92 protein-coding genes and 1 pseudogene (1 of these 93 running past the window's edge) are annotated in these 115,343 nt (G+C 69.6%); 43 read left to right on the forward strand and 50 right to left on the reverse strand.

Features of this window, described 5'->3' with window-relative positions:
- Window positions 1–542 precede the first annotated feature (542 nt).
- The 3 genes from ACTWQR_RS16960 to ACTWQR_RS16970 all read right to left on the reverse strand — a co-directional run bounded on the left by ACTWQR_RS16960 (window position 543) and on the right by ACTWQR_RS16970 (window position 3,482).
- On the reverse strand, window positions 543–1,772 hold the full coding sequence (locus tag ACTWQR_RS16960) for an epoxide hydrolase (RefSeq protein WP_443227905.1): 1,230 nt from the start codon (window positions 1,770–1,772) through the stop codon (window positions 543–545).
- 47 nt (window positions 1,773–1,819) lie between these two features.
- A complete protein-coding gene (locus tag ACTWQR_RS16965; RefSeq protein ID WP_443227906.1) occupies window positions 1,820–2,263 on the reverse strand; it encodes a nuclear transport factor 2 family protein in 444 nt (147 codons plus the stop codon).
- Window positions 2,264–2,885: 622 nt separating this feature from the next.
- On the reverse strand, window positions 2,886–3,482 hold the full coding sequence (locus ACTWQR_RS16970; protein WP_443227907.1) for a TetR/AcrR family transcriptional regulator: 597 nt from the start codon (window positions 3,480–3,482) through the stop codon (window positions 2,886–2,888).
- Window positions 3,483–3,865: 383 nt separating this feature from the next.
- Between ACTWQR_RS16970 and ACTWQR_RS16975 the strand changes: the two genes are divergently transcribed.
- Entirely contained in the window at window positions 3,866–5,671 is a 1,806-nt protein-coding gene (locus tag ACTWQR_RS16975) for a thiamine pyrophosphate-binding protein (protein ID WP_443227908.1), read from the forward strand.
- A gap of 108 nt (window positions 5,672–5,779) precedes the next feature.
- Here ACTWQR_RS16975 and ACTWQR_RS16980 read toward each other — a convergent pair whose 3' ends face one another.
- Window positions 5,780–6,721, reverse strand: a complete 942-nt coding sequence (locus ACTWQR_RS16980) for a 2-dehydropantoate 2-reductase (protein WP_443227909.1) — start codon at window positions 6,719–6,721, stop codon at window positions 5,780–5,782.
- A gap of 370 nt (window positions 6,722–7,091) precedes the next feature.
- On the opposite strand from ACTWQR_RS16980, the gene ACTWQR_RS16985 reads away from it, so the two are divergent.
- Window positions 7,092–8,813 (forward strand): MFS transporter, encoded by a 1,722-nt coding sequence (locus ACTWQR_RS16985; RefSeq protein ID WP_443227910.1) that lies wholly within the window; start codon window positions 7,092–7,094, stop codon window positions 8,811–8,813.
- Window positions 8,814–8,920: 107 nt separating this feature from the next.
- Here ACTWQR_RS16985 and ACTWQR_RS16990 read toward each other — a convergent pair whose 3' ends face one another.
- Window positions 8,921–9,865: an NADP-dependent oxidoreductase gene (locus tag ACTWQR_RS16990; protein WP_443227911.1), complete on the reverse strand. Its 945-nt coding sequence runs from the start codon at window positions 9,863–9,865 to the stop codon at window positions 8,921–8,923.
- Window positions 9,866–10,218: 353 nt separating this feature from the next.
- Window positions 10,219–11,187, reverse strand: coding sequence for an alpha/beta hydrolase (locus ACTWQR_RS16995; protein WP_443227912.1), 969 nt, complete (start codon window positions 11,185–11,187; stop codon window positions 10,219–10,221).
- 472 nt (window positions 11,188–11,659) lie between these two features.
- On the opposite strand from ACTWQR_RS16995, the gene ACTWQR_RS17000 reads away from it, so the two are divergent.
- Complete coding sequence (locus ACTWQR_RS17000; RefSeq protein WP_443227913.1) at window positions 11,660–12,895, forward strand: epoxide hydrolase family protein; 1,236 nt, start codon at window positions 11,660–11,662, stop codon at window positions 12,893–12,895.
- A 171-nt stretch (window positions 12,896–13,066) separates the two neighbouring features.
- On the opposite strand, the gene ACTWQR_RS17005 is transcribed toward ACTWQR_RS17000, so the two are convergent.
- Both ACTWQR_RS17005 and ACTWQR_RS17010 read right to left on the reverse strand, forming a co-directional pair.
- The gene (locus ACTWQR_RS17005; protein WP_443227914.1) at window positions 13,067–13,840 is read right to left on the reverse strand and encodes a GNAT family N-acetyltransferase; all 774 of its coding nucleotides are present in this window, start codon (window positions 13,838–13,840) and stop codon (window positions 13,067–13,069) included.
- A gap of 185 nt (window positions 13,841–14,025) precedes the next feature.
- Window positions 14,026–14,637: a TetR/AcrR family transcriptional regulator gene (locus ACTWQR_RS17010; protein ID WP_443227915.1), complete on the reverse strand. Its 612-nt coding sequence runs from the start codon at window positions 14,635–14,637 to the stop codon at window positions 14,026–14,028.
- 295 nt (window positions 14,638–14,932) lie between these two features.
- On the opposite strand from ACTWQR_RS17010, the gene ACTWQR_RS17015 reads away from it, so the two are divergent.
- The 3 genes from ACTWQR_RS17015 (at window position 14,933) to ACTWQR_RS17025 (ending at window position 17,400) form a co-directional block, all read left to right on the forward strand.
- Window positions 14,933–15,703 (forward strand): SDR family NAD(P)-dependent oxidoreductase, encoded by a 771-nt coding sequence (locus tag ACTWQR_RS17015; RefSeq protein WP_443227916.1) that lies wholly within the window; start codon window positions 14,933–14,935, stop codon window positions 15,701–15,703.
- Window positions 15,704–15,906: 203 nt separating this feature from the next.
- Window positions 15,907–16,302 carry a nuclear transport factor 2 family protein gene (locus tag ACTWQR_RS17020; RefSeq protein WP_443227917.1) on the forward strand — a complete coding sequence of 132 codons (396 nt, stop codon included), beginning with the start codon at window positions 15,907–15,909 and terminating at the stop codon, window positions 16,300–16,302.
- A 126-nt stretch (window positions 16,303–16,428) separates the two neighbouring features.
- Complete coding sequence (locus tag ACTWQR_RS17025; protein ID WP_443227918.1) at window positions 16,429–17,400, forward strand: quinone oxidoreductase family protein; 972 nt, start codon at window positions 16,429–16,431, stop codon at window positions 17,398–17,400.
- 336 nt (window positions 17,401–17,736) lie between these two features.
- On the opposite strand, the gene ACTWQR_RS17030 is transcribed toward ACTWQR_RS17025, so the two are convergent.
- From ACTWQR_RS17030 to ACTWQR_RS17060, 7 genes are all read right to left on the reverse strand, one after another.
- Window positions 17,737–18,957, reverse strand: a complete 1,221-nt coding sequence (locus tag ACTWQR_RS17030) for an ABC transporter permease (RefSeq protein ID WP_443227919.1) — start codon at window positions 18,955–18,957, stop codon at window positions 17,737–17,739.
- Window positions 18,954–19,682, reverse strand: a complete 729-nt coding sequence (locus ACTWQR_RS17035) for an ABC transporter ATP-binding protein (protein WP_443227920.1) — start codon at window positions 19,680–19,682, stop codon at window positions 18,954–18,956. Before ACTWQR_RS17035 ends, ACTWQR_RS17030 begins: the two co-directional genes overlap by 4 nt.
- Entirely contained in the window at window positions 19,679–20,764 is a 1,086-nt protein-coding gene (locus ACTWQR_RS17040) for a hypothetical protein (protein WP_443227921.1), read from the reverse strand. The genes ACTWQR_RS17035 and ACTWQR_RS17040 overlap by 4 nt, the downstream gene beginning before the upstream one ends.
- Window positions 20,748–21,347, reverse strand: coding sequence for a hypothetical protein (locus tag ACTWQR_RS17045; protein ID WP_443227922.1), 600 nt, complete (start codon window positions 21,345–21,347; stop codon window positions 20,748–20,750). Before ACTWQR_RS17045 ends, ACTWQR_RS17040 begins: the two co-directional genes overlap by 17 nt.
- Window positions 21,348–21,569: 222 nt before the next feature.
- Window positions 21,570–23,462 (reverse strand): sensor histidine kinase, encoded by a 1,893-nt coding sequence (locus ACTWQR_RS17050; protein WP_443227923.1) that lies wholly within the window; start codon window positions 23,460–23,462, stop codon window positions 21,570–21,572.
- Window positions 23,452–24,204, reverse strand: a complete 753-nt coding sequence (locus ACTWQR_RS17055; protein ID WP_443227924.1) for a response regulator transcription factor — start codon at window positions 24,202–24,204, stop codon at window positions 23,452–23,454. The genes ACTWQR_RS17050 and ACTWQR_RS17055 overlap by 11 nt, the downstream gene beginning before the upstream one ends.
- A 153-nt stretch (window positions 24,205–24,357) precedes the next feature.
- The gene (locus ACTWQR_RS17060) at window positions 24,358–26,082 is read right to left on the reverse strand and encodes a dolichyl-phosphate-mannose--protein mannosyltransferase (protein WP_443227925.1); all 1,725 of its coding nucleotides are present in this window, start codon (window positions 26,080–26,082) and stop codon (window positions 24,358–24,360) included.
- 129 nt (window positions 26,083–26,211) lie between these two features.
- Between ACTWQR_RS17060 and ACTWQR_RS17065 the strand changes: the two genes are divergently transcribed.
- Entirely contained in the window at window positions 26,212–26,475 is a 264-nt protein-coding gene (locus tag ACTWQR_RS17065; RefSeq protein WP_443227926.1) for a hypothetical protein, read from the forward strand.
- 231 nt (window positions 26,476–26,706) lie between these two features.
- Here ACTWQR_RS17065 and ACTWQR_RS17070 read toward each other — a convergent pair whose 3' ends face one another.
- The 4 genes from ACTWQR_RS17070 to ACTWQR_RS17085 all read right to left on the reverse strand — a co-directional run bounded on the left by ACTWQR_RS17070 (window position 26,707) and on the right by ACTWQR_RS17085 (window position 30,545).
- A complete protein-coding gene (locus tag ACTWQR_RS17070; RefSeq protein ID WP_443227927.1) occupies window positions 26,707–27,213 on the reverse strand; it encodes a SigE family RNA polymerase sigma factor in 507 nt (168 codons plus the stop codon).
- Window positions 27,214–27,536: 323 nt separating this feature from the next.
- A complete protein-coding gene (locus ACTWQR_RS17075; protein WP_443227928.1) occupies window positions 27,537–27,923 on the reverse strand; it encodes an ankyrin repeat domain-containing protein in 387 nt (128 codons plus the stop codon).
- A gap of 147 nt (window positions 27,924–28,070) precedes the next feature.
- The gene (locus ACTWQR_RS17080) at window positions 28,071–29,534 is read right to left on the reverse strand and encodes a catalase (RefSeq protein ID WP_443228021.1); all 1,464 of its coding nucleotides are present in this window, start codon (window positions 29,532–29,534) and stop codon (window positions 28,071–28,073) included.
- Between the two features lie 453 nt (window positions 29,535–29,987).
- Window positions 29,988–30,545: a TetR family transcriptional regulator gene (locus ACTWQR_RS17085; protein ID WP_443227929.1), complete on the reverse strand. Its 558-nt coding sequence runs from the start codon at window positions 30,543–30,545 to the stop codon at window positions 29,988–29,990.
- Window positions 30,546–30,732: 187 nt separating this feature from the next.
- Between ACTWQR_RS17085 and ACTWQR_RS17090 the strand changes: the two genes are divergently transcribed.
- From ACTWQR_RS17090 to ACTWQR_RS17105, 4 genes are all read left to right on the forward strand, one after another.
- Window positions 30,733–33,492 carry a helix-turn-helix transcriptional regulator gene (locus tag ACTWQR_RS17090; RefSeq protein WP_443227930.1) on the forward strand — a complete coding sequence of 920 codons (2,760 nt, stop codon included), beginning with the start codon at window positions 30,733–30,735 and terminating at the stop codon, window positions 33,490–33,492.
- A 171-nt stretch (window positions 33,493–33,663) separates the two neighbouring features.
- On the forward strand, window positions 33,664–35,085 hold the full coding sequence (locus tag ACTWQR_RS17095) for an MFS transporter (protein WP_443227931.1): 1,422 nt from the start codon (window positions 33,664–33,666) through the stop codon (window positions 35,083–35,085).
- Window positions 35,086–35,176: 91 nt separating this feature from the next.
- Window positions 35,177–35,611 carry a nuclear transport factor 2 family protein gene (locus tag ACTWQR_RS17100; RefSeq protein ID WP_443227932.1) on the forward strand — a complete coding sequence of 145 codons (435 nt, stop codon included), beginning with the start codon at window positions 35,177–35,179 and terminating at the stop codon, window positions 35,609–35,611.
- A gap of 629 nt (window positions 35,612–36,240) precedes the next feature.
- Complete coding sequence (locus ACTWQR_RS17105) at window positions 36,241–37,605, forward strand: epoxide hydrolase family protein (protein ID WP_443227933.1); 1,365 nt, start codon at window positions 36,241–36,243, stop codon at window positions 37,603–37,605.
- A gap of 96 nt (window positions 37,606–37,701) precedes the next feature.
- Here the strand turns inward: ACTWQR_RS17105 and ACTWQR_RS17110 are convergent, their stop codons facing one another.
- Window positions 37,702–37,878 (reverse strand): hypothetical protein, encoded by a 177-nt coding sequence (locus ACTWQR_RS17110; RefSeq protein WP_443227934.1) that lies wholly within the window; start codon window positions 37,876–37,878, stop codon window positions 37,702–37,704.
- Between the two features lie 193 nt (window positions 37,879–38,071).
- Between ACTWQR_RS17110 and ACTWQR_RS17115 the strand changes: the two genes are divergently transcribed.
- From ACTWQR_RS17115 to ACTWQR_RS17135, 5 genes are all read left to right on the forward strand, one after another.
- Window positions 38,072–38,704 carry a peptide deformylase gene (locus tag ACTWQR_RS17115; RefSeq protein WP_443227935.1) on the forward strand — a complete coding sequence of 211 codons (633 nt, stop codon included), beginning with the start codon at window positions 38,072–38,074 and terminating at the stop codon, window positions 38,702–38,704.
- Window positions 38,705–39,696: 992 nt separating this feature from the next.
- Window positions 39,697–40,125: an organic hydroperoxide resistance protein gene (locus tag ACTWQR_RS17120; RefSeq protein WP_443227936.1), complete on the forward strand. Its 429-nt coding sequence runs from the start codon at window positions 39,697–39,699 to the stop codon at window positions 40,123–40,125.
- A 658-nt stretch (window positions 40,126–40,783) separates the two neighbouring features.
- Window positions 40,784–41,230, forward strand: a complete 447-nt coding sequence (locus ACTWQR_RS17125) for a VOC family protein (protein ID WP_443228022.1) — start codon at window positions 40,784–40,786, stop codon at window positions 41,228–41,230.
- A 105-nt stretch (window positions 41,231–41,335) separates the two neighbouring features.
- A complete protein-coding gene (locus tag ACTWQR_RS17130; protein ID WP_443227937.1) occupies window positions 41,336–42,781 on the forward strand; it encodes a dihydrolipoyl dehydrogenase family protein in 1,446 nt (481 codons plus the stop codon).
- Window positions 42,778–43,377, forward strand: a complete 600-nt coding sequence (locus ACTWQR_RS17135; protein ID WP_443227938.1) for a GPP34 family phosphoprotein — start codon at window positions 42,778–42,780, stop codon at window positions 43,375–43,377. The genes ACTWQR_RS17130 and ACTWQR_RS17135 overlap by 4 nt, the downstream gene beginning before the upstream one ends.
- A 706-nt stretch (window positions 43,378–44,083) precedes the next feature.
- Here the strand turns inward: ACTWQR_RS17135 and ACTWQR_RS17140 are convergent.
- From ACTWQR_RS17140 to ACTWQR_RS17155, 4 genes are all read right to left on the reverse strand, one after another.
- The gene (locus tag ACTWQR_RS17140) at window positions 44,084–44,623 is read right to left on the reverse strand and encodes a hypothetical protein (protein ID WP_443227939.1); all 540 of its coding nucleotides are present in this window, start codon (window positions 44,621–44,623) and stop codon (window positions 44,084–44,086) included.
- Between the two features lie 332 nt (window positions 44,624–44,955).
- Window positions 44,956–45,720: an MBL fold metallo-hydrolase gene (locus ACTWQR_RS17145; protein WP_443227940.1), complete on the reverse strand. Its 765-nt coding sequence runs from the start codon at window positions 45,718–45,720 to the stop codon at window positions 44,956–44,958.
- A 76-nt stretch (window positions 45,721–45,796) separates the two neighbouring features.
- Window positions 45,797–46,297: a cupin domain-containing protein gene (locus ACTWQR_RS17150; protein ID WP_443227941.1), complete on the reverse strand. Its 501-nt coding sequence runs from the start codon at window positions 46,295–46,297 to the stop codon at window positions 45,797–45,799.
- A gap of 130 nt (window positions 46,298–46,427) precedes the next feature.
- Window positions 46,428–47,033, reverse strand: coding sequence for a YbaB/EbfC family nucleoid-associated protein (locus ACTWQR_RS17155; protein ID WP_443227942.1), 606 nt, complete (start codon window positions 47,031–47,033; stop codon window positions 46,428–46,430).
- A gap of 189 nt (window positions 47,034–47,222) precedes the next feature.
- Here ACTWQR_RS17155 and ACTWQR_RS17160 point away from each other — a divergent pair, with 189 nt between their 5' ends.
- Window positions 47,223–47,621, forward strand: a complete 399-nt coding sequence (locus ACTWQR_RS17160; RefSeq protein WP_443227943.1) for a 6-pyruvoyl trahydropterin synthase family protein — start codon at window positions 47,223–47,225, stop codon at window positions 47,619–47,621.
- A gap of 63 nt (window positions 47,622–47,684) precedes the next feature.
- Here ACTWQR_RS17160 and ACTWQR_RS17165 read toward each other — a convergent pair whose 3' ends face one another.
- Window positions 47,685–51,779: a discoidin domain-containing protein gene (locus tag ACTWQR_RS17165; RefSeq protein ID WP_443227944.1), complete on the reverse strand. Its 4,095-nt coding sequence runs from the start codon at window positions 51,777–51,779 to the stop codon at window positions 47,685–47,687.
- Window positions 51,780–51,951: 172 nt separating this feature from the next.
- Between ACTWQR_RS17165 and ACTWQR_RS17170 the strand changes: the two genes are divergently transcribed.
- Window positions 51,952–52,455: an MEKHLA domain-containing protein gene (locus ACTWQR_RS17170; protein WP_443227945.1), complete on the forward strand. Its 504-nt coding sequence runs from the start codon at window positions 51,952–51,954 to the stop codon at window positions 52,453–52,455.
- A gap of 89 nt (window positions 52,456–52,544) precedes the next feature.
- Here the strand turns inward: ACTWQR_RS17170 and ACTWQR_RS17175 are convergent, their stop codons facing one another.
- Window positions 52,545–52,991 (reverse strand): cupin domain-containing protein, encoded by a 447-nt coding sequence (locus tag ACTWQR_RS17175; RefSeq protein ID WP_443227946.1) that lies wholly within the window; start codon window positions 52,989–52,991, stop codon window positions 52,545–52,547.
- Between the two features lie 561 nt (window positions 52,992–53,552).
- On the opposite strand from ACTWQR_RS17175, the gene ACTWQR_RS17180 reads away from it, so the two are divergent.
- On the forward strand, window positions 53,553–54,050 hold the full coding sequence (locus ACTWQR_RS17180) for a sigma-70 family RNA polymerase sigma factor (RefSeq protein ID WP_443227947.1): 498 nt from the start codon (window positions 53,553–53,555) through the stop codon (window positions 54,048–54,050).
- A gap of 136 nt (window positions 54,051–54,186) precedes the next feature.
- Here the strand turns inward: ACTWQR_RS17180 and ACTWQR_RS17185 are convergent, their stop codons facing one another.
- Window positions 54,187–56,337 carry a BTAD domain-containing putative transcriptional regulator gene (locus ACTWQR_RS17185; RefSeq protein WP_443227948.1) on the reverse strand — a complete coding sequence of 717 codons (2,151 nt, stop codon included), beginning with the start codon at window positions 56,335–56,337 and terminating at the stop codon, window positions 54,187–54,189.
- Window positions 56,338–56,882: 545 nt separating this feature from the next.
- Here ACTWQR_RS17185 and ACTWQR_RS17190 point away from each other — a divergent pair.
- The gene (locus ACTWQR_RS17190) at window positions 56,883–57,506 is read left to right on the forward strand and encodes a hypothetical protein (RefSeq protein WP_443227949.1); all 624 of its coding nucleotides are present in this window, start codon (window positions 56,883–56,885) and stop codon (window positions 57,504–57,506) included.
- A 736-nt stretch (window positions 57,507–58,242) separates the two neighbouring features.
- Here ACTWQR_RS17190 and ACTWQR_RS17195 read toward each other — a convergent pair.
- The 3 genes from ACTWQR_RS17195 to abc-f all read right to left on the reverse strand — a co-directional run bounded on the left by ACTWQR_RS17195 (window position 58,243) and on the right by abc-f (window position 62,254).
- Complete coding sequence (locus ACTWQR_RS17195; protein ID WP_443227950.1) at window positions 58,243–58,806, reverse strand: CGNR zinc finger domain-containing protein; 564 nt, start codon at window positions 58,804–58,806, stop codon at window positions 58,243–58,245.
- A 42-nt stretch (window positions 58,807–58,848) separates the two neighbouring features.
- Window positions 58,849–60,540, reverse strand: a complete 1,692-nt coding sequence (locus ACTWQR_RS17200; protein ID WP_443227951.1) for an ABC-F family ATP-binding cassette domain-containing protein — start codon at window positions 60,538–60,540, stop codon at window positions 58,849–58,851.
- A 79-nt stretch (window positions 60,541–60,619) separates the two neighbouring features.
- Window positions 60,620–62,254, reverse strand: coding sequence for a ribosomal protection-like ABC-F family protein (abc-f, locus tag ACTWQR_RS17205; protein ID WP_443227952.1), 1,635 nt, complete (start codon window positions 62,252–62,254; stop codon window positions 60,620–60,622).
- A gap of 382 nt (window positions 62,255–62,636) precedes the next feature.
- On the opposite strand from abc-f, the gene ACTWQR_RS17210 reads away from it, so the two are divergent.
- The 4 genes from ACTWQR_RS17210 (at window position 62,637) to ACTWQR_RS17225 (ending at window position 66,516) form a co-directional block, all read left to right on the forward strand.
- Window positions 62,637–63,359: a molybdopterin-dependent oxidoreductase gene (locus tag ACTWQR_RS17210; protein ID WP_443227953.1), complete on the forward strand. Its 723-nt coding sequence runs from the start codon at window positions 62,637–62,639 to the stop codon at window positions 63,357–63,359.
- Entirely contained in the window at window positions 63,307–63,999 is a 693-nt protein-coding gene (locus ACTWQR_RS17215; protein ID WP_443227954.1) for a cytochrome b/b6 domain-containing protein, read from the forward strand. Before ACTWQR_RS17210 ends, ACTWQR_RS17215 begins: the two co-directional genes overlap by 53 nt.
- Window positions 64,000–64,258: 259 nt before the next feature.
- Window positions 64,259–65,878, forward strand: a complete 1,620-nt coding sequence (locus ACTWQR_RS17220; RefSeq protein WP_443227955.1) for a tannase/feruloyl esterase family alpha/beta hydrolase — start codon at window positions 64,259–64,261, stop codon at window positions 65,876–65,878.
- A gap of 44 nt (window positions 65,879–65,922) precedes the next feature.
- Window positions 65,923–66,516, forward strand: coding sequence for a DUF308 domain-containing protein (locus tag ACTWQR_RS17225; protein ID WP_443227956.1), 594 nt, complete (start codon window positions 65,923–65,925; stop codon window positions 66,514–66,516).
- 69 nt (window positions 66,517–66,585) lie between these two features.
- Here the strand turns inward: ACTWQR_RS17225 and ACTWQR_RS17230 are convergent, their stop codons facing one another.
- From ACTWQR_RS17230 to ACTWQR_RS17240, 3 genes are all read right to left on the reverse strand, one after another.
- The gene (locus ACTWQR_RS17230; RefSeq protein ID WP_443227957.1) at window positions 66,586–66,966 is read right to left on the reverse strand and encodes a hypothetical protein; all 381 of its coding nucleotides are present in this window, start codon (window positions 66,964–66,966) and stop codon (window positions 66,586–66,588) included.
- A 339-nt stretch (window positions 66,967–67,305) separates the two neighbouring features.
- Complete coding sequence (locus tag ACTWQR_RS17235) at window positions 67,306–68,160, reverse strand: Bax inhibitor-1/YccA family protein (RefSeq protein ID WP_443227958.1); 855 nt, start codon at window positions 68,158–68,160, stop codon at window positions 67,306–67,308.
- 181 nt (window positions 68,161–68,341) lie between these two features.
- A complete protein-coding gene (locus ACTWQR_RS17240) occupies window positions 68,342–68,809 on the reverse strand; it encodes an SsgA family sporulation/cell division regulator (protein ID WP_443227959.1) in 468 nt (155 codons plus the stop codon).
- 634 nt (window positions 68,810–69,443) lie between these two features.
- On the opposite strand from ACTWQR_RS17240, the gene ACTWQR_RS17245 reads away from it, so the two are divergent.
- The 3 genes and pseudogenes from ACTWQR_RS17245 to ACTWQR_RS17255 form a co-directional block, all read left to right on the forward strand.
- The gene (locus ACTWQR_RS17245; protein ID WP_443227960.1) at window positions 69,444–69,821 is read left to right on the forward strand and encodes a nuclear transport factor 2 family protein; all 378 of its coding nucleotides are present in this window, start codon (window positions 69,444–69,446) and stop codon (window positions 69,819–69,821) included.
- A 24-nt stretch (window positions 69,822–69,845) separates the two neighbouring features.
- A complete protein-coding gene (locus ACTWQR_RS17250; RefSeq protein ID WP_443227961.1) occupies window positions 69,846–70,394 on the forward strand; it encodes a carboxymuconolactone decarboxylase family protein in 549 nt (182 codons plus the stop codon).
- Between the two features lie 46 nt (window positions 70,395–70,440).
- Window positions 70,441–70,536: pseudogene (locus tag ACTWQR_RS17255) on the forward strand (alpha/beta hydrolase); the annotation flags it as partial.
- A gap of 135 nt (window positions 70,537–70,671) precedes the next feature.
- Here the strand turns inward: ACTWQR_RS17255 and ACTWQR_RS17260 are convergent.
- Window positions 70,672–71,100, reverse strand: a complete 429-nt coding sequence (locus ACTWQR_RS17260) for a hypothetical protein (protein ID WP_443227962.1) — start codon at window positions 71,098–71,100, stop codon at window positions 70,672–70,674.
- A 118-nt stretch (window positions 71,101–71,218) separates the two neighbouring features.
- Here ACTWQR_RS17260 and ACTWQR_RS17265 point away from each other — a divergent pair, with 118 nt between their 5' ends.
- Window positions 71,219–71,758, forward strand: a complete 540-nt coding sequence (locus ACTWQR_RS17265) for a CGNR zinc finger domain-containing protein (RefSeq protein ID WP_443227963.1) — start codon at window positions 71,219–71,221, stop codon at window positions 71,756–71,758.
- A gap of 76 nt (window positions 71,759–71,834) precedes the next feature.
- Here ACTWQR_RS17265 and ACTWQR_RS17270 read toward each other — a convergent pair whose 3' ends face one another.
- Together ACTWQR_RS17270 and ACTWQR_RS17275 are read right to left on the reverse strand one after the other, a co-directional pair.
- Window positions 71,835–72,308 carry a Dps family protein gene (locus ACTWQR_RS17270; RefSeq protein ID WP_443227964.1) on the reverse strand — a complete coding sequence of 158 codons (474 nt, stop codon included), beginning with the start codon at window positions 72,306–72,308 and terminating at the stop codon, window positions 71,835–71,837.
- Between the two features lie 271 nt (window positions 72,309–72,579).
- Window positions 72,580–74,166: a GMC family oxidoreductase gene (locus tag ACTWQR_RS17275; RefSeq protein WP_443227965.1), complete on the reverse strand. Its 1,587-nt coding sequence runs from the start codon at window positions 74,164–74,166 to the stop codon at window positions 72,580–72,582.
- A 61-nt stretch (window positions 74,167–74,227) separates the two neighbouring features.
- Between ACTWQR_RS17275 and ACTWQR_RS17280 the strand changes: the two genes are divergently transcribed.
- The gene (locus ACTWQR_RS17280; RefSeq protein WP_443228023.1) at window positions 74,228–74,509 is read left to right on the forward strand and encodes a TetR family transcriptional regulator; all 282 of its coding nucleotides are present in this window, start codon (window positions 74,228–74,230) and stop codon (window positions 74,507–74,509) included.
- A gap of 45 nt (window positions 74,510–74,554) precedes the next feature.
- Here ACTWQR_RS17280 and ACTWQR_RS17285 read toward each other — a convergent pair whose 3' ends face one another.
- Window positions 74,555–75,607, reverse strand: coding sequence for a ricin-type beta-trefoil lectin domain protein (locus ACTWQR_RS17285; protein ID WP_443227966.1), 1,053 nt, complete (start codon window positions 75,605–75,607; stop codon window positions 74,555–74,557).
- A 228-nt stretch (window positions 75,608–75,835) separates the two neighbouring features.
- Window positions 75,836–77,209: a D-alanyl-D-alanine carboxypeptidase/D-alanyl-D-alanine endopeptidase gene (gene dacB, locus ACTWQR_RS17290; protein ID WP_443227967.1), complete on the reverse strand. Its 1,374-nt coding sequence runs from the start codon at window positions 77,207–77,209 to the stop codon at window positions 75,836–75,838.
- 328 nt (window positions 77,210–77,537) lie between these two features.
- Here dacB and ACTWQR_RS17295 point away from each other — a divergent pair, with 328 nt between their 5' ends.
- Window positions 77,538–77,732 (forward strand): hypothetical protein, encoded by a 195-nt coding sequence (locus ACTWQR_RS17295; protein ID WP_443227968.1) that lies wholly within the window; start codon window positions 77,538–77,540, stop codon window positions 77,730–77,732.
- A 61-nt stretch (window positions 77,733–77,793) separates the two neighbouring features.
- A complete protein-coding gene (locus ACTWQR_RS17300) occupies window positions 77,794–77,973 on the forward strand; it encodes a hypothetical protein (RefSeq protein WP_443227969.1) in 180 nt (59 codons plus the stop codon).
- Here ACTWQR_RS17300 and ACTWQR_RS17305 read toward each other — a convergent pair.
- Window positions 77,957–78,127, reverse strand: a complete 171-nt coding sequence (locus ACTWQR_RS17305; RefSeq protein WP_443227970.1) for a hypothetical protein — start codon at window positions 78,125–78,127, stop codon at window positions 77,957–77,959. The two genes, ACTWQR_RS17300 and ACTWQR_RS17305, sit on opposite strands and share 17 nt — an antisense overlap.
- Window positions 78,128–78,640: 513 nt before the next feature.
- Here ACTWQR_RS17305 and poxB point away from each other — a divergent pair.
- From poxB to ACTWQR_RS17320, 3 genes are all read left to right on the forward strand, one after another.
- Window positions 78,641–80,374 carry a ubiquinone-dependent pyruvate dehydrogenase gene (gene poxB / locus ACTWQR_RS17310; protein ID WP_443227971.1) on the forward strand — a complete coding sequence of 578 codons (1,734 nt, stop codon included), beginning with the start codon at window positions 78,641–78,643 and terminating at the stop codon, window positions 80,372–80,374.
- Window positions 80,375–80,488: 114 nt separating this feature from the next.
- On the forward strand, window positions 80,489–80,989 hold the full coding sequence (locus ACTWQR_RS17315) for a MarR family winged helix-turn-helix transcriptional regulator (protein WP_443227972.1): 501 nt from the start codon (window positions 80,489–80,491) through the stop codon (window positions 80,987–80,989).
- A gap of 13 nt (window positions 80,990–81,002) precedes the next feature.
- Complete coding sequence (locus tag ACTWQR_RS17320) at window positions 81,003–82,901, forward strand: MFS transporter (RefSeq protein ID WP_443227973.1); 1,899 nt, start codon at window positions 81,003–81,005, stop codon at window positions 82,899–82,901.
- 9 nt (window positions 82,902–82,910) lie between these two features.
- Here ACTWQR_RS17320 and ACTWQR_RS17325 read toward each other — a convergent pair whose 3' ends face one another.
- Both ACTWQR_RS17325 and ACTWQR_RS17330 read right to left on the reverse strand, forming a co-directional pair.
- Window positions 82,911–84,803: a BTAD domain-containing putative transcriptional regulator gene (locus ACTWQR_RS17325; RefSeq protein ID WP_443227974.1), complete on the reverse strand. Its 1,893-nt coding sequence runs from the start codon at window positions 84,801–84,803 to the stop codon at window positions 82,911–82,913.
- 94 nt (window positions 84,804–84,897) lie between these two features.
- The gene (locus ACTWQR_RS17330; protein WP_443227975.1) at window positions 84,898–86,862 is read right to left on the reverse strand and encodes a multicopper oxidase family protein; all 1,965 of its coding nucleotides are present in this window, start codon (window positions 86,860–86,862) and stop codon (window positions 84,898–84,900) included.
- A 307-nt stretch (window positions 86,863–87,169) separates the two neighbouring features.
- Here ACTWQR_RS17330 and ACTWQR_RS17335 point away from each other — a divergent pair, with 307 nt between their 5' ends.
- Window positions 87,170–87,595: a cupin domain-containing protein gene (locus ACTWQR_RS17335; RefSeq protein WP_443227976.1), complete on the forward strand. Its 426-nt coding sequence runs from the start codon at window positions 87,170–87,172 to the stop codon at window positions 87,593–87,595.
- 660 nt (window positions 87,596–88,255) lie between these two features.
- Window positions 88,256–94,702: a TcdA/TcdB catalytic glycosyltransferase domain-containing protein gene (locus tag ACTWQR_RS17340; RefSeq protein ID WP_443227977.1), complete on the forward strand. Its 6,447-nt coding sequence runs from the start codon at window positions 88,256–88,258 to the stop codon at window positions 94,700–94,702.
- Window positions 94,703–94,817: 115 nt separating this feature from the next.
- On the opposite strand, the gene ACTWQR_RS17345 is transcribed toward ACTWQR_RS17340, so the two are convergent.
- The 4 genes from ACTWQR_RS17345 to ACTWQR_RS17360 form a co-directional block, all read right to left on the reverse strand.
- Entirely contained in the window at window positions 94,818–98,156 is a 3,339-nt protein-coding gene (locus tag ACTWQR_RS17345; RefSeq protein WP_443227978.1) for a hypothetical protein, read from the reverse strand.
- A gap of 96 nt (window positions 98,157–98,252) precedes the next feature.
- On the reverse strand, window positions 98,253–102,320 hold the full coding sequence (gene eccCa, locus ACTWQR_RS17350; protein WP_443227979.1) for a type VII secretion protein EccCa: 4,068 nt from the start codon (window positions 102,318–102,320) through the stop codon (window positions 98,253–98,255).
- Window positions 102,320–102,817 (reverse strand): WXG100 family type VII secretion target, encoded by a 498-nt coding sequence (locus ACTWQR_RS17355; RefSeq protein WP_443227980.1) that lies wholly within the window; start codon window positions 102,815–102,817, stop codon window positions 102,320–102,322. The genes eccCa and ACTWQR_RS17355 overlap by 1 nt, the downstream gene beginning before the upstream one ends.
- Window positions 102,810–103,286 (reverse strand): WXG100 family type VII secretion target, encoded by a 477-nt coding sequence (locus tag ACTWQR_RS17360; RefSeq protein ID WP_443227981.1) that lies wholly within the window; start codon window positions 103,284–103,286, stop codon window positions 102,810–102,812. Before ACTWQR_RS17360 ends, ACTWQR_RS17355 begins: the two co-directional genes overlap by 8 nt.
- 194 nt (window positions 103,287–103,480) lie before the next feature.
- Between ACTWQR_RS17360 and ACTWQR_RS17365 the strand changes: the two genes are divergently transcribed.
- Window positions 103,481–104,131: a hypothetical protein gene (locus ACTWQR_RS17365; protein WP_443227982.1), complete on the forward strand. Its 651-nt coding sequence runs from the start codon at window positions 103,481–103,483 to the stop codon at window positions 104,129–104,131.
- 32 nt (window positions 104,132–104,163) lie between these two features.
- Here the strand turns inward: ACTWQR_RS17365 and ACTWQR_RS17370 are convergent, their stop codons facing one another.
- From ACTWQR_RS17370 to ACTWQR_RS17385, 4 genes are all read right to left on the reverse strand, one after another.
- Window positions 104,164–106,863 (reverse strand): right-handed parallel beta-helix repeat-containing protein, encoded by a 2,700-nt coding sequence (locus ACTWQR_RS17370; RefSeq protein ID WP_443227983.1) that lies wholly within the window; start codon window positions 106,861–106,863, stop codon window positions 104,164–104,166.
- Window positions 106,864–106,885: 22 nt separating this feature from the next.
- Window positions 106,886–108,244 carry an EsaB/YukD family protein gene (locus ACTWQR_RS17375; protein WP_443227984.1) on the reverse strand — a complete coding sequence of 453 codons (1,359 nt, stop codon included), beginning with the start codon at window positions 108,242–108,244 and terminating at the stop codon, window positions 106,886–106,888.
- Between the two features lie 63 nt (window positions 108,245–108,307).
- On the reverse strand, window positions 108,308–108,619 hold the full coding sequence (locus ACTWQR_RS17380) for a YbaB/EbfC family nucleoid-associated protein (RefSeq protein ID WP_443227985.1): 312 nt from the start codon (window positions 108,617–108,619) through the stop codon (window positions 108,308–108,310).
- A 5-nt stretch (window positions 108,620–108,624) separates the two neighbouring features.
- A complete protein-coding gene (locus tag ACTWQR_RS17385; protein WP_443227986.1) occupies window positions 108,625–109,530 on the reverse strand; it encodes a ricin-type beta-trefoil lectin domain protein in 906 nt (301 codons plus the stop codon).
- A 295-nt stretch (window positions 109,531–109,825) separates the two neighbouring features.
- Here ACTWQR_RS17385 and ACTWQR_RS17390 point away from each other — a divergent pair, with 295 nt between their 5' ends.
- From ACTWQR_RS17390 to ACTWQR_RS17405, 4 genes are all read left to right on the forward strand, one after another.
- Window positions 109,826–110,158 (forward strand): WXG100 family type VII secretion target, encoded by a 333-nt coding sequence (locus tag ACTWQR_RS17390; protein WP_443227987.1) that lies wholly within the window; start codon window positions 109,826–109,828, stop codon window positions 110,156–110,158.
- 28 nt (window positions 110,159–110,186) lie between these two features.
- Window positions 110,187–110,513: a WXG100 family type VII secretion target gene (locus ACTWQR_RS17395; RefSeq protein ID WP_443227988.1), complete on the forward strand. Its 327-nt coding sequence runs from the start codon at window positions 110,187–110,189 to the stop codon at window positions 110,511–110,513.
- A gap of 510 nt (window positions 110,514–111,023) precedes the next feature.
- Window positions 111,024–111,572, forward strand: a complete 549-nt coding sequence (locus ACTWQR_RS17400; protein WP_443228024.1) for an alpha/beta fold hydrolase — start codon at window positions 111,024–111,026, stop codon at window positions 111,570–111,572.
- Window positions 111,573–111,820: 248 nt separating this feature from the next.
- Window positions 111,821–112,186, forward strand: a complete 366-nt coding sequence (locus ACTWQR_RS17405) for a response regulator (protein WP_443227989.1) — start codon at window positions 111,821–111,823, stop codon at window positions 112,184–112,186.
- Window positions 112,187–112,283: 97 nt separating this feature from the next.
- Here the strand turns inward: ACTWQR_RS17405 and ACTWQR_RS17410 are convergent, their stop codons facing one another.
- Window positions 112,284–112,943, reverse strand: a complete 660-nt coding sequence (locus ACTWQR_RS17410; protein WP_443227990.1) for a response regulator transcription factor — start codon at window positions 112,941–112,943, stop codon at window positions 112,284–112,286.
- A gap of 1,577 nt (window positions 112,944–114,520) precedes the next feature.
- On the opposite strand from ACTWQR_RS17410, the gene ACTWQR_RS17415 reads away from it, so the two are divergent.
- On the forward strand, window positions 114,521–115,135 hold the full coding sequence (locus ACTWQR_RS17415) for a hypothetical protein (RefSeq protein ID WP_443227991.1): 615 nt from the start codon (window positions 114,521–114,523) through the stop codon (window positions 115,133–115,135).
- Window positions 115,136–115,210: 75 nt separating this feature from the next.
- Window positions 115,211–115,343: the beginning of an SsgA family sporulation/cell division regulator gene (locus tag ACTWQR_RS17420; RefSeq protein WP_443227992.1), read on the forward strand. It continues 272 nt past the right edge of the window; the window shows 133 of its 405 coding nt (coding positions 1–133); its start codon is at window positions 115,211–115,213; its stop codon lies off the right edge, out of view.

Consider the following 115,343-nt stretch of genomic DNA (forward strand, 5'->3'; position numbering starts at 1 on the left):
CGCACGCCTTCTGCACCCTGCAACGACTGGCCCGGGCCCCAAAAGACGCGGCGCCGGCCTGAGCCTCTACCAGGTCGTCCGCGAGCTGCAGACACTCCTCGCCCTCTGGACCGGTGCCTGCCCCACCTGCCACCACGACATACCCACACCAATACGCACCTGACCAAGCCCTACTAGGTGCACGGCAACCCGCTCGCGCTGGTGGAACCCCCCGCCGCGCTGGAGCGCGAACAGCACACAGCGGCGACGGCGCTCCCAGCCGTCCTGCCCCTCGGCGAGTGCCCTCAAAAAACTTCCGACGCACGCGTGGGCGATCTGCCGGGCCCGAGCCGGGAGTTGCTCCTGCCGCGGCGCTCGGGGACAGCGACCCCACCCTGTTGGAGGCCGCCGCAGCCGGCCGACCCGTTGTAGACGTCCTCGAACCCGCCGAGCGCGACCGGTTGGTCGCGCTCGGCGCCCCGTCCCGGCGACTGCCCTTCCAGCATCCGCTGATCGGCTCCGCGGCCGGGCCCGCCCTCGGGGGCTTTCGGGCGGCGTGCCCGTCAGTCGGTGCGCCCACGGAAGGTACGGCGCACGTCATCGACCCACGCGTCGGGTACTTCCCAGAACACGAAGTGGCCTCCGCCCGGGTGTGCGGTGACGTTGACGTGGTTGAACCAGGGTGCGCGGGGGCTGCCCAGGAAGTCCTGGACCCGGTTCTCGGTGGTCACGCCGGGTGGGTTCTCGTAGCCGACCAGCGTGATGCCGGTGGGTGCCTGAACGGGCGGGGTGAGGTCGTGGGACGGGGTCCACGGGTAGCGGTTGGCGTTGGCGTACATCCGCATCGACGTGCTGATCGAGTTGGTGGCCCAGTAGATCGTCGCGTTGGTGAGGAGGTCGTCCTTGCTGAAGACGTTCTCGACGTTGCCGTCGTTGTCGCTCCAGTTCGTCCACCGTTCGAGGATCCAGGCCAGCATGCCGGCCGGGGAGTCGCTCAACGCGTGGCCGAGGGTGCTGGAGTCGAGGACATGCACGGCGACGTGGGCGACGAAGCGCTTGTGGACGGAGAGGATCCCGGCGCGGATGTCCTCGGGTGTGCCCTCGGGGATCGTCTTGCCGCCGGTGAGGTCCCAGGCCCGGTCGCCGTTGAACATGTTCAGCGGGATCGGTGAGCCGACGTGGATGGCGTACAGGGACTCGTAGTACTTGTGGCCGAGTTGAGCGGTCACCATGGAACCGAGGTCGGAGCCGGTGGCTGCGTACTTCTCATAGCCGAGGACTTCCGTCATCAGCTTGTGGAACAGGTCGGCGGCCTTCCAGAAGTTCATGTCCGGGTTGTCGGGCAGGGGTGTGGACCAGCCGAAGCCGGGCGTCGAGGGGACGATGACGTCGAACGCCTCGGCCGGGTCTCCGCCGTGGGCACCTGGATCGGCGAGTTTGTCGATGACCTTGGTGGACATCGCGACGGTCCAGGGCCAGCCATGAAGGAGCAGCATCGGCTTGGGACTGGGGCCGACACCGGCCCTGCGCATGAAGTGGATGGGCGCGCCGTCGACTTCGACCTGGTATTGCTCGTACTGGTTGAGCCCGGCTTCTGCCTTGCGCCAGTCGTAACCGTCGATCCAGTAGTCGATCAGTTCTTTCAGGTACTGGCCGTCCACGCCGTAGTACCAGTCGCGATTGCCGGCGTCCACGGCGTAACGGGTGCGCTGCAGACGCTCCTTGAGGTCGACGAGCACCTCGTCGGGCACGTGGATGGTGGTGGGGGTCAGTGGGAAGGGCTTGCTGGACATGGGGGAATCCCTCTCGGGTGATGAGGCGTGGCCGGGACAGGGTCGGGTCAGGGAACGATCTTCAGTCGCAGCCGGGTGAGCTCGCAGTCGGAGATGCGCCACTCGCCGTCGACCTTGCGATAGGTGTCGTGGTAGTGGCCGAAGCCGTGCAGGAAGGAGAAAGGGGCCTCGGGATGGGTCTCGCGGTCGTGGTAGATCCGGTCCTCCATGGCCCACACACCTTGAGCAGTTGTGTCCGAGGTGAAGGTGACCTCGTGCGTGAACAGGTGGTGGATGGGCTGGCCGGCCCCGACACGGTCGCCGATGGTCTTCGCGAAGTCGGCGGCGGTGACTTCGTTGGCGAGTGTGCCGTCGACGTTGCGGAATCGCATGACGGCGTCGTCGGTGAAGACTCCCACCATCTTCTCCCACTGCCTGGTGTCGGCGTACCGGACGTAGCGGGCCCTCAGTTCGCGGATCTGGTCGAGGTCGGTATGTGTCGCGGCGGTCATGTATCCGCCCTCCTTCGCCGAGGTGTATCTATTGCCTAACAGATGTGTCTTGCCCGCACGTCAGTCATATGACTGCGTTGACACATGTGAGGTCGGATTGAGCTTCGCCCGCTGTCTCAGGAGCGGAGTATCGGAGCGGCGCGTCCCGTAGTCCGGTCCGCGCCGATGTGCATGTCCTGTTGCTCCTTCTTCCCCCGGTGGCCGGTGGGTATCAGCAGACACGAGGTGAGTCCTACGGCGGCGGCGACGGGCAGTACACGTACGCCGAATGCTCCGCCAACGAGTACGTGGCGCTTGCCGACCTGGTCACCGACTCGCCCCAGAACGGGTGTAAGGAGCTCGGGAGCAGGAGGCCGGTGAGTGCCCATCCCACTCCCAGCCGGCTCGTGTGGACGTGATCGCGCAGCGCTTCCAGACCGGGGATTCACCACGGACTGGACCATGGTGTACGAGACCGAGGCGACCGAAAGAAGCACCAGCGAGGCCTGCGCCCCTTCCGCGCGGAAGGGGCGCAGGCCTCGCTGGTGCGGGGCAAGGGGAACGCCCCAAGGCAAGATTGGATGACATAGTCCAATCTTGCCTCGTTAAAACAGGACCGTCAAGTCCAATCTTGCGTTCGGGCCTACGCGGCGCTCACGGTCACGGGCCGCAGCGGACTGATCGCCGCTGTGAGGGCCGCGTCGAGATACTCCGTGCGCCCCGTCCCCTGGAGCATCACGACGCCCCCCTGTACGGCCGCCAGGATGCTCCGCGCGCGTCGCCGCACGGCTTCCTCCCCGTCGGGCGTGACCGCCTCCACGCCGCGCACGAGAGCCGCCTCCCACTCGTCGTAGAGGGAGCTGACGATCGAGCGGGCCTGGGGTGAGGACTTGCCCAGTTCGGTGGTGAGGCTGCCGAGGGGGCACTTCTGTCCCAGTTCCGTGTAGTGGTCGAGCACCGCCTGCCGCCACCCCTGCCAGGACTCCCACGTGGAGAGATCGCCGAGATGCGGCTGCTGCGCCTCGAGGACCTGCCCTGCCTCGTACTCGGCCACGGCCGTGAGGATGTCGGACCTGCCCTCGGGGAAGTAGTGGAACAGCTGGCTCTTGCTGGTGGCCGTGGCTGCCCGCACGTCGTCGAGGGTCGTATCCGCGGCTCCCTTGTCCCTGGTCAGCATCGCGGCGGCGACGATGATGCGCTGTCGGGTGGCTCTGCCCTTGGCGGTCATTCCCTTGTTCATCTCACCATCATCCCACTTCTTTGGACCTTTCAGTCCATCTCTGGGATGCGACGTACGGCCATGCCTCCGCCGTAGCCCCTACCCCGGCCGGCGGCCCGCGTCGTCGCACGAGCAGGCAGCACCGTCCGAGCACAGTCGCTTTCGGCATGGACGGCCAGTCCTGTGTGCCCCTGGAGTCGAGGACGGCAGAGGTACCCCTCTCGCGCAGACAGCGACACCCACGTCCTGCGCGGAACAGTCCAGGCCCGCCGCGCAAGGTGTGCTTCTCACCTGGAGTCCACTGCACACACCTAGACCTCACCTTCCCATAGCAAACGTGAACTTCTCCCGGCGCTCGACACGTGTTCGGTGTGAACACAACTCATGTGAACGGGAAGGTGGCAATGCAGCGTTCCCCCAAGGACGAAATGGCAACCGGCGGCACCGAAACGCCACCTCACGACACCGCGGCCCCCGCGATGGCGACCGTCCGGCACAACAGCGGGCCGAGCCGGCAGGACGGGGGCGAGGCGACGACTCTGGCCGAGGTGATCGGACAGACACTCGCCGAGGAAGGCGTCCGGCACGCGTTCGGCGTCGTGGCCAACGGCAACGTGCTCGCCGTCGCCGGTCTCACCGGCCACGGGGTGCGGTACCTGTCCGCACGTCACGAAGGCGGAGCGGCCACCATGGCGGACGCCTACTACCGGACCACCGGTGAGGTCGCCGTGTGCACCACGGGCAGTGGTCCAGGACTCACCAACACCGCCACGGGCCTGGCCGACGCGGTCAAACACCGCAGTGGTGTGCTGCTGTTGTGCGGCGATGTGCCCTCGACGGGGCCGCGCAGGATCGACATCGATCAGAACGCCTTCCTGGACTCCCTCGGCGTACCCGTGGTGCGGCTGACCGACCTCGCCACGGCGCGCACCGACACCCTGCGGGCACTGCGTCGCGCACGCGACGAGCAGCGACCGGTGGCGCTGTGCCTGCCGCAAGACCTGATCACGGCCCAGGTCACGGCCCAGGTCACCGAGGAAGTGCCGGCCGAGCGACTGCCGGAGCGACCCCGCCGGAAGGCGGCGGACGCCACCGGGACGGCCGCGGCGCTGGACGCACTGGCCATCGCGAAACGGCCCCTCGTCCTGGGCGGGCTGGGCGCCTGGCGCTCGGGAGCCGCCAAGGTCGTCACCGAACTGGGAGACCGGCTCGGCGCGCTCTACGCGACCAGCGCCATGGCCGGCGGCCTCTTCGCCGGCAATCCCTGGTCGCTGGGTGTGTGCGGCGGATTCGCCTCGCCGCGCGCCGCGGAGCTGATCGGCCAGGCCGACGTGGTGCTCGCCTTCGGGGCGAGCCTCGACCAGTGGACGCTGGCCGATGGCGGGCTGCTCGCCCCCGAGGCGGTGCTCGTGCAGGTGGACACCGCAGCTGCCCCGACCACCGACCGCGTCGACCTCCTCGTCACCGGCGACGCCACGGACGTGGCCGCGGCTCTGCTCGACGGCGTCCGGGTGAGCGGCTTTTCCCGGTCCACCTGGCGCGGCGAAGTCACCGACCGGATCACGAATCTGGGCTGGGACCAGGAGAGCTTCGAGGAGGCGCGCACGGACGGCCGGATCGATCCGCGCACGCTGACCCTCGGCCTGGCCGGGATGCTGCCCGAGGCACGCACGCTCGTCACCGACGGCGGCCACTTCGTGGGCTGGCCGGCCATGTACTGGTCGGTGCCCGACCCGGCCGGCTACGTCTTCACCGGGGCCGCCTTCCAGAGCATCGGCCTCGGCTTCGCGGGCGCGGTCGGCGCGGCCGTGGGCCGACCGGACCGGACGACCGTGGTCGCCCTGGGCGACGGCGGAGCGCTCATGGGCCTGCCCGAACTGGAGACCCTGGTGCGGACCGGACGCTCGGTGCTCGTGGTGATCTACGACGACGGCGGCTACGGCATGGAGGTCGTCCTGTTCGGCGACCGCGGTGCCGACCCCGGCTCCATGCTGTTCGGCGACACCGACTTCGCCGCAACGGCCCGCGCACTCGGCGCCCGGAGCGCAACCGTGCGCTGCGTGGACGACCTCGCCGTGGTCCGCGACTGGCAGTCCCAGGGAGCCGAAGGCGTCCTGCTCCTCGACTGCAAGATCGTCCCCGGGGTCGTGGCCGACTGTTTCGCCGGGCTCACCACGCTCATCAGCGGCCGGCAGGCCGACCGCCCGTAGCGGAGAAGGGGCCAACGGGTTTCGGACGGCGTGAGAAGCGACGCCAAGTGCGGCCCGCTCGGCGCCGACTTGGGTGCAAGCACCAAGTCGGCGCCCGGGAACGGGCTTTCACGCGCAGGCGCGTACCTGGGTACCACCGTCGGCCGTCCTGCTCCGGGGGCTCAGGGCGTGGAGCAAGGCCGTCATGGCACGGTTCAGGGGGACGTCGATCCCGTGGACCTCGGCGTGCCTGACCACGGCCCCGTTGAGCGCTTCCCACTCCAGCGCGTAGCCCGCGAGCCGGTCGTACAGCATCGACGTACCGTTTCCCTCGCTGAACTCGCACATGAACGCCAGCGTCTGCTCCACGTCGGCCTCGGTGAGTTCGGCCCCGACCGCGACGGCCACCTCGAGCGTCTCGCGCATGAGGCCCGCGGCGAGCTCGAGAATCATGGAGTCCTGCATCACTTCCATACGGCGCAGGGTGAGAGCCGTCAGAGGGTTCACCGCAGCGTTGAGCATGAGTTTGCGCCAGGCGGCCGTGGTCAGATCCGTCTGCTGACGTACCTCCATCCCGCTGCCGCGGAACAGCCACACCAGTCGTTCGGCCTCGGGCCCGGCCGGGACCTCGATGCTGTTGCCGTAGCCGAGACGGACCCGCCCCGGTGCCTGCCGCTCGGCCTGGATGTACACCAGTGACGGCATGACGGTCGTTCCGGGAGCCAGGCCGTGTACGCCGTCGGCCTGGTCGACGCCGTTCTGCAGCACGACGACGGTGGTGTCCTGGTCGCACAGCGCGGCAAGCCAGCGCGCGGTGCCGACTGTGTCGAAGGACTTCACCGCCAGCAGGACCCAGTCCACCGGCTTCACATCGTGGAGATCGGTGACCACGCGCACGGGCACGCGCTCCTCGCCGCCGGACGTCTGTATCACCAGCTCGTCGAACGGGGTCCTCACACATATCGAGACGTCGTGTCCGGCCTTGTGCATGGCCCACGCGAACACACCTCCTACCGCTCCCGCGCCGATCACGGCCACTGATTGGCGGGCACGGCTCTCTGCAGACGTCATGGGTCTCTCCATGTCTTACATACGTGTCTATATCGACAGGACCTGTCGGCTGTCGCCTGCGGCGATGACAGGTGTTTGATTCATGTTACACATATATGCATAATGGACTTAAATGTAGGCGGGTTATGGATACCGATGTCCCGGTCGAGACCTGATCACCGCGGTGGAGCAGGTGGTCCGATTCGGGAGGGCGCACCGTCTGACCGACCTCGCACGGTCCGCGGCGGTCTCCCAGCCGTGTGTTCCGGCAGCGGCACGCGGAGCGGGCACACGCGCTGCACCTGTCTCATCGGCCAGGCCCACACCTGACCCCTCCCCGCGTTCACACCTGTCCTCCTCAACCGTCCTGCAACGTTGGAGACAAACGCACATGACTGCACCACATGGAAGGGCTGCCGGCCCGTTCAGGCAGCCCAAGGCCGTCTGGGCCGTGGCGTTCGCCTGCGTGATCTCGTTCATGGGCATCGGCCTGGTCGACCCGATCCTGCCTGCCCTGGCCGAGAACCTCCACGCCACACCGAGCCAGGTCTCCCTGCTGTTCAGCAGCTACCTGATCGTGACGGCGGTGGCGATGCTGTTCGTCGGCTGGTTCTCCAGCCGCTTCGGCGCCAAGCGCACCCTCGTCATAGGCCTGGCGGTCATCGTCGTCTTCTCGGCCCTGGCCGGCACGTCCGGCTCGATCAACGGCATCGTCGGCTTCCGGGCCGGCTGGGGTCTGGGCAACGCGCTGTTCATCGCTACCTCGCTGGCCGTCATCGTGGCCTCCGCGAGCGGCGGTTTCGGCGGCGCGATCATCCTCTACGAGGCCGCGCTCGGCCTGGGGATCGCCGTCGGCCCGCTGCTCGGCGGTGAGCTGGGCGGCATCAGCTGGCGCGGCCCGTTCTTCGGCGTGGCCGTCCTCATGGCGATCGCCCTGGCCGCCACCGTCCTGTTCGTCCCCAGTCTGCCCAAACCGAAACAGCGCACCTCACCGCTCGACCCGCTGAAAGCACTGCGCCACCGCGGTCTGCTGACCATGGGAATCATGGCCCTGCTGTACAACTGGGGCTTCTTCACCATGCTCGGCTACGCCCCCTACCCCATGCAGTTGAGCGCCCACGAACTCGGCCTGGTCTTCACCGGCTGGGGCCTGCTCGTGGCCGCGTTCAGCGTGTTCTTCGCCCCGCGCCTTCAGGCCCGCTTCGGCACGGCCCCCGTGCTCTACGCCAACCTGCTCGGCATGGGCGTCGTGATGGCGGTGATCGGCGCGGGCGTAGACAGGCCGACGACGGTGATCGGCGCGGTCGTCGTCAGCGGCGTGTTCCTCGGGATCAACAACACCCTCACCACCCAGGCCGTCATGCTCGTGTCCCCCGTCGAGCGCCCGGTCGCCTCGTCCGCGTACGGCTTCGTGCGCTTCATCGGCGGTGGCCTCGCCCCGTACGCCGCCGGGAAGATCGCCGACGCGACCGACCTGAGCGTGCCGTTCTACGTCGGCGCCGCGACGTTTGTCCTGGCCATTCCGGTGCTCGCCAGCGGTCACGGGCTGCTGCACAGGGCCGAGGTCGGCGCCGGCGGCGGCGAGCCCGTCATGCCGACGTTCACGCAGGTCGGCGATCCCGCCGTGGCCGGCACCGCGCCGGTCGTCGTCGCCGTGGCCGACCACGCGGGCGCCCAGGCCGCCGTCGACGCGGCGGTGCGGCTGGCCCGGGACACCGGCAGCCCGTTGGAGGTCGTGCACGTCCAGCGGATCGTGGTGATCGAGGAGCAGGCCGAGTGGATCGAGAGCGACGAGCAGGCGCGCGCCGCCGTCGTCGCCCATCTCGACCGGCTCGCCGAGCAGGGCGTCACGTCCACCGGGCAGGTCCTCAACAGCGTCGGCGACCACGCTGCCGCCGGCCGCGCCCTGGCCCGACACGCCGAGGACGTCCATGCCCGCCTCGTAGCAGTGGGCCGGTCGCCGCGCGGCCACGTCGCCCAGTTCACGGACGGCAGCTTCACCACCGCCCTCACCCACGCCGCTACCTGCACGGTCGTTCTCGTCGACCCCGACAGCGAACCGCGGCACCTCACCAAGGACAGCCTCGTGCAACTGCGCGACAGCGCGGCCTGACCCGTTCCCGACCGGCACGGACCGTCGGGCGCCCGGCATGGTGCGCCCGACCGTCCGTGCCGGTCGGCGTCGGGCGAGAGCCGCTCACGTCGGTCGGCCGCCGTCGCTCAGAACTCCAGCACCATCCGGCCCCGGATCCCGCGGGTGTCCAGCAGCCGGTGTGCGGTGGCGGCCTCCTCCGCGGGCAGGGTCCGGGCGACCCGCAGGGTCAACTCCCCCTTCTCCACCTGCGAGCGCAACCGGTCGAGGTGTGCCACGTCGTCGAGATACTTCGTGAACACGGCCGTGTGGCTGTGGATGGAACGCTGCCGCAGGCTCGCGGAGTGGACGCCGCCCACGGTGCTGGAAACCGATCCGTTGTCCCGTACGGCCAGGGCTGCCCCCGCATCGACGCCGATCGTGTCCACGAGACCGTGCACGCCGCCGGGGACGGCCTGGAGGATGCCGCGGCCGACATCGTCGCTCCAGCCCACCACCAGGTCGGCGCCCAGGCCGCGGACGAGTTCCTCGTCGGCCGGCGCGGCGACCGCGACGACGGTGAGGCCCTCGGCCTTGGCCAGTTGCGCCACGTATCCGCCTACCGCTCCGGCGCTGCCCGTGACCGCGACTGTCTGTCCCGGCGTGAGGCCGACGAGGTCCAGGGCGAGGCGGGCGGTCAGCCCGTTCATCGGCAGGGTCGCCGCCTGACTGTGGCTGCTGCCCGCGGGTGCGAGGGCGACGCGCTGCGCGGGCAGCGCGAGGTACTGGGCGTAGGCGCCGCCGGTCGACTCGTTGGGTACGACCACCGCCATCACCCGGTCTCCGACGCGCAGGCCGGTGACCGTCCCCGGGCCGATCTCGTCGACGACGCCGGCCGCCTCGGCGCCCAGGACGTAAGGAGGCCGCACAGCGCTGACATCGGCGAAGCCGTTGCGCAGATAACGGTCGCCCGGGTTGACCGTCGCCGCGTGCACACGTACACGCACCTGGCCCGGACCGGCGTGGGGCTCCGGCAGGTCGAACACGGCGAGCGCTTCGGGACCTCCGAAGCGTGACACACCTACTGCTTTCATGTTTCCTTCCAGGGGCAGGAGATACGGGCGTGACGTGGGTTCCTCTCACACGTCTGAGAGGATTGGAGGACGGCCCTTCCAGGTTCCGGGAAACGACCCTCCCAAGTTCGGGGGAGTGGCACATACCTCGACGCGATGGCCGCTGGGGCGCATCACCGGACGCCACTTGGTCCCCCACCGTCCGGACGGCTCGACCCTGCTGCGCATGGAGGGCCGTGCCGGGATCGGGGCGGGGCGCGGGGAGTGCTGAGCCGGCCCTCCCCGCTGACCGCCCGCCGGCCGCCCCGTGTCGCCGAGCGGGCGGTGCCGTGCGGTCCCTCTTCCTGTCCCCGGTGACGGCCCGGCCCGGCCTGTCAGGCCTGAGCGGTTTCCCCCGCCGGGCGCAGGCCACGACGCAGTACCGCGAGCTGTTCGGCGACCATCCGCCGGCTCACCTCGGCCTGCGGGGCCATCTGGCTCGTACCGTGCCAGATGCCCGGGTAGAAGTGCAGCTCGGTCTGCACACCGTCCGCGATCAGCCGCTGGGCGAAGGCCAGATCCTCGTCGCGCAGCGGATCGAACTCACCGGCAAGGATGAAGGTGGGCGGCAGACCCGCGAGGCTCTCGGCCCGCGCCGGCGCCGCGTACGGGCTGACGCCCTCACCGCCGCGGATGCCCTTGCCGCCGAGGTAGAAGTCCCAGGCCACCTCGGCGTTGGACCGCTTCCATCCGGGAGTGTCCGTGAACCTCTTCATGGAAGAGGTGTCCATACGGTCGTCCAGCGCCGGAATGCTCAGATACTGCATGCGCAGGGCGGGACCGCCATGATCACGCGCGTACAGCGCGACGGCGGCGGCCAGGCCCGCACCGGCGCTCTCCCCGGCGATAGCGACGCGCTCAGGGTCCACCTCCAGCTCGTCCGAGTGCTCGACCAGCCAGGTAAGGGCGGCGTACGAGTCGTTCAGAGCAGCCGGGAAGGGGTGCTCGGGGGCGAGCCGGTAATTCACCGAGAGCACCACGGCGCCGACTTCGGCCGCGATACGTCTCGTCTCGGTGTCGAAGGCGTCGATGCTGCCGATCACGAATCCGCCGCCGTGCATGTACACGATGCCGGGCAGGAGCCCGTCACGGTCGGCCGGCTGATAGAGACGTACTTCGACCTCGGGATCCCCCTGCCTGCCCGGCACGGTGAAGTCACGGGTGTCGACGGCGACGGGGGGTACGTACGTCCCGAACTCCATGATCGCGGCCTCCGCCTTGCGCAGGGCTGCCACGTCACTGAAGTCCACATCGGGAAAATGTGGGACCAGTGGGGCGATCTCTGGATCGTAGCGATAGGTCATCCTGGACCTCCGTGAGAAGTGGTTTTCACCAGTGTGTGTGACTGGTCCAGCAATCGTCTTCAGTCATCCGACGGTCACACGTTCGCTGAACGCGCGTCACAGAAGGGTCTGGGCGTACTGCGGTTTGGTGTAGTCCCGCCGTTCGATGATCCGGCCGTCTTCGAGACGGTAGACGGCCATGAACACACATGTGTCACGACAGGCCGGAGGTCAGGGCGTCCTGAGCCATACGCACGCCCAATACACGTGTGGAACATGTCACATCCTCCGCGGCTTGTGAAACTCCGTGACCGGACGTCAGGGTGATGGACGATACGGAAATACGTATGTAAGGCATCGGAAGGTGGATAAACCCACTGATGCCGAAGGACTGCAGTCTCCTCCTCGCCGCTCGTCCGAGGCGGGGCCCCCGGCGAGTTGGTACACCGCTCCGCCGATGTTTTGTTCGCCATCACGAGAGAGCAGCGGGTTTATGAGTGACAAAGGCAACGGCCGTTCCCTGGAGCGGTACTCGATCGATGTTCCGCAGGAGGTCCTGGACGACCTGCGGACCCGCTTGAGGGCGACGCGTTTCGACGCGGACCTCGACAACGAGACCGGTTACTACGGTCTGAGTACGGAGTACATCAAGCCGCTGGTGGAGTACTGGGCGGACGGGTTCGACTGGCGTGCCCAGGAACAGCGGATGAACTCCCACAACCAGCACCGGGTCGAGATCGACGGCACGCCCGTGCACTTCATCCATGTGCGGGGCAAGGGACCGAACCGCCTGCCGGTTCTCCTGCACCACGGCTGGCCCTGGACACCCGACTTCAACAGCAAGCTCATCGGGCCTTTGACGGACCCCGCCGCCCACGGCGGTGACCCGGCCGACGCCTTCGACCTCGTCGTGCCGTCGCTGCCCGGCTTCGCCTGGTCCACCCCGGTCGGCAGGGGAGACCTCAACTACTGGAAGATCGCCGACATCATGCACAAGCTCATGACCGAGGTCCTGGGCTTCGAGAAGTACGGCGCCATCGGCTCCGACTACGGCGCGCTGGTCACCAGCCAGCTGGGTCACAAGTACGCCGATCACGTGGTCGGTGTGCACTACGGCGGGGAACTCGTCCCGGGCTTCTTCCAGTCCGACAAGTACTGGGATGTGACCGAGGGGTTCACGATCCCCGAGGACGCCACTCCGCGGTTCCGTGAGGACTGGCTGTACTTCGAGGCGACCCGAGCCGGCCACGTCGCCACCCACATGCTGGAGACGCAGGTCGTCACCCACGCTCTGAACGATTCGCCCGTCGGGACGCTCGCCTGGCTGCTGACGCGGTGGAAGAAGTGGAGCGACCGCTGGGGCGACTTCGACGAGGTGTTCCCCCGCGACTTCATCCTCACCCAGGCCACCACCTACTGGGTCACCCGGTCGATCGGCTCGTCCATCCGCATGTACAAGAACTGCGTGCGCTACCCGTGGAAGCCCGAGCACGACCGGCAGCCGCAGATCGAGCCGCCGGCCGGTCTCACATACCTGCTGGGCGACGCCTATCCGCCGGACGTCCGCACCGCCGAGGAGCGCGTCGCCGCCTTCGAGAACGGTCCCACCAGGGCCTGGCTCAACCCGATCAACATCAAGGTGCACGAGAAGGGCGGCCACTTCGTCGCCTGGGAGAACGCCGAAGCCTTCACGGGAGACATCCGGGAGACCTTCCGCAAGCTGCGATGACCCATCCTGGCCCGGCCCGCGGCGGAACTCCCGCACACGGGCCGGCCCGAGGCCGCCGGCAGGGCCGCCGTAACCTTTCCGCGCCGACGCCCTGCAGATCATCACCCCGTCCGCCGAGGCCGCTCACACGGCGAGCGAACTCGCCGTGCCGGGACGCCGATACGCCGGCTGTCAGGCCGTGAAGGAAGCCCAGGACTCCTCGGTCCGGAAACCGGCTCGCTCGAAGAGCGGCACCGCCTCGTCAGTGGAGTGGAGGTACGCCGTGTGCGCCCCGGCGGCCAGTGCGTCCCGCAGGATCGTCTCCGTGACCGCCCGGCCGAGCCCGCGACGCCGGTAGTCGGGCAACGTGCCGATGTTGGCAAGCCCGACATGCCGCTCGGTGAGGATCGCCAGCCCCGCCGCGGCGGGCACCCCGTCCACCTCGGCGAGGTACGCGCTGACGAACGGCCGGCCGAGCACGAGCGGCGTGTAGAGGCTGGTGATGACCGCGGGCGGAGCGCCGAACGCGGCGCCGAGGACGGTGGCGAAGGTCTCGTACTCGGCGTTCCGCAGCAGTCGTACGGATGTGATCGCATCGAACTCCGGCACGGGCCGGGCGCCTTCGAGCGGGAGCAGCATGAAGGGCTGCCGTGTGAGCGTGGTGAGCCCGTGGGCGGCGGCGAGGTCGACGATCTCCGCATCCGGCTCGCCACGCAGCCGGATGCTCCAGGGCAGTCCCCGGGCCTGTGCCGCGGCCTTCTCGCCGAGCAGGCCGATCTCCGCCTTGTCGGGAGTGGGAGCCGTGCTCACGATCCCGTTCAGCGCGGGAATCTGCGAGCGGGTGAACGCCAGCAGAGCACCGCCGGGGCCGAGTTCGACGAAGCCGTTGGGAAGAGCGCCGGCGAGTGCCTCGACCGCCCCCTGAAAGGCGCCGGCTGCTCCGGACACCATATCTCCATTATTCATACGTGTTAGTGTAACTCGGTATATGTGTGTCCACTTCCAACAGCAGGTGTGGCCTGCCGGAGAGAAATATGTATGCCATCGCGCCGGCCGTGGCTGCCGACCCCCCTCGGCAGCCACGGCTTCACACGTGGCCGCTGGATCGCCTTCCTCGCGTGCCGTGTCCGGTCCGCTCAGGGCCGTGCTCTTCAGTCGCCGGCGTCGAACGGCGGCAGGTCGGCGGCGTTACGGGCCTGCATGCCGTCGAAGGCCAGGCTGAGGTAGCGCCGCCACAGCTGTGGATGCGAGGACCGCAGGGGGGCGGCGGTCTGATAGATGCCGCTGACCAGCAGCATGATGTCCCGACCGGTGATGTCGGGGCGAATGGCACCCTGTCGGCGGGCCCGGTCGGCCAGTGCGTCGGCGATCGCCTGGAGCCGCTCGGTCCCGGCTCGAATGGCCGGCTGGTCGTGCACGATACCGGCGGCGACCTCACAGAAGGCGCGGTCGCGGGCCTGGACTTCGATGATCGCGGTCATGAAGTCGCGCAGCGCCTCGCCGGCGTCAGCGGCCTGCTCGAGCCGCTCACCGGTGTCGACGAGTGTGTCGGTGTTCTCGCAGACGATGGCGGCGACCAGGTCCTCCTTCGTCGCGTAGTGGCGGAACACGGTGCCTTTCGCGAGCCCGGCCCGTTCCGCGATCTGCGCGATGGAGACGTTGGTCCCCTCTTCGGCGAAGGCCGCCGCGGCCGCTTCGCGCAACAGTTTCCGCGAGCGCACGGCATCGCTGCGCAGTGGTCGGTCCGCCGTGGGGTTCGTCATCTCACTCTCCTTTCCGCACTGGAACCGTACACCAATGTGACCGCACGGTCAGCTTTGCGTATGCTGAACCTGACCGCCTGGTCATATTCCCCCAGTGTGGGTGCGACATGTTCCTGGGGTGTCGCGGAATAACGTGACCGTTGGGTCATCTTATGGTCTACAGTGAAAATGACCGGGCGGTCAGGTAAGCCTTCACCGCCTCGGTCACCCCTCGGGGCTGCCCATCCGCAGCCCCTCAGCCTCGCGCGGCCGACCGTTCCCGGCGGCCGTACACCAATGTCAGGAGAGACTCGTCATGGGCAATCGCCTGCAGGGCAAGACCGCACTCATCACTGGTTCCACCAGCAACATCGGCCGCGGGGTCGCGATCGCCTATGGCCGGGAGGGCGCACATGTCGTCGTCTCCGGCCGTGACGCCGAGCGAGGTGCCGAGGTCGTGGCGAAGATCCGTGCCGACGGCGGCCGGGCCGACTTCGTCGCTGCCGCCCTCGACGGTTCGGCCGCCGCGTCCCTGGCCCTTGCCGACGCCGCCCTCACCGCACTCGGTGGCCGGGTCGACATCCTGGTCAACAACGCCGGCATCTTCCCGGCCAACGGAACCCTGGACACCGACGAGGAGACCTTCGACCGCATCTTCGCGGTCAACGTGAAGGCGCCGTTCTTCCTCACCGCCCAGCTCGCGCCCCACATGACGGAGGCGGGCGGCGGTGCGGTGATCAACCTCGGCTCCTGGGCCGTCCGGCAGGGCCTTCCCCTGGGTGTCGCCTACACCGCGTCCAAGGGCGCGCTGGAGGCCCTGACCCGCTCCTGGTCCGCCGAGTTCGCCGGCCGCGGGATCCGGGTCAACGCCATTTCGCCCGGCGTGGTCCTCACTCCCGACCCCGACGAGACCGGCCCGAACCCCGCCGAGGCGATGATGAAGGGCACCCCGCACGGCAGCACCGGCACCCCGGAGGCCATCGGCCAGGCGGCCGTCTACCTGGGCAGTGACGAGTCCGCGTTCGTGCACGGCACTGTGCTCGACGTGGACGGTGGCCGGACCGCGGTCGCCGTCATCGCCGGCTGACCACCCGGAGCCCCGGAGCGGCCGCGCGCCGACACCCGTGGCCGTGACCCGTCGGCGCCACTGGTGCCCGTCGCGGCCGTGCCGGGCATCGGACCCGGACTCCTACCTCGTCAACAGCGACCTGCGCTCGCGCTCGTCACACCGCCACCCTGATGGACAGGGGCCCGGCGCCGACGACAACCCACCACACGTATCTACCGAACATGGAGATCTTCATCATGGCTGTCACCGACAACGACACACTGGTCCGCGACTTCGTGAACACCTTCAACACCCAGGACGCCGACGCCCTCGCCCCGTTCATGGCCGACGACGTCGTCTTCACCGCCTACGGCGACTCGCCCGTCGAGGGCCGTGACGCGGTGATCGCCCTGTGGAAGGGCGTGTTCGCGAACTTCGGCCAGGTCAAGTTCGAGACCGTGCACCAAGCGGTGAACGGTGACGTCGTCATCGCCGAGCAGATCCACGGGCTCGCCCTGCACGGCGGCAAGCTCGCCCCGGTGATGAACATGGCGGTCTACGAGCTCCGCGACGGCAGGATCGCGGCCTGGCGCGACTACACCAACCCCGCCTACGCCTCCACCCTGCTGCAGGCCTGAGCGGACCACTCCGCCGAAGGCGCCGCGCGAGCCCGCCGCCTTCGCGCGCAACCCCGGCACAACAAGGTCTCTCCGATGCATTCGCCTGTCATTCGGCGGTCCTAGCGACAGAAAGAGGTGTGCGCCATGCGCGCTGTAGTAGTGGAAGAGCTGGGCGGACCGGAAGTGCTCCGGCTGAAGGAATGGCCCGACCCCGAGCCAGGGCCGGGCGAACTGGTGGTGGACGTCGACTTCTCCGGTATCAACTTCATGGACACCGGCACCCGTGCCGGATTCGCAGTGCCCGGCAACCCGCCCTTCGTCCCCGGGGTCGAGGGCGCCGGCCGGGTCACCGGCATCGGAGAGGGTGTGAGCGGCTTCGCGATCGGCGACCGGGTGGCCTGGGTCTCCGTCTACGGCAGCTACGCGGAGAGAGTCGCGGTCCCCGCAGCCAAGGTCGTCCCCGTCCCGGACGACATCCCCAGCGACATCGCCGCCGCGACGATGATGCAGGGACTCACCGCGCACCACTTCGTCACCGAGTCCGCCCCCCTGGCCGAGGGCGAGACCGCGCTTGTGCACTCCGCCGCCGGCGGTGTGGGACGCATCGTCACCCAGTTGCTCAAGCTGCGCGGCGCGCGTGTGATCGGCCTGGTCTCCCGCGAGGAGAAGGTCCGAACCGCGAAGGCGGCGGGCGCGGACGAGGTCCTCGTCTCCTCGGGCGGTGACTTCGTGGACCGGGTCAAGGACCTCACCGGCGGCGAGGGAGTGCACGCGGTCTTCGACGGCGGCGGCGCCCCCACGTTCCGGCCCTCGATCGAGGCCCTGCGACGGGTCGGGACGCTGGTCTACTACGGCCCGCTGATCGGCGAGATCCCCACGGTGCGGCTGCTCGACCTGCCCAAGAGCATCAGGGTCACCTACGCGGTGTACGCGGATCACATTCACAACCGGGAGCTGCTGCTCGAGCATGCCGGAGACCTGTTCGACAAGATCCGCGAGGGCAAGCTGCGCATCGACATCACCGAGCGCTACGCGCTGGGCGCCGCCGAGCAGGCACACGCCGACATCGAATCGCGGCGCACCTCCGGCAAGCTCCTGCTCGACCCCAGCCTCTGAGTCGGCCACAGGCACAGCAGACAACCTCGGCACGACGGCACGACGGCACGACGGCACGACGGCACGACGATCGCCTTGGAGTGCCTCCCGGGGTACGAACCACAGCAGGTGACATCCGGTCGGCCGGGACGAACCGATCGCGCGGAGGCCCCGGCCCCCTGACGCACCGTCCGCCGTCGGGGGCCGGATGCCGTATGCCCAGGCCCGGCCGACAACGCCGCCACCCGCGGAGCGTCCCATGCCGGCACCGGTTCGGTTCCCGGCTTCCGCCCCCATCCGCCAGGCCCGGGTGACCGGGGAACCGCTTCCGGCTCGATGCCGACGCTCCGGGCCTCCTCAGACGGCGGCCAACGCCTCGGTCGGAGGCAGCCCGGAGGCGCGTACGGCGGGGTACAGGCCAGCGGCCATGCCGACGGTGACCGCTCCCAGCACGCCGGCGAGGAGTGCGAGCGGCGGGAACACCACGGGCCAGGACTGGGAGACGGCGTATCCCGCCGTCACCACCGCTCCGAGAACCGTTCCGGCACAGCCGCCCAGCGCGGACAGTGCCACCGACTCCGCCAGGAACTGCCCCCTGATCTGACCGCGACTGGCACCCAGTGCCCGGCGCAGACCGATCTCGCGGCGTCGTTCCAGCACCGAGACGACCATGGTGTTGGCCACGCCGACGCCGCCGACGAGGAGGGCTACGCCCGCGAGTCCGAGAAGGAGGACCGACAGCGTCTGCTCGGTGGCGCGCTTGGCGGCCAGGGCGTCCGACGGACGGCTGACCTGGACCAGGCCCGGCAGCTGCGGATGGACGGTGGCGGGCAGCACGTCGCGCACCGCCTCGATCTGTGACTCGCGGGCCGTGACGTAGACGACGGTGGGATGGCCGTCGAAGCCGAGCTGGTCGCCGGCCGCGTCCCAGCCGACCAGGACGGCGGTGTCGAGGTCGGGGGCGAGCGGCAAGGGGTCAAGGATGCCGATGACGGTGAACCAGTGGCCGCCGATGTAGATCTGTGTGGACTCCTGGCCGGGGCGCACTCGGTCGAAGCCGAGGCGGGAAGCGGCGCGGAAGCCCAGGACCACGGTCGGGAACCGTGCCGTGGTCGGGGAGAGGAACGTCCCTGAGCGGACCGTCCCGTGGACCGCCCCGAGCAGATCGGTGCGAGCGGCCAGGACGCTGATACCGGACGCGTCGGCCGGGTCGGCGCGGTCGGAACGCAGCACGGTGGTATGGGTGTTGGCCACGGCGCTCGCGCTGGTCACCGGGCCGATGCGGGCCGCCATGGCGTCCGCGGCGGCGGGGAGGACCACCGGGGGATCGCTGTCCGTCTGCGGGACGACGCGCAGCATGTTCGTGCCGAGCGCGGACAGCTCGTTCATCAGGGCCTGCTGGCTGGAGGCGGGTATGGCGGTCACGACGACGAGGGTCGCGATGCCGATGGAGATACCGAGCGCGGACAGCGCGGCCCGCGGGCCCCGGGTCCGGATGCCGAGCAGACCGAGCCGGACGATGTCCGTGAACGCCAGCCGGATCGGTCGCGGCCCGAGGTCTCTCGCCGTGCGGGTCATGCGGCACTCACCTCGCGTACGTCGGTCGTGATGCGGCCGTCGCGCAGTTCCACCCGGCGAGGCAGATGGGCCGCGATGTCGCGGTCGTGGGTGATGACGGCGATGGTGGTGCCCTGTGCGTTCAGTTCGACGAGCAGATCCAGGACGGCCTCCCCGTTGGCCGCGTCCAGCGCACCCGTCGGCTCGTCGGCCAGCACCAACGCGGGACGGTTGACCAGGGCCCGGGCGATGGCGACCCGTTGGCGCTCGCCCCCGGAGAGCTGCTGGGGAAGGTGCGCGTGGCGGTGCTCCAGGCCCACCCTGGCCAGCGCCTCCCGCGCGAGTGGCCGTCGCCTGCGGCGGGGGACACCCGCGTACAGCAGGCCGGTGGCGACGTTCTCCGTGGCGTCCAGCCCGTCGGTGAGGTGGAAATGCTGGAACACGAAGCCCAGCAGACGCGCCCGCAGTGCGGAGAGGCGACGGTCGCCCAGGGTGTGCACGTCGTGCCCGGCGATGTGGACGGTGCCGGTCGTCGGCCGGTCCAGGGTCCCCATGATGTGCAGCAACGTCGACTTGCCGGATCCGGACGGGCCGACGATGGCGACGAGTTCGCCCTCGTCGACGCGGAGCGACACACGGTCCAGTGCGGTGACGCCGCCGGGGTGACGTTTGGTGACATTGTCGACGACGAGGACAGGTTCCGACGGGCGGGTGGCGGTAGCCGGAGCCGTGGCAGGAGTGCTCACGAGGCCGTCACCACCTTGCTGCCGTCGGTCAGTCCCTTGCCGCTGACCTCGACCAGACCGCCCGCGAACATGCCCGTCGTCACCGCGATCAGAGCGCCGTCCGGGCGTTGCAGGGCGTACCCGCCCTCTCGCAGGGCGACAAGCGCACTCACGGGGACGGCGAGGACGCCCTTGCGGGTGGTCGTGTCGAACCTGACCTGTACCGCCGCCGTGTCCAGGTTTCGTACTTCCGTCGCCCGGTCCGGGACGACGGTCACGTCGATGGTGGCCGGTCCGGTCTGTTGCGTGGAGTCCTGTGCCGTGCCGCCCTGAACGGTACGTCCGAGCGTCGTGACCGTGCCGCGGATCGTCCTGCCGTCGGGCAGGCTGATCTCCGCCTTGTCGCCGGCCTTGATGGTCCCAACGTCGGTGGCCTCCACCGGCACGGTGACGGATTTGCCGGCCGAGGTGTAGGTGAGCAGTACGGCGTCGGCCGCGTCGCCGGATTGTGCCTCGACCGTGTCGACACGCACCGGGCCGGGCAGGACGACGGCGCGGCCGGGGACGAGGGTGCCCGTGGCGTCCTGCTCGGTGTCGTGCTGCCATCGCTTGAGCGCTGCGGCGAGGGCGGGGGTGAACTCCTCGCCTTCGCCGGGGCCTTTGGGGGTGACGGCGGGTCCGGTGTCGTAGCCGAGTGCCCGGAGGTTGTCCGCGAGCACGCTCACGTCGTTGCCGCGCACGCCTGTCTTGGCCAGGGCGCGGAAGAACGGCGTGTCACCGAAGAAGACGGGGACGGGCCGGTCGTCGATCCGGTACAGGGGCTTGCCCCTGGCCGCGCGGGCGCCCGGCTTCGGCACCTGGGTGACGACGCCCTGGCCCGTGCCCTTCAGGACGTGTGACCTGCCGAAGCCGAGCGTGCCCGGCAGAGTGCGGCTGTCGGAGAGGTCGGTCCTGGCGACCGTGGCCGTCCGTACCCGGACGGGGGCCGCGGTCTTGGTGTTCTGGCCCGAGTGCGTGCTGCTCCACACCACCGCGCCGGTGCCCGTGGCGCCGACGACCAGCAGGGTGCTGAGCGCGACGGCGACCCTACTGCGCCTTGCCACCGAACGCCTCCAAGGTGCAGCTCTTCTCGACCTTGCTCTGCCGCGCGGCGGTCAGCGTGGAGTTGCCGTTGTACGTCCACCCCGAGTTGTCGGGCAGCGCGGTGACCTTGAGCCCTTTCCGGTTCAGGCATTTCACGTAGGCCCGGAAGTCGTCGTCGTAGTGCGGGTTCGTCGCGCGGTCCATCTCGGGTGGCTGCAGAGGCAGTTTGCCGACGCAGGCCTTGACGGCGGCCTTGGCCGTGGCGCTCTGGTCCGTGTCGTCGATGGAGTCCGGGCCGCGTACTGGGAGCATCTTGTGCCCGTGGTCCTTCAGACAGGTGGCGTAGATGTGCCAGTAGTGGTCCCGTTCCTCCTCCGAGCTGTCGAGACGCAGCTGGGGACGGCCGTCGTCGGCCGGCGGTGAGGCGCTCGCACTCGCCTTGCCGACCGGGGCATCGCTCTGCAGGGAGGCCACGCCCTGCTCCGTCGAGCCGTTTCCGTCGGAGTCGCTCGAACCGCCGCAGCCGGTGAGCAGGAGGGCACCTGAAAGGAGGACGACGGCGCCGAGCACGCGGCTGCGGCGGGGAATCTCGGGGTGGGTCATGGGCGCCATGGTCCGCGCCGTGTGTGGGGAAGCCGTCAGGAACTCTTGCCGGTCCGTTCGGACTTCGACCGGCGCCCGATGACCGGATGCCTGCAAGCTGCCGACGACCTCCCCCGCTCGGCTTCGCTCGAGCGGGGGCCCCATCATGGACTTCCGCCCGGCACGCCGAGAGCACGCACCCGAGCGCCGCTCCTTCTCCCACGGAGATCCATCAGAAGGGCCCTAGACCTGTCGGCGGATCATGCCGTCGTCGCGGGCCCCGGGAGGCAGCTCTCGCCGCAGCCGGTCCTGATCCTGATCCGCCGGGCAGGCCCTGGCCCAGCCGGGCAGCCTCAGCGAGAAGACCGATCCCTTGCCGGGCACGCTCGACGCGTACGCGCTGCCGCCGTGCGCCTCGGCGAGTTTGCGGACGATGGACAGGCCGAGCCCGCTTCCCCCGCTCTGCCGGCTGCGTGACTTCTCAGCCCGCCAGAAACGGTCGAAGACCTTGGGCAGGTCTTCGCCGCTGATGCCGGAACCGGTGTCCTCGACGCTGAACACCACCGCGTCGCCCTCCCCGCGGGCGGACAGGGTGACTGTGCCACCGGCAGGCGTGTGCCGCACGGCGTTGGACACGAGGTTCCCGACCGCCTGACGGAGTCGCACGGGATCGGCGTACAGGGAGGGCACCTGGCCGGCCCGCACCCGAAGCTCAACTCCCGCGGAGCCGGCGTTGCCCTGATGGGCGCGGGCGACCTGGGCGAGCAGAGCGGCCGCGTCGACGTCCTCCGGGCGGAGCTCGAGCGCGCCGGCGTCGGCCGCCGAGAGGTCTCGCAGGTCGTCGATGATGTGCTGTAGGAGCATCGCCTCCTCCAACAGTGAGGAGATGAGGTTCTTGTCCGCGGACACGACACCGTCCTCGACGGCCTCCAGCCAGCCCCGGACGTTGCTGAGCGGCGTGCGCAGTTCATGGGCGACGTCGCTCACCAACGCCCGCCGCATCTGCTCCAGTTCCTGGCGCCTGCTCGACATCAGGTTGAACGCCGCGGCGAGCCTGCCGAACTCGTCGTCGCCGGCCACCTCGACGCGCGCGCTCTGATCGCCTTCCGCCATCCGCCGGGCCGCTCCGGTCAGGGCACGCAGCGGCCTGACCATGCGGGTGCCGGCGACGAAGGTGACCGTCACGGTGACCAGCAGTACCGCGACGGTGACGCCGGTGATCCTCATGCGGTTGGCGTCGGAGAGGTCGAAGAACGTGGTGATCTTCCGGTCGGGTGCGGTGGCGAAGAGGAGTGCCGGTGGCGCCACGAAGGGGTCGAGTTGTTGACGCCGTGCGGTGGAGAGACATGTCGCCACGGAACGGGAGTCGGGAGTACCGCGGGCGGTGGAAGGTGTCCAGGTCAGGTCGTCGGCGAGCTGTACCGGCGGGGCATGGCGGTCGGTGAGGCAGTCGTTGACGAGCCGGCCCAGCTGAGAAAGCGCCCTGCCCTCAGTGGGGGTGCGCCGCAGAAGGCCGTCCAGCCCGCATCGGTCACTCGTCTCCAGGAGGTGGCCGCCGACCTCAACCGTCGCCCGCCCGTTCGGTGTCCGTGTGACCTCGACGTCCTGCGGCGATCCGGAGGCACGCAGGCACTTCACGACCTGGTACGCCGCGGCCTCCACTGCGGCCCGTTCCCGGCCCGTCAACCGGAAGGGGCCGACGGCGCGCGGATCGATGCGGTCGGATAGCGCGCCGTCGGCGCGGCGAGCGAGTGTGGTGTCCACGGCCAGCGCGTCGACGGTCGCCGACGCCGTCGAGGGCAGCGATCTCGCCGGCCTACGGCTGTCTTCCCCGGAGTCCGCCAGCAAGTGGCGGTCCTCGTCGGTCAGCATGATCCGGCGGCCGGTCTGCCGCGACAGGTCGCGGATCGTCGGCCCGGCACCGCTCCAGTCCGGGTGCGTGGCCGCGAAGCCGACGAGCGTGTCGTAGATCCGCGCGTCGTCGGTGAGGACCTGGCCGTGCTCACGTCCGATGGCGACGGCGGTGAGGCTGACGACGAGCCAGGCCGTAGCGACGATCGAGCACAGGGAGACCAGCGCGGACAGCCCCAGCAGCCGCGACCGCAGGCTTCTGCGCAGCGGTATGTCACCTCGCACGGGAACCGGTCTCGCCGTTGGACGAATCCACGGAACGGACATCGGCGGCCTTGTAGCCGACGCCGTAGACCGTGAGCAGCAGCTGGGGCCGGGTGGGATCGTGCTCGATCTTGCGGCGCAGGTTCATGACGTGGCCGTCGACGGTGCGGGTCGTGACATAGCGGTCGATGCCATGCAGGTGCTCCAGTATCTGTTTCCTGGTGAACACCCGGCCCGGAGCCGATGCCAGCATTTCGAGCACACGGAACTCGCCGGGAGTGCAGTCGGTCAGCCGGCCGTCCACGCGGGCCTCGAACCGGGCGGGGTCGACCACGAGCGGGCCCACGACGAGTACGGGTTCAGCCTGTGGGGCGGCCCTGGCAGCGGGGGCGGCCGTGCGGCCGGCTCGCCTCAGCAGGGTACGGACGCGGGCGGTCAGTTCGCGCGGGCTGAAGGGCTTGGTCATGTAGTCGTCCGCGCCGAGGTCGAGGGCGAGCAGCAGGTCGTCCTCCTCCGTGCGGGCGGTGAGCATCAGGACCGGCACATCGGATTCCCTTCGCAGTACCCGGCACACGTCCAGCCCGTCCGTGCGCGGCATCATCCAGTCCAGCACCACGAGATCGGGCATCCGCCGCCGGATCGCGTCCAGGGCGGCCCGCCCGTCGTGGACGACACCGACCGAATGGCCTTCCCTCTCCAGATAGCGGCGGATGAGATCGGCCTGTTTGGGGTCGTCGTCGGCGAGCACAACATACGCACACATGTGACCATCGTAGAAAACGCGGCAGCCCGCACCCTGCTGCGGCCGCGGAAGTCGCCAAGAGGGCACCGGACGAGGACAGGAACACAACACCTTCCTGACATTCGGCCCCACACCTGATGCCGCCCGGGCCGCCCGCGCGTACCCGCGGCCGGCTCAGATCCAGGTGTCGAGCCACATCCTGGCGCGCCAGTCGGCGTACGGGATCGTCTGCCCGGCGTAGATCGGGAAGAAATAGATGAAGTTCCAGGCGATGAGCAGGACGAGAACGCCTGCGGTCACGGCACCGTGTGTGCGGCGCTTGTGCGTTGCTCCCGGCGGACCAAGCAGGGCTCCCAGCGTCATCGTCACGGCCAGGCACAGGTACGGCACGAAGACGACGGCGTAGAAGGAGAAGATCGTGCGGTCCTGGTAGAGGAACCAGGGCAGGTAACCGGCGCCCACGGCACACAGGATGGCGCCGGAGCGCCAGTCGCGGCGCAGTGCCCACCGATAGAGCAGATACACGAGGGCGCAGCAGGCCGACCACCACAGGAGCGGTGTGCCCAGGGCGAGGATCGTCTGCGAGCAGTCGATGGTCGTGTGGCAGCCGTCCTTCCCGGGTTTCGGTGACTCGTAGTGGAACAGCACAGGGCGGCCCAGGGATGGCCAACTCCATGGATTCGACTCGTACTTGTGCGGAGCGTGCAGCCCCACGTTGAACTGGTAGACCCCGTACTCGTAGTGCCACAGGCTGCGCAGCGGGGCCGGGATCCAAGACCAGGTGCCGCCGCGGCCGTCCGCCCAGTGCCGTCCGTAACCGTTGTCGGACACGAACCAGCCGGTCCAGGTCGCCAGATACGTCACGACAGCGACCGGAACCAGGGACATCACCGACCAGCCGAAGTCCTTGCGCAGCACCGCGCGGTAGGGACGGCGCGCCCCGGCCATGCGGCGGGCGCCGACGTCCCACAGCAGGGCGAGGACCACGAAGAAGGCGAGGAAGTACAGGCCGTTCCACTTGGTGGAGGACGCCAGGCCCAGGAAGAAGCCGGCTGCGAGCCGCCAGGGCCGCACTCCCGTCCCGGCCCGGTCGCCGGTGTGTGCGTCCGGGCGTATGCGGCCGTCCTCAGCCACCGGCAAGGCTGCCGCTAGCCGCGCCCGCGCCCGGTCCCGGTCGATGAGCAGGCAGCCGAACGCCGCCAGCACGAAGAACATGACGACGAGGTCCAGCAGAGCGGTGCGGCTCATCACGTAGTGCAGGCCGTCCACCGCCATCAACGCTCCGGCCAGGCAGCCCAGCAGAGTGGAACGGAACAGGCGGCGGCCTGTTCGGCACAGCATCAGCACCGACAGCGTGCCGAGGACCGCCGTCATGAAGCGCCAGCCGAAGGGAGTGAGGCCGAACATCCACTCGCCGAGGGCGATCACCCACTTGCCCGTCGGCGGGTGCGCGACGAAGGAACCGGTGTCGGAGAGCGGGATCACCTGGGGGTCCGCCAGGATCTGCGGATCGGCGATCTTGCGATCCGGCCAGGTCCCCTCGTAGCCGAGCCTGAGCAGCGCCCAGGCGTCCTTGGCGTAGTACGTCTCGTCGAACACGACCGCCCGCGGCCGGCCAAGGTGCCAAAAGCGCGGCAGTCCGGCGAGGACCGCCACCAGCAGCGGCCCGCCCCATCCCGACCAGCGCGCCAGTCGGCCCGCCGCCAGCGGGGACAGACCGAGCATGCGCCACACCCGTGACCCGGGTTCGGAAAACGGCACGACCAGGCGGTCGCGTACGGACGTACGCGGAGGCTCTTCGTACCCGAAGCGGCGCAGCCGCCGCTCCCAGGAGACCGCCTGGGGCTTCGCCGCCTGCTGAGGCTCGCCGGCCAACGCGGGCGCGTTCTCATGAATCACGTGGTGCGCTTTCCGTGCGGGGAGAGCAGGACAAGCGAGGATCAGCTGACCGGCGGGCGGTGGTAGTCACGTCGGCTCAGTCAGCCCTCACTCAGGGGGACCGCTCGAAGCTGGCCGAGGTGCTACCTGGTGGTTGAGGTCCGTGTCGGCATCGGGACCGGCTCGGGGGTTGAGGGGCGGTACGGCATCGGCACCGGCCGGGTGGTTGACGTACAGGTCGGCATCGGCACCTCCTTGGCAGTGGAGCCGGGGCGGGCCGGCGACGGCACCGGCACCGGCACCGGACCAGTGGTTGACGTACAGGAAGGCACCGGCGCCTCGTTGGCAGTGGACGCGGGCCGGACCGTCGACGGCATCGGGGCCGACTCGGCAGAGGTGACGGGACGGGGCTGAGGGCCAGTAGGCCCGCCCTGAGCGAAAGAGCTCGGCAGGACCAGCAGTCCGACGCCGAGTCCGGCAAGGGTCAGTGCGGATCCGGTGGTCATCCAGGCTGTCCGGGATCGCTGTCGGGCGCGAACGCCGGCGTGCAGTCGATTTCGGTGCCGGTCCTCATAGGGCGTGTCCTCCTGGCTGTCACGCATCATGCGTGCCAGGTCCTGCTCGAAGTGATCCATGGCTCCTTCTTCACTCGACCGGCTTGACTGCTTCGGCCAGAAGCTGCCGCAGGCGTGCGACGCCGCGTGCCGTGAGCGAACGGGCGGTACCCACCGGACACCCCAGCGCCTCGGCGACGTGCCGCTCGGGCAGGTCCTGGTAGTAACGCAGCACCACCGCAGCCCGCTGCCGCGCCGGCAACAACGCCAACATGGCCTCCAACCGGGTCCGTTCGTCCACGGCGGCGGTCTCGTCACCCACCCCGGGCGGGTCGGGCAACTGGTCGACGGGGTGCTCTCCCCACCAGCGACGCCGTGCCGAGCGAGCCGCGGCACGGACCAGAACCCTGCGCACATAGGCCTCGGGCGCCTGCTCGGCCACCTTCGGCCAGGCAAACCACAGCTTGACCAGCGCCTCCTGCAGCAGATCCTCCGCCCGGTGCCGGTCTCCGCCAGTGAGCAGCCTCGCCAGATGAAGCAACGCAGACCATCGAGCCGCCACGAACCGGTCGAACTCATCGGCCCGCGACTGCCCCATCTGCGTCGACCCTTACCTCTCTGCCGAACACGCCGGCCTCTACCGCACGAAACGCGGCACGGCGCCATCGACCACGTACGCCGCCGCACGACCGCGGACGCCCCCACACCTACACAAAGACACTGACCCCTGCCTCGCTATGCACTCTCGCCATGTGGCGTGCGTCACATATTCCATCCTGGCGATGCTCACGACGCGACTCGTGTTCGCGGACGCCATCGGGGGAGGGGCAGTCGGCGTGAGTCGTCGATGCGCACGTCCGGCCGCGGGGCTTCCGCGGCCGGGTACGCTCTCCTGCTTGCGACCAGCCGGTACGTCGCCGGTCAGTTCGTGAGGAGATGGGCGCGGCCGAACATGGACGCGGCGGCTCGCGCCGTCGGCGTGCCGGAGTCCAGATCGGCGCCGGCCTGCCGCAGTACCGCCACCACGTCGTCCGCGCCCTTGAACAAGGCACCGGCGATGGGGGCCTGGTCCCGGGCGTTGCGCAGTTCCGGGTCGGCGCCGAGCCGGAGCAGGGCCCCTACGGTGTCCGCGTGGCCGTGATAGGCGGCGAGCATCAGGAGGGTGTTGCCGGCCGCGTCGCTCGCGTTCACCGGGAGCCCGTGCTCCACGAACTCCAGCAGTTGTTCCGTGCTGCCCTCCCGGGCCAGGTCCAGGGCGATGGCCACGACACGTTGCGTCTGCTCAGGAGTCAGACCGCGACTGGTCATACGTACCTTCTCCTGATCCGGCGGTCACAGCTGGCCGGTGCGTTCGTGACGGGGCGGCGGTGTCCGGGTCTGCCCGGCGTGGTCGAGTTCTGGGCCAACGCCGGGCAGCGAGTGAGGCGTCCCGCGTGTTTCGTCGGGCCACCGGGGTCAGAGATCGCCGGCCGCCAGGGCCTCGATCGCCTTGCGGACGCCTTCGCCGTAGGCCGGGTCCGCCTGGGTGCAGTTGGCGATGTGCCGTTCGACGGTCTGCTGCGACGCACCGTTGATCGCGCGCGCCGTGTTCTCGAAGAGGGCTTGCCGCTGCTCGGGACTCATCAGGCGGAACAGGTTGCCGGGCTGCTCGAAGTAGTTGTCGTCGTCCGCACGGAAGTCGAACCGATCGGCGAAGGCACCCACGGCCTGGCCCGGCTCCCGGTAGGCAGGCTGTTCCTGCCAGCGTCCGTAGGAGTTGGGCTCGATGCCCGGAGTGGATCCCTGGTTGCCGTCGACGCGCATGCCGCCGTCGCGGTGGTAGGAGTTCACCGGGTTCTTCGGGGCGTTGACGGGGATCTGGTGGTGGTTCACACCGAGGCGGTAACGCTGGGCGTCGCCGTAGGAGAAGAGGCGGCCCTGCAGCATCCGGTCGGGGGAGAAGCCGATGCCAGGAACCACGTTCGCCGGGGTGAATGCCGCCTGCTCGACATCCGCGAAGTAGTTGTCTGGGTTGCGGTTGAGCTCCCACTCACCGACCTCGATCAGCGGGTAGTCCTTCTTCGACCAGATCTTGGTGAGGTCGAAGGGGTGGAAGCGGTAGTTCTCCGCGTCGGCCTCCGGCATGACCTGGATGAACAGCTTCCACTTCGGGAAGTCGCCGTTCTCGATCGCCTCGAAGAGGTCGCGCTGGTGGGACTCGCGGTCCTTGCCGATGAGGGCCTCGGCCTCGGCGTCGGTGAGGTTCTCGATCCCCTGTTGGGTGCGGTGGTGGAACTTGACCCAGAACCGCTCGCCCTCGGCGTTGACCAGGCTGTAGGTGTGGGAGCCGAAGCCGTGCATGTGCCGGTACGAGGCGGGGATGCCTCGGTCGGACATCACGATGGTGACCTGGTGCAGGGCCTCGGGGAGATGGGTCCAGAAGTCCCAGTTGTTCTCCGGGTCGCGGAGGTTGGTACGCGGGTCACGCTTCACCGCGTGGTTGAGGTCGGGGAACTTCAGCGGGTCGCGGAAGAAGAACACCGGTGTGTTGTTTCCGACGAGGTCCCAGTTGCCCTCGTCCGTGTAGAACTTCAGGGCGAAGCCGCGGATGTCACGCTCGGCGTCAGCCGCGCCGCGCTCACCCGCGACGGTGGAGAACCGGCCGAACATGGCGGTCTGTTTGCCGATCTCGGAGAAGATCTTGGCGCTCGTGTACCGCGTGATGTCGTGGGTCACCGTGAAGGTGCCGAACGCGCCCGAGCCCTTGGCGTGCATCCGGCGCTCCGGAATCACTTCGCGGTCGAAGTGGGCGAGTTTCTCCAGAAACCACACGTCCTGCAGGAGCATCGGGCCACGCGGACCGGACGTCAGCGAGTTCTGGTTGTCGGGAACCGGTGTGCCGGCAGCCGTAGTCAACGGCTTCTGGTTGTTCTCGGGCAAAGCTCGCTCCTCGGTGAGTGGTTCCTCGCCTGCGCTCAAGGCATGACGGTCCTGGCCAGTCGGGTGTCCGTCCAAGCGGCTCTGCGGCTCGTACCGGCACACATACTATGTTGGAACATATCTACGTCAAGGTGCGATGCCGGGACACACGTGGTCTTGAATCCGCCTTCGCGACCCCGGCAGGGCACATGTGTTAGCAATGTTGGTCGCCGTCCGCGAAGAAATCGGGCGCGATCCTTCGTCCCGTGCTCGCCGGTGCCCGCACATCGACTGGCTGCTGCACACTTCACGACCGCTGGTCCACGTCCCGGCACTGCACGTGTTTCTGGGACGTCCACGGGAGCGGATGCCGTGACTCGGCCGGCAACGATCTCTGAGCCCCTGCCGATACCGATGCCTGTCCGGATCCGCAGCCGTGCCGCTCCGATGCCTGTCCGGAGCCGCTGGGCCGGTTCAGTTCACCAGCGCAGCGGTCACCCGCCGGACGATCTCGCGGCGCTGCTCACGGTCGTCGATGTCCACCACCGCCAGTACCTCGGGATTGGAGGCCTCCCACAGCATCGCGATGTGGATCACCAGGGCCTGCAGTACCCGGGCCTCGAACCGGGTGGAGACCACGCCCTTGGCCTGTGCCGCGGCGATGGCGGCGCTCCTGTCGCGGACGTCTTCCACCCCCTGCTCGTTGATCGTCTCGTCCCGTTCCATGCGCTGCCAGGTGATCAGCCGGGGAAACTCCGGATGCGTGGCGTAGATGTCACTCAGGTGCGCCGCGACCTCGGGGAGGTCCTCCGCATCGCGGGGCAGGTTCGTGACGATGTGCTCGACCAGACTGTTCCAGACCGCTTCGAACAGTCCGGCCTTGTTCTTGAAGTAGTGGTAGATCTGCGCCTTGTTGCACTGTGCGGCGGCCGCGATGCGGTCGACGCGGGCGCCGTGCAGCCCGTACGCGGCGAACTCGGCCCGACCGGCTGCGATGAGTCGTTGCTTGGTGGCTTCGGCGTCGCGCTGCATGCGCCGAGCGTAGCGCAGCTCCTAACTAACCGTTTACTTGACAGCCCTCTCGCGCCGGGCGTCTAATCAACTAACCGGGTAGTTGATAACTGCTGCGGCAGACCTCGAGTCCTGCCCACAGCGACCAAGGGCCGCAGCACTCATCCACGGGGGCCCGTGGTGAGGGGGCGGGAACGTGGAATCAGTCATGACGATGGTCGGTCGGGACGGTGAGCAGGCGCAGCTGTCGGCGTTCGTACGGGCCGGCGAGGGAAAGTGCCTCGTCCTCAGAGGCGAGTCGGGGGTCGGCAAGACCACCCTGCTGAACTACGCGGCAGGAATGGCGGCCCGGGACGGCCACCTCGTGATCCGGGCCACAGGAGTGGAGACGGAGTCCGAGCTGCCCTACGCCGGGCTGCGCCAGCTCCTTCACCCGTTGCTCTCCGACGTCTCGCAACTGGACACCGGCACCGGCGCGACGTTCGGCGCCGTCTTCGGCCGGACGGATGGCACGCCTCCGTCCGTCATGACCCTTGGCTTGGCGGTGCTCCGACTGCTGTCGTCCGTCGCGTCGAAGCGGCCGCTGCTGCTGGTCCTGGACGACGGTCATTGGCTGGACGACGCCAGCGCCGCGGTATGCGGATTCGTGGGCCGACGGCTGGCCGATAGCCCGGTGAAGCTGCTGATGGCGGTACGTGGCGACGTCGCTTCGCGCTTCCCCGCCGCCGCGCTGACGCAGACACCAGTCACCGCACTCGCGGACAACGATGCCGCGCTCATGCTGGACCGGTACCGCCCGGCGTTGAGCAACCGGGTCCGCACACTCGTGCTGAACCAGGCCCGGGGCAACCCGCTGGCGCTACTGGAACTTCCACCCCACCTCGTCGGCCACGTCATTGATCGACTGCCGGACGATCTGCTCGGCCGGCCCGGCGAACCGCTGCCCAGGCGACTGCAACACATCTACGGCGCCCGCATCGCGGCCTTGAACGACAGTGTCCGTGCGGAGCTACTGAAAGGCGCCCTCGACGGAGCGGGAGCCGGGCCGGGCTACGGCGCGCCCCCGTCCTCGCGCTACCGCATGCGCGACGTCGAGGAGGCGGTGGCGTGCGGCCTGCTGGTGGACGAACCGGTCACCGGCGAGCTCGCCTTCCGGCATCCCCTCGTACGCACGAGCGTCGTGCGGTCGGCCACGCCCAACCAGCGCCGCGCCGCTCATCACGCGCTGGCACGGACACACCAGGAAGACCTCGACCGGCGCGCCGCGCACTTGGCGGCGGCCACGGTCGATCCCGACGAGGAGGTGGCCGGAGTCCTGGAGGCGGCGGCCGAGTCAGCGACCCGGCGCGGCAGTGCCCTCACGGCTGTGACCTGGCTGACCCGTGCCGCCGAGCTCAGCGACAATCACGCCGACCGGTCCCGGCGACTGGACGACGCGGCGTTCGTCGCAGGGCATGCGGCCCGCTTCGGCCAGGCGCGCAGGCTCGTGCAGGCCGGTCTCGCACCCGGGGCCGGCCAGTCCCCGGCCGCGGTCCTGACCTCCGGATACCTGGCGCTGTATCAGGAAGGCGAAGTGCGCTCCACGCACCGCCGGATCACAGCTGCGATCGAGAGGCTCCGCGACGGCGGGCCGGACCGGCGTGACGAAGTGCTCGATCGGCTGGTGGCCCTCCTGCTCGCCGTCAGCCAGTACGCCGCGGACCGCACGCTCTGGGAGCGCACACATGAACTCCTCGCGTCCCTGGGGGACCTCGTCACCGAGCGGTCGAAGATGTACAGCGGCACCTGGAGCGACGTCATCCGTCACGGAGCCGGCTGGTCCGGACCGGTGGAACAGGCAGCGGCGAGCCTGCACGGCCAGGAACCCTGGGACGTCACACGGTTGGCCGTGTCGGCGTACCACCTCGACATCCTGAGCCAGGTGCGCCCCCATCTCCAGCGCGTCGTGGACCGGGAGTTGGAGACCGGTGCCATGTCCAGCGGCATGGTCATGCTGCAGCTGATCATGCTCGACCAGATGGCCGTCGGGGAGTGGGCCGCGGCCGAGCGCACAGGAGCGCGCGCGTTGGCCCTGGAAGCCGAGCACGGTCACGACCTGTTCGCGCACCAGACCCGGGGATATCTGGCCCAGCTGGCGGCGATGCGTGGCCAGGTGCGGAAGGCGCGCGAGCTGCGGACGGTGGTCGATTCCTGGGCCCGCCCGCGCGGAGTCGGGTTCCTGACCCAGATCGCCGACGCCGCAGGGGCGACGGCCGCGCTGAGCGACGGCGACTACGAAGCCGCGTACTCCCACGCCACCGGCATCACGGTCCCGGGAACGTTCCAGCACTACGCACATCAGGCTTCGCGTACCCTGCTCGACCTCGTCGAGGCGGCCCTGCACACCGGGCGGGCCGAGCAGGCCCGGGAGCACGCGCTGGCCGCACGGGACGCCGGCCTCCCGGGTACCTCACCGCGCCTGGCCTTGCTCACCTACGGGGCGTTGGCGATCACCGCCGACGACGAGGAGGAAGCCGCCGGTATGTATACACGCGCCGAGTCCCACCCGGCCGCGGCGCGCTTCCCGTTCGAGCTGGCGCGGGTCAGGGCGGCGTACGGGAGCCGTCTTCGGTACGTGCATGGAGGTGCGGCGGCCCGGCGGTACCTGGCCCAGGCCGCCGACTCCTTCGACCGGCTGGGCGCGGTTCCCTGGGCCGACCGGGCCCGCGACGAGCTGCGGGCCACCGGGCCCCGGGCCCATACGTCGGTGCGCGCCCCGCTGTCGCTGACGTCGCAGGAGCGCGAGATAGCCGCCCTGGCGGCGAGCGGTATGACGAACGAGGAGATCGGCGCGCGGACGGGGCTGTCCCAACGCACCGTCAGCACCCGTCTGTACCGCATTTTCCCCGCGCTGGGCGTCACGTCGCGGAGCGCGCTCCGCGGTGCTCTGGACCGGCTGGATGAGGTCTCACCAGCGGTAGTCCGGTGACAGCGGGGCGGTGATCGGGCGACGGTCGTTCACCGAAGAGGGAACGCGCACTGAAGATTGGACTTGACGATCCAGTTTTGAGGAGCTCATTATTGGACTATGAAGTCCAGTTATAGCTCTTCCCGTGACCCCGGAGCGAGCCCTTCGGCCGCTTCCCGTGGTGCCGGCGTAGTGCTGGTGATTCTTTCGGTCTGCTCGGTGTCCTATGCGCTGGTGCAGTCGATGGTCAACCCGGCACTGGAATCCCTGCGCGACCAAGTCCACACGGACCAGCTCGGGGTCAGCTGGGTGCTCACGGCGTTTCTCCTCGCGAGTGCCGTCCTGACTCCCATACTCGGCCGACTCGGCGACCAGACGGGCAAACGCCGCATCCTGGTCGCTGTCCTGTTGCTCCTGACGATCGGAAGTGTCGTCGCGGCGCTGGCGACCAGCCTGCCCGTACTGGTCGTCGGGCGCGTGCTGCAAGGAGCGGGCGGTGCCACCCTGCCGTTGGCCTTCAGCGTCATCCGCGACCTGCTGCCCCGTGAACAGGTCGGTGCGAAGATCGGCATGATCGCGGCGGTGAGCGCCGTTGGCGGCGCCATCGGCCTGGTGGTCACCGGCCCGATCATCGACGCACTCGGCGTGCCGTGGCTGTTCTGGCTGCCCGCCATCGCCAACGGGATCATGGCTCTCTTCGTGCTCCTCCTCGTTCCGGAGACCGGCACCTCGACAGGCGGCCGGATGAACTGGTCAGCCGGCGTCATGCTCTCCGCCACGCTCGTCCTCCTGCTGCTGCCGCTGAGCCTGGGGCAGGACTGGGGCTGGGGATCGGCCAGGACCCTGGGGCTGTTCGCCGCCGCCGTGCTGGCCGGAGCGGTGTGGGTGGCCATCGAGTCGCGCTCCACGTTCCCGTTGATCGACATGACCGTGTTCCGGATGCGTCCGGTATGGACGGCGAATCTCGCGTCGTTCCTCTTCGGAGTCACCCTGTACTCCGCGCTCGGTTTCATCCCCGTCTTCCTTCAGACGCCCGCCGGCACTGGCTACGGACTCGGTGAGTCCGTGACGGTGTCCGGCCTGCTCTTCCTTCCGGTGATGGCCTCCCAGTTCACCGGTGGCCTTGCCGCCGGGCCCCTCGCCAGGAGGATGTCGGCGAAGGTGCTGCTCGTCACCGGCACCCTGCCGACCATCATCGGCTTCGTCCTGCTGGCGTTGCTGCACAGCAGTGCCTGGCTCGTGTCCCTCGCCGCCGCGATCGCCGGTCTGGGATTCGGAATCGGCCTCGCGGCGCTGTCCGCGGCGGTCGTCCACGCCGTTCCCGCCGAACACACCGGCGCGGCAACCGGGATGAACGCGAACATCCGCACGATCGGAGGTGCCGTGGGCGCCGCCGCCGTCGCCGCCATCCTCGCGTCGCATACGACCACCGGCGGATTCCCCAGTGAGGACGGGTTCACGACGGCCTTCCTGCTGCTGGCCCTGGCCGGCGTGGTCGGGCTCATCTCCTGCTTGCTCATCCCGACCGGATCGGGGAGCACGGGCCCCGAGGAGGCGACCGCGGAACGGAGCCGCTCCCAGCCCGTCTCCCAGTCCGAACGTGACCTCGCCTGAACTCGTCGACGAGACACGCGACCGGTTGTCCGACGGCATGCGTTTCCGACGACGAAAAGACGCACACCACATACCCAGGGAGTGTTCGATCATGACCACAGCCGCCGACACCCGCCCCATCGAGAACCTGATCGCCGAGTACGCGGAACTGGTCGACACCGGCGATCTGGCCGGCATGGGCAGGCTCTTCGCCGAGGGCGTTTTCATCGGGAGCGACGGCACTCGGCACGAGGGCAGTGAGGCCGTCGAGAAGATGCTGCGGGACCGCACGATCGTCCACGATGACGGCACGCTGCGCACACACCACGTCACCACCAACATCCGCATCGAAGTCGACGAGGAGGCCGGCACGGCCACGGCCCGGTCCTACCTGACAATTTTCCAGGAGGCGGCCGGACTGCCGCTGCAGCCCATCGCGGCCGGCCGGTACCGTGACCGCTTTGTGCGGCGTGACGGCTCCTGGCGATTCGCCGAACGCCGAATCCACATCCACCTGGTGGGCGACACCAGCTACCACATGAGCTGACTCGGCTTCGCGCAACGGACGAAGCCCGCTTCTTCCGAGCACCGGGGGCGCCCCAAGTCCGGTTTCAGGCCTGTCGGGATGACCGTCGACGTGCCGTTCGGGCCTGAAGATCAGCCGAGAGCGGCCTCTGAGCCGGACCTGCGGGGGGTGGCCGTGTCACGCGTCCCAGCCGTGTGTGACCGGCCCCTTTGGCCAGCTTCTCCTCCCCCTCCGGCGCATCCTTCTACCTCGCGCGGTGGCCGCCTCCGCCGCCCTGACGAGAAAGGTGTCTCCCGGCAGCGGCGAGATACACACACATAAATCCGCTACGAACGTGTCACCCGTGAGAAGCAGCCGCATCAGGGCATCCTGACTAGGCCGTCGCGTCCCGCTTCGGCTGAACTGGCCGTTCACTAGGGCGACTTGGGGCAGTCGGCGGTACGCCCCGCTCACTCTGTGCCCCTCCCCTCATGACTCGTCACCTGCTTGACGGGTGACTAAAGGTGCGTAAGGATCGCCATGTGCGAACGAATCACTAGCTTAACCGGTGTCGATGCGCCAGGTGTGTCAGCCAAGGTGTCTCTGCTGCCCCGTCCTCGCTCGGCCGTCAGCTGCCAACTCTTCACCACCCGAGACAAGGAGTTCCACACATGAATCCGACCGGAGATACCAACCCCACCACCACAGGCCGTCGCAAGTTCCTGGGTCTGGCCGCGGGTGCTGTCGCCGCCACTCAGCTCGGCATGCCCGGCCAGGCGCAGGCGGCGACAGGCGGGGTGGCATCGGCGGGTTCCACGTCGGTGACGGGCGCCTCCCTCGGCTCCGCCCGGCCGATCCCCGGAGTCCGTCCCTTCCGCATCAGGGTTCCGCAGCGGGAGATCAGTGACCTTCGGCGGCGGCTGCGGGCCATACGCTGGCCGGAGCGCGAGACCGTCGGTGACCGGTCCCAGGGCGCCCAACTGGCGAAGGTCCGCCCGCTGGCCGAGTACTGGGGAACCGGATACGACTGGCGCAAGGTCGAGGCGAGGCTCAACGCGCTGCCGCAGTTCATCACCGAGATCGACGGGGTGGACATCCAGTTCGCCCACATCCGCTCGCCGCACCCCGACGCTCTGCCGATGCTCATGACGCACGGCTGGCCGGGCTCGATCATCGAGCTCCTGAAGGTCATCGACCCGCTCACCAACCCGACGGCCCACGGCGGGCGCGCCGAGGACGCCTTCCACCTCGTCCTGCCGACGCTGCCCGGCCACGGTTTCTCCGGCAAGCCGACGTCGACCGGGTGGAACCCGGCCCGCATGGCGACCGCGCTCCACCAGCTCATGGTCCGGCTCGGGTATCAGCAGTACGTCTCCCAGGGCGGCGACCACGGCTCGATCATCGCTCAGATCCAGGCCACCCAGCGGCTGAAGGGTCTGCTCGGCATCCACATCAACATGCCGGGCACCGTGCCGCCGGACGTCCTGCGCCACCTGCGCAACTTCGATGCCGCGCCCTCGAACCTGTCCGCTCGTGAAACGGTCGCCTATGACCGGCTGCTGCACTTCTACCGCGACGGTTTCGGCTATGCGGCGATGATGAACGAGAGCCCGCAGACCATCGGTTACGCCCTCGCCGACTCGCCCCTCGCGATGGCGGCGTACTACTACGACAAGATCGCGGAGTGGACCGACTCCGGCGGCGAGCCCGAGAAGGTCCTCACCTACGACGAGATGCTCGACGCCATCTCGCTGTACTGGCTGACCAACACCGGGGCGTCGTCCTCCCGGCTGTACTGGGAAGGCACCCAGGCCGGCGGCGGCCCGTTCAACGCGCGCGACATCCCCGACGTCCCGGTGGCGGTCACGGTGTTCCCGGCCGAGATCTACCCCGCGCCGCGGAGCTGGGGCGAGCGGGCCTACGGCAACCTCATCCACTGGAACGAGGTCGACAGGGGAGGCCACTTCGCCGCCTGGGAGCAGCCGCAACTGCTGGCCCAGGAGCTGCGCACGGCCTTCAGGTCGCTGCGGGGCTGAGACGGGGCGTGGGTGGTTGATCCGAACGTCTCGTTCTTCTGAGTGCGACGCACACCATCAGGGCGCCTGCTCCCGCCACGGCGGCGTGGCCGAGTTCTACGAGTAGGTCGCGTACGTGACCGCGGGCGGCAAGAGGCCCGGTCGGTGGTTGGCCGGCCGGGCTGTCTTCACGGCGTCCTCACCGCCGACGCTCCTCGGCCCGGCCCGTCCCCTGGGCGGCCCGTCCCTGGCCGTCCTGTCCTCGTGACCGCCCAGCACCAGCGGATCGCTCACGGCGGGATTCTTTGAAGTCAACAGATCGAGCGACACGGCGAACCCCGGTCCCCGAAGACCAGTACTTCCGGCACCGTCATCCTGGAATGTCGGTCCTGCCGCACATCTCTGCCCGGCGGCACGCGCATGTGTCCTTCCTCACTGCTTGAGCGGTCGTGTGAACCACGCACCGGCCCGGCTCCGGTTGTCAGGCATGGGAAGCAATGAACTCACCGACAAGGTGGCTCAACTCATCGAGAAGCCGGGGCCGTTGAGTATCGTCCAGGCCGGCGATCCGGTGCTCCGGAAGAAGACCGCTTCCTATGACGGGCAGCTCGACGACGACATGCTGCAGCATCTGATCGCCAGGATGCGCGAGACGATGGAGCAGATCCATGGAGCTGTCGGACTGGCCGCACCGCAGGTCGGTCTGCCGGTGCGGCTCGCGGTGCTGTCGACACCCGCAGAGTTCTCCGCTCGGTTGATCGAGCGCGGGCAGCAGCCCGTGCCGTTCACCGTGCTGGTCAACCCCTCGTACAAGGCTGTCGGACGACCACGCAGGGCGAGCTTCGAAGGGTGCCTGAGCGTGGACGGCTGGCAGGCCGTGGTGACTCGTCCCGACCGGATCAGGCTGACTCGCGAGGACGAGGCGGGACAGCGCCATGTGGAAGAGCATGCCGGGCTAGGGGCGCGGATCATGCAGCATGAGACCGACCACCTCGATGGAATGCTCTACCTTGACCGCGCCGAGCTGCGGTCCCTCTCGACGACGGAGCAGGCAGTGGTGCGGTGGGGTGCCGGCGGACTGGCTGACGCCGCCAAGCAACTCGGCTTCCCGCTGCCCTGACGGACCTCTGGAACGGGGGAGTTGAACCGGACCCCCGCCCTATCAGAGCCAACCGCGGCGTGCACCGGCGGCCCTGCCAGGCGAGCCGTATGCGTGTCCCTGCCCCGGCACGTTCCATCAGACTCTGGGGACGCGGCGCTGGACGGTCCTTCTGCTGAGGCCCGTCTGCGAGGCGATCGCCTTCTCGGCGACGCCCGCGACCAGCAGCGACAGCAGGACAGCAGGACAGCAGGACAGCAGGGACAGCAGGACAGCAGGGACAGCAGGGACGGAAGTTTGCCGTCGGGCGGTGACAGGGAAGGGTGTGTCGCGGTGTCATCCGTGGCCAAGTCGTCGCCCGCCTCCGATAGATGCAGGGGGGCGTTCTCCCAGTAGCCCTCGAACAGGGCGATCAAGGCGTCGAGCCGGCTGCTGTCCCTGACCAGCGCGGTGGTCGGTTGGTGAGGGCTGTCCTGGGGTCACCGAGCCCCAGGGGGGAAGACGTGCCGTCGTGTCCGGGGCCGGGCCGCCTGGAGGCCGTCTGCCGGTGGTCCGGGCATCTGGCCACGGTCACGGCTGTCGTCGGTGATCAGGAAGGACGGTTCGTCTCGTCCGATGTAGCCCCGTCGCCACTTTTGGTGTGCGACAGCCCCGGCGGGTTGGCGAACGACGGGGTGACCGCGGCTGCGCCCACCGCGACGCCTGCTGTGAACGTCGCCAACAAGCGGATGTGTCTCGTCGGTTCCGTGCCTCTCCGGGCGCGCTGAGTGCCGTTCATCTGCGCGGCGGAATCCGCCGGCCCTGAGGCAGGTGTCACTCGATATCGCCGGCACAGCTGGGACATGTCACCAGGGCGACGAGGGACATGTGCACCCCGCGAAGTATCCAATCACCGGCTTGACTGGTGACTGAACGGCTGCCATGATTGCATCACCTCCTAAACCGGTGACACCGTGAATGTCCTGGTCAGTAGACGCCCGAAGACCTTTCGACCCAGATGGGGAGCATCAGTCATGGCAGTCAGCTACACCGCCGTTGTCGACGTCGACGGAGAGGGTCGGAACGGCGGTCACGTCCGCTCCTCCGACGGTCTGCTGGAGACCGACCTCGCCCTCCCCAAGGAGCTCGGCGGCGCCGGCACCGCGACCAACCCCGAGCAGCTCCTGGCCGCAGGCTGGGCCGCCTGCTTCCTCGGCGCCCTGCGTCGCGCCGCCACCCTCCGCAAGGTCCGGCTCACCAGCACCACCATCACCGCCGAGATAACCCTCACGCACGGCGACGACGGCGAGTTCTCCCTCTCCGCGGTCCTCAACCCCGTACTCGGCGGTGTCGACCAGGCCACCGCCGAGGAGCTCGCGCAGGCCGCCCACCAGCTCTGCCCGTACTCCAAGGCCACGCGCGACAACATCCCGGTCACCATCAACGCCGGCGCCGCCGCCTGATCCGTCCCTGGACCGCGGGTCCCGTGCTCCCCCTGCCCGGAACCCGCCACCCCCTCAGCCGCACTCACACCGCCGACCGAAGAGCGAGGGCGCAGGACATGGCTTCCATGACGCACGTATACGCACGAATCGCCCGACATCCTCGCTCGGATCGCGACTGCGTCTCGGGCGAACGGCCGTCCCGGGACACGGCAAGCCTCGGGGATCGTGACTGGCCGACGGACACGCAGGTGTGGAACTGGGCGGAGAGCGCGGCGCTGTCGGGGTACGGCCCGTCGGCCTCGAGCTTCCTCTGACCGGCGGAAGACCGGTCCGGCACCGGATCGTGCCGACAGGGGCGAGGGCACCTCCGACGAAGAGCAGTGCGGCACCCACCGCCAGTGCGCGTCCGGCGCGGGAGGTGGGAGAGGTGGGAGAGGCGGGAGAGATCCTCCTCAAGATCCGTCCTTCCGTGATCGGTCGATGGCCTCCGCGCTGGCCCGCGTTCGCGGCCCAAGGCATAGCGCCCAACATTCACACGTATTCCAAAGTCTTCAGGTGCCATGCTCCGGTAACGAATTGAGTCAGGTGACTGAGGCGACACATGTCGATCGCGGCCGACACTGAGAGCGCAGTGCCCGCCGACGTATACCGAACCATCGAAAGCGAGATCACAGCCATGGACATGAAACTCGAAGTCGTCATTCTGCCCGTCTCCGACGTGGACCGAGCCAAGGGCTTCTACGTTGAGCAGCTCGGCTGGCGCCTCGACGCCGACTTCCCGATCAACGACGGCTACCGGATCGTGCAGGTGACCCCGCCCGGTTCCGAGTGCTCGATCATCTTCGGGGAGGGTCTCACCCAGCAGGAGGCGGGCACGTTCCACGGTCTCCAGCTGACCGTGACCGACATCGTGAAGGCCCAGGAGGAGTTGGCCTCCCGCGGTGTGGAGGTCTCCGGCCCGTTCCGTGACGAGACCGGCGCCTTCCACCACGCCGGTGGCTCCCACCGGGTTCCCGGCCTGCACCCAGAGCGGGCCAGCTACGGCACCTTCGCCGCCTTCAAGGACCTCGACGGCAACGAGTGGTTCCTCCAGGAGGTCACCGAGCGCGCTCCCGGCCGCTGAGACCGCCACCCCGCCACGACCGCGACACACATCCGCCCGACACACATCCGCCCGACACACATCCGCCCGACTCCCATCCGACCGGCTCCAGCCACCGGAGGACACATGACGACCGAGAACACCCGCACATACGACGTCATAGTGATCGGCGCAGGTCCGGTCGGCGAGAACGTCGGGGACCGTACCATCGCCGCGGGCCTGAGCACCGTCCTCGTGGAGAGTGAACTGGCCGGCGGTGAGTGCTCGTACTGGGCCTGCGAACCCAGCAAGGCCCTGCTGCGCCCCGTCCTGCTCCGCGCCGACGCCGTGCACGTCCCGGGTCTCGACCCCGCCGTCAAGGGCCCGCTGGACGTCGAGGCCGTCCTGGCGCACCGCAACCGCATGTCGGCCGACTGGAAGGACGACGGCCAGGTCGAGTGGATCAAGTCGGCCGGTATCGACCTGCTGCGCGGTCACGGACGGCTGGCGGGGGAACGGGAGGTGTCCGTGGAGACCCCCGAGGGAGACACCGTCCGCCTGCGGGCCCGGCACGCCGTCGCCGTGTGCACCGGCAGCAGCGCGGCCCTGCCCGCGCTGCCCGGGATCGAGAGCCTGCGGCCCTGGACCAGCAGGGACGCGACCAGTGCCCAACAGCCGCCGCAGCGCCTCGTGATCGTCGGCGCCGGTGTGGTGGGCGTCGAGATGGCCACCGCCTGGCAGGCCCTGGGCAGCCGGGTGACCCTGCTCGCCCGGGAGGACGGGCTGCTGCCGCGGATGGAGACCTTCGCGGGTGAGCTGATCACCGAGCGGCTGCGGGAGGCCGGTGCGGACGTACGCTTCAACGTCTCCGTCGTCGGCGCGGAGCGGGTGGGCGACGGCGAGGGTGAGGTTCGTGTCGCCTTGTCGGACGGCGGTGAGCTCACCGCCGACGAGATCCTCTTCGCCACCGGTCGCGCCCCGCGGTCGCAGGACATCGGCCTCGGCACCGTCGGACTCGACCCGGGTGACTGGCTTGCCACCGACGACAGCCTGACCGTCACCGCTGTCCCCGGAAACTGGCTGTACGCCGTCGGCGACGTCAATCGCCGGGCTCTCTTCACCCACCAGGGCAAATACCAGGCCCGCGTCGCCGGGTCCGTGATCGCCGCCCGCGCCCGGGGGGAGCAACTGGACACCGGCCGTTGGGCCCCGCACAGCAGTACGGCCGACATCGAGGCCGTCCCCGGCGTCGTCTTCACCGACCCCGAGGTGGCCTCCGTGGGCCTGACCGTCCGCGAGGCCGAGCGCACCGGCCGGGCCGTCGAGGTCGTCGACTACGAGATCGGTCACCTCGCGGGTGCCGTCCAGTACCGCCCCGACTACCGTGGCAGGGCACGGATTCTCATCGACCGGGACCGTCAGGTCGTCGTCGGCGCCACCTTCGTGGGACCGGGCGTCGCCGAGCTGCTGTACTCGGCCACCGTCGCCATCACCGGGGAGGTGCCGGTCGAGCGTCTGTGGCACGCCGTACCCGCGTTCCCCACCATCAGCGAGGTGTGGCTGCGCCTGCTGGAGACGAGGAGGGACTCATGACCACGGCACGCGACCTGGCGCTCGTCGCCCTGAGTATGCCGTCCGATCGGCCCGTGGCACAGGGAGACCTGTCCCTTGCGCTCGCGGGTGCCGAGGCGATCGATCTCCTGGAGAGCGGAGCGCTGAGCCTGGACGGCGACCGCATGACGCCCGGTCCTGGGGTGGCGACGGGCGACCGTCTGCTGGACCAGGCGCAGGCCTCGCTCACCCGGCGGGAGCCCTACGAGACGGTCGACGAATGGCTGTGGCGCCGCGGTGGCGAGCTCGCCGCGGCCTATGTCGAAGACCTGGAGCGGGCAGGGCTCGTCACCCACCCACGAGGCCACTTCCGGCTGCGGTCCGCGCGGACGGTCCTGGCCGACTCGCAGGCTTGCCGCAGTGCGGAGGAACGCAGGGCGTCCGGCGAACCCGTCCTCGCCGCTCTGCTGGCGGCCGCAGGGATCGGGGAAGACCCGGCCGAGGCTCCGGAGAGTCCCACCGGAGACGCGGTCACGACGGTGCTGGCCGCCGTCGGCGACGCGGTGACGCGGCTGGAGGCCGTACGACTGCGGCGGGACGTCGAGACCGCCGCGTTCGACAACATGTGGCGGGGATAGGGCCGCTCAAGCGGGCGCGCCGACGGGCGTTGGCACACCCATGAGTGGGGCTTCGCACCTGCCTCATGGGAGAGAGCGGCGACGGCCGGACCGGGCGCGACGAGGACACGGTGTCGATCGGACCCTCCTGGGGGCGTTGTGAGACTCCGATGCTTGGACGAGGCCCCCAGGGCACCGGTCGGCTGATCGACCGCCGGCTCCTGCAGACGCTGTGACGATCCCGGGTGAACCTTTTGCCCTTGCAAGAACGTGGAGCTATTGGGAAGGGAGGAAGCCGGGATCCTTCCGCCTGTCGGAGACCCGTCGTGGGGAGAAGGGGCGCTCGTGAGGATCGGTATCGTGCGCCGACGACTTCATGGTGGACGACACCGGCCCGTCGGTGCCGACCACGGCCCGTCGGCCCGGCCTTCGGCCACGCACGCGCGGCCGGCTGCCGGACGCGAGGGCATGCGGGAACTCGTCGCTGCTGCGTACTTCACCCTGGGCGACGAGGACTTCCGCATCGACGAACCCATGCTCAACCCGACCGTCGACGAGGGGTGGCCGGCGGAGGTGGCTCCGCGGGGAGAAACCCTTGGTACGCGCCCTGAAGTGCCGCACTCGTCCCGCGTGGCGGTTGTGCCGCATGAGGTGCACAGCAGTGCCCGGTTGCGGACCGCCGCCCGCGGGACGCGTGTGCGTCAGTCGGAGCTGTCCGCCTCGCCCCCTACACCAGGGTGTACATGACGGAACGCTCTTGCTTGTGACGCCTGATACGTCCCTTGGCGACCAGGGATTCGAGGGTGTTCCGTACCACCTGAGGTGTGGGGTTGCGGTCCGGGTGCTTCTCGAGGAGTTCGTCCCGCAGCTCCTTCGCCAGACGCGGCTCGTCGTACTGGCCGAGCAGGTCCGCAAGCAGATCACCGAGCAGAGGCTGGTGCGACTTCGGCTTCTCGGCGGCCTGTGCGGTCTTGGCGGCCCGAGTGGTCCTGGCCGACGTGGAGCGTCGTGAAGGGGTTTCGGCAGGTGCCTGCTTCGCCTTTTCGACGACGGGCTCTTCCTGCGACTGCTCGGGCAGACGGGACGCGTCCGCGAAACCCTCGTACTGCTCGGCGAGGTTGATGATGTCCGCCAGGAGGGCCTCCTCCTGCTTCAACATCTGGATCTTCTCCATCAGCTCCTGCTGTCGCTGACGGTTCTCCTCCAGGTCCGACGCGGCTTGTGCTACGTACCGCGACCGGAGCGTGGCGGCTGATTGGCTGGTCACACCGTTCACTCCCTTGATATGGATGACGTTGCGCATGGTACCCACACCGGGGGTCCCGTGCAGATAAGTGTCGACGCCAGATGGTTCGTCTGGCATGCCCACTCTCCACGATAGGCGCTGATATGTCTGCGCATGGCGGAAGTGTGGACCTTCTTCGGCCTCCCGAGGGTTCGACGACGTCACTCGCTCGAGGCTCCCGCCGCCAACACTGGAGGGTAGGTATGTCGTCGAACCGCCTCTCTGGCGACCCTTGGTGGTCGTTGTATGTGGGACCGGGTTGCCCTGTCCGTGGGACGAGCGCATGTGTCGGGCCGCGCCTCGGACGCGGGCCGTCACCTGGCGGTGTGCTCGTGGGCCGTCAGAGCTGCCTCTTTGGCCGACCCGTGGTGCACGGGTCCGTGGCCGGGCAGGATGAGATGCGCGTCCAGGTCCTCGATCACGGCCAGGGAAGAGAGAGCCCGGGCGCGGTCGGTGTGGAACATGCCGGGCAGCAACTGCGGTCCGCCGATCCGCGACGTGGGGTGCGCGGTCACCAGGGCGTCGCCGGTGATCAGGATGCCGCTGCCGGGCAGGTGGTAGACGCAGTGGCCCTTGGTGTGCCCCGGTGTGTGCACGGGCACCGGCGCACCGGGCAGGTCCAGTGCCCCCGGCACGGGGAACCCCTGCGGCTCGAGGACCGGAACATGCGTGGTTCCGCCGGCTCGGAGGGCGTGTACGGCCCACGGGAGCACACCGGGCCGCCATGCCCGCGCGAGCACCTGGCCGACGGAAACCTGGTCGAGGAAGTCGCGGCGGGCGTGCGGTATCTCCTCCTCGTGCATGAGGACCGGCACGTCGTACGTGGCTCGCAGGTGCTCGGCCGCGCCGATGTGGTCGTTGTGCGCGTGTGTGACCAGGACCGCGGCCACGGAGCGGGCGTTGAGCCCGACCGCCTCCAGCGAGGCGAGCACGGCGTCGCGGTCGCCCGGGTAGCCGGTGTCGACGAGGGTGCAGCTGTCGCCTTCCTTGACGATGACCCAGTTGGTGTTGCTGCCTGACACCGAATAGACGTTGCTCTCGACGCGGACGATGTCGTCCTCACGCAGAAGCTTCGGCATGGTCCTTCTGATCCTCTCGTTGCGGCCCGATCCCGCAGGGGCCCTGCCGCTGGGTGAGCGGCAGGGCCCCGTCGTGTTACTTGGTGTCGCGCTGGAGATCGGCCGGAGTGGCTCCGGGCGGGCCGAGGATGACGTCGCCGAACTCCTCGGTGACGGCCTGGAACAGTCCCATGTCCCACTCGGTCTCGGTGGTCGCCAGGTGCGCCGGCGTACCGGTGCGGCTGATGAGCTCCGCGAACCTGGCGGGAGAGGTGATGGCGAGCGTGCGCGCACCGTCGTCCCCCGCCTTGATGGTGTGGGGCGTGTTCATCTTGATGGCGTAGAAGTCCCCGGACCGTAGGGTGAAGGCGTCCGAGCCCGCCCAGACCGTCAGCGAACCGGAGACGACCCAGATGCGCTCCTCGTAGCCGGTGTGCAGATGCAGCGGCGTCCCGGCGCCCGGGGGCAGGGTGACATCGGAGACGTCGTGCCGGCCCTCGGTCTCCTCGCCGGAGGCGAGGACCGACAGGCGCAGATGCTGGCCGAGAACGAACTGACGGTCCTGGGGAACCGGCGGCGGAGAGGGAAAGTCGGTCATACGTGTGACTCCTGCTCGGAGAGTGACAAAGGATCAACGAACACAAAGTGGGATGCACCGGAGAACACCCGGCGGATACCGGAACATTTCTCTGTTGGGTTGCTCCCGCCACAGAGTAACGTGTGAGAAGTCAAACCTGTGTGCCTGCCCTCGGTCCTGAACACATCCGATGGCCGTACGGAACGCCCTCAGGTGGACCGGCGGCCATGCCCGCACCTCTCCCCGGCTGTTCGGGCACCCCCGCGCACCCGCACATCGGGGGCCGCCAGGCTTCGCTCATGGCATCGCACGCGGAGTCTCTCGGCGCCATGACGGCCTCGCGCAGCTCCGGCGGCAGGGGAGTGGGCAGCGAGGGTCCACGGCCCCACAGCGGCCCTTGCGGCCGCGACCGCGTCGGCTCGCCTGCGGGCCCGGGTTGCGCGGGCAACGCCGGCAGGAGGTCAGCGGCCGTCAGCACGGCGGCGGCCCTGGCCGCGACCTCGGCCCGGGCCGTCGTCAGAGCCTCCAGCACACTGTCGGCCAGATCTGGGGCGGCCATTCCGCGGAACCGCTTGTCGACGAAGTGGATCCACGCCGCGTGGCCGTTGGCGCCCACGGTGACCTCCACGACGCCGTCCCTGGAACGCGCCGTCACCGACAGCGCCCTCATCTGCTCCCGGGCCCTGGACAGAGTGCCGTACCGCTCGGCGAAGTCGGCAAGGACCCTCTCCAGACGGCTTCCCGGTGACGTCTCCATCGTCCTCCTCCGCCGGTGAAGCCACCCGCAGGCGGCACGCACACATGAAGGACACGAGACGACCACACATTTGGTTCACATGCCGGGGAAACGCCCTACACCGGCCCGGGTGTCAGGCAGCAGAGCCCTGTGTCATGTGTGCGCCGGTTATGCTCCGTGCCGAGCGCACACCCCCACCTGGGAGGACTCTTGTTCAGCATCACCGTACGTGACTACATGATGGTCGCCCACAGCTTCCGCGGCGAGGTCTTCGGCCCGGCCCAGCGGCTGCACGGGGCGACGTTCGTCGTGGACGCGACATTCCGGCGCCCGGAGCTGGACGACGACAACATCGTCGTCGACATCGGTCTGGCAACCGCGGAACTCGGCAAGGTGATCGGCGAGTTCAACTATCGCAACCTCGACGACGAGGAGCGGTTCCACCAGATCAACACCTCGACGGAGTACCTGGCCAAGGTGATCGCCGACCGCCTGGTCGAGGCGATCCGCGCGGGCACGCTGGGGGAGGGCGCCCGGGGGATCCGCGAAGTGGTCCTGACGCTGCACGAGTCGCACATCGCGTGGGCCAGTTACGAGCGCAGCGTGTGACACACGCACGGGGGCCGGTCCGCCGATACGGCGGCATCGGCCCCCGGCCTCTCCCGGCACGGCTCAGCCGCGCACCGTGACCGGGGGAGTGTTGTACCCCTCGACCCGCAGCTTCGGCCGGCCCGAAGGCAGGGCGGACGCGGGCCACGACAGTGTGACCGTGCGTGTCTCACCGGGCAGCAGCCACAGGTAGTTGTCGTCGTAGAGGGTCGGCAGGACTCGGGCGCCGTCCTCGCCCAGCAGCGAGAGCCGGACCATCGCGGCGACCATGGACCCCCGGTTGCGGACCGTGGCGGTCGCCGTACGCCGGTCCCCGTCGCGCGACACCTGTGTGAGGGCGGCCGACAGCCTGGCCTGCTGGACCTGGTTGAGAGCCCGCAGTGCCTCGGGGGTGCGGCAGCGCCAGTAGGTGTTGCGTGACAGGACCTGGCCCCGGTCGTCCGTGAGGGTCAGCCGCAGCAGATGCAGGTCCGGCAGGTCGTCCTCGGGGGCCGCGGTGAACGCCGCCGTCGAGGACGCGGGATCCACGTCCACGCGCGCCTTCCGAGTGCCGGCGACCCGGCGGCCGGACAGGTCGTACGTCTCCGCCGTGACCGTTGCTCCCTTGAGCGGCTCACGGGTGTGGTTGACCGCGATGACCCGCCACTTCACCGGGTCGGCCTGCACGTGCAGGGGTTCGCAGGCGCTCCGGCAGCCGAAGTAGGCGCCGTTGACGTCGAAGTCGTAGTCGTAGGTCTGCCAGACGGTGCTGTGCCAGGCCGGGTGGGACATCCACAGCATCAACCCACTGGCGTTGTCCCACAGGTTGGCGTTCCAGGCCTCGAACATGGCGCGGAAGTTCTCGTAGTTGACGAACTGCGCCTTGCGCGTGAAGTCGTCCAGGTCGGTGGCCGTGCCGAGGCGGGTCTCGATGGCCGTCCTGTAGTTCTGCGGCGCCTGGTTGCCGCGCTCGCTCCAGTCGTGGTGGTACCAGGCACCGCCGATCGGCCATTCCGGCCCGTCGTCGCCCACCATGGCGCGGGTGCTGGCGGCGGTGGAGACGACGGGCATGCCGATCTCGGTGTGGAAGCCGAAGTCCTTGCTGCCGTACGTCGACGGATCGAAGTAGCGCTCCGGCTCGACCCAGCCGTAGGGGCCGCCTCCGGTGACGATGCCGCCGGCCGAGTTGTTCTGGTAGAGCACCCCCGGCACCTGGCTCTCGACCGCCCTGCGCATGCCCTCGTCGACCGCGGCCGGCGGGTTGCCCTCGTTGGCACCGCACCACACGGCCACGCTCGGGTGGATGCGGTAGCGCAGCACGGTGTCCCGGGCCACGGACAGGAACGCCTCGTGGTCCGGCGGGTCCATGCTCCAGGCGTTGGGGAAGTCGTTCCACACCAGGATGCCGTGCTCGTCGCAACTGGCGTAGAACTCGTCCCGGTTGCTGCTGCCGACCCAGTTGCGGATCATCGTGAAGTTCATGGCCCGGTGCATCCGCACCGCCGCGTCCATCCGCTCGGCGGGCATCCGGCGCAGCAGTTCGTCCCAGCCCCAGTTGCCGCCCCGCACCAGCACCCGTACGCCGTTGACGCTGATCTTCAGCGGATCGGGGGTGTTGGAGACGGTCGTGACATCGGTCCAGGTGTCGCCGTCGGCGGAGACCTGGATGGTGTACGTCTTCGGGTACGCCTGCTCCCACAGGACCGCGACCCGGTCGAAGCGCCGGGACGAGCCGAGGTCGATCTGGATCCACTGGTGGTCCTCGTAGGCGGAGGACCAGCGGGTGCCGGGGTCGCCGTCGGTGGCGTGGGCGGCCGGGTGGGCGTCCTCCTCGCTGGAGGCGGTCGCCTGCCGGCGCAACGCGAGGTCGGTGCCCGGCTCGGCGCTGTCGATGACGGCGAGGGACCACAGGGAGTTGCCCCAGCTGGTGTTGCGGAGGCCGCAGGACAGGCGGACGTGACGGGCCGTGCGGGCCTCGAAGTCGGTCACCCGCAGGCTGGCGTCACCGCTGTTGAAGGGCAGCGGGACGGCCGTGTTGTCCACGGCCGCGGTGTCCGTCCACTGCTCGCCGTCCTCGGAGACCTGGACGACGTAGGTCCGCGCGTAGGCCTGCTCCCAGACCAGGTCGACCCGGTCGAAGGACCGCACCGAGCCGAGGTCGACGCCGATCCACTGGTCGTCGGCGAAGGCGGAGGACCAGCGGGTGTTCGAGTCGCCGTCGGTGACATGGGCGGCCCCGTGGCCGTCCTCGTCGGTGCTGGAGGCCTCGGCCGGGGCGTGCAGGGCGAGGTCGGTGCCGGGGCTGGAATTGTCGAACACCGACAGGGCCCACAGCGAACTGCCCCAACTGGTGGCCCGGGTGAGACAGCGGACGCGGACGTGGCGGGCGTGCTGGTCACCGACCTGGACGGTCTGGGTGTAGGCATCGGACGACGGGGTGAACTTCAGCGGGGTGTCGTACTCGTAGCCGAACTGCCGTATGCCGAAACGGGTGGTGCGCCGGTCGCTCTCGGCGCCGCCCGTCCGGGCGACCAGGGTGAGGTCGTACAGGGTGGGCTCGCCCAGGCCGTTGGGCCACCACAGGTCGGGGTCCTTCACCCGCAGTGCGCCGAAGGCATCGGGCGTGAAGACGACGTCGACCGACTTGCCGGCCGGGACGGTGACCCGGCGCGAGACGCGGACGTCACCGAACGAGGCGGAGACCGTGGCCTCGTGGTCGGCGGAGTCGGCGTTGCGCACCGGGACGGTCAGGGTGAGTTCGGCGACCGACAGATCCGGTAGCGCGGGCAGCGCGGTGTCGACCCGCGGGTCGCCGATCAAGAGGTGGCCGGTCGATCTCAGCCGTACGTGGTTCCAGATGCCGGCCGAGCGGTCGCGGACGGCCGGCATCCAGTCCCATCCCGAAGAGGCAAGGTATGTCGGCGAGTTGAGGTTCATGGTGTTGGCTCCGGCGTCCACCCAGGCCTCCCCCGCCGGGCCCTTGTCGCCGGGGCTGCCGGGCACCGGCATGGGGAAGAGCCGTACGGCGAGTGCGTTGCCGCCCGAGGCGGCCAGGAACTCGGTGATGTCGTGGGCGGAGCGGGCGAAAGGGAACGTCACCTCGCCCACCCCGTGTCCGTTGAGCCAGATCTCGGCCTTGTGGTTGACACCGTCGAACTCCAGCCAGATGTGCCGCCCCTGGCCGGTGCGCAGGCCGCGGGGCAGGTCGAAGTCCCGCTTGTACCACCAGGAGTGGCGGGACAGTGCCTCAGGGACGCGCAGGTTGTTCAGTCCCGTGACCGGGTCGGGCAGCTTGCCCTGGTCGACGAGGGAGCCCAGCACGGTGCCGGGCACGGTCGCGGGCAGCCAGCGGCTGGTGTCCACGCCGGTCCGCGACAGGGTCGTACCGTCGCCGTCCGCCCAGTCGTCCAGGGTGAGCGTCCAGCCCGACTCCAGCGGCACCGTGCCGTCGGCGGCGAGGGTGAGCCGGGGGGTGTCGCCGTGGCGGATGCCCCAGTCGGTCCAGCCGGTGGCCTTCGGGCGGTGGCCCAAAGCGGTGCCGTACACCTCGAAGCCGTTGAGGCCCAGCGGGTTGGGGCTGGAGCGCCGGTGGGCCGTCATCCGTACCCAGCGGGCCGTGACTGGCTTCGCCAGCGGGATGTCCAGCACGCCGCCGGTGCCGGCCGTGGTGCGGTACGCGCTGGTCCAGGAGTCGCGGTCGCGGGACGTCTCGACGACGAACTCCCTGGCGTAGCTGGAGAGGATCTCCTTGCCCGTGGTGCCCTGACGAGGGTTTCCGCCGGCCGGCGGGGTGAACACCGGGTCGTTCGCGTCGGCCTCGAAGGTCAGCCGGATGCGGTCGACGCGGCAGTCCGTCTCCAGGTCGACCTCGATCCACTGAGGGTCGCCCGACTCGGCGCGCCATCCGGTGCCGCGCACACCCTGCGCCGGAAGCGCGTCCACCACGAACGCGGCGGGGGCGGGCGCGTAGGCCTGCGAGGAGACCCGGACCGGGCGGTGGGCGGCGATCTCACCGGGCGCGGCGGACGCGCCGGTGCCCGTCACACCCGCGGTTCGCGCGGCAGCGTCGGCCGTCGGCGCGAGGACCGTGCCCAGGCCGAACCCGGCCAGCAGTGTCGAGCCGGTCGCGACGACGGTGCGCCGGGAGGGGTGTCGCGAAGAACACGACTGATCAGCCATGTGTAGTCGTCCAATCACAGGAGGGTGGGGAGTGCCACGTGTTGCCGGTACGGGGGCGGTCTCGCGTTCTGACAACGTTGCCATAGGCTGTTGCGGCGGACACTTCCCTGTCAAGGCCCGTGACGATGACGAAACCTCCAGCCGTGCCGGACGAAGAAACATGTGAACTGTGATGACACCCTTTGACGACGGCGCCACGCCGATGACCCTGCCTGTGCGGCCCACTGACCCCGCCTTCGCCGACCTGCTGCTCTCCAGCCATCTGCGGCTGGTGGGCGAGCCGCTGTGTCCGGCGGTGTGGGAGACCGGGCGGGACGCCGCGCGGTGGCTGTACGAGCGGGCCCCGCTCGGGCTGCTGGCGCACGACACGTCCGCCGACCCGCGCTTCGTCTACGCCAACAGCACGGCGCAGGACTGCTTCGGCTACTCCTGGGACGAGTTCGTCGGCCTGCCGTCCCGGCTGTCGGCGCGCCCGGACGGCCAGGAGGACCGGGAGGCCTTCGTGCGCGCCGTGACAGTCCACCACTACGCCACCGGCTACCGGGGGATACGTGTCGGCAAGAGCGGCCGGACCTTCTGGATCGAGGACGTGACCATGTGGGACCTGATGGACACCCATGGGAGGATCCACGGCCAGGCCGCGGTGTTCCGCTCCTGGTCGCCCGTGAACATGTGAAGGGGCCTCGGGGCTCTGTCGCAGGACGAGCCCGCCACGGTCTGTCGGCCGTGGCGGGCTCGTCCTGTGGTGCGCAAGGGCTGGGGAACCTACTGGAAGTCGCAGCCCGGGTTGGGGGCGTCCTCCGACAGCGGGGCGCCGTGCGGCAGGACGTACAGGACGTCGAGGACCACATCGGTCGCGCCGAGGTTGCGGCCGATGTGCACGTTGTCCGCGCCGGAAGGCTCGGTGAGTCCGCTGCCGGCCTTGTAGACGCCGTCGGACTCGCAGTCCGAGTCGAAGTGGCTGAGTGTGCCCTGCTGGACGAATCCGTAGAGGGTTCCGTCGTGGTAGTGCCAGCCCGTGCTCTGGCCCGGGGGAATGGTGACCTGGCGGAGGATGTAGTCCTTCCCGTTGAACGTGGTCTGGGAGATGATTTTGCCCGTCACGCCCGGACCGCCCGGGGTCGCGAACGCTGTGCCTGCGCCGAGGGACAGACCGACGGCAGCAACCGCGGTCACTCCCAGCCGCAGCAGGTTCTTACGCAATGTGGTCATACCTTTCAGGTGGCTCTCCAGCACGCCGATCCTGGCCGGGCCGTACCCGGAACGGTCGGCGCACTGACTCGCGGGAACACGCGCTCGCAAAGGGCGTAGTCGGCGACAGTGGCCCTGGGGATCCCACCGCGCGGCGCGTGCCGAGCAGACAGTGTCACACACCTGGTTTCCGGCCGCCGGGCCCCGCACACCTTCCACTCAGTTGTCTCACGGCCATCACATGTGTCTCCATGGGGAGCCGGTCTCAGGTCGATCAAGGCGGCTCGACACACGTGACATACAACTCACGCCTTGCGTCCGTTTGGAGTGCGGCAAAGCGGGGAATCGCTGTCCGGAGTAGAAAACCCCTGGTGGGGAGGTGTCCTCCGGCGCCGAGCGACATCTCGCGAGCATATGTGTTCGCCGGTCGAGGCTCGCGGCACTACGGCGGCACAAATGCGGCATGTTTCTGGCACTTGCCGCTGTCTAAAGTGCGTACGCGGGGGTTACATCCGGCCCCCGGTCGCCGCACGACAGAGAACCAGGATGGTTCAGAACACTATGGCTACGCCCCTCACGGCTATGTCCCGGTCCGATCTGCTCGGCACCATCATGAGGGAACACCGCGACGGTCTTGTCTCGTACGCCGAGAAGATGCTGGGTGACCACGGACTCGCCGAGGACATCGTCCAGGAGACCACCATCCGGGCCTGGCGGAACATCGACAGACTGCTGGGGATGGAGGGGTCGGTCCGCGGCTGGCTGTTCACCGTGACCCGGCACCTGGTCATCGACTGGGTGCGCAAACCCCATGCCCGAAAGGAGGTTGTCGGAGTCACCTACAGCGACCCCGTGTCGCGTACCGACGGCACCGAGGCGGTGCACGACGCCCTGGTGGCCAGGCCCTTACTGCGCCGGCTGTCTCCCGATCACCGTGCCGTGCTGGTCCACATATACCTGTGCGACCGCAGCATCCAGGAAACCGCCGGGATCCTCGGCATCCCGGCCGGCACCGTCAAGAGCCGTCACCACAACGCCCTGCGCAAGCTGCGGAGCGTCGTGCGACCAGAGGCCGCCTGAGCGCTCCGCTGGAAGAACGGTGATGAACCTGCGGGCCGGCGGGGGCTGGTCGCGCCCACGCGGCGGAGCCGCATATCGGAAACAGCCCCGCGCCCCTTACGGGGGGCGGTACCGCACTGGACTTCACCAAGGCCGCCTAGAAGTCGGTCGAGTGCAGACACATCTCCAACGCCGAGGTCAACTGGCGTCGGAACGTCTCGCCGCGGGGGTCGTGGCCGACGGCGCGGACGAGTTCCGGCAGCAGGTACTGCTCGGCGACGATCCACTCGGCGGCGTCCGCGCGTCCGCCGAACTCCTGGGGCCGGACCCCTGGTCTCGGCGGCGGCAGGATCACGCCGCCGCAGTGCGGTGCGAGCAACGCCGTGGCGGCGCTGGCGCTGTACAGATAGTGCTCGAACATCCTGGCCAGCGCCTCGGACCGCACGGTCGGGGAATCCAGGAGCGAGCTGAGCTCTCGCGCGTAGGCGCGCAGCAGTTCGTGACAGGTGTACCGGCCGGCGGTCAGTTCGACGAGCAGGTGGTGATCCATCAGCTCGGCCACGTCCTGCCGGGTGCCGCGCAGGTCGGTGCCGGCCAGGCTGGCGGCGGCCGGCAGGGTGATGTCACGCGTGGGATGCAGGCCGAGCAGCCGGAACAGCCGCGCGGCGCCGCTGCCCAGCGCTTCGTAGGAGCGGTGGAACGAACTGCGGATGTCGGTGCGGGCGTCGCGGCCGGACAGCACGTCGAGGCAGTCGTCGGTGTCCTGGAGCCTGGCCGCGAGCGAGGCCAGCGGGAACTGTGGCTGTACCAGTGCGCGGGTACCGGCGACGGCCAGCGCCAGTGGCAGCCCCCCGCACAACTCCACGATCTCCTCCGCGGCGGCGTGCTCGGCTCTGGTCCGGTCGGTGCCCAGGCGCCGGTCGAGCAGTTCGAGACCCTCCTCGCGGGTCATGGGATCCAGCGTGATGATCCGGGCGTTGTCCGTGACCGCCAGGCCCTCCAGCCGCCGCCGGCTCGTGACGATCGCGAGACTGCCCGGTGCGGCGGGGAGCAGGGGACGTACCTGCTCGCTGTCCTCGGCGTCGTCCAGGACGAGGAGCAGCCGACGCCCGTCCAGAGCACTGCGGTAGGCGGCGGCGAGTGCGGCGGCGCTCGAGTGCGAACGGTCGTGCTTGACGCCCAGCGCGCCGAGCACCTCGGCGATGGCCTCGGCCGGGTCGAGCGGGGGTTGGGAGGCGTGGTGGCCCTGGAGGTCGACGTGGATCTGCCCGTCGGGGAAGTGGTCGGCGACCATGTGGCCCCAGTGCACGGCCAGCGTCGTCTTGCCGACTCCCGCCATGCCGCAGATGGCCGTGGTCATCGTCGGAGGCCGGCTCTCGCCCTTGAGCGGCAGTAGTTCCAGGCACTGGCTCAGTGTCTGCCGACGGCCGGCGAAGGAGGCGCAGTCCGCGGGCAGTTGAGCCGGCCTGCCGGCTTCCGTGGGACGGGGTGGGGGAGTGTCCGGGGCCCGGGAGACCCTGCGCTGGAGCAGGTGCTGCTGCGCGGCGCGCAGTTCGGGGCCGGGCTCGACGCCCAGTTCCTCGGCCAGCGTGCCGCGGATGGTCTCGAACTGCTGCAGGGCCTCGGCCGGTCGGCCGGTGGCGGCCAGGGCGGCGATCACCCGGGAGTGGAGTGCCTCGTCGAAAGGGTGGCCCTCCACGGCGCGCCGCAGCATCGCGAGCACCTCCTCCGTCAGTGCGGGCGCCGCGGTCAGGACAGCGTCGGCGGCTTCCTTCACCGTCGCGACGAACTCGTGGCCGACCGAGGTGAACACCGGATGCCGGGCCACCGATGTGCCGGCGGCGACGACGGGACCGCGCCACAGCCGGAGGGCTTCGACGAAGTCCTCCGCGGCCTGTACGGGAGCGCCACCCCTGACCGCGAGCTGCGCCTGGGCGCGCAGGTCGCGGAAGCGCAGCAGATCCGAGGTCGAGGTGTCGACCAGCAGGCGGTAGCCGTCTGCGGCGCGGACGAGGTGTTCCGCGTGGGTACGGCTGCGCAGTTCGGGTTCGAGTGTCCTGCGCAACGCGCCGACGTGCCGGTGCACCACGTTGACGGCGCTGGCCGGCGGCTCCTCGCCCCACAGGATGTCGACCGCCTCGCTCAGGGTGAGCGGGCCAGGGGCGCGTAGCAGCAGCAGGGAGAGCAGGGCCAGTCGCTTAGGGGGGCCCAGGTCGATCTCGGTGTCCCCGCGCATCGCCCGCACGGTACCGAGAATTGAGTAGCGCACTGTCGCGTCCATCTCGCGGCTGGCCTCGCCATTTCTCATGAGGTGCTGTTGGTCGCCTGTCGTCACCACGCCGCCGGGGGACCCAAGCCGTCTCCGCCCGAGGGGCTTGCGGCCAAGACCGCGAAGTGTAGCCACGATTCGTGGCACGTGTGCGCAGCGAAGGAGTGCCTGTGGTGTGTCATCGCGGCGGTGGTTTCCGGGTGGAAGCTTCTCCCGTGAGCAGCCGCGGGCGGGACGACCTCCCGGGGTGTCGAGTGTCGTACCGCGCGTCGCACGACCGACATGTGTGCCTCCGAGGAAACAGAAGTAACCAGCTTGACAGGTGATGACGTTCCCATAGAAGTACGTCACCTGTCAAGCCGGTTACTCTTGAGGTGGCGTGGCGGAGCGCGCCCCGGTGAACCCCGCGGTGGCCTGTTCCGTTCGTTTTCATGACGGGCTTCTGCCCGCTGGGCGTGTGCTGTGCGAGCCTGCTCACCGGCGGACCGGTCCGAGCGGTGACGCCATGCGGTGGCACAGGTGTCCCGCGCGACGGCCGTACCGCGTCAGGCTTCGAGCCGTCATGCCAGTGAGAGGAGGAGCCCTTGTACGTCCTGGTCCCTGACGATCCTGTGTTCTTCGCGAAGTTCCAGAGCCTGGAAGAACCGCTTCTCCGCCACCTCTACCGACTGCACAGCGCGGGCCTGGGGTCCGACGAAGAGCGGGTCGTCTCGGATGCCTACGACAGCTGGGTGCAGGTGCTGCTGAAGCTGCCGCTGTGGTCCCGGTGGCACAGCGAAGAAACCTCCGCCGACCACGCTCCGGCCGAGGGGTTCACCCTGCGCAGCGTGCGCGGCGACCAGCTGACGAGTCTGTACCCGATCGAGCTGGCCACGGTCGATCTCGGACGCCTGGCGGCCTGCCTCGACCTGTTCGTCGAGGCCGACAAGCTCTGGCGTCCGATACCGGAGCAGGCGTGTGCCGAACCGCCGGATCGGGAGGAGAGCCTCACCGATGTCTTCCGACGCGTCATGGAAGTGCTGCTGCTGCCGCCCCCGCAGGGCCTTCTGGGCACCCTGCGGCCTGTCGGGCCCCAGGGATCCGTCGTCTCCGTGACCCTGGCGGCCGATCAGGAGACGGAGTACCGGCGCTTCTGCGAGGAGATCGTGACCATCCTCAGCTCGGGCGACACGTTCGCCTACCGCAGTCATCGAGCCATGTATCTCTGAGACACCTCGAAAGCGACGGCCGGATGCACCTGTTGTGGTGAACCTTTCGGTCCGCTGTTGCGTTCTTCGGATGGAAGGCTCTGCCGCCTGGACACGCGGGCGGCGGTGCCGTGACGGGACATTCAGGGTCCAGCCACGTTCTCGTGGTCCGTTCCCGATCCCGTCCCCGCACTGGCGGCCGAGTCCCCCCTCGGACCGCCAGTGCGCACCTGTGAACCATTGGCGCCGACCCGTCCGTCCCTGCAGTGAACGGCTCCTGGAGACGGATCTTCCAAGGCCGACCGCGGGTCAGGCCCTGACCCCCAGGGTCTGAGCCAGGTACGGCCCGCTCCCGCATTCGTGTGGCGGGGTCGGGCCGTACCGAAGCGTGCGTTCCGTGACGTGCCTGTCCGCACGCGTATGAGGACGGCACACGTCCGCGGAAGGGCTGCCTCTCTCTTCAAGGAGATCCTCACCGCTCATGCCGTCGTGGCCCGGGGCGCGGAACTCGTCGCCAGGTCCTTCGCCGGGTTGACGGCGGTGCGGCCGTCAACGCGAGGATGGGCCGCACCTGGTCCTCGGCCTCCTGGAGCACCCCGAGCTCCTTCCTGGCCGGCGCTATGTCGACGCCGCCTCACCGCCACCCGTGCGCTGGGCTCGGGGAATGCTGATGAGCAAGTTCCGCAAGCCCGTCAAGGACCTCGCCGCCGACCGGTCCCCGCGTTCGCCGGGACCGCGCGCCGACCGGATGAGGGTGTCAGTGTGCGGTCGCGGCGGGCGCGGTCTTCTTGCGTGCGCGGTATGCGGCGGCCTTGATCTTGTTGCCGCAGGACTCCATGCCGCACCACTGGCGCCGCATGCCCCGGGAGCGGTCGATGTAGACCCTGGTGCACTCGGGGTTGCCGCATTCCTTCATCAAGGGGACGTCCGGGCCGCTGAGCAGTTCCACGGCCTGCCGGGCGACGGTCGCCAGCGCCTGCTCGGGCGTCGCCTCGGTGAGCCGCCCGGTCGGGGTGAGCTGGGGCGTCACGGGGGTCCTGCGCGCGGCACGGTTGACCGCGTCGAGCGCCTCCCTGTCGAACTCCTCGCCGAGGCGGCGGTCGGTGACGAGCCGGTAGATGGCCTCGCGTACGGTCGTGGCCTCGCGGACGTCGTCCTCCTCGCCGGGAGTGATCGTGTCCACCAGCCCGGACTCCAGGTACCAGGCATTCAGCCGTTCCGGTGTCACGAACATCTCGAACCGGGTCGAGCGCCGGGCTCGGAGGGTGGCCGCGAAGTCGAGGGCGGGGTGCCCGCATACGAATACATGGTCAAGGTTCACATCACCATCTTGACAGGTGACTTATGTCGAGCGCAAGGAGCGTCACCGCTCCAGACGGTTTTCCCTGGTGGCGGCGTGCTCGGGCTCGTACGGCACCTCCTCCTGTCGGCCGCGTCCCGGTTCCAGGCGGAGTTCGCGGCCCTGCCATCGTCGGCGCAGCCAGCGGTCGTGGCTCGCCACGATGACTGCGCCGGGGCCCGGGCCCAGGGCGGCCTCCAGCTCGTCGCACAGGCGCGGGGAGAGGTGGTTGGTGGGCTCGTCGAGCAGGAGCAGCTGGGGTGGGCGGGCGACCAGGAGGGCCAGCGCCAGGCGGCGGCGCTGACCCACGGACAGCTGCCCGACCGGTTTGCCCAGGTCCGCCTCGTGCATCAGTCCGAGCGAGCCCAGCGGCACCTTCTCGGCCCGCCACGGGCCCAGCGACAGCTCGTAGGTCTCCCGGACCGTGCGATCGGGCCGTTCGAACACGGTGTCCTGGGTGAGCAGCCCGACCGTCAGCCCCCGCCGCCGGTGCACCTCGCCCTCGGCCGGGAGGCGTCCGGCGAGCACGGCGAGCAGCGTCGACTTGCCCGCCCCGTTGCCGCCGGTGATGAGCAGCCGGTCCGTCGCCGACACCTCCAGGCCGTCCAGAGCCAGTCGGCCTGGCACCCGCACGTCGTGCAGGGACACCAGGGGCCGCGGGCCCTCCTCGGTACGCGCGGCCAGCTCCCCGGCCGCGAACCGCAGCGGACGCGGTGGCGCGGCGACCTGGGTGCGCTCCAGTTCCTCCAGCCGCCGGGTGGCGTTGCGGACCCGGCGGGAGATCTGGTTCTGCACCCGGCCGGCCCGGTGGCCGTAGCCCATCTTCTCGTTGTCGGTGCGGCCGCGGTCCGGCGCGACCCGGTGCGCGGTCACCCCCGCCCCGTGCCGTAGTTCCGTGAGTTCTTCCTGTTCCTCGGCGTACCGCCGCTCCCAGCGCTCCCGCTCGGCGAGCTTTTCCGACAGGTAGGCGCTGTAGTTGCCGCCGTAGCGGACCGGGCCGTCCACCGCCGGGTCGAGGTCGATCAGGTCGGTGCAGACGGCGTCGAGGAACGCCCGGTCGTGGCTGGCGACGACCACGGTCCCGGGCAGGCCGCGGACCTGCTCCTCCAGGAAAGCGGCGGCGCCGTCGTCGAGGTGGTTGGTCGGCTCGTCCAGCAGGAGCGCCGACGGCCGCCGGACGAGCAGGGCGGCCAGGGCCAGCCGGCCTCGCTGCCCGCCGGAGAGCGAACCGAGCGTGCGGTTGTGCCCGAACGTGCCGAGGCCCAGGCCGTCGAGGACCAGGGCCGCACGGCGGTCGGCGTCCCAGGACTCCCGGTCCTGGGCCTGCTCGAGGCGCCTTCCGTAGGCGTCGAGGAGCTCCTGGTGGCCGAGGTCGTCCTCGGGGACGCGGGCGAGTTCCTCGCCGAGCCGGTCCAGCTCGGCGAGGTCCTCGCGGGCCTCGCGCAATGCCTCGTCCAGCACCGTGGCGATGGTCGAGTCGGCGTCGTACGGCATCTCCTGGTGGAGGAAGCCGAGGTCGAACGGGCGGGTGACGCTGCCCGCGTCGGGTTCGTCGACGCCGGCGAGCACGCGCAGCAGGGTGGACTTGCCGACGCCGTTCTCCCCGAGCAGGCCGATGCGGTGGCCGGGGGAGGCGGTCAGGGAGATGCCGTCGAGGACGCGACGGCCGCCCAGGTCACGGACGAGGTCGTGGGCGAGCAGAGCGGGGTGGGGCATGAAGAACCGTCCGACGTGATCGGTGTTCGGCCCGCGGGGCGTGCTGCCTCGGACGCGGGCCACTGCACACGTCGGCGGATCACACCGCGGGGGCTCCCGTCTCTTTGAGGGTTCCGTCGGCCAGCCGCAGCCAGCGGTTCACGCCGATCTCGGCGAGGAACCGCTCGTCGTGGCTGACCACCATGAAGGCGCCCTGGTAGGAGTTGAGCGCGCTCTCCAGCTGGCCCGCGCTGACCAGGTCGAGGTTGTTGGTCGGCTCGTCCAGCAGCAGCAGATGCGGGGCCGGTTCGGCACACAGCACGCAGGCCAGGGTGGCGCGCAGCCGTTCGCCGCCGGAGAGCACCCCGACGGGCAGGTGCGCTCGCGTGCCCCGGAACAGGAAGCGGGCGAGCAGGTTCATCCGCTCCGCCTCGGGCCGCTCGGGTGCGAACGTGGCGAAGTTCTCCGCCACGGTGCGGTTCAGGTCCAGCAGGTCCAGGCGCTGCGAGAGGTAGGCGATCCGGCCGTCGTTGCGCTTGATCTCCCCGCCCTCCAGGGCGAGTTCGCCGGTGACCAGCCGCATCAGGGTGGTCTTTCCGGCGCCGTTGGGACCGGTCAGCGCGATGCGCTCGGGGCCCCGGACGGACAGGTCGACACCGCCCGCGGCGAACACCGCCTTGTCTCCGAGGCGGACCTGCATCCCCTCGCCGAGGAAGAGGTTGCGGCCGGCGGGCACCTGGGTGTCGGGCAGGTCCAGGGTGATGCGCTGCTCGTCGCGCAGGGCGCGTCCGGCCTCGTCGAGCCGGGTCTTGGCCTCGCTGACCCGGGAGGCGTGCATCTGGCCGGCCCGGCCCGCGGACTCCTGCGCGCCGCGCTTCATGTTGCCGGCGAAGATCTTGGGCAGGCCGGCGTTCTTGAGGTTGCGGGAGGCGTTACTCATGCGCCGGTCGGCGCGCTCGCGGGCCTGCTGCAGCTCCCGCTTCTCCCGCTTCAGCTCCTGCTCGGCGTTGCGGACGTTCTTCTCGGCGACCTCCTGCTCGGCACGCACGGCCTCCTCGTACTCGGTGAAGTTGCCGCCGTAGAAGCGCAGTTCGTCGCTGCCGAGTTCGGCGATGCGTTCCATGCGGTCGAGCAGTACGCGGTCGTGGCTGACCAACAGCAGGCAGCCGGTGAAGTCCGACAGCACGTCGTAGAGCTTGTGCCGGGCCTGCAGGTCGAGGTTGTTGGTGGGCTCGTCGAGCAGCAAGACGTCGGGGCGCCTGAGCAGCTGGGCGGCGAGGCCGAGCGAGACGACCTGGCCGCCGCTGAGCGTGCTCAGGCTGCGGTCCAGGGTGAGGTCGGCGAGGCCCAGACGGTCGAGCTGGGCGCGGGTGCGCTCCTCGATGTCCCAGTCATCGCCGATGGTGGCGAAGTGCTCCTCGCTGACGTCGCCGGACTCCACGGCGTCCAGGGCACGGATCACCGCCGCGACGCCGAGCACCTCGGCGACCGTGAGGTTGCCGGTCAGGGGAAGGCTCTGCGGGAGGTAGCCGAGGGTGCCGCCGACGGACACCGAGCCGGTGACGGGCTTCAGTTCGCCGGCGACCAGCTTGAGCAGGGTGCTCTTGCCGGCGCCGTTTGGGGCGACCAGGCCCGTGCGGCCAGTGCTCACGGTGAAGGACAGGTCGTGGAAGACCGGGGTGTCGTCGGGCCAGGCGAAGGAGAGGTTCGAGCAGACGATCGCGGCGTCGGACATGGAGGCGACCTCGAGGGGAATGAGGGCAGAGCTTGGACCTCTGCCCTGGGCAGACATGGGAAAGGAGGTACGACGAAACGGACCACGTCGGCAGCGCTCCTGAGCGCCGGCCGGTGGCCGTCAGATCCGGGTCTCACCCGGAGATGTCGTCTTCACCCACCACGTCTGTGACTCCTCGATGCACGGTCAGCGTCACTGACACTCTAACAAATCGTCGGCCTGCTCGGTCGGTGGTGTGGCCGGCCGGGCTCATACGTGTGCATCGACGGCTTCCTGTTGACAGCCCCGCGACCCCATGACAGCATCGTCACCAGTTAAACCGGTGACGATGCTGCTGCTCATGGCTCGGCAAAGTTCACACGTGTCGGAAGGGGCACACACCATGGCAGAAAAGCCGAAGCCGATGGCCGGGGGCGCACCGGTGGGGCGGCGGGCGATGTTGGGCATGCTCGGCGCGGGGGCCGCGGGGCTCGCCGCCGCACCCCATCTGCAGCGTGGCTGGGAGGGGTTTCTCGGTGCCGCCTCGCAGGTCGACGCCACAGGGCTGACCGGTCTGCTGCCCAATCCGGGCGGCTTCCGGTACTACAGCGTCGTCGGCTCGGTGCCGCACAAGGACGAGACGAACTACGAACTCACGGTCGGCGGACTGGTGGAGCAGCCGAAGACCTACACGCTCGACGCGTTGCGCGCGATGCCGCAGACCCGGGTCGTCCACGACGTCGTGTGCACCGACGGGTGGCGCGTGGAGAAGACGCCTTTCGAGGGGGTGAAGCTGGCGGACATCCTCGACGACGCCGGGGTGCGTTCTCCCGGCGCGGCGATCCGGTTCACCTGCTTCGACGGCGCCTACAGCGAGAGCCTCACCCTGGAACAGGCACGCCGCTCGGACGTCCTGGTGGCGCTGAACATGCAGGACAAGCCCATCACCCACGCGCACGGCGGACCGGTCCGCCTCTACGTGGCCCCCATGTACTTCTACAAGTCGGCCAAGTGGCTGTCCGGTATCTCGGTCACCGACGAGGTCGTCCCCGGCTACTGGGAGGAGCGCGGTTATGCGGTCGACGGCTGGCTCGACGACGCCGACCGGCACAACGACGCGGCCTGAACACGACGGCCGGGTCCGCCGGTTCAGCACCGCCGAGCGCATGGTCCACCGGGCCACGGGCTATCTGATGCTGCTGTGCCTGGTCTCCGCCGCCTGCCTCTACCTCGGGCCGCTGGCCCAACTCGTCGGACGGCGGCATCTGATGGTCACGGTCCACGAGTGGTCCGGCATCTCGCTGCCGTTGCCCTTTCTGCTGGGGCTCTTGTCTCCCGCCTTCCGTGCGGACCTGCGCAGGCTGAACCGCTTCGCGGTGTACGACCGGCAGTGGCTGCGCGCCGTCCGCAGGCGCCGGACCTCGCCCGAGGCCCGCCCGGCCGGCAAGTTCAACGCGGGCCAGAAGCTCTACGCGGGCTGGATCGCCGGCGCCGTGCTGGTGATGATGTTCACCGGCCTGCTGATGTGGTTCATGGGGCTGCTGCCCGTCATCTCCCGCACCAGCGCGATCTTCATCCACGACATCGTGGCCTGGGCGATCACGTTTGTCGTGCTCGGGCACATGCGCAAGGCGTTCGAGGACCCCGAGGCGAGGCTGGGCTTGCGCACCGGATACGTCAGCCGGTCGTGGGCGCAGCGGTATCACTCGCGGTGGCTGAAGGGGGAGCAGGTGAGTGACGTGTCCGAGCGGCGGACCGTCGAATGACCTAACACGTCCTGCGCGGGGATCGGTCGGTTTTCCCGGGTGTGGACCGTCAACTGACTGTTGTCGGTACGTGTGGTGTGCGGCCAGAGTGGATCCGGGTCAGGGGGCGACGGGCCCACTCGTTCACCGGAGTTCGATCCACCTCTTTCGTCACCTGCTTAACCAGTGATAAAGTCCGGATCATTCTTCGGCCCGCCTCATGTGACGTGCATATGTATCGCCGTGGCCCGCACACACCTCCTTCTTCGATGGGAAACCAATGAGACGACTTCTGACTGTCCTCGCGGCCGGTGTGCCGCTGGCCGCGGCGGTGTACCTGCCGACCGCCTCGGCGGAGCCCCAGGACGGTTCCGGCTCCCCGGCGTTCGCCTGCACGGCGCCCTCGGTGAAGGCTCCGGCCGGGACCGAGGTGGAGTCCGTGACCGCGGTCAGCCAAGCGGGCGGCACCATCAACGGCACCGGGGTCCTGGGCGGTACGGTCTCCGGCGTTCCGGCCTACTGCGAGGTGACGGTCACCCTCACCCACCCGGGCGACGGCGACCAGGCCAAGGTGCGGACCTGGCTGCCCGTCAGCGGCTGGAACGGCCGTTTCCAGGGGCTCGGCGGTGCCGCCTACCTGGCCGGTGACAACGGCGTCGCTCTGGGCACCGCGGTCAAGAACGGCTACGCCGCCGTCACCACCGACGCCGGTGTCGGGGACGCCCTGGACACCAGCTGGGCGCTGAACAGCGAGGGCCAGGTCAACACCGCGCTGCTGAAGAACTTCGCCTCCCGCTCCCAGCACGAGGCGGCGGTCGTCGGCAAGCAGGTCGTCGACGGGGTCTACGGCAAGGGTCCCGCCTACTCCTACTTCACCGGCTGCTCCACCGGCGGACGCCAGGGCTACATGGAGGCCCAGCGTTACCCCGACGACTACGACGGCATCCTCGCCGAAGCTCCCGGCATCAACTGGGACGAGTTCGAGGTCGCCACCCTGTGGCCGCAGGTGGTCATGAGCAATGAGAAGACCTACCCGTCCAAGTGTGAGTTCGACGCCTTCACCAACGCCGCCGTCAAGGCCTGCGACTCCCTCGACGGCGTCAAGGACGGCCTGGTCAACGACCCGTCCCGCTGCGACTTCGACCCGCGCCGGCTCATCGGCACCAAGGTCGTGTGCGACGGCAAGGAGCTGACCATCACGGCGGCCGACGCGACCGTCGTACGCAAGATCTGGGACGGCCCGCGCACCGCCTCCGGCAAGAAGCTGTGGTCCGGCGTTCCGATCGGGGCCGATCTGTGGGCTCTGGCCGGCCATACCGATCCCGACGCCGACGGGAACGTCGCGGGCTCGCCGTTCCCGGTGCCCGCCGCCTGGGTCAAGCTCTGGGTGGCGAAGGATCCCTCCCTCGACCTCTCGAAGATCACCTACAGCCAGTTCACGAAGCTGTTCAAGCAGTCCCAGGCCGAGTACGACAAGGTCATCGGCACGGACGATCCGGACCTGTCCGGCTTCCGCAAGTCCGGCGGCAAGCTGCTGTCCTGGCACGGCCTGGCGGACCAGTACATCCCCACCCAGGGCACTGTGGAGTACCGCGAGCAGGTCGAGCGGGAGATGGGCGGAACCAAGCGGGTCGACGACTTCTACCGTCTCTTCCTCGCCCCGGGGACCAACCACTGCGGTCTCAACGGACTTGACGGCTCGGCCGACGGCCTCGCCGCGCTGACCGCCTGGGTCGAGCACGGCAAGGCGCCCAAGACCCTGCCCGCCACCCTGATCAACGACTCGCAGCAGAGCGTCACCCGTGACCTGTGCAGCTACCCGCAGGTGTCCCGCTACAACGGCCACGGCGACCCGGCCGTCGCCTCCAGCTTCCGGTGTGTCTTCCCGTCCCGATACTGAGTGGGCCGGCGACGACCCCCTTACCTGAGAAAGGCCGAACCCACATGAGCACGCAGACATCGACGCCGGCGCTTCCGGCGGCCGCCACGGACGAACGCTTCTCCCTGCTGAGGCTGTACCTGGGCCGTGGTGTCCTGGCCGTGGCGTGGGCCCTGGCGTTCGCAGGAGCCCACGAGAACGTCGACGCCGTGGCGATCACGCTGCTGGTCGTCTACCCGCTGATCGACGCGGTGTCCTCGCTGATCGACTACCGGGCCCTCCCCGACGGATCGGAGCGCCGGGTCACGGCGTTCAACGGGGCGCTGAGCACGCTCGCCGCCATCGCGGTCGGTATCGCCGGGGCCGGTGGCGTGGCGCCGGTGCTCCATGTGTTCGGTGCCTGGGCCGTCATATCCGGCGCCGCCCAGGTGGCCGTCGGGCTCAAGCGGCGCGGCCCCGAGCTGGGCAAGCAGTGGCCGATGCTGATCGCGGGCGGACTGTCCTTCGTCGTCGGCATCTTCTACAACATCCAGGCCGCGGGCAGCGATCCCTCGCTCGACGTACTGTCCGTCTACGCCACGGGTGGCGGGGTGTTCTTCGTCGTCCAGGCGGGCCTGCTGGGCTGGAAGGCCCGCCAGCTGCGCACCCGGACCGTCTGACGGCCGTACCCCATCTGTTCCGTCCTGGCCCGCGTCTCTACGACGCGGGCCAGGACGTTTCTCATGTCGTCAGCCGACGCGGTAGCGCACCGGGAGGGACAGCTCGCCGTGGATGACGCCGGAGCCGATCCACTCCAAGAGGGCCGCCGGGGAGGGGAGTTCGAGTTCGGACACGCGGGAGAGCAGGGTGCGAAGGGCGATGGTCGTCTCCAGGCGGGCGAGCGGGGCGCCCCGGCAGTGGTGGATGCCGTGTCCGAAGGCCAGCCGACGGGGGCCGGCCGGGTCACGTCGAGAACGGACGGGGCGTCGTCCTCGGCCTGCGGGGCGTCGCGCCCTGCCGCACCGGGAGCGGCGACGATCACGCCCCCCGGGGATCGGCATCCCTCCGGGCCGCTCGCGCAACAGCCGTAGCTGATCGGTGTGTTGCAGCAGGGCGGTGAGCCAACGCATCCCAGGCCATGTCGTGGCCGAGTTCCGCCCAGCCCTTCGGGTCGAGTTCCGCCCAGCCCTTCGGGCCAAGTGGGACTCGGCCCGAAGGACGGGCCCGAACTCCCGCAGCCGGGCGTACCGCGCGGGGGCGTCCGCCTTGGGAGCGGGATCGAGGCGACCCCGCCGTCCTGGTACGGGCACTCCTCGTCGGGCTCATGACGCGTCTCTCCCGTTCCGGCGGTCCGGTCGTCGTCATGAGGACGAGCCGGGTCGCCGGAACGGGTTCAGGGGGCGGACCGGTGCACGGACACGCCGGAGGGGGCACGCGCGGTGCGCGTGCCCCCTCCGGCGGCAGAGAACTCAGTTGTCGCTATTGAAGATGGTCAGCACGCGCAGCACCTCCAGGTAGATCCACACCAGTGTCATGGTGAGACCGAAGGCGGCCAGCCACGCCTCCTCGCGGGGGGCACCGTTGGCGACAGCGTCCTCGACCTGCCTGAAGTCCAGCGCGAGGAAGGCCGCGCCGAGCAGGATGCCGATGACGCCGAAGAGGATGCCGAGGCCGCCGCTGTGGAAGCCGAGCCCGTTGCCCGCGCCGAAGGCGGAGAAGAGGAGGTCGGCGACGAGCAGCAGGAGGAAGCCGGTCGCGGCGGCGGCCAGGAACCCGGTGAACCTCTGGGTCACGCGGATCCAGCGCATCCGGTACGCGACGAGCACACCCGCGGACACCGCGAAGGTGCCGAGCACCGCCTGGACGACCACACCTGGCGCGACGTAGGTCGAGATCGTGCTGGAGAGCACGCCGAGGAAGACACCCTCGAACGCGGCGTACCCGAGGATCAGTCCCGGGGACGGCGTCCGCTTGAAGGCCTGGACCATCGACAGGGCGAAGGCGACGAGAGCCGCGCCCAAGGCGATGCCGTAGGACCGGCCCATGTTCGCCTCGTCGACGGGCAGCAGGAGCCAGGACAGCACCGCCGTCAGGGCCACGGTGCCGAGCGTCGTCCCGGTGCGGACGATGACGTCGTCCATCGTCACCGCGGTCCCGTCGGTCCGCGGTGACGTGTCGGCACCGGGGGCGTAGGGGTTGGTCGCGTAGTCGTCCGTCGGTCGGCTTCCGACCGTGGTGCCCACCGGTCGGCGCGCGTGGGCATCCGCCGCGCCGGCGTCACGGGCGGCACCCCAGCGGGAAAAGATCGGGTTGCTGGTCCTCACGTCATTCCTCCTCGTCCGCCGCGCACTCGCGGCCTGCGGCAAAGCGTTGTCATCGGGTGCCCGGGGCGGCATACGTGTGCCGTCGGCCACACACCGGGCCGACGACTGCAACCCTGTGCGTCACCACTCTGACAGGTGACGCAATGAGAAGCAAGTCATCCGTGTGCGCACGCGGTCGCGGTCATTCGGGCGGTGCCGCCGGGCCGTCGAGCAACTCCATGAGGAAGCCGTCCCAGTTCAGGCCGTCCATCTCCGCCTCGGCCGAGGTGATCCGGTAGGTCGCGTCGAGCCACTCCGCCAGCGGCGCGGCGGGCACCTCGAACAGGGCCTCCACCTCCTGTGATTCGAGAAGCAGCCAGGAGGAGGGCCGCTCCCTGGGTAGCGCCGGCCACATCCGTACATCGGCGCAACCGCTCATCGACGTCAGGCCGTGATGCAGGAGCTCGCGGCCGATGCGCCAGATGAGACTCGGTCCTCGTTCCGCCAGGAACTCGACCGTGATCACGGCTGGCATGTCCGGGTCGAAACGGAACTCCGCACGTATCGGCAGCGGGGTGAACTCGTCGAGCATCTGGTCGAGGTCCAGGAACAGCGAAGGCACAAGCTCGGGCGCCGAACGCGCCTGCAGGGGTGACTGATCGCGGTGCATGACAGGAGTTCCCCTCCGTCGGACGAAGTCTGCGTCTACCACTCTTCGCCGAGAACAGAACCCGCACATCGGTCACTTGACGGTCAAACTGCGTCACCTCTGAGGGGGGTGGCAGCGCCTCGGCGTCCACGGAGCGGCGCCGGGAGGCGTCGAACGCGCCGCTCGGGAGGTGACGTAAGTCAATTGGCTGCGGAGGCCGAAAGCCGACCGGCCGGGATACCTCTCTCGCCGGCCAGGTCGTGTTCTGGGGCGGCCAGGTCTGTCCGGTCGCTTTCAGGAAGTCGGCCGGTGGCTCGTACGGTGGAGGCTGGTATCTGTCCGAGATCATGGAGGCCTGTGCGAGGCCCTCGGTACGGTCCTTGAACTCCTCCTTCACCGCGTCCAGCGGGTCCGGACTCACTTGCCTGCTCAGCGCACACGTTTCCAAATGATCGCCGCACTGGGAATCAGAGCATGAATTCGAAGTGTTTGTCACGTGTGAGCGGTGGACTGTTCTGGCCTGCCCCGTGTGTTTCCCGTGACCTGTCTGGGGTCACCGCGGCGGCCATAAGTGGACCCAAGGGTCCGGTATGATGGTTATCGGACCCTCGGGTCCGCTTGTGGCGTTCATTCACAACCGAAGGACACACCCACGATGAGTCATGTACGTATCTCCGACGCCCTCCGCGCCCTGGTCTTCGAGCCCGACCCCGCGCTGGAACTGCACCAGGTCCTCGACCGCTACTACGCCCCGGAGTACACGCACCGCAGTGACGGAAAGACGCTGAACCGCGACGAGTTCACGCAGATGGTCGCGAACATCCGCGGCCAGGTCACCGGAGGCACGGTCACCGTGCTCGACGAGGTGACCGACGGCGACACCTACGCCGAGCGGCACGTCTTCCGCATCACCCTGAGGAACGGCACCACCCAGACCCGGGAGATCGCGATCTTCGGCACCCTCGCCGAGGACGGCCGCTTCCGGCACCTGAGCGAGACGGGTTTCGACGTCGAGCCCGCCCGAACCGTCTGAGCCACCCACGATCGGAGGACCACCATGCCCCGTCTCACCGACCCGGCCCCCGCCTCGTTCCCGGACGAGGTCGCCACGTTCCTCGGCAAGCTGCCGCCCGACCCGATGGTCAAGATGATGTCCCACTCGGCGGGCACCGTGAAGCCGTTCGTCGAGTTCGCCAGGACACTGTTCACCGCGCTCGAACTGTCGGCCCGCGCGCGCGAACTGGTGATCCTCACCGTCGCCGCCCACACAGACGGCACGTTCGTCGCGGCCCAGCACGACCCCATGGCACAGTCGGCCGGTGTCGACGAGCGGACCCGTCAGCTCGTCCGCGAGCGGCAGATCGACAGCCCGGAGCTGTCCGAGGCCGACCGTGCCCTCATCCAGTTCACCGCAGAGGTGGTGCGGCACCCACGTGTCTCCGACGAGGTCTTCGCCGAGGCCCGCCGGTTCCTCAGCGACCGCGAACTGGTCGAGGTGCTGCAAGTGGCCGGTTACTACTGGTCGTTCGGTCGGATCGCCACCGTGCTGAACGTCGAGGTGACCAAGGTGTACGACGACGAACCGGTGCTCAACACCGGCGCCTGACATCCGAGGCCGGCTCCGCGGCGGCGGGGTTCCAGGCGAGGCCCCCGGCGCCGGCCACGTCGACCTCTACGACAAGCGCGAATACATCGACCCCGCCGTCGAGAAGCTCACCGATTACTTCACCACCAACCTCGACAAGTGACCCCACCTCGACAAGTGACCGACTGGGGCCATGTGCGGGGAACATGACGAAGGGGCCGACAGCTCACGCTGTCGGCCCCTCATCGTGTGAGCCGTCCTGCACCGATGGCCCTTCGGATCAGGTGCCGGGTGCGCGTCACTTCGCCTGCAGGGGCCCCGCGAAGGACTTGCGCAGGGACGCGGGAGCGGCCAGGGGAAGGAGCGCGGCGAGCATCTTGCCCTTGACCGTGCTCGGCTGCCGCGTCAGCTCGACGTCGACCCGGGTGCCGTCGCCCTCGGGTGTCATCCGGAAGACCCAGCCGCCGCCGGCCCCGAAGAGCTTGGAGTCGAGCGTGGTGATGGTGACCGTGCCACCGGCCGGCTCCCACTCGTAGCGTGCGCGCTCCCAGGCGGCGGCGGTCCCCTCGGTGACCTCGGCCCAGGTGTCGCCGAGTTCGTGGACCTCGAAGTGTGCGGCGTCGATCGTGGGCCAGACCTCGGCGCGCGCGGGGCTGAAGTCGGTCAGTACCTCCAGCACATCCTTCGGGCCGAGCTGGGAGACGAGATGGAACCGCACGACTGCCATGGGATTTCCTCACCGGGAAGTAACCGTTCTGACTGGTGACGAAAGATTCCCATGAGGCCTCGTCACCTGTCAAGATGGTTACTCCGGAGAGGGTCCACTCACCTGTCAGGAGGGTCACGTGAGGCATGCGTTTCCGTGCGGGACGCCCACGCTCGACTTCGTGGGCACCCTGCAGGAGCGGCGGGCGCCGGTTCCGATCGAGCGGATCGGCTCTCCCGTGCTGCTCGACTCCTGGTTCGTCGAGTCCGGGCTGCTCGACGAGAGGCCCGGATCCGACCAGGCGGACCTTCGCGCGGCGATGGGGCTGCGGGAGGCGATCTACTCACTGGTCAGCGCTCGTCTTGTCGACCGTCCCCTGCCCGCCGGGGCGGTCGCCACGGTGAACCGGCAGGCCGCCGGGGTGCCGGTGGCGATGCGCCTGGGCTCCGCGGGGACCAGCCGTTCCGGCATGACCTCCCAGGCCCTCACCGAGCTCGCCCGCGAGGCGGTCGAGATCACCGCCGGCGGGGATGCGGCGCTGCTGCGCGAGTGCGGACACCCCGACTGCACGCACATCTACCTCGACCGCTCCCGGGGCCGCAGACGGGAGTGGTGTGCGATGCAGGCCTGCGGGAACCGCGTCAAGGCAGCCGCCCTGCGGGTACGCCGCCGAAGGTGAGAGGCCCTGCCGCGGGCGCCTCGCACATATGTCCCAGCGGGGACGGCCCTCTCATATGGAACCGTCCCCGCATCCCTCAACTGCGGTTCTCGGCCTGGAACATCCAGCTCTGCTTCTCCAGTTCGGCGGTCAGGCCGATCAGTAGATCCTCTGTCACGGCGTCCGCCGGACCGGTCACCCCGATGCGTTCCCGCACTCGTTCGATGACGGCGGAGAACGTCCGCACCAGAGCGTCGATGGCGTCGACGTCCTTGGTCCAGCCCGCCGCGAAGTCGGGCACACCGCTGGTGGCGGCGATGGTGGCGGCCCGCCCGTCCGGACTGACCCCCAGCGCGGCGGCGCGTTCGGCCACCGTGTCGGCGTACTCGCGCGCGGTGGTGACCACCTCGTCGAGCTGCAGGTGGACGGAGCGGAAGCGCGGCCCGTAGAGGTTCCAGTGCGCCTGCTTGGCCACCAGGGAGAGATCGAGCAGGTCGACCAGGGTCGCCTGCAGGGCGCTCCCCGCGATCTCGCGCTCTTTGTCCGGCAGTGGGCTGTCTATGACGGTCATGGGTGTGCGGTTCCTTTCCGGATTGTCGCCAGCGTCCCCATTGTCGAAGTCGCCGGTCTGTCATGGATCAGTCGTTTGACTGCCGATCGGCGGTAAGCGACACCGGATTGACCCAATCGAGGGGATCGGTCAGGGACCGACGGGGCAGGGACGCCGCGTCCTGCGGCAGACCGATGCCGCGGGCGATCTCTTGGGCTCGCTCCGACCAGGACACCGACGTCGGTGGGGGCGTGGTGGAGGTCGTCGTTCTGCTCCACGAGGCCTACGTGTGTCAGGCGGATTCGCGTATGAACTCGGCGGCGCGCTCCGCGATGGCGTAGACGGTCGCGTTGGTGTTGTTGGACGGGATCGAGGGGATGACGGAGCCGTCGGCCACGCGCAGCCCTTCCAGCCCTCGCACCCGCAGCGCGGAGTCCACCACGGAGACCTCGTCCTCGCCCAGCGCGCAGGTGCCGACGGGGTGGCAGTAGGACTGGAAGGCCGTACGGGCGTACGCGGCGAGTGACTCCGTGTCCGTGACATCCGGCCCCGGGGCGACCTCCTCGGTTCCCCAGGACGCCGGCGCCGAGGCGCGGGCTATCGCGCGCGCCGTCTCGATGCCTGACAGCGTGACGCGGATATCCCGTTCGTCCGTGAAGTAGGCCGGGTCGAGCACCGGCGCCGCGTACGGGTCGGACGAGGTGATCCGCAGGGTGCCACGGCTGTGGGGCAGCAGGGGCGAGACCCCGATGGTGAAGCCGTTCTCCACCGGGGCGACCGGGTTGGGGAGCGGGAGGTCGACGAAGAGGATCTGGAGGTCGGGGCCGTCGAGCTCGGGTGCGCTGCGCAGCAGACCGATGATCTCGGCGTGGTTGCCGCGCGCCGGGAGTACCGTGCGACGGGTGCGGTGGACGAGGCCGACGATGGGGTGGTCGTGCAGGTTGCGGCCCACGCCGGGCAGCTTGTGGAAGACCTCCACGCCGGCCTTGAGCAGCTCCTGCTCGGGTCCGACTCCGGAGCACAGCAGGAGCTGGGCGGAGCCGATGGCACCGGCCGTGACGACGACCTCGCGCACAGCGCGCACGGTGAACACGCGGCCGTCGACGCCGTATTCGACCCCCGTGCACCGACGGCCGTCGAAGAGCAGCCGGTGTGCCGTCGCCCTCGTGATCACGTCGAGGTTGGGGCGGTCGAGTGCGGGGGTGAGGTAGGCGTCGGCGGCGCTCTGCCGGTGCCCGTCGACGATGTTGAGGTCGACGGGGGCGAAGCCCTCCTCCAGGCCGCCGCTGATGTCGTGTGCCCGGCGGTGTCCGGTCTCGACCGCCCCGTCGAGGCAGGCGAGCAGGACCTCGTTGGGCTCGGCCGTCGGCGCGACGGTCAGCGGACCTGAGGTGCCGCGGCCCCGGGCGCCGTTGACGGCGGTCTCGGTGCGCTGGAAATAGGGGAGCAGGTCGTCGAAGGTCCAGCCCTTGGCGCCGTGTTCGATCCACCTGTCGTAACCGGTGCGGTGGCCGCGGGCGAAGACCATGGCGTTGATGGCCGACGAACCGCCGAGGCCCTTGCCGCGCGGCAGCATGATGCGGGGGCCGGGTCCGTCCAGGGGGGAGCCGGAGTGCTGGGGGACGGTCGTGTCGCCCCAGTTGGCCGGGGTCTCGCCCAGGGCGAGCCAGGCCGGCGGGTGGGCCACTGCCTCCGGCAGCTCGGCGGTGGCGGTGCCCGCCTCCAGAAGCAGGACGCGGACATCGGCGTCCTCCGTCAGCCGGGCGGCGAGGACACAGCCGGCCGAGCCGCCCCCGACGACGATCACGTCGTAGACCTTGTTCCCGGCTTGCTCCGGGTCTGCGGAGGGCGTGGAACTCGCTGAGTGATGACGATCCATGGCTCAAGGCTCCTTCGGGTGAATCGGTGATTCGGTAGTCGTCCTGGTCGGCGCCGAGCTGCTGGAGGAGGGCGGCCCGGACGCGGTGTCGACACGTGCCGTCGCCGCTGCGGCCGGGGTGCCGGCGCCGTCGGTCTTCCGGCTCTTCGGGACAAGGAAGCCACATGCGGCAGGCCGGACAGCGGGCCGTCGCCGGGGGATTCGGCGGGCGACACCCGGGGACACTGAAGAAACGTGTTCCGCCCGCTGTGAGGTTCAGCGGCAGCCCCGACTGCCACAGGAGACGAACAGAGCCGAGGGCCAAGAGTGCCGGCTCAGATCAGTCCCCGGGCTGTGGCCCTGACCCTCGCGGCTCCACCGGCACCGGGCTCGGGCCGCCCGCGGGTGCTCAGGACGTGGACCACTTCTGGTTGACACCGCCGGAACAGGACCACAGCTGGAGCCGAGTTCCGTTCGCCGTACCGTTGTCCCGTACGTCCGTGCACTTGTCGGCGGGCGTGCTCACCAGGTCGTGGCGGTGGTTCAGTACGAACCGCTGCGTAGAACTCCCGTTGCAGGAACCGAGTTCGAGGTCCGCCCCGTCGGCCGTCGCGCCTCCCGCGAGCTGCACGCACATGCCGAGTGCGCGCATGGTCCCGCCTGTGAAGGTCCAGCGCTGCGAGGTGGATTCCGAGCAGTCCCAGATCATCAGTTTCGCCCCCTCTACGGCCCTGCCGCCCACGATGTCCACGCAGCGCTGCGAGGCGTGGCTGAACACGTTCACACCCGGCGCCTCGGCCGGGGCGGTCGCGCCGGACCCGGCCGTGTCCTTCGCCGGGGCGGTGGCGTGCCTGTCCTCTCTCTGCGCACTGCTTTTGGGCGGGGCGGGTGTGGGCTTCCCGGAACCGTCGGGCTCCTTGCCGGCGCCGGTACCGGACGCGCTCACCGAAGGTGCAGGCACACCGCCGAGCCCGTCGACGACGTCTGTGCCGTAGTCACCGGAGTCGACGGCCGCCGACACCTCGTCGCGCTTGTCGTCGTCATGACCGCCGGCCAGGCCCAGGGTCAGCAGGACGCCGCCCACCGAAAGCAGTCCCACGATGCCCACGACGGCGAGCGCACCACGGAACCCCTCGCGCCGGGCCTTGTCCCCGGTGCGTCGGGCGGCAACCGGTTCGAGCGGTACGACGGCGGCCGGCGTGGGGCTGGTGTCCGGGGCGTCGGCACCCCGGCCGGTGTTCCCCCGCGACCCGAGCGAGGAGATCTGGGTGAGCCGGGGCAGGGAGGCGCCTGTCCCGGCCGTGTCGGGCGGACGACCGCTGCTCCCCGATGCGGCCGGCTTCGCGTCACCGGACGTGGCGCCGTCCTGAGCGGCCTCGGAACCGGTACTGACCGACCGGGCGCTTCCCGGGACTCTCTTGGGGAGGTCTCCCGCCGACCGGGGCGTGTGTGGAGGCTTCATGGGTTCCTTTCCAGCGGAGCCGGAGCGTGGGAGGCAGAGTTGCGGAGGTCGGACCGGTCACCCGGGGCGGTTCGGTCCTGCCACACATAGAGCGAGTCCGCCGCCGTTCCGGTTCACCCCCACGACGTGCGACATGTGACTGATACCGGGGAAAGTGGGCGCACACGAACGCCGTCCGACCTCACGGTCGGGCGGCGTCTCGGTGTGTCGTACCGGTCCTGAACCCGGTTAGACCCAGCAGCCGTTCACGGTCGCGGCGAGGCCGTCCATCGCGTCCTTGATGTCGTTCGGAGCGGCCGTGGAGCCGTTCTCGATGAAGGAGAACACCCGCCATTCGCCGTCCTCGGTCCGGGTCAGACCGCTCAGGGCGACGGCACCGGTGAGGGTGCCGGTCTTCGCCTGCACCTTGCCGACCGCGCACTGGGAGTTCGGGTCGTCGAACCGGCCCCACTCCGGGCCGAGGGTGGAGCCCGCCTCACCGGCCACCGGCAGGCCGTCCAGGATGGAGCCCAGAGTGTGCGCGTAACGGGGCTCCGTGAGCAGTTCGAGGATCTGCGCGAGGGTGGCCGCCGGGATGCGGTCGGTCCGGGACAGGCCGCTGCCGTCGTGGATCTCGAAGTGGTCGAGGGAGACGCCGTAGCGATGGCTGAGCACCTGGCGTACGACCTCGGCGCCGCCCTCGAAGGTGGCGGGGCGTCCCGCACCCACGGCGGTCATCCGCAGCAGGGTCTCGGCGATGTTGTTGTCGCTGGTCTTGAGCATCTTCTTGACGATGTCCGCCAGCGGGGTCGACTTGTGGCGTGCGACGGGCACGGCGGTGCGGGCTGCCGTACCGCGTGTGACGTCGCCGTCGACGGTGATGCCGTCCTCGGCGAGCAGCTTGGCGAACGTCTGCCCGGCGTCGATGGAGGTGTCCTGGACGCCGCGTCCGTCGACGACCAGGGCGCGGACAGGGGCGACGGAGTCCGGGTAGTAACCCTCGTTCCAGCCGTCGGCCAGGGTTGGCGCGGGGAACAGGCTGTCGTCCACGGCGACCTTCACCGAGGTCAGGCCCGCCTTCTTCAGCCCGGCGACCGCGGTCTGCGCCAGCTCGGCGAGGTCGGCGCTGGTCAGGGTGCGGTCGCCGCCGCCGACGAGGGTCAGGGCGCCGTCGCCGTAGACCACCTTGGTGGTGAACCGGTGCTCCGGGCCCAGCACCGTCAGCGCGGCGGTCGACGTGGCCAGCTTGACGTTGGAGGCCGGCATCAGCGCGGTGGAACCGTCGTGGTCCCACAGGGTGCTGTCGGAGTCCGCGTCGAGCACCACCCCGCTCACGTCGGAGCCCAGCCGCTGGTCGAGCACCCGGGTGTCCAGATTCGCGGCCATCTGCTGGTCGTCGGCGTCGACACCCTCGGTCGCGTCGGCCGCCGTGCCCGTCGCGCCGTTGCCGGAGGCGGCGAAGGCCGAGGGCCCCGCCAGCGCGGCCGAGGCCATGGGCACCGCGATCGCGAGCACGACGGCACGCCGGACCCCTGAGCCGCCCTGTTTCGTCTTGCGGTGCCGACGCCGGCCTCCCGGTGCGAAGGCAGCCCTCTGCTGTGTTTCCTCTGTCGAGTTGCTCATGGAATCCCAAGGTCCGAGTAAAGAAACGTGTGAGAAGAAGATCGGCGCGCACACTACCACCCGTCATGTGTGACGTCCGGGACGGTCGGAGCGGCCGTCGAGCATTGCACATGTGTGCATGGGCTCACACAGGTTTCCTGGCCGGTGTGAAATGTGAAGGATGCCGCCGGCGAAGTCGGTGTGCCGGAGTCTCCGGGCATGTCAGCCGGTCACGCAGCTCACACATACCGTTCGTCACCTGCTTGACAGGTGACGAATTCGGATGCAGCATGAAACCGGTCCCGTCGACCGACGGGACCGTCCACGATCCACGAAGTGGAGGCTGGTCATGAACCAGGAAGCCACGATGGACACCGCCGCGGTGACACGGCGTGCGCGCTTCGGCAAACTGCCCGAGCGCATCCGCTACGAGGACATGACCGAAGCGGCCGAGTCCGCGCCGAGCGGCGGGGCGAACACCTCATCCGAGGACACGGGCACGTGGCGCACCTCCTCGTGTCTGGCTCTCGACCTGGGGCTGTAGCACTCAGGTGCAGGTCCGTATCGCATCCATCGCTGAACACCCACCGTCAACAGGGCAGGTCATGAACACCTACGAACACCCCCTCTTCCCGGGCCGTCCGGGCAAGGAGCAGGAGGCCATCGAGGAGCTGCTCCGCCGGGTCAACTGCAACGACCGGCGGGAGCCGGACCGTCAGGCGGAGGAGTACACCCGGAAGACACGCCAACTGGCGGCCATCACCTTCCTCAGCGCCGTTCTGTGACCGTCGTGTCCGCGGTGCGGGAGAGGGCGAGAAGGGCGGTCGCCGTAAAGTCGTCCGCCGGTTCGACCGTCTGCCAGGCGGCCACGTCGTCGACGTAGCCGGCACCATGCCCGTCGAAGTCGGACCACCGGTCTCCGGACGGCTCGGCGGGCACGGACCATGTTGTCGAGCCTCTCCAGGTCGCGGTCGCCCAACAGGTCCGGCTGCTGGGGCCATTGGCCACGGCGTTCCGCGGGATGCCCCGGCCCGGTGCGGTTCATGGCGAGGTTCGCCACCTGGTTCTCAGGGCAGTGCGCGTACGTCTCGTCCGCGCCGATGGCGAAGCCGGTGCCCCAGGGGTTGGCGCCGAAGATCCAGCCGCGCTGCCGGGGGGGCGAAGGCGTTGTAGCGGTGGTCACCGGTGACGCGCGCGTACAGCCCGGCAGTTGCCACCGGCCCGAGGACGCGCGGCACGGCGTCGAACTCGGTGAGGACGACACCCGCGCCGAACGGGTCCCGCGCGGCCTGTCTGCCCTACGAGGTGCGAGGGGCCGGAGCCCTCCCAGTCGTCCGACCCAGTGGCCGAAGGCGCCCCGGCGCCGATTACGCAGTCATTCGACGGATGTGTGCGCAATGTCGGTCCCGGAGGCTGAACGGACACGCTCACGACCGACGAAAGGCAACCCGCATGCCCACCTTCGCCGACCACGTCATCGCCTCGCTCAAGGCCTCCGGTGTGCGCCGTCTGTACGGCCTGCCCGGTGACTCGCTCAACGGTCTGACGGACTCCATACGCCGCGACGACGGCGTCGACTGGGTGCATGTGCGGCACGAGGAGAGCGCCGCCTTCGCGGCGGCGGCCGAGGCCGGGCTGACCGGACAGCTCAACGTCTGCGTCGGCAGCTGCGGTCCGGGCAACCTGCACCTGATCAACGGGCTCTTCGACGCCCAGCGCAGCCGTGTGCCGGTCCTCGCCATCGCCGCCCAGATCCCCGGCGGCGAGATCGGCTCCGGCTACTTCCAGGAGACCCGCCCGCAGGAGCTGTTCGCCGAGTGCAGCGTCTACGCGGAGGTCGTCACCAGCCCGGAGTCCGGGCCGCGCATCCTGGAGACGGCCATGCGGGCGGCCGTCGAGCGCAGGGGAGTGGCGGTCGTGGTCGTACCCGGCGAGATCTTCCTCGCCAAGACCGGCCGGGACCTGGCCCCCACTGTCGTACGCCCGACCGGGACCGTCGTCCGCCCGGACGACGACGCCCTGAGCGAGGCCGCCGCGCTGCTGAACGACGGACAGCGGGTGACGATCCTGGCCGGCGCCGGTGCGGCCGGAGCCCACGACGACCTGGTCCGGCTCGCCGAGACCCTCAAGGCCCCGATCGTGCACGCCCTGCGTGGCAAGGAGTACGTGGAGTACGACAACCCGTACGACGTCGGCCTCACCGGACTGCTCGGTTTCGCCTCCGGCTACAAGGCGATCGAGGAGGCCGACACCCTGCTCATGCTGGGCACCGACTTCCCCTACCGGCAGTTCTATCCGCGCGGCGCGAAGGTGATCCAGCTGGACATCCGCGGCGAGCAGATCGGCCGGCGCACCCATGTCGACCTGCCCCTCGTCGGCAGTGTGCGGGACACCCTGCCCGCGCTGCTGCCGCTGCTGAGCGTCAAGAAGGGGCGCAAGCACCTCGACGAGGCCCTCGCCCACTACGCCCGCACCCGGAAGTCGCTGGACGCGCTCGCCGTCAACGACCGCGAACGCACCCCGATCCACCCTCAGTTCGTGGCGCGCACCATCGACCGGCTCGCGGACCGGGACGCGGTCTTCACCGTCGACGTGGGCTCCCCGGTGGTGTGGGCGGCCCGCTATCTGACCTTCAACGGGCAGCGGCGGCTGCTCGGTTCGTTCAACCACGGCAGCATGGCCTGCGCGCTGCCGCTCGCCGTGGGCGCGCAGGCGGCGTACCCGGGTCGTCAGGTCGTCTCGCTGTCGGGCGACGGCGGGCTCACCATGCTGCTCGGGGAGCTGTTCACCCTCCGGCAGAACCACCTGCCCGCCAAGATCGTCGTCTTCAACAACGGCTCGCTGAACTTCGTCGAGCTGGAGATGAAGGCGGCCGGCATCGTCAACTACGCGACAGAGCTGGACAATCCGCAGCTCGCCGAGGTCGCCGCCGCGATCGGGCTGTGGACGCGCCGGGTCGAACGGCCCGGCGACCTGGAGGACGCGCTGAAGGGTGCCTTCGCCCACGACGGCCCGGCGCTGGTCGAGGTCATGACCGCACGTCAGGAGCTCTCCGTTCCGCCCGCGATCACGGGGGAGCAGGCCAAGGGCTTCACCCTCTACGCGATCCGCACCATCCTGTCCGGCCGGGGCGAGGAACTGCTCGACCTGGTGACCACCAACGTCTCCCGCCGGATCCTGCGCTGACCGGCGGAGACGAAACACATATCTCAGCGAGCGTATGTGACGCACACCTGAAACACTTGCACAAGGCATCGAGAAACCCCATGGTTGCCCTGGGCAATGATATTGGAGGTACATGTGTCCGAGAACGCTCAGTACGAGGAGCTGATGCGCCAGCTGAGCGCGGTCGGCTCCGTGCGGCGGAAGCTGGACCGGGCCCTTCCGAACGGTGCCTCCAGCGGATCCGCCATGGTGCTGGCGCTGCTCGACCGCGACGGCGACATGCGTATCGGCAGGCTCGCGGAGCTGCTCGCCGTCGACATGTCGGTCACCAGCCGACACGTCGCGCACCTGGCCGCGCAGGGCTGGATCGACCGCAGCCCCGATCCCGCCGACCGGCGCTCGCGCATCCTGCGCCTGACTCCCGAGGGCCGGACGCAGCTCGCTGAACTGTCCGATCGCGCCGCCCAGTTGCTCGCCCGGCGGCTGGGCGACTGGAGCGACGAGGACGTCCGCCGGCTGACGTGGCTCCTGTCCCGGCTCCGGGCGAGCTTCGACGACCTGTGGACCGCACAGGACTCGTACGCCGAGCCGCCCGAGGACGCCCACTCCTGCCGTACACCCGCTGTCACCACATAAGGAAAGAAACCTCATGACAACCACCCCACGAGCAGGTGTGCGGGCACACGCCCACCACGGAGGAGATGCCGCGCACGCTCCGATGACACACGCGCAGATCATGCGCGCCCTGTCCGGACTGCTGCTCGGCCTCTTCGCCGCCATCCTGTCCTCGACCGTCGTCACCAACGCGCTGCCGAAGATCATCGGCGACCTCGGCGGCGGCCAGAGCGCCTATACCTGGGTCGTCACCGCGTCGCTGCTGGCAGTCACCGCCTCCACCCCGCTGTGGGGCAAGCTCGCGGACCAGTTCAGCAAGAAGATCCTGGTGCAGTCGGCCCTGATCATCTACGCCGTCGGTTCCCTGGTGGCCGGGCTGGCGCAGAACCCCACGACGCTGATCGGCGCCCGTGTCATCCAGGGCCTGGGCGGCGGCGGTCTGTCCGCGCTGGCGCAGGTTGTGCTGGCCGCGATGATCTCCCCGCGCGAGCGCGGGCGCTACTCCGGCTACCTGGGCGCCACCTTCGCCGTCGCCACCGTCGGCGGCCCGCTGCTCGGCGGTGTCATCACCGACACCAGCTGGCTCGGCTGGCGCTGGTGTCTGTTCGTCGGCATCCCGTTCGCGCTCATCGCGCTGGTCGTGCTCCAGCGGACGCTGAACCTGCCGGTGCTCAAGCGCCAGGTCAAGGTCGACTGGGCCGGCGCCTTCTTCGTCACCGCGGCCGTCTGCGCCCTGCTGATCTGGGTCACCTTCGCCGACAACAAGTACGACTGGCTGTCCTGGCAGACGTACACGCTGGTCGGCGCGTCGATCGTGCTGACGGCGATCTTCCTGTTCGTCGAGACGAAGGCGAGCGAACCGATCATCCCGCTGCGGCTGTTCCGCAACCGCACCATCACCCTCGCCTCCCTCGCCTCCCTGTTCTCCGGCATCGCGTTGTTCGCGGGCACCGTCTTCTTCAGCCAGTACTTCCAACTGGCGCGCGGCGACTCCCCGACCATGTCGGGCGTCATGACGATCCCCTTCATCGCGGGCCTGTTCGTCTCCTCCACGGTCTCCGGCCGGATCATCACCCGCACCGGCAGGTGGAAGAGCTGGCTGCTGGCGGGCGGTGTCCTGCTGACGGCGGGCCTGGCTCTGCTGGGCATGCTCCGCCACGACACCCCGTACTTGTTCATCGCGCTCTGCATGGTGCTGATGGGCCTCGGCGTCGGCATGACGCTCCAGAACCTCGTGCTGGCCACGCAGAACCAGGTGTCCCCGGGCGACCTGGGCGCCGCGTCCTCCACGGTGACCTTCTTCCGGTCCCTCGGCGGCGCGGTGGGCGTCTCGGTGCTCGGCTCGGTCCTCACCACCCGGATCGGCCACTACGCCCGCGACACCATCGCCCAGCTGGGCCCGCAGGACCGGGCGACGGCCGCCAAGGCCTCCGGCGGCGGCGAACTGCCCGACCTCGCCCTGCTGCCCGCCCCGGTGCGCACCTGGCTGGAGAGCGCCTACGGCCACGGCATCGGCGACATCTTCCTGTACGTCGCTCCGGTCGCCCTGATCGCCTTCCTGGTGACGCTGTTCATCAAGGAGGTCCCGCTGCGCGCCTCCAGCGGCCTGGTCCAGGCGGCCCAGGCAGCCCGGACCGTGCAGGACGCCGAGGGGGTCGCCGGGGCGCCCGGCGGGATCCCGGTCCGCGGCCGCGTCCGCGGCGTCGAGAGCGCGCCCGTCCCGCGGGGCGCGGTCACGCTGACCTCCGTGGAGGGCCGCGTGCTGAGCCGGTCGGCCGTCCGGCCCGACGGCTCCTACACGCTGGACGCCCCGGCCACCGGACCGTACGTCCTGATCACCTCCGCCGACGGCTACGAGTCCCAGACGTCCCCGATCGTGGTGGAGGAGGAGCCGGTCGTCCATGACGTCGTGCTGACGGTTCCCACCGCCTGACCGGTCCGGTCAGCGCGACGCGCCGGACCGGACGACACCGACGGCCCGGGTGGACGGAGTCGACCGGTCGGACAGCGGACGTCCGGGTCCTCGGCCGTGCTCGACGGCGTACACCCGGACCAGGGCGTGCAGCCGGTGGTGCCCGGGCAGATACTCCGTCAGCAGCTGCGCGTCCGCCAGTTCGGCGAGCAGCAACCGTACCGTCTCCTCCGGCTCACCGCTCAGGGCCGCCGCGGCAGACCGGGAGAACTCCGCGTCCCCGCGGCGGGCGAGCAGTGCGAGCAGGTGCCGCGCCGGTGTACTCAGCCGGTCGAAGGACCACGAGAACGCGTCCCGCAGCGCGCCGTCGTACCGGTGGCCCAGCTCGCTCACCCCGCTCGGCCCGGTGGGCAGTTCGGCGGCCATCCGCGCCAGCGGGAAGGAACCGCGGGACACCGTGTGCGCCGCGACGGCCGCCAGCGCCTGCGGCAGTCGTCCGCATCCCGCCACGATGGCGTCGACGGCCTCCGGCTCCCGTCCGGCGCGCTCCGCCCCGACCCGGCCGACGAAGAGCGCGCGGGCGTCGGCCCGGCTCGGCAGCCCCAGCGACAGCAGACGGGCGCCGTGGCTGGCGACGAGTCCGGCGAGACAGGTCCTGCTGGTGACGACCACACAGCTGCCCCCGTCGCCGGGAAGGAGGGGGCCGACGTCCTGGGCGGCGGGCACGTTGTCCAGCACCACGAGGACCCGTCGGCCGGTCAACAGACTGCGGTACAGGCCCGTCCGCGCGGCGAGTCCCTCCGGTACATCGTCCCCGGGCACCCCCAGGGCGACCAGCAGCGCGTGCAGGGCCTCGGCGAGGCTCATCGCGGGCCCGCCGCCACCGAAGCCCCGCAAGTCCAGATGGAGCCGCCCGTCGGGGAAGCGGTCCGCCACGCGGTGCGCCCACCGCACGGCCAGCGTCGTCTTGCCCACCCCGGACATGCCGTCGATCGCGACGAGAGCCGTGGCGCGCGGTTCCGCCGCGCTTTCCTCCAGCAGGGCGTCCAGCCGCGCCAGTTCCTCCGTGCGCCCGGCGAAGACCGGGAGCGTGGGCGGAAGTTGGGAGGGACTTGTCCAGGAGCCCGCCACCTGTCCGGGCCGCCCGCCGGCGCCGGATTCCGGCGTCGACAGCAGCCTGCGATCGTCCTCCAGAACACGCTGGTGCAACTCGCGCAGACCGGGCCCGGGGTCGATGCCCAGTTCGTCGGCGAGCAGCCGCCGCCCGGCGTCGTACGCCTCCAGCGCCTCGGTCCGCCGCCCGGACCGGTACAGCGCCAGCATGAACAGCTCGCGCGGCCGCTCCCGCAGCGGGTTGCGGTCCATCAGGACGGACAGCTCCACAGCGGCCTCGCGGTGCGCGCCGGAGGACACCTCCAGCGCCAGGCACTCCTCCAGGGCTGCCAGCCGCAGTTCCTCCAGCACGGCCCGGTGGCGGCCGGCGAACGGAGCGTCGACACCCGCCAGGGGCTCGCCGGACCACAGCGCGAGCCCCTGGCGCAGCACAGCCACCGCCCGCGGCAGATCGCCCTGTGCCGCCAGGTTCCTGGCGCGGGACACACCGGCGCGGAACTCGTCCAGGTCGAGACGGACGGCCGACAGGGCGTAACCGCGACAGGTCGTCTCGATGACCGAAGGGCCGGACGCGCCCAGGGCGGTGCGCAGCCGCGACACGTAGGTGCGGATCACGGCCGGTGCCGTGGGCGGTGCGACCGGACCCCACAGCGCGTCGACCAGGCTGTCCATCGAGGCGCGTCTGCCGTCGCCGAGGAGCAGCGCGGCGAGGGTGGCACGCTGCTGAGGCGACCCGAGGTCCACCTCCACGCCGTCGCACCGGGCGCTCACACGCCCCAGCACGAAGAACCTCAGGCCGTCGTCTTCCATCGGGTGTTCCCCTCGTGTCACCGCTGCCGACGGTCCACCGCGGCCGTCGGCATAGGTTCAAACGAGAGGCGGAACAGAAGCGTTCACACCAGGCTCAGTGATGTGTGCGCCTGGCGTGATGTGTTTGCGTACCGCTCATGTCCATGCCGCCCATGTTCATGGACTGCATCATGTGGTGCATGGTGAGCACGGACGGCGGCATGATCACCAGCGGCCGCATCATGCCCTCGTCCTCGTGGTCGAGGATGTGGCAGTGGTACATGAACCGGCCGCTGAGCGCGCCGTACCGCCCCAGCACCGTGACGGCCGTGTTCGTGGCGAGGGCGAAGGTGTCCTTCCAGCCGCTCTCCTCCGGCGCGACGGGCAGCGCGGCGCCCAGTTCGAGCGGCTTGGTGGTGCCGCCCAGGGTGAAGTCCATGCCGGCGGCGTCGACCGAACGCCGGTCCACGACCTGGAAGTTCATCAGGTGGATGTGCATGGGGTGGACGATCGGCGGGCCGCCGGCCGGCGCGAGGCTGAGGAACGTCCACTTCTCCCAGGCGCCGGAGGAGCCGAAGAAGGTGGTGGTGTCCTCGAAGGCCGTTCCCACTCGGCGCAGGGTCTTCGTGCCCCCGGCGAGCTTGACCCGGACGACGCCGTCTCCCTGCTTGGTGGAGCCGTCGGCCTCCTGCATCTCCCACATCTGCGGCATGGTCCGGGTCTTGTCGAACGCGACCACCACGAAGCGCTCCACGGCCCCCTTGGGGGCGTCCGCGGTCGTCAGCCGCTTGAAGTCGTGCGACAGCGTGGCGGGCGCCTTGTACGGCGACTTGGCCTGCCGTGCCACCCGGAACTGCATGACGTCGGGGAACGGTATGTTCGCCGGCGGCACGGGCACTCCGGCGGGCGCGCCCGGCACCGTGTTGACCAGTTTCAGCCGTTTGCCGGCGAAGGCCGCGAAGTCGACGACGACGTCCGCGCGCTCCCCGGGATTGAGGGTCAGCGCCTCCTCGATCACCTGGGGCTTGCCGAGCAGGCCCAGGTCGGTGCCGATCAGCTTCATGGCGTTCGGCACCGCCTTGCCGGTCTCCTCGTCGATCACGACCAGCCGGTAGGCCCTGCTCAGCGCGGAGTTGACGATGCGGAAGCGGTAGGCGCGCGCCTGAACCGACAGATACGGCCACACCACGCCGTTGACCATGGTGTACGGGCCGAAGAAGCCGACGGCGGTGGGCAGTTCGCCCGGCACCGGCTTCCCCAGCGAAACCCTCTTGGCGAGGATGCGGCCGTCGAGCCGCCCCGCGGAGTCCGTGTCGAAGTTGACGTCGGCCAGGGCCAGCGGGATCTCGTAGACGCCGCGCGGAAGGTCCAGCCGCTCCTCGGCCTCGTCCCGGACGATGTAGTGCCCCATCAGCCCTGACATTACGTTCAGCGCGGTGACCGGCATGGCGTGGTCGTGGTAGAAGAGGTGCGCCGCGGCCAGGTCGTTCGGGTACTCCGACAGCTGCGAGCCCCCGTACGTGACACCCGAGTCCGGAGCGCCGTCACTGGTCGCATGCTGGTGCCCGCCATGCAGGTGTACGGAGGTGTAGGCGACGAGGTCGTCGACCTCGGGCCTGCCGATCGCCCCCTGGGAGCCCGGCCTGTTGAGCGGCTCCAGCCCCGGGGCCGCGCCGGCCGGCAGGGTCCAGACCGCCTTGACCGGGTGCGTGCCGCGCAGTCGGTTGGCCCAGGCGATGCGGGTGCGCCGGCCCCGCTCCACCTCGATGGTGGGGCCGGGGAAGTGGCCGTCGTAGGTCCACAGTGGTGTGGGAGGCATCTGGGAGTGCAGCCGGAGCCGCCTCTCCACCAGCGGGATCTCCGTTGTGCCGTCCTTCTTGGGCCGCAGCGTGGGCGGAACGCGCAACGCGTCCTTGAAGGGCGTCAGCTTCGTCGTGGACGGCCGTGACGCCCCGTCCAGGGGGCCGGACGCGGCTGTCGCCTCTTCGTCGCCGAGCAGGTTCGTCGTCGCGTAGAGCGCGGCACCCGCCGTCGCAGCGCCTGCCAGGCCTAGAAACGTCCGTCGATTTCTGTGCTTCACGTGCTTTCCTCTGTTGCAAGGGTGTGTGCAAGGACGCGGGACCGGACCGAAGCAGGTGTGATGCCCACGTGTCGACTCAGCCTAGTGGGTGCGGATATACGGCCTGCAGACATGCGCTATACGGCCGGGAGGTTTGTGCGCGCGATGCCGTCGCTCTCCGGTTGCCCGCGCGCGTGTGTGTGCACATGTGTGAAGGTGGCCGGCTTCCGCCCTTGTGTGTCTACTGAGACATGTGATTGCTTTGCGTCGGAAAGAACCTTCTGCCTGTCTGGTCGGCTTTGTTGCCTACCGACTGAAAGGACATGTGATGATCGATCGCCGCTCCCTTCTTCGTACCAGCGGTGCCGCGGCGGCCGGCGCGCTCGGCGCAGCCGCTCTGTCTTCGACCGCGGCGGCCGCGGACTCGGATCCGACCGCAGGCGTCACACGCACCCTGCTTCAAGAACACCCCTCGCCCGCCAAGGGCTGGGAGGCAGTGCAGACGCTCGTGCAGATTCCCCAGCACAAGGAGTCGGGCCGTCACAGCCATCCCGGTGTCGAGGTCGGATACATCATCCGCGGCGACGTCCTGATGGAGTTCGACGACAGGCCGCCTCTCCGGCTGTGCACGGGTGACCCGTTCTTCATCCCGAACGGCGTCATCCACAACGCCCGCAACGTCGGCACGGTGACCACGATGATGCTCTCCACGTACGTGGTCGACGAGACGAAGCCCCTGGTGACCACCTACTAGGTTCCTCCTCGCCTCCATCGGTGGGCTGGGCCCGGCCGACACGCTGCCTCGGTCCCCGGACCCTCAGGGCCGTGGACACGGCCGATTCCCGCATCCGAGCGCGTTCCAACGTCCCGGTGAGCACCGACTCCACGGCAGCCATGGTCGACCTCACCTGTTCGGCCGTGCTGCGGTGGGCCCCGGTCGACCTCGCAGTGAGCGGCGGAGGCGAAGTCCGCTGTGGCCCTGTCCGCCCCTTTGGATGACGCCGCTGTCGCTGTCGCTGCCGGAGCACAGCGCGGCCGCGGCGGTCGTACAGGCGTATGGCGACGAGGAGTTGAGGCGGGAAGCCGGTCCTTCGAGCAGTGGATCGAGGAACTGCCGGCCGCGCTGACGCACCTGGTGCGGCGGCACATCACCGTGGGGTCGGTGGAGCCGCGCTTCTGAGGCCTGCCGGGCTCATGAGCTGTTATCCGGTACATGATTGTGAGGGCCGCGAGGTTCACATGTTTCTCTATCCCGTCGCGTCGGCAACCGTCAATACGTATGAACGCGTAGGGTAGGAAGATACCCGCCTCAAGGCCCGAGCTCGCTACACACACGGCGCTTCCCCCGGTGGACGGGGCCCACAGAGCGGGAGCCGAGGCAGGCGAGGACGTGGTGGAGAGCGGAGGTTGGACCATGAGTGTCGCTGGGGACGGTGCCGAGCCGGAGTGCTTCCCGCTGGCCGAGGACCTGAAGCAGATGATGGGCGGCCAGGCCGGCTCCTCGGACCTGCGGGCGGCGGTGGAGCGGGCGGCCCGGATGCTGCGCGAGGTCTATCCCGAAGTGCTGGCGAGTGCCCTCGATGCAGCGTCCGTACCGAGCGGGCCGGAAGTCCCCGGTTCCCAGAGGTCTGTTGACGTTCCTGCACCAGCCCCGCCGGACGGCTCACCGAGCAGGCACGTCACGCTCTTCCCCCCGCATCGCCTTGACGTCGTCCGCTACGAGTTCGACCACGATGCCATCCACCTCCCGGATGGCAGCACCGTGCCCACCCACGGCTGGCAGCGCCACGGTCCGAACTTCGTTCACCTCGCTGCCGGCGCCTCTCTGCGCAGTGACACTGGCCGGATCGACCGCATCACTGATCACCACGCGGTCACCGGCGCACTCGCCCTCGCCTCGTCGGCACCGGTTCATTACGACGTCACACCGCACCCGGACTCGCTCCGGCTCGTACCCACCGATCCGGGCCTTCCGGCTGTCGTGCTCCCCGCGGACACCACTGCGCAGCTCTTCGCTCAGGAGCCGGACATCACACCGGAATCCCTGCCCGGCCACCTGGCTCAAGCCTCCAGACTCCTCGGAAAACAGCGCGCCGACCTGGCCGGGAAGTTCCTGGCCGAGGCTCACACCCTGCTGTGGCAGCGCAATGTCGAGCTGCCGCCCCTGCCCGGTGGCACCGGCCGGGCGGACCCCGCGGTGCTGGAGACCGTTCGTGACGCGGTGGCCTGGACCCTGTACAGGGCGTCGAAGGACAAGGCGGACAGACTCGCCACGACAGCCCGGTCTGCCCTCGACATCGCGGCGTCCAGGTCGACGGCCATCGGCGGGGTGTCCCGAAGCGGCACGGGCACGGAGTCCGAAAGCGCCGAGGCCGCCACTGCCGTGCCCTACCACTCCCCGGAGAACCCCCACGGATTGCCACCCGCTGCGGCGGAACAGCCCACCTCGCCACCGCGCGGCTCCGGCCGCGGCGTGATGCGGTCGATCCAGCGGGGCACCGACGGCAGAGGGGTGGCGGGATGGCTGTGGAACGAGGGTGCCGCGCAGCGGGAGGGGGAACTCAGCGCCAGGTTCGGGATACGCATCGGCCCACTGCCGGAGGAGGAGGCGCAACGGCATTTCAGCCACTCGACGCTCGCCAGGATCGAGCAAGTGCTGGCGAACTTGCCACCCGAGCACGTCCGGGACAACCCGCACCTCACGGTGATCGAGTTCTCCGGCCCGGGGGACGAGGGCGCTGCCAGCGAGTACGACAAGGAAACACGTTCCGTTCACGTCACCCTGCCCTTCCACTTGCCTTCCTGGATCGTCACCGAGCTCAATAGGAAGAGAGGTTGGCAGCGTTGGGTGATGGACCGTGCGGCGCGCGCCGACTACGAGGGCGACAGCCTGTCGGGGGACCTGGCGCTCGGGCGCCTCGCCGACTCGCGTCACGTGATGGGCGGCACCTCGGACGCGCTGGCACAGAACAACTTCATGAAGTGGACGCTCACGCACGAGATCGGCCACTCCGTCGATGAGCGCATCGACTGGCACACAGATCTGAGCGAGCAGCCCCGATTCGGTGGCTGGCGGCACTACGGGACCAACACCGTTCAGGTGGCCCTGGCCATCCTCGACCAGGTCGGGATCGGCGAGGAGCACCACACGGTCGGCGATAGCCGACGGCCCCTGTTCGGGGCCGTGGTGGATGCACTCGATCCGGGTGTGGCGCGTCGTGAGCCTCAGGGACTGCACCACCTGAGCAACGATTTCCCGGCGCTGTCCGAGGACTTGAGGAGCCGACTCGAGAAGGTCAGCCGCTTCGGACGGATGGCTCTCGCGCAACCATGGACCTTCGACGACGGCGGCGGTGACCTGCTCAGGATCGGCGAGCGCGTGTTTCACGTCGACCACTACGGACATTGGGTCAGCTACCTTCACGCCGAGCGCGAGAACCATGCCCTGTCCAACTACCAGTTCTCCACCCCGCAGGAGTGGTTCGCCGAGGCCTACGCGGCGTTCTACGGCCCGAGCGAAGCCGCCCGCGCGAGGCTCAACCCAGCGGTGCGCTCCTTCTTCGAGAACGAACTGCCTCAGCTCGTGACGCCGCAGCCGCAGCCCTCGGGCGATCATGACGGCGAAGTACCGCCGATGTCGGGACCGGCGGCGGGCATGCCGACGCGGCGGCCGACAGGAAAGTCGGCCGCGGGGCCGTCCACACAGCCGGCCACCGCGCCCACCGAGCCGCCCCGACCAGCGGGTTACGAGACGCCGCCCGACGCGGCGGACGAGTATCTCGCCGGGTGGGCGCGCACCCGTAACTGGACCGTCGACCAGGCGCGTCACCTCCAGAACGACGCCGCCGAACTGATCGCCTCGATCGGCGACTACCGGCCCGTCGCCGACTCCGGACTGGCGGTGGGCGAGTACCGCATGCGGTTGCGGCGGCTGGCCGCCGTGGTCGCGGCGGCCCGTGCCGACGTCGAGCCCGAAGGCAGCCGGGGGAAGAGAGCCGAGCACGCGCCGGGCGACGCGGCGGACCACGCGGCCCGCGACGCGCGGGACGCCCTGCTCGTCTCGCGCCTGGAGAACGTCTCCAACGCCCTTGCCGAGGAGGGGGAGGGGCAGCGGTTCGACGACGCCGTCCGTGCGGCTCAGGACGTCATGCCGGACCTGCGGCGCGACGACCTCGTTCTCCTGCACGAACACAACGTTCCGGCGCGGGAGGAAACGCGAGCCCTCTCGGTCCCGTATCTGGTCGGCAGGCTTCGGGCCGACGTCGACGTCTCGCGGCCGGCGGGTGAACACTCCGACGCGGTGACCGCCGCCGAAAGACTGGGCCCCGATCTCTTCGGCGTTCGCAGGATCCCCAACCCCCCGGAATTCCTGCGGGGCTTCGACTTCTCGCGGCTCAACAGCACCCGCCGGGAGGCCTTCTTCGCCGCTGTGGATCTGGCGCGGGAGGGCGCGCCGTCGGCGAGGGAACTGGCGCGGCTTCCCGAGAGTTCCGCCAGTGTGGTCCAGTCGCTGACCACGTGGGTTGCGGCGGATTCGCGGCGAGGCGTCAAAAGACTGGCCATACCGCGGCTGCTCCACTCGATCTGGCTGGGCGGTCCGCTGCGTGACGACGGGCCGATGAGGGAATTCCGGGCACACATGGCGGCTGGGAAGCGCCGGAATCCTGACGTCACGTTCATTCTGTGGACGGACGTGTCCCGGGCCGAGTTCGAGGCCGCACACAATCTCGCCGCTGACTCCGGGAACGGACGTCTGTCCGATGTGCGGGACATGCTGCAGTGGGCCCGGCAGAACGACATTCGGCTGATCAATGTGGACGAGGTGTTCTCCTCGGAATCCCCCATGCGCCTTCCCTCGCTCTACAGGACGGAAGTGGCCAGGCGCACAGGTGGTGGGTTCGCCGCCGCGAGCGACATTCTGCGGATCGAGGCGCTGCACCGCTTCGGCGGCGTGTACTCCGACGGAGACAACGAGGTGCTCGGCGAGCTCGAGAGTGCGATCCGCAGCACGCTCAAGAATGCAGGAGGGTTCACCCTCGGCCGGTACATGGAACGGTCGACGAACGCTGTACTGATCTCAGCCGCCCGTCACGCGGCTCTCGGCAGCTACAGCGAAGTGATCCTGGACAACTACACGAGGAGCCCCCACCAGAACGCCCTCGCAACTGCCCTGTACGCGAGTGGTGACGACGTCGACGTGGCGAATGGAGTCCGCGAGTTCGGAGATGTCATCGGCGCCGGCACCGCAGCCATCCGAATACGTGTGCTGAACCGCACCGGGCCGAGCCCCGCCGTTTTCGCCCCGCTCCGACGTGCCCAGAACATGTCCCGGGACGTGCATCCCGACATCCCCTGGGACGTCTTCGAGATCAACTCCGGGAAATCGTGGCTTGAGGGGGAGAAGGGGAGCTCCGAGCCGGTCATCAGGCCCCGCCTGACGCCCGAGGAATCGGTGGACGTGGCACGGTCCATCGCCGCATCCCTCGTGTACGACCTGCACGATCAGCCGGGAAACCTGAATCTGGTCCATTACGATTCCGCGGTTCGGCTCACCTCGGATCCGGACACGGTATGGACGGCGATCCTCCACGTGCTGGCCGAGATCCCCGAGGTACGCGACAAGGTGACCTCCGTGACTCTCTTCACGCAGGACAGCCCGTCCGGCGCTGTACGCGCGCTGCGACTTCCCCCCGACGCACGCCGGTTCCTAAGGCGGGAGTGGTGGAGCCACCGCGATCTCGCGAGAGGCATCAGAGTGGCGCGGCTCCTGGGTCCAGCCGTCCTCGGCCAAGGGAACGGGACTGGCGAATCCCGGCACCCGTTGTCCGGGCATCCGTTGCTGGCGGGCGTCGAGCGGGCCAGGGAAACCCTGGAGAGCCTCGATGACGGTCGGCGGGATGAACTCCTCCGGGAGGTCGGCCGGATCATGGCCAACCGCCACCGCGAGGCGCCGATCATCCGCAGCGACATCACACCCGGATCACCCGAGGCGCACTACCTCAGCCTGTACGACGACATGGCCGTGCTGATCGCCGAACGTCTGCACACAGCCCCGCGCACCGACCTACCGAGGCAGCAACAGCCTGCCTGGCTCCTGTCCGAACAGCTCCGGGAAGCGTTCGGCACCCACGCCACGGAGGGCGTGGCGGGCGGCGGTGTCCGCGAATTCTTCAAACGGAAGCCGAAATCCCGGTCGGGTTCCACGGGCGAGAGCTCCGCGGCGGGGAGCAGCACGTCGGCCCTGGCCGGCAGTACCGGACCCGGCGCGTCGCACGCTGGCTCCAGTACGACGCCGGACACACGGAGCACACCACTGACGGCCAGGGATGTCCGTGACTGGCCCGCACGGGTCGAGGTGACGTGGCGGCTGGGGCAGAACGGCGGGGTGTACGTCGTCGACGCGGGACCGGCCGGCCGCGCGGTCGTCAAGCTTCACGAGGACCCCGCGCCCAGTCAGTACGCAGACGGGTTCATCCGCTCGGTGACAGGGGTGCACGTTCCCGACTCACGCGTGTTCCACCGGGATTCGGATGCCGGGCGCGGGCTGGTGGCGATGATCGCGCACCACATGCCCGACTGGGAGGAGCGCTCCGACGGCCTGGGGCAGCGGTACAGCCATGTCACCGTGTCCGCGTTCGCCGACGGCGACCCCATCGCCAAGCTGCGCGTCCCTCAGCGTCACGAACTGCTGAACAACCCCACCGCTCTACGTCAGTTGGGCTCTCTGATGCTGGTGACCGACTTCCTGATCGGCACCACCGACCGGCTCAGTGAGACCGGGAACTTCATCAACTGGGGAAACGTCCTCTACGACGCCCGGCGCCAGAGGATCGTGGCGATCGACAACGACACCACACTGCTTCAGCCGGGATTCGACGTGGTGGCACACAGCCAGGCGGTCGAGGGCCACTGGGCCGAGGGCTTCGAAGGGCTGGCATACCTCCTCTATGACTACAGCCCGGGGCTTGGCACCGGAGTGTCCAAGACCGAGTTCCGCCACAGCGTGGCGTACGACCTGGAGCAGGGCGCGCTGGAGGCCGTTGGCCAGATCGGCGCCCGCTTCATGGAACACGGACCACGCCTTCTGCAGAACCACATGGCCTTGTTCCCGCAGAGGCAGGCCTCCGACTCCGCCGCGATCGGCGCACTGGCGGACTGGGCCAGGTCCAGGTGGGGCGAGGACACGGCCAAGCTGAGCCAACCGGCAGCGCTCGAACGACTCCGAGCGGCAGTCACCGCCGGCACACCGCCGCTCGTCCTGCGTGCGGAAGTGCAGACCGCGGACACAGCGGCTGCTCTGCGGCAGGCGTTGCGCGGCCGGCTGGCCCAACTGGAGCCGGAGAGCGCCGAGTTCGAACGCGTGCGGAGGGTGCTCGACTCATGGGAGCGCACCGGAGACAAGAATGTGCCGCCGCCGCACGCCGAAGGCGCCACGACACCGGAAGCGGCACCGTCCCGTGGATCTCGGGCGCGGGAGCCCTGGAGGCCACCGGTTCCCGGGCCGGGAGCGCGACTGCGCGTGGACGTGGTGCGCCATCCCCTGTGGTTCGCGATGGAGGAGCTGACCGGGCTGGACGCGGAGGCGATGGCGCGGGTGGAGGACCTCGACCCGGCGGACGGGTCGGCCCTGGCCGGCGACGTGCGGAACGCGATACAGCGGGCGGTCGTCAGCATCCGGGAACGTGTCCGGGACACCCCCGGAGTGGGCCTGGCCAACGTGGATCTGCTGGTGACCTCACCGGCCGGAGGCCAGACCGTGTGGGGCCTGGTCGCCCAAGCACTGGCGGACGACCTGTCCCATCGGATCAAGCTGGTGATGGGAGGCAGGACGGGGCCGGTGCTCGAAGTCTGCCCCGAGTGACGGGTCAGGTGTCCGCGCGTCGACCCGAGTGAGCGAGTGGCGGAACGCCGAGAACGGCGAAGGTGTGCGACCGGGACGAGCACCGGACGCACATCCCGCTACCTCACCGGGGCGTTCACTCACCAGGCGGGCAGATCTTCACCAGCAAGCCGCCGTCCGTGCCTCTCACGACCGGGATGCTCTGGTCAAGGGCCACCGCCACCTGCTGCGTCACCTCGAACATCCTCATCCGCTGCGCCCCGTCCGCAGGAGCGACGAAGCGGATCTCGCTCCCCAGGGTGCCCGTGGGCACCTCCAGCCGGGCCCTGAGGGATCGGACGACCGCGTCCGCCAGAGCCTCGGTCAACTCCGGGGTGAGATCGATGTCCAGGGCACCTTGGGGGAGCAGGTCCGCCACGGTGAAGTCCCGTACCGCCGAGTGGGACCGTGCCGGTGCGTCAGGGGAACGCTCCTGATTCTGCCGCGCTGAGGAATTCCCCGTGCCCTCCGGTCCGCCGGAGTGTCCGTACGCTGTCTCGTCGGCCGCGTACCCGACCGAGGGCGACTGTTCGGGGTTACGGGCGAACAGGCTCTGGCCCAGCTCAGGTGACCGCACCACCGGGTCACGATGAGGCAGGCTCTCGATCCAGCCCTCCGGCCCGTCTGTCACGAGCCGGCCGTCGGAGCTTACGTGCAGAGGGCCGTCCGGGGCGAGGACCGGCGAACCGATGTGATCCGCGAGGCGCTGGGCGAACGACGCTCCTCCCTGCGGGGTGGGCACGGCGGCATCCGGGATCGGCAGGACCACGAGTCCGCCCGCGCTCCACCCGGTGTGCGCGGGAAGCCAGGACGACAGATGCGTGAGCGGAACGCGATGCTCGCCCAGGTGCAGCGCGTCGCCCGCCGGACTCGGTTCGCCGAACAGGAGCATCGGCCTCTCCGTACTACGTGCGGCGCCCGGAAGGATCGATGCCGCGGTGGCCTGAGCGGTGAGCGGACCGTGCTGCACGACCTGGGCCGTGACCAGGTCCAGGGCGCGGGTGTAGCCGGTACCGATGGGGCCCGTCTGCGGCCGCGGGACGAGCGGCGCCGCGCCCAGCGGATCCGCGCTCGGCTGCACCTCGTGCCACCGCACGCCGAGGATCGCCGAAGCCTGCACCGTCGCTCGGGCGACGGTGTCCGGAGACAGCGACACGTCACCCAGCGTGGCCCTTGCCGCGTCGATGTCGAGACGGGACGTGTGAGCTGTGGCCGTTGAGGACGGCACTGTCGCGGACGGTGCCGCGGCGAGCGAGGTTGCAGGGCCGGTGTCCCGCGGGTTGCCGCCCGGGACGGCTCCGGAACCGTCGGCATGTTTCGCGCCCGGCACCGGTCCGGGTGTGGAAGTGCCCTCGGCCGGCGCGGTGTCGGCCGCGGGGGGCGAGGTGGGCTCGCCCCCCTTGACACCGGGCGACGGGAGCGCGACAGGCCCGTTCCCCTTGGCACCGGGTGAGGGGAGCGGGGCAGGCTCGGGAGCGGCGGACGCCGAGACCTCAGGGGCCATCGTCTCCGACGACCGGTCTGGTGCGTGGCCGGTGTCGCCCCGGGGCGGGGCCGTGTCGGTGCCGCCGCCGTGGGACGTGGAGACCGCGGCCGGGTCCGATTCGAGGTGCGGGCCATCGTGTTGGGTGGGCCTCGGCTTTTCGTGGACCACCAATGTGACCGTGTTGGACCCGTGGTTCATCGTCGTCCCGTACCCCGCACCACTCGGTCCGGAGCCGCCCCTGCCGTCGCCGGACGAATGCGCACCGATGTCGTCCAAGGTCGCCGGACGCTGATAGCCGGCGCCTTCGCGAAGAGGCCTTATGGCCGTACCGGGTGAGGTACCTGAGCCGACGGGTGGGATGTTGACGCCGGTGGGTTGGTTGTCGGCGGGGTTGGTGCGGGTTCCGGGTGCGGTGTCGATGGTGTTGCCCGTGCCGGGGAAGTGGTGGTTCTGGCTGCTGGTGGGGGTTTTACCGATGACGGAGAAGGGGGTGTGGGTGGTGGTGGGTGGGAGGGTGTTGAGGTCGGCGGGTCGGTCGTAGCCGATTCCTGTGCGGCGTGGGGGTGGGGGGTTGGGGTTTGGGGTGCCTGGGCCGAGGGGTGGGGTGTTGATGGTGGTGGGTTGGTTGTCGGCGGGGTTGGTGCGGGCTGCGGGTGTGGTGTTGATGGTGTTGCCGGTGCCGGGGAAGGGGTTGTGGTTGGTGGTGGGGGTTGGTTCGGTGGTGGGTGGGAGGGTGTTGAGGTCGGCGGGTCGGTCGTAGCCGATTCCTGTGCGGCGTGGGGGTGTTGGGTTGGGGTTTGAGGTGCCTGGGCCGATGGGTGGGGTGTTGATGGTGGTGGGTTGGTTGTCGGCGGGGTTGGTGCGGGCTGCGGGTGCGATGTCGATGGTGTTGCCGGAGCCAGGGAAGGACTGGGCCGGCTTGCTCCCGGGATCCGCACCCGAGGGACCGGCCGACGAGGCCCGTGTCGGACCGCCACCCTCGTCCGGCCGCCCTGACGAATGCGCCTGCGGGCCGGCGCCGTGCGCCACGGGCGCGAGGTCCGGGGCCCCCGCCTCGGCGGGCTTGGCCGATGCCGCGGTGGGCGTACTCGTCGGTCCCGCCGCAGCCGGATCCAGGTGCGCTGTCTCGCCCTGAGGGCCCGTCGCGCCGAACTCGCTCTCGCTGTGCCGTGCGGGGCCGTACGGGGGAAGAGCCAGGCCCTTGGAGATGAAGTCGGGGAGAGGCACCTTCGCCCCGGAGATGGGGAGAACCACTGAGGTCTTCGGGAGGTTCGTGGGGGAGGACGACCTGGTAGGCGTCCCCTTCGGCGAAGGCACCGAATGAGCGGCTCCAGCCGACCGGTTCGGCCCCGGTGACCAGTGGCCGCCGACGAACGCCGCCTCCGCGCCGAGCGCCATGTTGATGGCCTCGTCCTTCCAGTTCACCCCGTGGAACTGCTCGCCCGCGGCGGCATGCGCGAGAAGCTGCGTGATGACGTCGAATCCGAGGGACATCGCCGCACCGATCGCGGCGTTCGACACGAACGCTCCCGCGGCTCCCGTCTTCGCCAGAGCGGCCGCGAGCCTGGCGAACCAGGGAAGCATGTTCGCCAAGATGCCCCGGACCGCGCTCAGCATCGCGCCGATCAAGGGCCCGAGCTCGATCATCAGCCCGCCCAGGGCGAGGCCGAACACATTGGCCAGCGCCGCGACCACACGTTGCTTGTTGATCTCGTGAATCGTCTTCTGCAGCTCTTCGGCATAGATGTGCAGCGACTCGCCGATCTTCCACGCCGCGTCAGCCGATGTGCTGAGGGACTGGTACACGCCGCGCTCCCCGTCCCGCCAGGCCGCTCGGGCCGCCGTGCCCGCCGAACCCGTCCAGCCCATGGCGTTCATGGCGCCGTCCATGGCCTGGGCCTTCTCGTACAGGGCATCGCCAATGGCGATCCAGTCGTTGCCCAACGTCACGATAGGAGCCACATTGAACTGGACCATGGGCGGACAGACCTTTCAGAGCAGGTGCGCAGCCGGGCCCTCTGCCCGGCCGGTGCTGACAGAGGGGAATCAGGGAGCCGGTTCGGGATCCACCGGCTCGTGAACGGTCTGGATGACGACGGCTCCGCCCTTCCTGGAAATCAGCGTGCCGCGGCCGGGGTGCCGCCGCGCCGCCCGCTGGTCACCGAGCAGAACGCCCTCGCGGGGATCGCCGGACAGAATCAGCCCATCGGTACCCAGCTCCCGCAACCGGCCCACGAACGGATCGGACATCGCCGAGCGCGTCGCCCCGCCGATCCGGCGGCTGAGCACCAGATGGAATCCGATGTCCGAAGCCTGGGCGAGACAGTCGCCCAGCGGGGCGAGCGGGTTCCGGCTGCCGAGACCGGCCCCGGCCACCAAGTCGTAGTCATCGACGACGAGATAGAGCTCCGGCCCCGTCCACCAGCTGCGCTCACGCAGCTCGCGGGAGCCGATCCCGGGCGGCGGCATCCTCTCCCGTAGCTTCTCGGCGAGCTCCTCGAGATAGAACCCCGCGGCCTGCGACTCCCCGGCCTGCGCCCCGAGGTAGTCCTCGGGCACCGCTTCGAGGAGCCCCCGACGGTAGTCGAGCACGATGAAGCGGACGTCCCAGGAAGAGCGACGCCGCACCATGCCGCGCATCCACGTACGCAGGAACTCCGTCTTTCCGGAACCGGAGTCGCCGAGCACCAAGAAGTGCGGGCCGGCCGCCTCCAGGTTCAGTACTGCCGCCCCGAGATCGGACTCACGCAGACCCACGGGTACGTCGGCGGCCGCCAGTCCGGCACCGTCGGGGTAGGCCTGTTCGCAGGCGCGATCCAGATCCGCGTGGGTGACGAGTTCGCCCAGGACGCGCAGCGGCTCCGCGTCCTGCCCGTTCCAGCTCGTCCACAGATCATTGACAAGCCTCTGCTGGGCCTTGGCGAGGCCGTCGGTCGACGCGTCACCGTCCACACGGGGCAGCGCCGCGTGGAAGGTCATGCCCGGTGAGATGATCCCGCGCCCCGGTAGGACGGCCGTCAGCCCGCGGGCCGCCGGGCGGGAGATCTCGGACTCACCGGGCTCGTTGAGCCGCAGCTCCAGGCGGCCGGTGATGTTGTCGCGCAGGTTGGCACGTATCTCGTTCCAGCGGTTGGCGCTGAGGACCAGATGGATGCCCACACCCAGGCCGCGTGTGGCGATCTCCACCAGCGACTCCTCCGCCTCCTCCACAGCACCGCGCAGTGCACCCCAGTTGTCGACGACCAGGACGATGTCCGCGCCGTTGACGCCTTCGGGCATGCTGTCCTCGGCCCGCATCCGGCGGAAGTCCTCCGCTGTGTCGATCTTGAGCTCACGGAACAGCCGTTCGCGCTCGTCCACTTGCTGCCGCACCACCGACAGGGCCCGCCGGACCCGTGCCTCGTCATGGCGGGCCGCGACACCGGAGACATGCGGCGCGCCCTCGACACCGGCCAGGCTGCCGCCGCCGAAGTCGACGCAGACGAATTGGAGTTCGTCCGGCGTGTGCAGCAGCATGGCGCTCAGCACGGTGGTGCGCAGCAGGGTGCTCTTGCCGGACTGCGGAGCACCCACCACGGCGATGTGCCCGTGGGCCCCGGCCAGGTCCAGCAGAAGGACACGCTGTTCCTGCTGGGCGGGCAGGTCGAGGACGCCGACCGGGATGCTCAGTGAGCCGCCCTCCGGCCACACGTCGGAGCGGAAGCCGCGCTCGGCGTCGGTGGTGATCGGCCCAAGGACCGAGTCCAGCTCCACCGCCGGAGGCAGCGGCGGCAGCCACACCTGGTGCACCGGGTTGCCGTAGGACATCATCCGCTCCACGGCCACCTGCATCTCCGAGCGCCGGCCCGCCTCGGGCAGCGAGACGGGGGTGGGCGCTTCGGCACCCTCGTCCTCCTCGGACCGGACGTCCTGCGCGGTGCGGAAACCGAAGGGCACGGGGGACGCCTCCACCGGCCGCGCCACCGGCTCCTCGGAAGCATCGCGATGGGTACCCGACACATGGGCGACCCGGAAGCGTTCGTACACCGACTCGTCGACCTTGAGGTAAGCGGAGCCGGGGATCGACGGCAGCCGGTAGGCGTCGGTCGTGCCGATCACCGCGCGGCTCTCGGCGGCGCTGAACGTGCGCAGGCAGACCCGGTACGAGAGGTGCGACTCCAGGCCGCGGAGCCTGCCTTCGTCCAAGCGCTGAGTGGCGAGCAGCAGATGCATGCCGAGGCTGCGGCCGACCCGGCCGATCTGGACGAACAGCTCGGTGAAGTCCGGCCGCTGGGACAGGAGTTCACCGAACTCGTCCACCATGATCATGAGATAGGGCATGGGTTCCAGAGGCCGCCCGTCGGCTCCGGTCGCGCCCTGGGACTGGAGGATCTGGTACTCGCGGACCGAGTCCACGTTGCCGGCGGCGCGCAGCATCTGCTGACGGCGCGTCTGTTCGCCCTGCAGGGCGGCGCGGACGCGATCCACCAGGGCCAGGTCGTCCGAGAGGTTGGTGATCAGGCCGGCGACATGGGGCAGCTCGGTCACCCCGGCGAAGGTGGCGCCTCCCTTGAAGTCGACCAGGACGAAACTCAGTTGTTCGGGGGAGTGGGTCAGCGTCAGCCCCGTCACCAGGGTGCGCAGGAGCTCGCTCTTGCCCGAGCCTGTCGCCCCGACCACCAGGCCGTGCGGTCCCACTCCGCCCAGCGCGGACTCCTTGAGGTCGAGCATCAGCTGCTCGCCCTCGCCCGTGACACCGATCGGGAGGCGCAGCAGCGACTCGTGGTCCGGAGCGCGCCAAAGCGAGGGCGGTTCCACCTCCTCGAGCCGGTGCAGCCCCAGCATGTCGGGGAGTGAGACCGTACGGGACAGCACCTGTTCCCGTTCACCGGCCAGACGCAGCGGCGCCAGCGCCCGCGCCGTCTGCTCTCCCAGGCCGGGCGGGCACGCGTCGGCCGTCGCATCCGTCACGGAACTGATCAGCGCCGACGTGCGGCTCTCCAGGGCGAGGGACCCGTCCGCCCCGATCCGGGCCCGGACATCGACCCGCCCGGGCTCCTCGCTTTCCTTGGTGACCGTGCATACGACGTGCAGCCCCGTGGCCGGACCCGCCTCCGTCAGCAGTTCGGCGACGAAAGGCAGGATCGCCCAGGGCGCGTCGGGCCGGAAACCGTCCAGGACGACGACCAGGTGACGTTCCGCCGTGACCTCTCGGCGCAGGATGCTGGAGGTGTTCTCGGCGCGCTCGGCACGGACCCGTTCCAGATGGGTTGCGAGTACGTCTTCGATGCCCTCGATGTTCTGCGAGACCACCGGCTTCGCGGATCGGGGGTCCGGTTGCCACGCGTGCGGAAGCCACTTCACCCAGGACCACGGGGCATCCTCGGTGGTCAGGGCGACGACCTGTACGTCGTCCGGTGCGTGCAGCACACCGAGTTGCAGCAGGAGGGCGCCGACGAGCGGGGCGGTCCGTTCCGAGGGTCCGTTCAGGCTCAGCACCCCCGTGTTCGCGAGGTCGACCCACGCGGGTTCGTGACTGACGCGCGCATGGTCGCGCAGGAGCCTGTCCGCCGCGCGCTGTGACTGCGCTTCGAACTCCGCGGTCGGATCGCCTCGTTTGCCGGAGGCCAGTTGCATCGTCGGCGTGCCCTGGCCCTGGCCGAGCCGGAGCCGGAGAAAGTCCTCGTCGGCCGGGCGGCGTTCCCATACCCGGCGACGCCCGGTGGCCAGCGCCCACAACCGGCGCGGGCTGGGGTGGAGGAAGGCGCTGACGGCCCGCTGCGCCGCGGCCGAGGTGCGGGCCTGGGCGCGGATGTCTGCCAAGTACTCGACGTAGCGGTCGCGTTGGCGCAGCCGGGCGAGCCGGGTCGACTTCCTGGACTGCGTGCGCACCAGGACGGTCACGAGTACCGACGTGATCACGAAACCGATCCCCAACATGATCATCCAGGGCCGACCGAAGGTGACCATGTACGCGGCCATGCTCACGCTGCTGAGCAGCGGCAGCAGCAGATAGAGCCAGTTGGACGCCTGATTCTCCTGGGGCTTCTGGGGTGGAGAGGGGAGCGAGACATGTTGCTCGGGTACCGAGGGCGGGAAGGTCCGCGCCGGACGGTGAAAGGCGATTTTGCTCATCAGTTGGGGAAGTCCTCCAGGACGGCGGAATCTTCGGGGTCAAGGCCCTCCGGCACGTCCGGCGGCGCCGACGTGGGGGTTTCGTCACCGGTGTCGCCCAAGAACGCCTGGGTGATCTGGTGCTGCAGATACTCGGCGCCGCCCGGGAGGTTGTCGGCGAACTCTCGGAACACCTGCTCAAGGCGGGCCTCCGTCTGACTGAATCCGGCCGCCACCACGTGGACCGTTCCCGCCATGACGTTGAGGACTCCGTCCTCCGGATGCTCCTTGCTTCCGAAGAGTTCACGCATCACGCCGTTCCAGCGGTCCATGAACTTCTTTGCCTCCTGTGCGGAACTGCCCGCCCAGCTCAACCGCAGATGGAAGGCGGCACCGGCGATGGCCTCGATGTGATCGACCATCTGTTCCGCGAGCGTCAGCAGCGACCTCCCGACCTCGTCGACCAGCCGGGGATCGATCGACAGGACCGACGTGTCGTAGTCGGGGGAGTCAGGCATCGGGACCTCCCGGCTCCATCGGGCGGTCTCTGAGCGTCGCTTCGGGATGCGGATCGGTCTGACGGCCGGGGAGCGACGCTTCGGGGCGATGGGCCGGCGCCTGATGGTTCTGCGCGTACCGGTTCGGAGGCACGTGTGAACCGCCGCTGCCGCCGCCGCTGTTGTGGAAGTTCTTCTTCTCGGCGTCCAGATAGTTGTCGTAGGAGACCTGCATGCGCCGGACCGTCTCCTCCAGGAGCGCGTGCAGGTCGGCCGAGACGCGATCGAACCACTTCATGACGGGTTCGCTGCTGGACTCGGACGGACTGCGCCACGCCTCGGGCAGCCTGGCGAACTCCGTGCGGATCTGTCCGAGGTCGCCCTGGATGTTTCCGGAGATCCCCCTGACCTTGCCTGTCGCATCCCCGAGCTGTCCGAGTGCCACCTCGAACTCTCCCGGGCTCATGGTCTTGTGCGAGCCGTCAGCCATTCCTACCCCCACGTTCCGTACCACTGACGAAAGGACTGTCGCCGGAGACCGGCGCGACGTGACATATGTGTGCAGCTCCGCCACCCGTGGTTCACACCCAGGGTAGACACATGCGAACATGCGGTAGAGGGCTTCCTGTCGCGCCACGTGTGAAACTTACCTTGGGCGCCGCGTTCACGAAGAGGAGCGAGACCTTGGCCGATCGCGAAGATTCCAAGTACGACCCCCACCCGCTCTCCGGGGACACCTCGGGAGGCGAGGGCGGCGGCGCGGACCCGGATGCCGGCAAAGACCTGAGCTATCTCGTCCCGACGGTCACGGTCGGCTGGGACGCGCCACCGTCCTTCAACCTGCCGCCCAAGTCCGACCAGTCCGAGGGCGGCGGCTCCTCCGAGGTGGTGGACACCGGACCGATCTTCGTGGACGCGGGTAGCGTACGCGCGGCCGAGTCGACCATGCTGGGCCTGCTCCGTGCCGCTGCCGCAGACTACGAGGAACTGCGTACGCGGACCCTGGCCGTGCGGACGGAGGACTTCTTCGGCCCGCCACAGCCGAAGTCTCCCATCGCCGCGATGAACCCGGGCACCCCCGGCAACTCCAGCGGTGCCAGCCCCATGGCCGACGGGGAGACCGACCCGGAAGGCACCGCGGCCGTCGCCGAACTGGGCAAGCAGTTCGGCGAGACCATCAAGCCCGCGATGGAGAAGGCGCTCTGGCAGATGGCCAACTCCCTGACGCTGGTCGGCCAGTACCTCGCCGTGGTCAACCGGGCCGGCCAGATGTACGCGCAGGTCGACCGGAAGGCCAAGTTTCCCGATCCGCCGACCGGTCCCGCCACGCACTGATCCGTGCGGTCCCGGCCTTCCGGCGTGGCGGCTCATGAGTGCAGTACCTCCGACGGCAGGTCCCGGGGCAGCACGAGGGTGAGGTCCTCGGGACCGGGGGACTCCAGGTCCGCCACCCGCTGAGCGTGCAGCTCCGTCATCCGCTGGAAGGCCTGTCGGGCGGTGCGGCCGTTGCCGAACCGTTCCGTCCGCTCCATGGCGTCGAAGTAGGCGGTCAGACCGGTGACGGTGTCCGCACGCAGGCTGTACTCGTGCAACCGTGCCTGGTGCTCCACGATGCGCACCAGGTCCGCGGACGAGTAGTCGTCGAAGCTCAGTGTCCGGGTGAAACGGGACGCGAGGCCGGGGTTGGAGCCGAGGAACCGGTCCATGTCGTCCGGGTAGCCGGCGACGATGACGACGACATCGTCCCTGTGGTCCTCCATGAGTTTGACCAGCGTGGCGACCGCTTCCTGTCCGAAGTCGGAGCCCTGCCCCGGCGGAACCAGCGAGTAGGCCTCGTCGATGAACAGCACGCCGCCCAGGGCCCGTCGGAAGACCGCTGTCGTCCTGGGGGCGGTGTGGCCGACGTACTCACCGACGAGCGCCGCGCGGTCGGCCTCGACGAGGCGACCGTGGGTCAGCATGCCGAGCGCCGCCAGGATGCGGCCGTAGAGGCGGGCCACGGTCGTCTTGCCTGTGCCGGGGTTGCCGGCGAACACGAGGTGCCGGGCCAGCGGCGGAGGCTGGAGGCCGGCTTCCTGGCGCTGCTTGACCATGCGCATCACCTTGGCCAGCGAGGCGACTTCCTGCTTGACGCGCTCCAGGCCCACCAGCCTGTCCAGCTCGTCCAGCAGCCCTGGCAGCGACTCCTCCGCGGCGGGCTCCTCTGCCCGTGGGCTGTTCTCCAGGAGAGTCGTCGGACGGCTGCCGCGGACGGCGGGCTCCCGTTCGTCGACGGTATCGGCCGGCATCGTCGGAATCGTGACGTTCTCGCTTCGGCATCGCTCGAAGACCGGCTCGCTGTCGGCATGCGAGGAGAGATCCTCCTGCGTGTCGTGCACCAGCAGATTCCGGAACATGGGCGAGGCGTTCGCCCCCACGTACAGGGCGGGGTACCGGGTGTCGGTGACCGTGCAGTCCTCGAACACCCCGGCCGCCTCGTCATGGGCGTAGACGCCGTTCTTGGCCGCGCCGCGGACCCGCGTGGAGTACACACGGGGCCGTGAACCGCTCCACACCACGAGGCCGCTGCCCCGGACATCGGCGATGACCGTACCGTCGACCCAGCCCTCACTGTCCTTCTCGAAGAAGACCCCCGAGGTCTCGCAGTCCTCGATGACGCAGTTCGTCAGGGTCGCACCGGTACCCGTGCCGATCTCCACTCCGGTGCGCCGGACCGACCGGACCTCGCAGGTGTCAAGGAGCGGCCGGTGCCGGGTCCGCAGCCGGACCCCCGTGGCACACGCGGAGACCGAGCACCGGCGTACCAGGGCGTCGCCCTCCTCGACGTCCAACCCGGAGAGGCCGGCCCGTTCGATCCGGCTGTCCAGCGCCGTCAGATGGGCGCCGTGCTCCACCCGGACGCCGTGCTGGGCACTGTCCAGCACGACACAGGTCCGCAACTCCGCCCGGGCACCACCCTGCAGGTGCACCGCACTGTAGGCAGTGGTGGACATCTCGCACTCGGTGAGAATGGTGAGCGAACTCCCGCTCCCGTACAGGCCGTTGGCACCGACGCGGGCGAAGACACAGCCGGTGGCGAGGACCTCCGCACTCGCCCCGACGGCCAGGGCCGTGCCGGGCAGGTCGACGGCCCGCACCCGTTCCAGGACGAGTCTGCTGTTGCCCGTGACGTGTATCGCCGCCTCACCGACCTCCGTGAGGTGGCAGTCGGTCAGGCGCGCGTCGGACTCGCCGGCCAGATACACGCCCTCCCGGCCGGTGCGCAGGATCTCGCACCGCTCCAGCCGGATGCTGCTGTCCGCGCGACCGGCGGCCGATCCGGCCCCCTCGGCCGATGGCGGCTCGGTCGGCTGTGTGCGGGCGTCGAGGACCGCGTTCTCGCCCTGCAGGCCGTGGGTACCCGCGCCGTGCAGGCGACAGTTGTGGAGCAGCAGCCGGGCCGGGCCGGCGACACGCACTGCCGCGTCGGAGCACTCGCCGAAGAAGCAGTCGTCGGCCGTGACCGTCGAGGTTCCGGTCAACGCCAGTGCGCAGGCCGCCGATTGGGCGACGCGGGTGCCGCGCAGTTCCACCCGGGCACCGTCGTCGACGTGCACACCATGCCGACCGACCGGCCCGAGCGTGCACCCGGTGAGGGCGGCCACGGCCGTTCCGGTGACCCGGACGCCGTCCCCGGGCACGTCGCGGACAGTGCAGTCGCGCAGGGCGGCCCGCGCGTCGTGACCGACCTCGACCGACCCGGCCGTCACGGTGCATGCCTCGACTTCCGCGCTGCCGCCGCGGATCAGCAGCGCGGGGCCGCCGCCACCGCCCGCGAGGTCGAGGTGGCGCAGGACCGGCGCTCCTCCGCTGACGCTCACCGCAGCGCCGCGGCCGGGCGCGATGCGTACCGTGCCCGGCCCCTTCGCGGCCACTATCGTCACATCGCGGTCGATCACCAAAGACTCGTGGTAGGTGCCGGGTTGGAGGGATACCACGGCCCCGTCCGCTGCGGCGCGCACGGCGGCGGCGACCGTCCGGTGCGTCCCCCATCCCCGTTCGGCGACCCGTACGACGCTCTGCTTCACGACCCGCTCCGTGCCGCGCCGGTCACAGGCCCGCACCGAGGCTGAGGAGGTCACCGAAGACGCCGAAGACACCCAGGGCGAGCGGAACGCTGACGATCGACAGGAAGAGCCCGAAGGAGCTCATCCACCCCGGCCGTTCGCCGAGTTCGTCGGGGATGCCGAACGCGCGGGCCAGCCCCAGACCAAGGGCCCCCAGCGCGGCCAGCACAAGAGCGGCGGGGCCGGTCCAGCCGGGGGCGCCGAAGGAGGGCGGGGCGAGCGCCAGGCACGACGCCAGGCCGGTCACACCCGCGGTGAGCTGAGGCAGCACGGCACCGAGGGCGTTGAGCAGGCCGGCGCGCAGCAGCAGTGCCAGACTCACACAGACGCAGAGCGCCACCGGCCATGTCCGGTCAGCGGCAGCGAGCAGTACGAGGGCCGGGGTCAGCACCAGGGCGCAGAGGACGGCGATGCCGGCCAGCAGTCGGCGGGCCTGCCTGGCCAGTTCGGTGACGTCCGCGCCGCGCCCGGCCGGCTCGTCGTCGGCTGCGGGCGGCGTCCCGCCCGCCAGCGCGACGAGGTGTCCGGTGGCGGTGGGTGCCACGGCGAGGAGGCCGAGCAGCAGTACGGCGACGACGGCCGCGCTCTCCGTCAGGTTCGCGTCGGCAAGGGCCAGCCCCACCACTGTGGGCAGGAAGAGGCAGGACACCGCGAGCACGGCCAGGGGCAGCAGGCGAGGCACCGCGAGGCGGGCGACACCGGATCCGAGCGCGATGCCCATGCCGGTCGCCACGAGCGCCGTGAAGGTGTTCTCCCGCGCCACGGGCACCGAGAGCGCGGCCGTCGAGAAGAGCGGTACCGCGGACAGTGCCAGGGTCAGGTGGACGCCGGACGGCAGGGTCCAACCGCGCCGGGTGGCGTGCGCGGCCAGCAGCGCCAGACAGGAACCGGTCAGCAGCGCACCGATGCCACCGGCCGGTTGCGCCGGACGGTGCGCGACCAGGACCGCGAAACCGGCGATCAGCGCCGCGACCCCGCCCAGCAGGAGTGTGTGGGCCCGCGAGCGGGCGTCCCAGGACAGACCCGACCGGTTGACCTCGTTGACCTGCTCCTCCAGGTCGCTGACCTCAGCCTCGTCGAACTCCCCTGCGGCGGCGTCCTGAAGGTAGAGGGTCGCGCCGTCCACCACGCCCGATTCCGCGAGCGTCGCCTCCGGCGGGAAAGGCCGCGCCCCCGGCAGGGCGAGCGACCAGACAGGCGGAAACGTGTCGTCGGTCGTCTCTTGCCCGCAGGCACGCAACAACATCGGTGTGTACTCGGCGATGGTCGCGTACACCGGCACCGACAGGTCAACTCTGCGCCGTGTTCCCACGATCGTGACGTGGCAGCGTTCGTCTTCCACAGGCGTTTCCTTCTCGTCGACTCGTATCGGGCCCTGGGGGCGGGCGATGGCCGGAGCCGTCCCTCACAGGTTCTGCGTCAGCCCTGCGAACCGGGCCTGGAGGGCGGCCGCGGCCGCACCGTGCGCCTCCCGTACCGCGGCCAGGACGCTGTCCGCGAGCGCCTCTGTCTTGTCGGGGTCGGCGGCCACCGGGGATATCTCGAGGTGCTGCAGATGTCCGGTCGGGCTCACCGTCGCTTTGACCAGGCCGCCGCCGGCGACACCGGTGAAGCTCGCGTCGCCTGGCGCCTGTTGTGCCGCGATGAGCCCTTGTGCCAGGTGCCGGGCTTGCTCCAGGACGTCATCGAGGTCCGGTTGTTCGTGCTCATTCGTCATGCTCGTCAGCCCAGGCCCCACTTCTGGTTCGGCGTGCCGGCGCAGGTGTACAGCTGGAGCCGGGTGCCGTTGGCGGTCTTCTTGTCCTGGACGTCCACGCACTTGTCGGCGTGGGTGTTGACCAGGTCGTCCCTTTCGTTGAGGTCGAACCTCTGTGCTGCGCCGCCGGTGCATGTGGCGAGCTGGACGGCGGCACCGTTGGCCGTCGAACCGCCCGCGGTCTGCATGCACTTGCCCTGCGATCGGACCGTGCCGTCGGTGTAGAACGTCCACTTCTGCCAGCTGTCGTCGGAGCAGTCCCAGATCTGCAGCGGCGCTCCCGAGTCGCTCCGGCCGTCCAAGACGTCGATGCACCGGCTCGAAGCGAAGCTCACGATGCGGCCGGTCACACCCGGCTGGGCCTGCGATTTGGCCTTCGGCTGGGGTGCGGCTGTCGGCGCGCTCCCGCTCTGCCCCGAACCGGAGGCGCTCTCACCGGCGTCGGAGCCGCTCTTGCCGCTGGATGGTGGATTGTCGGACCCGCCCGACGGAATCGCGGCTCCTCCGGCCGGAAGCCGGCCCGCGCCGCCGCCGGATGGCACGGACTTCGACTCATGACCGGGCTTTCCGGACTCATGCGTCTTCGGCCGTACGGAATCGGCCTGGGCCTCGTTGCCCTTCGAGGTGTCCCGCACGGACGCGGCGGCCTGACGGGAGGCGTGCTCGTCATCCGATCCGCCCCCCATCGTGGACATCATGCCGATGCCGATCGCGCCCGCCGCGACCAGAGCGACCACAGCCATCACGACGACCAGCCGCGAGACCACGTGGGCTCTGTCGCGTTCCCCCGGCCGGCGGGAGCTCGCGGCGAAACTCCCTGCGAAGCCGGGCAGGCCGGGCCCGCGCACTTTCGTGGACTCTGGATCCCCCATACCGATTCCTTTCCTTCCCGACGGACTTCCGGCAGCCGGTCTCACATGTGCCGGGTGGCACCGGAGTCATCCAGAAGCCCCTCACATGTTGTAACACGTATGTGTAATCCTAGTCGGACCGCGGAGCAGGTCGGCCCACAGTTGGCGCAAGGTGGTCAAACCTGGCAGCCCATAGAGTGCACCTGCCGACGATAAACACATGTTTGCGGAGGCAGTGAGGTATCTTTGCCGAGCAGTGCCGTGGCCAATACATCAGGTGTGCCGTGGAGCACACCTCCGACGGAAGGTCTTCACTGTGTCGGAAACCAGAGACGGAGTTGTCTACGAGCTACTTCCGTCAGACCTCAGCGACGCGGCCAGCGCCTGTTTCACCACAGCGGAGTCCGTTGCTGAGCGGCTGGACGCGCTCAGGAAATACGTGGTGAGCCTGGACGATTTCTGGAGGGGGCCCGCGGCGACGCAGTTCGGCTCCCTGATGGCGGATTACGACGCGAATGCCGCGAAGCTCCACCAGGCGCTCACCGCGATCGCGGAAGGCCTGAGCGGTACGCACGGCAACTACGTAGACGCGGAGACGGCGGCGTCGCACAACGTCTCCAAGATCCAGCTCCCACCGCCCCGGTGGTAGCGACCTGACAAGCAGCGGGAGACACGACATGCCGGACTTCGAATCAGCGTCGCTTCGCGTCGGTGGCAACCTGCAGGATGCCGGACACGTGATCAACGAGACGGTGCGGCTCCTCGACGAGGAGCTGGAGCACCTGCGAACGAGGCTGCAGCCGCTGATCCAGACCTGGGCCGCCCAGTCGGCGGACGAGTACCAGCTCCACATGCACCACTGGGACCAGGCCGCGGTGGCGTTGTACGGGGACGAGTCGCAGGGCGGGGTGCTCGGCACGATCGCCGCGATGATGCGCATCAACTGGATCAACTACGCGGACGCGGAAGCGGCCAACTTGAAGACGTGGAGCACGACCGGCTGAGGGTTCTCTCCTCGGCTGGGGTCGTGTGACGGCAAGGAAGTATCCGAATTCGTGCAACCCGACCGGCGGTTCACCCGGTGTCTACGCGCAGCGGACAACTCCGGGTCAGGAGCGTGATAGCCGTGCCGCACGACGCGGACATGGATTTCGAAGAGTTCTGTCGCTGCCCCATCCACGCTGGAGACGAAGTTCGCCTGGGCCCAAGCGCGTTGGAGTCCGCGGGGACGATCGTAGAGTTCTTCCGGTTCGTGGCCATCGACAGCACATGCCGCTTGACGGACCCCTCGACGGCCGCCGTGACGCCACGCGCTCGCGGGCGCAAAGGGCCATGACAGCACCCGCCGCGAAACACCGAATCGGAAGCGCAAACCTTGCGTGAACCCGAACGGGGTGTCGGACCGTTTCCAGGTTGGAGGCACCTGCACTCGGACACGCTCGGGTGACAGGTGAGGGCAAGCCACGTTCCTTGTCGACAAGGAGTGTGGCAGCGCCGTGCCGGCATGGGTGGATGTGCCCCCGAGTCCCGATTGCCGGCACGCTCCTCCGGCGGTCCTGTCTCCGCATCCCCGCTGTCCGGGGCAGGACCGCATTACACTTCGTCGATTCCGCTCCACACCCGTCGGCCGAATGCCATCCGAGGAACTCCACCCCGGCCTTGATCCGGCCCTCCGGCCCGCAGTACGCAGCGCGTTCTACGGCGGTGTCGACCAGGACATCGCGGACGCGGCGATCGCCCTCCTCGGCTGCGAGTCACCGACCGCGATGGCCACACAGCCCATCACACTCACCGCGCAGCGCTGGGGGTCGATCCCGCGCACCTATGTGCTGTGCACCCGGGACAACACCATCCCCGTCGCCCTCCAGCGCCTGTTCGTCACCCAGGCCGACCACGCCTGCCCGCAGAACAGGACCCACGTGGTCAGGCTGGAGTCCGCACACTCACCGTTCCTGTCGATGCCCGACCGGTTGGCCGAGGTCATCGCCGGGCTCGTGCGACCCTTGGCCACGATCTCGTCGCTGTCGCTGTCGCCGTCGCCGTCGCCGTCGCCGTCGTCCTGAGTCAGAGCACCGGGCGCCGGACCACCGCCGTCCTCGCGGCGCTCCCCGAAGTCGGCGAGATGTACTCCGCCACGGGCCATGTCGATCTGCCGCACTGATCGAGCGAGGGGCCGACCAGCGGCCCCGGGCGCCCGATCGGCCGAGGCACGGCCTGAGGGCGCGTGCGGGATCCCCCCTGCATGAGTGATACACAAACCGTAGGGCTCCCCCTATGGTCCGGCCGCGAGAGCGTTCGGCATGCTGAGATCATGTGCATCAACATCGTCGTCGTAGACGACGACCCTGGGTTCCGCCGGATCGCCACGACGCTGCTGACGGCACGGGGGCTGCGTGTCGTGGCGGAGTCCGGGGATGGCGCCTCGGCCCTGGCCGCGGTGCAAGTACACCGCCCTGACGGGCTGCTCCTCGACCTGCACCTGCCCGATCTGGACGGGCTGACCGTGGCGCGTCGGCTGACCGAGGAGGACAACCCGCCGCGGATCGTGCTGACCTCCACCGACAAGTCGTTCTGGTCGCCGGAGGAGTTGGAGAGAGCGGGTATCAAGTCCTTCGTCGCCAAGGACAAGCTCTTCGACGCCGACCTGCGGGGCCTGTTCGCACCCTCCGGCTCCTGACGGAAGCCTTTCTCAGGAAAGCGTTCCTGCGGAAGCACTCCTACGGAAGCCCCTGACCGAAACCTCTGGCCGGTGGCCTCTTGCCTCTGCCCGCGTCCTACTGCCCGAGGTAGCGCAGCACCGCGAGTACCCGGCGGTGCTGTCCGGTTGCCGCCTGGCTGAGCCCCAGCTTCATGAAGATCCCGGTCACGTGCCGCTCCACGGCGGCGACGCTCACGAAGAGCTGCTCGGAGATCCCCGTGTTGGAGTGGCCCTCTGCCATCAGCGCCAGGACCTCCCGCTCCTTCGGCGTCAGCGCGGCCAGCGGGTCCTCCGGACGCTTGCGCCCCAGCAGCGCCGCGATCACGTCCGGGTCGAGGGCCGAGTCGCGGGCCAGCACCCGCTCGACGGCATCGATGAGGATCTGAGGGCTGGCCACCTTCTCTTTGAGGAGATAGCCCACCCCGCTCGGGTCGTCCCCGACCAGGTCGAGCGCGTAGGAGGCGTCCAGGAACTGGGAGAGGACGATGACGGCGGTCTCCGGCCGCGCCGCGCGGATCTTCTGTGCGGCACGCAGGCCGTCCGCCTCCAGTTCCGGCGGCATCCGGATGTCGGTGATCACCACGTCGGGGCGGTGCTCCTCGGCGGCGCGGACGAGGTCCACCGCGTTGTCGGCGGCCTCGACCACGTCGATGCCGGCCTTGCGCAGGATGGCCGCGATACCTTCGCGCATGAACGGCTGGTCTTCTCCGAGCACCGCCCGCAGTGGTTGGCTCATGCCGGCATCTTAGCCTGACGCGTGTCTCGCATACATGACAAATACCCATCTGAGACGGCTCGTCGAAAGCGCACACGTGTGACCTCGACGTTCAGGCGGAGGCGCCGGTCGAATCGATCTCCCGGTCCCGGTGCACAGAGGATCCCCGGCTTCTCGTACGCGTGCCACAGATGCGTGTTCCCTGCTGTGCTGCGTCAACTGGTCGAGCCGACGGGTGACGACGGCCCCGGCCAACGCGTCGCGTTTGGCGCGCATCGTCCTCTGCTCCGGTTCGCGGGGTGAGACGCGCACAGATGGCGGCTGGCACCCGGCAGCCCGCCGAGCAGCGTCAGGTACGGCTCGGCCTCCCCGGCCCGCGGCCCCATCAGGCCCTTCATCAGCAGTCGTACGGAATCCGGGTCCCGCGCGGTGAGTTCGAAGGAGGTCGCCTGTTCCGCGGGCAGGTCGCGGCGTAGGGCCGCTCGTGAGCGAGTTCCCGCAGGCCGTCCTCGACCCGTCGCAGCAACCGGTACGGAGATCCGGGTTCCCCGGTCCGCGCGGCGGGCACCGGCACGAGGGCGGCCGGCGGGGAAGAGCCGGCGGCGCCATGACAGCCCCGGCGATCCTGCTCCCGGCCAGGCCGCCTCTTCGGGGGCGAAGGCCGGAATGCGGGACTTCCCGGCGCCGGCGGGACCCTCGATCCACAGCACTCCGCTTCGTGACGGTGGACGAGGCGCAGCGCCCGCCTAAGGAGCCGCTCCCGCTGTGCGTCGTGCTCGCGCGCAGGCGCCTCGGGTACGGGCTGGGGGCGCCGTTCGTCGTCGGCGGGATGTCGGTCGCCCGGATCAAACCGGCCGCCAGTGGTCCGTGTGCCGCACGGGCCGGGCCGGACCCCCGAGCCGTGGGGCATTCGCCGCGAGTACGGTCGGGCCAGGGGCGACTGGCCGTGTTGGCGCATCGCAATACGCGTATGGCCATACGCGCATCGCCATACGCACTCACACGCGATCGTCACCGCCGAACTGACGTTCCTCAGCCGCGCGTTGAAGGCACCAACCCTGCTCCCGGGACGCGGTGGTGCGGGTGGCCATGAGTTTCACTCCTCTCCGCCGCCGCCTGTCCTCGGTCGTCACACGTGATATGCGTCGTCCGAGCCACAGGATGTGTCCTCGCCGCGTCCGGTGGCTGTCAAGGACGCCTGAGCCGTGGCGGGGGGCTCACCTCGCGGGCAGTGTGGGGAAAACCCGAGGTCTGTGCGCTTCCTGGCCCGGATCCGGCCGGCCGGTCCCGGCCGGCGCCAGGACGCCGCCGCAGGTCACACGGCTTGTGCCCGCCGTGAGGTGGGGTGGGCCCTACAACGGCGTGGGGGAAAACCCCGAGCAAGGGCGAGGGAGCGCACGACAGACCAGGATGCGGCCTCCTTCGAGACTTGGCGCTGGATCGGGGGGTTCCTGTTGCAGGAAACGCGATGTGTCGGACAGCCGCCACCGCTGGACAGCTCTTGAGCCGAACCCCCAGAGGAACCTAAGAGCTTCACCGACAGGACGAGGGGTGCCGCGGTGCATCGAACACTTGTGGCTGAGGAACGGGGACCGGACATGGCTCAGCTGGAAGCACCTGGTGACGAGGTCCGTCCGCCCGTGCGCCGCCCCGGTGTCCGGGTGGCCGCTCCCCCGGGGGGTGCCCTCACCCGCACGGCGATGCTGGCCGGCTCGCTGGTCTCGGCTGCCGTGGGTGGCCTGCTGATCGTCGTACATGTGCGCACGCCGGCCGTGGCCGGGGCGCTCTTCGGGGTGCACATGGGGGTCCAGGGGGTGCTCCAACTGCTGGCGGTGCACGAGTCCACGGCGTCGGCGCCGGTCCGGTGGCTGCTGGCAGTCGGCGGCTTCGCCGCCCTGCCGCTGGGCGCGGCCCTCTTCCACGGCTGGGCCGGCACGGTCTTCCTGCTCGCCCTGTGGACCGGCTGCGGCTGGCTGCTGCGGGGATTCACCATGGCCGTGTCCGTCACCTCGCCCTCGGTGAGCCATGTGTTCGTCTATGACGACGTACTGAACGCAGTGATCGTCTCGGCCGGTCTGTTCATGACCGCCTTCCCTTTCTCGTCCCTGGAGCAGCTGGCCGATGTCGGCGGCTCCGTACTGATGGCCACCGCGGCGTTCGAGGCGCTCGCCGCTGCACGGCGGCACCCCCGGACCCTTCGCGCCATCGACTGAGCCGAGCTCAGGTGCAAGGGCACGACCACCCACGTTTCCAGGCCGATCGACCGGCCGAGTCTCCAGGAGGCAACCATGAAGAAGCGCCACCTCTCGCTGACGATCACACACTGGGTGATCTCCGATCTCGCCGTGACGCTGAACTGCGAGTTCTCGTACAACACCCACGACCCGCTCGCCGTCACACTGATCCTCGACACCGACGGCG

The organism is Streptomyces sp. 2A115, assembly GCF_052245575.1.
Taxonomy (GTDB): Bacteria; Actinomycetota; Actinomycetes; order Streptomycetales; family Streptomycetaceae; genus Streptomyces.

Excerpts from the sequence above, each read along its gene's own strand:
- eccCa (WP_443227979.1), bottom strand. The coding sequence starts at position 102,320 with ATGAGCAAAATCGCCTTTCACCGTCCGGCGCGGACCTTCCCGCCCTCG.
- ACTWQR_RS17025 (WP_443227918.1), top strand. The coding sequence starts at position 16,429 with ATGCGCGCTGTAGTAGTGGAAGAGCTGGGCGGACCGGAAGTGCTCCGG.
- ACTWQR_RS16990 (WP_443227911.1), bottom strand. The coding sequence starts at position 9,865 with ATGAAAGCAGTAGGTGTGTCACGCTTCGGAGGTCCCGAAGCGCTCGCC.
- ACTWQR_RS17010 (WP_443227915.1), bottom strand. The coding sequence starts at position 14,637 with ATGACGAACCCCACGGCGGACCGACCACTGCGCAGCGATGCCGTGCGC.
- ACTWQR_RS17070 (WP_443227927.1), bottom strand. The coding sequence starts at position 27,213 with ATGGGGCAGTCGCGGGCCGATGAGTTCGACCGGTTCGTGGCGGCTCGA.
- ACTWQR_RS17355 (WP_443227980.1), bottom strand. The coding sequence starts at position 102,817 with ATGCCTGACTCCCCCGACTACGACACGTCGGTCCTGTCGATCGATCCC.
- ACTWQR_RS17410 (WP_443227990.1), bottom strand. The coding sequence starts at position 112,943 with ATGAGCCAACCACTGCGGGCGGTGCTCGGAGAAGACCAGCCGTTCATG.
- ACTWQR_RS17340 (WP_443227977.1), top strand. The coding sequence starts at position 88,256 with ATGAGTGTCGCTGGGGACGGTGCCGAGCCGGAGTGCTTCCCGCTGGCC.
- ACTWQR_RS17170 (WP_443227945.1), top strand. The coding sequence starts at position 51,952 with ATGACACCCTTTGACGACGGCGCCACGCCGATGACCCTGCCTGTGCGG.
- ACTWQR_RS17165 (WP_443227944.1), bottom strand. The coding sequence starts at position 51,779 with ATGGCTGATCAGTCGTGTTCTTCGCGACACCCCTCCCGGCGCACCGTC.
- ACTWQR_RS17295 (WP_443227968.1), top strand. The coding sequence starts at position 77,538 with ATGAACCAGGAAGCCACGATGGACACCGCCGCGGTGACACGGCGTGCG.
- ACTWQR_RS17325 (WP_443227974.1), bottom strand. The coding sequence starts at position 84,803 with ATGGAAGACGACGGCCTGAGGTTCTTCGTGCTGGGGCGTGTGAGCGCC.
- ACTWQR_RS17075 (WP_443227928.1), bottom strand. The coding sequence starts at position 27,923 with ATGACCAGTCGCGGTCTGACTCCTGAGCAGACGCAACGTGTCGTGGCC.
- ACTWQR_RS16980 (WP_443227909.1), bottom strand. The coding sequence starts at position 6,721 with ATGACGTCTGCAGAGAGCCGTGCCCGCCAATCAGTGGCCGTGATCGGC.
- ACTWQR_RS17260 (WP_443227962.1), bottom strand. The coding sequence starts at position 71,100 with ATGGCAGTCGTGCGGTTCCATCTCGTCTCCCAGCTCGGCCCGAAGGAT.
- ACTWQR_RS17405 (WP_443227989.1), top strand. The coding sequence starts at position 111,821 with ATGTGCATCAACATCGTCGTCGTAGACGACGACCCTGGGTTCCGCCGG.
- ACTWQR_RS17285 (WP_443227966.1), bottom strand. The coding sequence starts at position 75,607 with ATGAAGCCTCCACACACGCCCCGGTCGGCGGGAGACCTCCCCAAGAGA.
- ACTWQR_RS17220 (WP_443227955.1), top strand. The coding sequence starts at position 64,259 with ATGAGACGACTTCTGACTGTCCTCGCGGCCGGTGTGCCGCTGGCCGCG.
- ACTWQR_RS17245 (WP_443227960.1), top strand. The coding sequence starts at position 69,444 with ATGAGTCATGTACGTATCTCCGACGCCCTCCGCGCCCTGGTCTTCGAG.
- ACTWQR_RS17120 (WP_443227936.1), top strand. The coding sequence starts at position 39,697 with ATGGCAGTCAGCTACACCGCCGTTGTCGACGTCGACGGAGAGGGTCGG.
- ACTWQR_RS17335 (WP_443227976.1), top strand. The coding sequence starts at position 87,170 with ATGATCGATCGCCGCTCCCTTCTTCGTACCAGCGGTGCCGCGGCGGCC.
- ACTWQR_RS17000 (WP_443227913.1), top strand. The coding sequence starts at position 11,660 with ATGAGTGACAAAGGCAACGGCCGTTCCCTGGAGCGGTACTCGATCGAT.
- ACTWQR_RS17155 (WP_443227942.1), bottom strand. The coding sequence starts at position 47,033 with ATGGAGACGTCACCGGGAAGCCGTCTGGAGAGGGTCCTTGCCGACTTC.
- ACTWQR_RS17130 (WP_443227937.1), top strand. The coding sequence starts at position 41,336 with ATGACGACCGAGAACACCCGCACATACGACGTCATAGTGATCGGCGCA.
- ACTWQR_RS17180 (WP_443227947.1), top strand. The coding sequence starts at position 53,553 with ATGTCCCGGTCCGATCTGCTCGGCACCATCATGAGGGAACACCGCGAC.
- ACTWQR_RS17030 (WP_443227919.1), bottom strand. The coding sequence starts at position 18,957 with ATGACCCGCACGGCGAGAGACCTCGGGCCGCGACCGATCCGGCTGGCG.
- ACTWQR_RS17100 (WP_443227932.1), top strand. The coding sequence starts at position 35,177 with ATGACCACAGCCGCCGACACCCGCCCCATCGAGAACCTGATCGCCGAG.
- ACTWQR_RS17275 (WP_443227965.1), bottom strand. The coding sequence starts at position 74,166 with ATGGATCGTCATCACTCAGCGAGTTCCACGCCCTCCGCAGACCCGGAG.
- ACTWQR_RS17185 (WP_443227948.1), bottom strand. The coding sequence starts at position 56,337 with ATGAGAAATGGCGAGGCCAGCCGCGAGATGGACGCGACAGTGCGCTAC.
- ACTWQR_RS17090 (WP_443227930.1), top strand. The coding sequence starts at position 30,733 with ATGACGATGGTCGGTCGGGACGGTGAGCAGGCGCAGCTGTCGGCGTTC.
- ACTWQR_RS17045 (WP_443227922.1), bottom strand. The coding sequence starts at position 21,347 with ATGACCCACCCCGAGATTCCCCGCCGCAGCCGCGTGCTCGGCGCCGTC.
- ACTWQR_RS16985 (WP_443227910.1), top strand. The coding sequence starts at position 7,092 with ATGACTGCACCACATGGAAGGGCTGCCGGCCCGTTCAGGCAGCCCAAG.
- ACTWQR_RS17360 (WP_443227981.1), bottom strand. The coding sequence starts at position 103,286 with ATGGCTGACGGCTCGCACAAGACCATGAGCCCGGGAGAGTTCGAGGTG.
- ACTWQR_RS17395 (WP_443227988.1), top strand. The coding sequence starts at position 110,187 with ATGCCGGACTTCGAATCAGCGTCGCTTCGCGTCGGTGGCAACCTGCAG.
- ACTWQR_RS17005 (WP_443227914.1), bottom strand. The coding sequence starts at position 13,840 with ATGAATAATGGAGATATGGTGTCCGGAGCAGCCGGCGCCTTTCAGGGG.
- ACTWQR_RS17210 (WP_443227953.1), top strand. The coding sequence starts at position 62,637 with ATGGCAGAAAAGCCGAAGCCGATGGCCGGGGGCGCACCGGTGGGGCGG.
- ACTWQR_RS17115 (WP_443227935.1), top strand. The coding sequence starts at position 38,072 with ATGGGAAGCAATGAACTCACCGACAAGGTGGCTCAACTCATCGAGAAG.
- ACTWQR_RS17055 (WP_443227924.1), bottom strand. The coding sequence starts at position 24,204 with ATGTGTGCGTATGTTGTGCTCGCCGACGACGACCCCAAACAGGCCGAT.
- ACTWQR_RS16995 (WP_443227912.1), bottom strand. The coding sequence starts at position 11,187 with ATGACCTATCGCTACGATCCAGAGATCGCCCCACTGGTCCCACATTTT.
- ACTWQR_RS17320 (WP_443227973.1), top strand. The coding sequence starts at position 81,003 with ATGACAACCACCCCACGAGCAGGTGTGCGGGCACACGCCCACCACGGA.
- ACTWQR_RS17215 (WP_443227954.1), top strand. The coding sequence starts at position 63,307 with ATGCGGTCGACGGCTGGCTCGACGACGCCGACCGGCACAACGACGCGG.
- ACTWQR_RS17175 (WP_443227946.1), bottom strand. The coding sequence starts at position 52,991 with ATGACCACATTGCGTAAGAACCTGCTGCGGCTGGGAGTGACCGCGGTT.
- ACTWQR_RS16965 (WP_443227906.1), bottom strand. The coding sequence starts at position 2,263 with ATGACCGCCGCGACACATACCGACCTCGACCAGATCCGCGAACTGAGG.
- ACTWQR_RS17240 (WP_443227959.1), bottom strand. The coding sequence starts at position 68,809 with ATGCACCGCGATCAGTCACCCCTGCAGGCGCGTTCGGCGCCCGAGCTT.
- ACTWQR_RS17145 (WP_443227940.1), bottom strand. The coding sequence starts at position 45,720 with ATGCCGAAGCTTCTGCGTGAGGACGACATCGTCCGCGTCGAGAGCAAC.
- ACTWQR_RS17020 (WP_443227917.1), top strand. The coding sequence starts at position 15,907 with ATGGAGATCTTCATCATGGCTGTCACCGACAACGACACACTGGTCCGC.
- ACTWQR_RS17225 (WP_443227956.1), top strand. The coding sequence starts at position 65,923 with ATGAGCACGCAGACATCGACGCCGGCGCTTCCGGCGGCCGCCACGGAC.
- ACTWQR_RS17250 (WP_443227961.1), top strand. The coding sequence starts at position 69,846 with ATGCCCCGTCTCACCGACCCGGCCCCCGCCTCGTTCCCGGACGAGGTC.
- ACTWQR_RS17125 (WP_443228022.1), top strand. The coding sequence starts at position 40,784 with ATGGACATGAAACTCGAAGTCGTCATTCTGCCCGTCTCCGACGTGGAC.
- ACTWQR_RS17385 (WP_443227986.1), bottom strand. The coding sequence starts at position 109,530 with ATGGGGGATCCAGAGTCCACGAAAGTGCGCGGGCCCGGCCTGCCCGGC.
- ACTWQR_RS17380 (WP_443227985.1), bottom strand. The coding sequence starts at position 108,619 with ATGACGAATGAGCACGAACAACCGGACCTCGATGACGTCCTGGAGCAA.
- ACTWQR_RS17105 (WP_443227933.1), top strand. The coding sequence starts at position 36,241 with ATGAATCCGACCGGAGATACCAACCCCACCACCACAGGCCGTCGCAAG.
- ACTWQR_RS17415 (WP_443227991.1), top strand. The coding sequence starts at position 114,521 with ATGGCTCAGCTGGAAGCACCTGGTGACGAGGTCCGTCCGCCCGTGCGC.
- ACTWQR_RS16975 (WP_443227908.1), top strand. The coding sequence starts at position 3,866 with ATGCAGCGTTCCCCCAAGGACGAAATGGCAACCGGCGGCACCGAAACG.
- ACTWQR_RS17300 (WP_443227969.1), top strand. The coding sequence starts at position 77,794 with ATGAACACCTACGAACACCCCCTCTTCCCGGGCCGTCCGGGCAAGGAG.
- dacB (WP_443227967.1), bottom strand. The coding sequence starts at position 77,209 with ATGAGCAACTCGACAGAGGAAACACAGCAGAGGGCTGCCTTCGCACCG.
- ACTWQR_RS16970 (WP_443227907.1), bottom strand. The coding sequence starts at position 3,482 with ATGAACAAGGGAATGACCGCCAAGGGCAGAGCCACCCGACAGCGCATC.
- ACTWQR_RS17015 (WP_443227916.1), top strand. The coding sequence starts at position 14,933 with ATGGGCAATCGCCTGCAGGGCAAGACCGCACTCATCACTGGTTCCACC.
- abc-f (WP_443227952.1), bottom strand. The coding sequence starts at position 62,254 with ATGTCCGACGCCGCGATCGTCTGCTCGAACCTCTCCTTCGCCTGGCCC.
- ACTWQR_RS17135 (WP_443227938.1), top strand. The coding sequence starts at position 42,778 with ATGACCACGGCACGCGACCTGGCGCTCGTCGCCCTGAGTATGCCGTCC.
- poxB (WP_443227971.1), top strand. The coding sequence starts at position 78,641 with ATGCCCACCTTCGCCGACCACGTCATCGCCTCGCTCAAGGCCTCCGGT.
- ACTWQR_RS17150 (WP_443227941.1), bottom strand. The coding sequence starts at position 46,297 with ATGACCGACTTTCCCTCTCCGCCGCCGGTTCCCCAGGACCGTCAGTTC.
- ACTWQR_RS16960 (WP_443227905.1), bottom strand. The coding sequence starts at position 1,772 with ATGTCCAGCAAGCCCTTCCCACTGACCCCCACCACCATCCACGTGCCC.
- ACTWQR_RS17085 (WP_443227929.1), bottom strand. The coding sequence starts at position 30,545 with ATGCAGCGCGACGCCGAAGCCACCAAGCAACGACTCATCGCAGCCGGT.
- ACTWQR_RS17200 (WP_443227951.1), bottom strand. The coding sequence starts at position 60,540 with ATGCCCCACCCCGCTCTGCTCGCCCACGACCTCGTCCGTGACCTGGGC.
- ACTWQR_RS17230 (WP_443227957.1), bottom strand. The coding sequence starts at position 66,966 with ATGCGTTGGCTCACCGCCCTGCTGCAACACACCGATCAGCTACGGCTG.
- ACTWQR_RS17270 (WP_443227964.1), bottom strand. The coding sequence starts at position 72,308 with ATGACCGTCATAGACAGCCCACTGCCGGACAAAGAGCGCGAGATCGCG.